This window comes from Enterobacter cloacae complex sp. 2024EL-00711 (assembly GCF_047529885.1).
Lineage (GTDB): Bacteria > Pseudomonadota > Gammaproteobacteria > Enterobacterales > Enterobacteriaceae > Enterobacter > Enterobacter ludwigii.
This window is the reverse complement of record NZ_JBLIZC010000001.1, coordinates 170,463-285,805: the sequence shown is the minus strand read 5'-3', so window position 1 is coordinate 285,805 and position 115,343 is coordinate 170,463. Positions and strand designations below refer to the sequence as shown.

The window sequence follows — 115,343 nt, the reverse complement described above, 5'->3', positions numbered from 1 at the left end:
TATGAGCCGAAGTTGATCCAGACGGTCCGCGGCGTGGGGTACATGCTGGAGGCACCGGATGCGCGTTAAATTACCCAGACGCCCTTTTTCATTAGCCCTGAGGCTGACGTTTTTTATCAGCCTCTCCACGATACTGGCATTTTTCGCCTTCACCTGGTTTATGCTGCACTCCGTTGAAAAGCATTTTGCCGAGCAGGATATCAACGATCTGCAGCAAATCAGTACCGCGATGCACCGTATCCTGCAGTCCCCGGCAGATCCGGACGAGAAGAAAATCAGTAAAATCAAAGAGTCAATTGCCAGCTATCGTAACGTTGCGGTTCTGCTTCTCGACGCGCGTGGAGAGGTGTTGTTCAGTACGGCGCAGGGGGCAGCGTTACGCCCTGCCGTGAACACGGCGGCATTCAGCACGCACAGCCGGGCACGGGATGTGTTTCTCTGGACGGTAGATGCCCCCACCCTGCAGAGTCATTCCGGCGCTGAGATGAAAAGTGACACGTACCGGATTATCGCCTCGTCAGGCACGGCAACGCTGCAGGGAAAAGCGCAGAATTACGTTATGCTGATCGGGCTTTCTATTAATTTCCATCTCCATTACCTCGATGCGCTGAAAAAGAACCTGATTGCGATTGCCGTGGTGATCAGCCTGCTGATTATTCTTATCATTCGAATCGCGGTCCGTCAGGGACACCTGCCGCTGCGTAACGTCAGCAATGCCATTAAAAATATCACCTCTGAAAATCTCGATGCGAGGCTGGAACCGTCGCGCGTTCCGGTTGAACTGGAGCAACTGGTGATATCGTTCAATCATATGATTGAAAAGATTGAAGATGTGTTCACCCGCCAGGCGAATTTTTCTGCCGATATCGCCCACGAAATCAGAACCCCCATCACCAATCTGGTGACCCAGACTGAAATCGCACTCAGCCAGAACCGGACGCCGAAAGAGCTGGAAGATATCCTCTACTCCAGCCTTGAAGAGTATAACCGGATGACCCGGATGGTCAGCGATATGCTGTTCCTGGCGCAGGCGGATAACAATCAGCTGATCCCGGACAGGGTGATGTTTGATTTAAGCGCGGAGGTCATTAAAGTCTTTGATTTCTTCGAGGCCTGGGCGGAAGAACGTCATATCACGCTGACGTTTCACGGGATGCCCTGTCTGATCGAAGGCGATCCGCAGATGTTCAGACGCGCAATCAACAACCTGTTATCCAATGCCCTGCGCTATACGCCGGAAGGCAAGACGGTAACCGTCTCAATCGCCGAACGGGAAAACGATTTTGAGCTGATGATTGCCAACCCCGGGAAACCTGTCCCGCAAGAACATCTACCCAGGCTGTTTGACCGTTTTTACCGGGTGGATCCTTCCAGGCAGCGAAAAGGCGAAGGCAGCGGGATTGGTCTTGCCATTGTGAAGTCAATTGTCACCGCGCATCATGGCAAAGTCCGCGTCGAATCGGATGCTCAGTCGACGCGCTTTATCTTGTCCGTGCCTAAGCGGGTTACCCAGTACTGAGTGGTTGCTGCACAGCCCGACACACGTCCAGCACTTTCTCTCTCAGCCAGCGGTGCCCCGGATCCCTTTCCATTCGCGGGTGCCACATCTGCGATACCGTAATGGTTCGGGTTTTAAACGGCAGTTCAAAGACATGCACACTCTGCGCCATCGGCTGGTTCAGCAGATACAATGCCGGAACCATGGCGATCAGATCGGACGCCAGCGCCACGGATAACGCCGTCGGGAAACCGGGCACGACGCTGGCAATTTTGCGCTTCATCCCCACTTCTGCCAGCGCATCGTCGACAAAGCCGTGTAGCGACCCGTCGGGCGCGGCAACCACGTGGCCCCAGGAAACATAATCGTGAAGGCTGACCGTGGGGTGTGCCGCCAGCGGATGTCCCTTACGCACCGCGGCAATGAACCGATCCTGAAATAATCGCTGCAGGCGTATTTCAGGTCCCATGTTGCTCTGCACGCCAATTTCCAGGTCAACCAGCCCTTCCCGTAGATAGCGTGACGTTTTCTCGGGCTTCGGCGAGAACCGAATACACACATCGGGCGCAGCTTCGGCCACGGCGGCAATCAGCAATGGGCCAAATGCAACCACAAAACCATCATTGGCTCTGATGGTGAACAGCCGCTCGAGGTTTTCCACCTTCAGCGTTTCAGTGGAGGGCTGCAGTACGGCTCTAGCCTCATACACGGCGCCTCGGGCTCGCTCCCGGGTGGCCTCGGCCCAGGGCGTCAGCACCATATTACGCCCTGCCCGCACCAGGATCGGGTCGCCGGTCACCTCTCGCAACCGGCTCAGGGTACGGCTCATGGCTGACGTACTCAGGTTTAAACGCCGCGCCGCGCCCGCCACGCTGGCTTCGGCCAGCAGGACGTCGAGGGCGACAAGCAAATTAAAATCCGGATCGGACATGATGCATCCTCAGATAGGGCGTTGTATGCAACTGAACAGTGCAACTGCTGCGTCTTCCGCCTTGTATATCCCATGATTATAGTTTCGTCATCAACATTCTTTCCGGAGTTACGACGATGACGCTATTTTCAAACCAGCCCGGCGACGAAGGATTGCCCGGCCATGAACGCGCCCGGGTGATGGCCGCGGTAATGACCACCACGCTGATGGGCGTTTTTGATGGCACCATGATCAACATCGCCTTGCCTTCGATGGCAAGCGCGATGCAGGTGCCCGCGAATGTGGCCGTCTGGTTCGCCAATGGGTATCTGTTGTCCGCGGCCATGACTCTGGCCATCTTCGCTGCCCTGGCGGCCCGGGTTGGCTACCGCCCGGTGTTTCTGACCGGACTTGCCGTCTTTACACTCACCTCGCTCGGCTGCGCGCTGGCCCGCACCCCGGACATGCTGATCGGGATGCGGATTTTGCAGGGGATTGGCGGGGCGGCCACACTGAGTATTGCCCCAGCGATACTGCGCGCCGTCTTTCCCGGTCGACTGCTTGGCCGCATTCTGGGACTGCACGCCCTGCTGATCGCCTCCAGCACGGCCATTGCACCCGTACTGGGCGGGACGATCCTGGACGTACTGCGCTGGCAGTGGTTATTCGCCATTAACCTTGTTCCCGGAACGATTGCCCTGCTGTTGGCCTGGAAGGCCTTACCACGACAGCCGGCTTTAGATCCTTCTCCGTTCGATGCCCCGGGGGCACTGCTCTCCGCGGTCCTGTTGGGGGCAATGATCATGACGGCCAACAGTTTCCAGCGTGCTTCGCACCACATCAGCCACGAGGCTATCAGCTGGGCGCTGCTCGCCACGATTAGCGCCATCACCTTTGTCTGGCATATTCGCCGCGCCCGAAGCCCCATACTGCCTCCCGTTATTTTTCACAATGGACGCTTTACGCTCGCCGCGCTCACGTCGCTGGCCTCGTTTGTGAGCCAGGGCATCACCTTTATCGCCCTGCCGTTCCTGTTTCAGAGCGTGTACGGCTACAGTCCGGTGGTCTCCGCGCTGCTGTTCACGCCCTGGCCGATAGGCATCGTACTGATCGCACCGCATGCGGGCCGCTGGGCAGACACAATTTCAGCCCCGCTGATATCTACCCTTGGGCTTATCGTGTTTGTGGTGGGGTTGATCCTGCTCGCGACACTGCCCGCCAGCCCTTCCGCATGGAATATCTGCCTGAGAAGCCTGGTGTGCGGGATCGGTTTTGGCTGTTTCCAGAGTCCCAATAACCGGGAAATGCTCTCTAACGTGGTACGGGAGTATGCCAGCTACGCATCCGGTGTACTGGCTATCGTGCGGACGTTTGGACAATGCCTGGGGGCTGCCGTGGTCGGCGTTCTGCTGGCCACAACGCAGAATCAGCCGGCTTTTGACGATCGGGCCGTTCATTATTCACTGTGGATTGCGGTCATTGCTTCGGCGGTTTCTGTCGTGTTTAGCGTGAGCCGGCTGCGCGCCACGCGTCAGGCTACGGCATAAACACGGTGCAGCGCACTACGCGCTGCACCTGTGATTTACTCCAGCGCCAGCAGCGCAAAACTCGCCAGCCAGTGTCCACCGCTGTAGTGGCTTCCCACCACATGCTCGACGCTTGCCGCCAGATGTCGGTTGACTGCCTCGCGCAGCGCCTGTTGTCCCGGATGGTTATCCGGCAGCGCGCGGGCAATATGCTTCATGCACCAGGCGCGGCTGAGGTTTAACCCATCCAGATGGGCAATTTTCGGGTCGGTACGATCGCTCACTTCTGCCGGGTGCATCAGGGCCGAAACAGACCCCACATCAGGAAGAAAGGCGTCAAACCACGCCGGGAAATGCTCCGCCACCTTACTCATCAACAGCGCTTCCGTCAGCGCGCCGGAAATGTACTCATCACCACCCGGTTCATAGTGGGCCGGGTAATGCGTGTCAGCCAGATAAAAGCGCGTCGCCGCCGTCAGAATAGCCTGTTCAAGGGCGTTATCCTGCACTTCACGGGCGTAATCAATCCCCAGCGCCAGGGCAAAAGCGGTGTTGTAATGCGTACCGACACGGATCGGATAGGTGAGCTTGCTGAGGTAATCCACCAGTCTGTCGCGAATGTCCTGCGTTAACGGCTGCAGTGTCTGATACCAGCTGGCGGCCTGAGGTAACGCGGATTGCTTCAGCTCCTGCGCCAGCGCCAGAAGCCAGCCGTAGCCATAAGGGCGCTCGAACGAGGCGCGAAACGGTGCATTGAAATAGGCCAGCTCTTTCGCCACCTTCTCCTGCGTGATGTGTTCATCAAACAGGGCAACAATTTCATCCCGGCACGACAGTTCAGGGTAAAGCCGCACGCAGCGCAGCAGCAGCCAGTAGCCGTGCACCGCCGAGTGCCAGTCGAAGCAGCCATAAAAAATGGGGTGCAGTTCGCGAGGTGGCAGGACATCACCGTCATCATTAAGCAGGTGCATAATGTGGTTCGGATATTCCTGGCGTAAATAGGTCAAAGGCATGCGGGCAAACGCGTCGGCCTGGTGTTGCGTTAATTCCATATCAGCTCCTTAGATCGTTGCCGCGCTTAGCGAAAAACGAGGAAATACATTAAGAACACGTTGACCACCAGCAGGGTTAACGCCGTTGGGATCTGGATCTTGATCACCTGGTACTTATCTTTAAGCTCCAGCAGCGCGGCCGGAACGATATTAAAGTTGGCCGCCATCGGCGTCATCAGCGTGCCGCAATAGCCCGCGTACATGCCAATCGCCAGCAGCGGTGCCGGGTTACCATGGTGAACGTTAATCAGGAACGGCAAGGCGATACCGGCGCTGAGCACCGGGAATGCCGCGAAGGCGTTGCCCATGATCATAGTGAAAAGCGCCATGCCCACGCAGTAAATCACCACCAGCATGAACCGGCTATCGGGGTTCACAAACAGGCTTACGACCTTCTGGACTGACTCGCCGGTGTTCGCCACCACAAATACCCCGCCCAGCATGGCCAGCATCTGTGGCAAAATCACCGCCCAGCCAATGGTGTCGACCAGGCGTCGGGACTGGCGAATAGCCTGCAATGGCGTGCCTTTGGTCAGCCACCAGCCGGTCAGGATCGCCGCCACACAGGCGACGCACAGTGCCGCCAGCGTGAGCTGTTTCTGGTCAAGAAGGAATACGCCCCCTATCGACACCCCTTTCAGGAATAATGTCCCGATCACCGTAACCACCGGGATCATCAGCGCAGGCAGGAAAAGCCAGTTTTTCAGCCGCGTTGACGAGGCTTCGCGCTCGGCATCGGTAGCCATTTTATAATGCCCCTTCCCGACCAGACCAAAGCCCGCCAGCAGAGCAATCACAATGACGCAGCCGCCGATAATTCGATAAGCAAGGGATTTGCCCAGCTCCTGCACCATCAGGTCACCAAACAGGAAGATCCCGCCGAACAGGAACCAGAACAGCGCGGTGGTAAAACGTTTAGGATTCGCGCGATCGCGCAGGGTCATCACGACCAGCAGCATCACGACAAAGCCGATCAGGTAATACACGCGGTTAATGGTGATCAGGGTCATCATGGCGCGATCTCCTGTGTACCCTGCTCAGCGCGCCAGGACATAACGTCACGACGGATGCTGGCATCCAGACGCAACAGGCGCGTCATATGAATAATCAATGCCGCGATGGCGGTCGGAATGGCCCACAGACCGATATGCAATGGTTCAATGCCCTGTATCCCATTCTCTTTCAGGAAAGCGTCGATCAGCAGCACCGCGCCAAACGCGATAAAAATATCTTCGCCAAAGAAAACCGCGATGTTATCGCACGCCGCGGCATGCGCTTTGATCTTGTCCCGGATATGTTGCGGCAGTTCGCCATACTCATTGAGCGCTGCGCCTTCGGCCATCGGTGCCAGCAGAGGACGAACGGTCTGAGCATGCCCACCCAGCGACATCAATCCCAGCGCGGCCGTCCCTTCACGCGCCACAAAATAGAGCATCAGAATACGTGCCGAGGTGGCGCTGGCAATCTTTGCCACCCACGCCTGCGCCCGCTCTTTCAACCCGTAATATTCCAGCAGGCCAATAACCGGCAGGATCAGAATAAAGGTTGCCAGGGAACGACTGTTGACGAACTTCTCGCCAAAGGTCTCCAGCAACATCCCAAAATCCATGCCAACCAGCAGTCCGGTAGCCAGCCCCGCCACCACAACCACCAGTAGCGGGTTGAAACGCAGAGCAAAACCAATAACCACCACCGGTATACCGATGAGCGGCAACAGTGTCGAACCGTCCATAAACGTTTACCCTATCCAAAGTGAGCGTTGCGCGCCGGCGGCTATTTTTTTAATACTTCGCATCATGGCGAAGCGGGATGCAGTGCGGCGCGCGATGTTGTGTTTTGCGTCAGGCTCCGCAGAACCTGCACTAAAAAGCTATATCTGAACCACAAAAACATGTAAACAATTTATCAATAAAATGTTCTTATTTTATCGATGAGTTTACATTTCCGGGCCAACGTCACCCCCCGTAAGGAACGTTATGACTGCAAAGAAGAGTGCTGGATCATCAAATCACGACGATATAACCGATGGCCGTATCGTGTCCTCTCGCCATCTGGTATCGGAACGTTGCGCGGAATTATCAGAGCTGGAGTACGCGTTGATCATGACCAGCAACGCGTTTAACAAATGGATGGTGCGCTGCATGACCGCAGCCGGTGAGCCAGATATGGGCGCTTTTGATGTCTCGCTTCTGCATCACGTGAACCACCGCGATCGCAAGAAAAAGCTGGCCGACATCTGTTTTGTCCTGAACGTGGAAGATACCCATGTGGTGACGTATGCACTGAAGAAGCTGGTCAAGGCGGGCTACGTGACGAGTGAAAAAGCCGGAAAAGAGCTCTATTTCTCAACGACGGAGGAAGGGAAAGCGCTATGCATGAAATACCGCGACGTGCGGGAAGCGTGCCTGATCAATATCCATGCGGAGAGCGGGATTTCCGGAGCGTCTATTGGTGACACCGCGCAGTTGCTCCGGACCATATCTTCCCTGTATGACACCGCCGCGCGGGCGGCGGCATCGCTGTAGTTAAGGGCGTCTGAAAAGCGAAATACTTCGTCCGGCCAGATGGTATTCCACGGCTTTGGTGATGACCGTCCCGGGGACAACGTCATCCGCCGTGGAGAGTTCCAGTACCCAGCCTCCTTCGCCAAACTGGGGGATCTGGAACGGCACGGTGCCTTCAAACGGGTTAAACAGCATCAGCACATCGTGCCAGAGGCCCGGCTCCTGTCTGAGGTCCGGTCTGCTGATGGATACGCCGAGGGTTGAACCTTCATCCCACTGCTCATCCTGCTGCGGGCCGCCGCCGGCGTTAAACCAGCGGATCTCAAGTCCGTCGCGCCAGCTTTCTCGCCGCAGCAATGGCTGTTTCGCGCGAAGGGCAATCAGATGGCGGGTAAAGTCGCGCAGGGCGGTGTCGTTTTCCGATAACCCCTTCCAGTCGATCCAGGAGATCTCGCTGTCCTGGCAATACCCGTTATTGTTCCCCTTTTGCGTACGGCCAAACTCGTCCCCGGCCAGCAGCATTGGCGTGCCGTGAGAGAACAACAGCGTGGTGAGGAAATTACGCTTCTGCCGCTCCCGGGTAGCGATAATATCCGGATTCTCTGTCGGCCCTTCCTCTCCGTAGTTATACGACCGGTTATCGTTGTGCCCGTCGTTATTGTCTTCACCATTGTCGGCATTATGCTTTTCGTTGTAAGACACCAGGTCGTTCAACGTAAAGCCGTCGTGGGCGGTAATAAAGTTGATGCTGGCCCACGGACGGCGTCCGCGCAGGTCGTACAAGTCACCGGAACCGAGCAGGCGCGCGGCGAAGTCGTTAGACACGTTATCGCCCTTCCAGTACTCACGTACGGTATCGCGGTATTTGTCGTTCCACTCCCCCCAGCCTGGCGGGAAGCCGCCGACCTGATAACCGCCGGGGCCGATATCCCAGGGCTCACCAATCAGCTTCAGACGGGATAACACCGGATCCTGCGTGACGGCATCGAAAAAGCCACCGCGCGGATCAAAGCCTTCGGGCTCACGGCCCAGAATTGTCCCGAGGTCGAAACGGAAACCGTCAATATGCATCGATTCGGCCCAGTAGCGCAGTGAATCCATCACCATCTGCAGCACTCTCGGGTGGGAGGTATTCACCGTATTCCCCGTGCCGGTGTCGTTAATGTAATACCGGTGTTGATCGGGTAAGGTGCGGTAATAGCTGAAGTTATCGATGCCCTTAAACGACAGCGTTGGGCCGAGCTCATTGCCTTCTGCCGTGTGGTTATAGACAACATCAAGGATCACCTCGATGCCTGCGTCATGATAGGCGCGCACCATATCGCGAAAACCCTGGATCCCCGCCGGACCGTAATAGCGTGACGCCGGCGCAAAGAAGCCGAGCGTGTTGTAGCCCCAGAAGTTTTTCAGCCCCCTGTCGAGCAGGTGTTGATCGTCCGGGAACCAGTGAACCGGAAGCAGTTCAACCGAGGTGATGCCAAGGCTTTTGATGTAATCGACCGAGGCTTTGTGTCCCATCCCTTCAAACGTACCGCGAAGTTCAGGCGGGATCGCCGGGTTAAGCTGGGTAAAGCCCTTCACGTGGCTCTCATACACAACGGTATTCGGCCACGGAATGGTTGGCCGGTTATCATCCTGCCAGTCAAAAGCATTGGGGTCGATGACCTTGCATTTTGGCGTGAACGGCGCGCTGTCGCGGGTATCAAAACTGAGGTCGAGATCGTCATGACCCAGCTCATAGCCGAAATGGGCGTCGTTCCAGTCGATATCGCCCACCAGTTCACGGGCATACGGATCGATAAGCAGTTTATTGGGGTTGAAGCGATGCCCGTTTTCCGGGTCATAGGGGCCGTAGACACGATAGCCGTACAGCGCGCCAGGCTTCAGATCCGGCACATAGCCGTGCCACACTTCATGGGTATATTCCGGCAGCTCCAGCCGGGCGATTTCGGTTTTTCCTGAAGGGTCAAACAGACAGAGCTCAACTCGCTCCGCATGTGCTGAAAACAGCGCAAAGTTGACCCCCTTCCCGTCATAATTTGCGCCTTGCTGCTGGCCATGACCGGCCCGAATTTCAAACGTATTATCCTTTGGCATTTTTTGTTCTCCACGATCATTCGCAGGTAAGCAGAACCATTAAGCATCCCGTTTCAGACGTTACATCCAGCGTCTCTTGCAGAACCCGGCTTTCACCGGTGAACAGATCCCGGTAGCGTTTTCCTGCCAGCGCATCGGGTATAGCAATAGTGGTATTGGCCCACAGTGCTTCATGGGTTGTCACGTCGAAGACCAGCCGCGGCACGGCAACAATCAGCGCCTCCTCGTCTTTCACGCGTGCGTAAACAATCAGGTTCTCCGCCCGCTCGCCGCTCACCTTCAGTGGCAGCCAGTCACCGTAATGGAATAGCGCGGCATAATGTGGACGAAGCCGTAACAGCGTGGCGGTGACATATTGCTTAACGCTTCCGTCTCGCCAGCATTCCGGGCGGGCAAATACCCCGGCATCCGCCGTGCTGAGGTGGTGCACCAGCGCGGGGAAATCCGGTTCCCGTCGGTTATCCGGGTCGACAAGGCTAAAGTTAAGCGCTTCGCAGCCCTGATAGATGTCCGGTACCCCGGGTGCGGTAAGTTTGATCACCGTCTGGCTGAGGCTGTTCATCAGCCCTGCACGGATAAAAGGCTGCATCGCCTCACTGAAATCCTTCAGGAACAGCGTGTTGTCCGGTGAAAGCAGATGCCGGGCATAGCTCAGCACCACGCTCTCATAGCTTTCGTTGCTGTCTATCCAGTCTGTGCGTTGTTTGGCTTCGCGCAGCGCTTTCTCCAGGAAGCCGAGGAAGCGCTCTTCGAGTGATTTCAGCCCGTCGACATCGTCAGGTGACAGCGTGGCGGGCCAGACGCCGGCCAGAGCCTGATAAATCATCCAGGTATCGGCAGCGTTCGGCGCGGTACCGTCGCTCAGAAAACGCACGTGGGTTTGATTCATCTGCCGCCAGCGGGCCAGATTTTCGCCCCATTGTTCCGGCGCTTCCGTCAGGGTATAGAGGCGTGCCCGGGCATCTTCACCGCGCTTCGTGTCATGGGTGGATGTCCCGAGTAAGGCGTCAGGCTGACGGGCAAGACGGATGCGCATTTCCTGATGAAAACGCGATAGCGAAAAGGCGCGCGGCGTCGGGTCTGCCCCCACTTCGTTAAGCGCCAGCTCCAGGTTATGGCGAAAGAACAGCGTATCTTCCACGGATTTCGCCATCAGTGGCCCGGTGAGCTGCTGGAAGCGGGTTCTGAAACGAGCCGCGTCGTCGTGGCAATTTTCAGGAAGATCGCCGGTGAGAATGCACACGATCAGGCTCAGGGCCGCTTCAGAGGTGTTAACGCTTGCGACAACGCGATTGAGCAGCGCCACGTCAGAGGCGGTTAATCCTTCACGGGTGCCGTAGGTCCGATACACCGGAAACGCGATCAGCAACTCGCGCAACGCATGGTGGATCTCGTCGGGTTGCAGTTCAACCGCATTGCGTCGGGCAAGATCGGTGGCGATAGTTAACAGGGTAGTGAATTCGCCCTCAAAATTGCGATCGGTCATTAGCCCTTTGGCATCCCGTAACGCTGCAAACCGATCAACGGTTTCCCCGAGCGTGTCGTCATGGATTTTCTCCAGGCGGTCAAGGCGGCTGTCGTCCACCAGAACTTCCGCCAGCGAGGCAATAAACTCGTACCCCGTGGTGCCAGAGACTGGCCATTCGACGGGCAGCTGTTCCCCTTTGGCGAGAATTTTTTCAACCGTGATGTAACAGGCCGGTCCGGTTGCCTGGCGCAGACGCTGCAGATAGCCCAGCGGATCGGCCAGACCGTCGATATGGTCAATTCGCAGACCGTCAACGACGCCAGAATGAACCAGTTCAAGGATCAATCGGTGTGTATCACTAAATACCGACGCGTCTTCAACCCGCACGCCCACCAGGCCGGTGATTTCGAAGAAACGCCGCCACGAGAGCTGTTTCGGGGCTTCACGCCAGGACATCAGCCTCCAGCTCTGGGCCTCGTGCAGCGCCGCAATGCTTTTACCCTCCACAAAGGTACCCGGGTTAAGAGGATAGGCGGTGTCGTAGTAGACCAGCGCGGCTTTGCCCGTGACAGGGTCACGTTTTACAGTGATGGCGCCCTTCTCAAGCTCCGCCTCAAAGGTGTCGCCCAGAAACGGCAGCGTAAGCGGCCGTGACCAGTCAATATCGAAATAGCGTGCGTAGCGGCTCTGTTTGCCATGCTCAATCACGTCTCGCCACCAGTGATTCTCCAGCGAGGTCGACATGTGGTTAGGCACAATATCCAGTATCAAGCCCATTCCCGCCTGCCTGAGCGCGGCCGCCATACGGTCGAATCCTTCTCGTCCGCCAATGGCGGGGTCGATTTCATTCGGGTCGGTCACGTCATAGCCGTGCGTAGAGCCGGTCGTGGCGGTGAACACAGGTGAGGCGTAAAGATGGCTGATGCCGAGATCTTTCATATACGGCACCAGTTCCACGACACGGTCAAACGTCATGCCGTTACGGAACTGAATACGGTAGGTCGCGGAAGGGATCATAACGATGCTTCTCCATCAGCAAAGCGAACAACAATACTGTTCGGCGGTAACACCTCGTTCACCTCCGGCCAGCTAAAGAGCGTTTCTCCTGCCAGTGCAGGCACATCAACAGCCTTATTGCCGGTATTGAACGCCAGAGACAACGTTCCGGTCGGGAATCGCCAGCTCACTGCAATCATGCCGGGTGCCGTTCTGATGACTTTGCTCTCCACCGTGACGCCCTTTCGCAGTAACGGAACGATATGACGATGGCGCAACGTCAGCAGCGTTCGCGTGAAGCGAAGCCACGTTTTACCGTCATCGGTGGCGACCTTATTCCAGTCAATTTTGGAGCGAACAAAGGTCTTCACGTCATTCGGGTCGGGGACGGACGCATCGTGCCCGGCATGGCCGGTAAACTCTTTTGCGCGCCCTTCTCGCACTGCTTTAGCAAGCTCACCGTGAAAATCGGTAAAGAACAAAAACGGATTGGTTTCACCAAACTCTTCCCCCATAAACAGCAGCGGAATATGGGGCGAAAGCAGCAGTGCAGCAAGCAACACCCGTGTTTTATCGGCCCCCGCGAGGGCGATCAGTCTCTCTCCCTGAGCGCGGTTGCCGGTTTGATCGTGGTTTTGAATAAAATCGACAAAAAACTGTGGCGGCTGCGTGTGACATTCCACGCCGCGCGATTTGCCGGTCTGGAGAGAAACCTCGCCCTGATAGACAAAACCTTCCGTCAGAGCACGGGCGAGTTTTTTCTCCGGTTCAAAGGCAAAATCCTGGTAGTACGCATGCGTTTCGCCGGTGGCAAAGACATGCGCGGCATTGTGAAAGTCATCGTTCCACTCCGCGGTAAAAAGCGGGGTCGCACCGTGTGCGTCACGCGGATGCAGGAAGATAACGTTACGGCTGTCTTCGGTGGTGAGATGGATCTGCCGCCCGGGAATAGCCTCGCGAATGTGTTCGGCAATCTCCTGCAGGATATGTTTATCCGACGCGTCTTCAATCTGGTCGATAGCATCAAACCGTAATCCATCAAGATGGTATTCCGTCAGCCAGAACAGCGGGGCTTCGGTAATGTATTGCCTGACCGGCTCAGCCTCGTAAGCAATCCCGTTGCCCCAGGGCGTCATCCGTTCCGCGTCGAAAAACGCGGGTGACAGCACAGGCAGATAATTGCCTTCCGGGCCGAAGTGGTTAAGCACAATATCCAGCACGACAGAAAGCCCAAGCCCATGCGCAGCATCGATAAAGGCGTGGAAGTCTTCTGGCGTGCCATAGGCAGCGTGCGGTGCATACAGCAATACCCCGTCATATCCCCAGCCGCGCGATCCGCCAAACTGTGAGACGGGCATGACTTCAATCTGGGTAATGCCAAGTTCAGCCAGGTAAGGCAGTTTTTCAATGGCGGCCCGGAAGGTGCCCTCCGGGGTAAAGGTGCCGATGTGCAGCTCGTAAATCACCGTGTCTTCCCACGGACGCCCTGCCCACTCGCGGTTGCCGGGCGGATACCGTCTGGCATCGATAACAACCGAGGGACCGTTAACATCCCCAGCCTGGGCGCGCGACGCCGGATCGGGAACGGCCATGCCGTCCTGCAAAACATACTGATACTCTGTGCCGTGCGTGACGCCGGGGACTTCAATCTGGAACCAGCCATTGCCGACCGCCGTCATTGGCAAGTCGTTTTCTGCCAGACGTAGCGTAAGTTCTTTCTGCCCTTCTGCCCAGACGCGAAAACGTACAACGTCATTGGAAATAAACTCAGCACCCCAGTGTTTTTGAAATGTCCTGAATTCCATTCATTGTCCTCGAATGACCCACATTTTACGCGGAATGAAGTACAAGCTTAGTTCAGGATCAAAAGAGTGTTACGCCAGCGGTTTTAATGACTTCATCTATTATTTATAAAAATATTCGCCACAAGGAATACCATGCAGATTCGAAAAGGATTAAATACCGACCTCGCACGTCTTGAATGCTGTGACTTTTCATTCACCGTCAGTCACGTTGCGCGGGAGCCTTTTATACATTGTGATTTGCATATCGACGCTGTCGCCGTGCCTTATCGTAAAACGTATGAGCTCGATATGCAGACCCTTGAAAATCATTGCGTTAATCCGGATGCCATATTTCTTGTGGCCGAAACAGATGAGGGAGAAATTGCCGGTTTTATCACCGCGTCAATGAGCTGGAATAAATTTATCGCCGTTGACTATATTGCCGTTGAGCGCACGAAACGCAGGGCTGGCGCGGCGCAAAAATTGATGGCGGCCGCACACGTGTGGGCGCGCAGCGTCAACGCGGCTGGATTAAGGCTCGAAACCCAGAATGTGAATGTTTCTGCCTGCCTGTTCTACCGTCATTATGGCTTTACGTTAGGCGGATACGATCGTTTCCTCTACAACGCATTACCGGAAAAAGACGAAATCGCCCTGTTCTGGTATTACATGCTGATCTGACCCTGGCTCTAACGGATATTGGCGGACGAAAGCGATTAGTCTGAAAATTATCCACCCGGCGCGCAAGGGAATGTGCGTCAGAATATGACTCACCTGCCTCCCTTCATTTTTCTGTCACTTAATTTCAATACGCTTACATGATTTTGACAATGACGTTAAGGAAAGAAGAGTGAATTCAATGGCTAAGGCATTACTGCTGGCATTACCTGTTTTGAGCGCGACCGCCACGGCAGCCGACCACGATATCTGTGAGCCGAAAGCGTATGAGATGGCGCTGCGCTATCAACAGAAATCGGCAGAAATCATGGCACTTCAGCTGCAGACCTATCGTTTCGCCACCGAGCGTTTTAACGAAAAAATAAAAGGGCTGACTGCACCTGAGAACTATGCCGTTGTGATGGATCTTGATGAAACGGTGCTGGATAACACCCCCTTACTGGCGCGTGATGCCGAACAGTGCCACGACTACACGAAATGGGACACCTGGAGTGACTGGGAAAAGCAGGGAAAACCGGGATTAATTCCTGGCGCGAAGGCGTTTCTTGATCGCGTGAATCAAAGTAAGGTCCGTATTTATTATGTATCTGACCGCATGCAGGAAAACAAAGCAGATACGCTCAATACGTTAAAATCCCTTGGCTTACCGCAGGTTTCAGAGGATAGCGTTCTGCTCGATACGGTCAGTAAAGAAGCCCGCCGCCAGAGCATCCTGAAGAAACAGCAGATAATCATGCTCTTCGGTGACAGCCTGCCTGATTTCGCCGCGCAATTTAAAAACAAAAAGCCGAGCGAAGCGCAGCGTGAACTCGTTGAGGCCAGTGCCGATCGCTTTGGCAGTGACTGGATTGTGCTGCCCAATGCCGCGTATGGCTCGTGGTCAAAAGCCACGCTTGAAGGCTGGAAAGCCCCGCTGAAGCAATAACGTCTGGCTTGCCGGGTGGCACATTGCAGCCACCCGACATTTGATCCGACCTATTCATCCCGTTTATAGGTCCTATCATTATCAGGCGGGTTCATATAATTTTACGGAGAAGTAAGATGAGCTCTTTCTGAAGGAGACCCTTATGCTGACCGTAAAAAAACTAGCCCTGACAACGCTGATTTCCAGTTCGTTATTGTTCTACCCTGCGCTTCAGGCTTCGGCAGAAACGCCCCAGCACGTGGTTAAACAGCCTGCCGGGGGGTACAGTGTGCAGGTTGGCGATATTATGGTGACCTCGTTTACCGACGGTACCGTGGCGCAAGACCTGCACAAATTACTTCGTCGGACGACCCCGCAGAAAACCGATGCGTTGCTCACACAAAATTTCCAGACCAACCCGGTAGAGGCGTCCATTAACGCTTTTCTGATTGCGCTACCCGGCCACAAGATTCTGGTGGATACCGGCTCAGGCCAGCTTTTTGGCCCCGCTAACGGCGGGCGACTGATTGAGAGTCTGGCAACGCAGGGGATCGCGCCGCAGGACATCACCGAGATTTTACTGACCCATGCACACTCCGACCATGCCGGTGGCCTGGTCAAAGATGGCAAGGCGGTGTTTACCAATGCGCGCGTTTTTGTCGGCAAACCTGACATCGACTTTTTCTTTAACAACGATAATCAGAAAAAAACCGGCTACGACCAGAACTACTTCGATGTCGCGCAGAAAACCTTAAAACCGTATCGTGATGCCGGCAAGGTGGTTCCTTTTTCCGGAACCTCGCAGATTCTGCCCGGGATAACCGGCACGGTTCACCCGGGCCATACGCCTGGTTCGGCCTTCTATACGCTGGAAAGTAAAGGCGAGAAAATCACCTTTGTCGGCGATATTATCCACGTCGCGGCGGTACAGTTCCCGCAGCCCGCCGTGACCATCGCCTACGACCAGGATCAGGACGGTGCGGCACGTGTCCGCCAGGATGCTTTTGCTGATTTTGTGAAAAACAGAGACCTTGTCGCAGCCCCCCACCTGCCGTTCCCGGGTATCGGTTATGTCACGAAAGGCGAGCACGGCGGTTACGCCTGGGTGCCCGTCACCTATACCAATCGTGACAGCCACAGCGCAAAGTAAAACGGATAACACGATGACGCCCGTTGCTGAGATGGATATCGACCTGATCCTGACGCTGGATGCATTGCTCCAGGATCAGAACATCACCCATGCGGCCGCGCGGCTCGGCATCAGCCAGCCCGCGATGTCTGCCCGTCTGGCGCGCCTGCGCTCGCTCTTTGGCGAACCGTTGTTTATCCCTTCCCCACATGGACGTGGGGTGTTGCCCACGCCCAGAGCGGAGGCGCTGAGGCCGCAGGTCATGACCGTATTGCGGGGCATTAACGCGATGTTTGCCCCCACCACCTTTGATGCGCAAACCAGCCAGCGGACATTTGTGATTGCCCTGCATGAAAATCCGGCCCTGATGCTGGGTGCGGAACTGCTTAATCAGTTCCGGGCCCATGCCCCGGGGATCCGCTTGCGGTTCGCGCTGCCAGAAATGGCAACCCTGCCACAGCAGCTGGAAAAGGGTGATGTGGATGTCTATATCGGTGTGAGCGCCGGCGCGCACGACGGCTGGGTCAGACGCAAACTTTTCGATGACCAGTTTGCAACAGCCCAGCGAAAAGGCCACCCCCGCGGTGTTGGGCCACTGGATCTGGAGCACTATTGCGCACTCTCTCATCTGGTGGTCTCTTCAGAGGGTGACCCGTTTACCGGCTTTGTGGATCAAACCCTGGGCGGACTGGGGTATCAGCGCAACGTGGTGATGTCCACGCAGAGCTACGCCATGGCACCTCCGCTTGTCGCCAGCACGGACCTGCTCTGCACCTTACCGGAACGTATGCTGCAACGCTTTGCCTCGACGCTGGATATCTTTCCCCCGCCGCTGCCGCTGCAGCCGATTACCATCAGCATGTACTGGCACCCGAAAAACAGTCAGGATCCGGCAAGCCTCTGGCTGCGCGAGCAACTGCTGCTGACCGCGGGACGTCAGATGTGATCGAGGGTGTGCAGAAATTTCTTTAACACCTCTGAGCGAATGATCCGGTGGCACACCAGCTTCAGCTCGCTTTCCCTGAGCCTGTCAATGATGTCGACGTACACGACATTCTCCACGCTGACTGCCCTGGCCGAGGCCGGCAATAGCGCCATGCCAAACCCCGCAGAGACCAGGCTGATGACAGTAGGTACGTCGGTGGCGTTTTGTACCACCTCAGGCTGGAAACCTGCGCCGTAACAAACGTCATAGAAGTACTGTTCGAGGCCCATTCCCTCCGGGTCGCGCAGGGAGATCCATTTTTCGTCTTTCACCGAGGCGAGCGTAAGCGCGGACGATTTTGCCAGAGGGTGCTGTGAAGAGAGCGCCAGCACCGTTTTCTCGGACGTAAACGGGCGGCTTTGCAGGTCGTCTGGCAGAGACGGCAGCGGTGCCCGGATGATGGCCACATCCAGCTGGTTGCTTTGCACGGCGGTATAGAGCGTCTGCACATTCCCCGTCATTAGCGACATGGTGATGGCAGGCCACCGACTGTGCATCTGGCGCAGCGCGGCAGGCAGCCTGGTGTCAAACATGGCGCTCGATACGCACCCGAGATTCAACACCCCTTGCTCCCCCCTCGCCGTTTGCCTGGCGTCCAGTACCGCCTGTTCCGTCAGGGCGATCGCCAGCCTGGCTTTCTCCAGGAAAGCTTCACCGGCCGGCGTCAGGGTTAAACGGCGGTTCGCCCGGCTGAAGAGCGTAACGCCTAACCGTTCCTCTAACGTTTTAATCTGCTGACTCAGCGCGGGTTGTGCCATGTTCAGGCGCTCCGCAGCCCGGTGCATGTGAAGCTCTTCCGCAACGACAATGAAATTACGCATCTGACGAAATTGCATAACGCTTACCCGGATTTTTTGATAATAAATTTCTTATCAAAATAGCAGTAATGATGCAATTGATGCTATGGGCTATTGCCATAAAAATGGAGGCATGCAAACACGGGAGGAAAAAATGGAAAGCCCAGTCAACGATCTCAGAAGTGCCATCGCGTTACTGCAACGCCACGAAGGACAATATATTGAAACGGATCATCCGGTGGATCCCAACGCGGAGCTGGCGGGTGTTTATCGACACATTGGTGCGGGCGGCACGGTGAAACGCCCTACCCGAACGGGCCCGGCCATGATGTTCAATAACGTTAAAGGTTATCCGGATTCGCGTATCCTGGTGGGCATGCACGCCAGCCGGGAAAGAGCGGCACTCCTTCTGGGATGTGAACCCTCGACGCTCGCGCAGCACGTCGGTCAGGCCGTGAAAAACCCGATCGCGCCGGTTGTTGTCCCGGCATCGCAGGCCCCTTGCCAGGAGCAGGTATTCTACGCTGACGATCCTGATTTTGATCTGCGTAAACTGCTTCCGGCCCCGACCAACACGCCGATTGATGCTGGCCCGTTCTTCTGTCTGGGGCTGGTACTGGCAAGCGATCCGGAAGACAGTTCGCTGACTGACGTCACGATTCACCGTCTCTGCGTTCAGGAGCGCGATGAGCTTTCCATGTTCCTGGCCGCGGGGCGCCACATTGAGGTCTTTCGTAAAAAGGCTGAAGCAGCCGGAAAACCGCTGCCGGTGACGATCAACATGGGGCTCGACCCGGCGATTTATATCGGCGCCTGCTTTGAAGCGCCCACGACGCCATTTGGTTATAACGAACTGGGCGTTGCCGGGGCGCTGCGTCAGAAACCGGTCGAACTGGTGCAGGGCGTGGCGGTAAAAGAGAAAGCGATCGCGCGGGCTGAAATCATTATCGAAGGCGAACTGCTGCCAGGCGTGCGCGTTAGAGAAGACCAGCACACCAACAGTGGCCATGCGATGCCGGAATTTCCGGGCTACTGCGGCGAGGCAAACCCTTCTTTGCCCGTCATCAAAGTGAAAGCCGTTACCCTGCGTCACCAGGCAATCCTGCAAACGCTGGTGGGGCCAGGTGAAGAGCACACCACGCTCGCTGGCCTGCCAACGGAGGCCAGCATCCGCAATGCCGTTGAAGAGGCAATTCCGGGCTTCCTGCAAAATGTCTATGCGCATACCGCGGGCGGCGGTAAGTTCCTCGGCATTCTGCAGGTGAAAAAACGCCAGCCATCCGATGAAGGACGTCAGGGACAGGCGGCGCTTATCGCACTCGCGACCTATTCCGAGCTGAAAAACATCATTCTTGTCGACGAAGACGTGGATATTTTCGACAGCGACGACATCCTGTGGGCGATGACCACCCGCATGCAGGGAGATGTCAGCATCACCACTATTCCGGGGATCCGCGGCCACCAGTTGGATCCGTCGCAGTCGCCGGATTACAGCACGTCGATTCGCGGAAATGGCATTTCCTGTAAGACCATCTTCGATTGCACGGTACCGTGGGCGCTGAAGGACCGCTTCGAACGCGCGCCGTTTATGGAGGTTGACCCACGTCCGTGGGCACCAGATTTGTTTGACACAAAACACGACTAGCGCGTTCGCGATACAGAAGAGCGTATGGCTTTCGGTTCATTCGCTCTTCTGTTTTTCATCGCAGGTAAAAAGGGAAATTGCCGCTTCCCCTGCTTTCTTGTACCCTTTCGTCGTTAACCCCAACCCCACAAGAACTGAGACATCCGGACGCTTATGACTGCACACCTTTCTAAAGACCCTTTACATGGCGTAACGCTGGAGATGCAGGTCAATGCCCTGGTTGCACGATATGGCTGGAGTGAGTTGGGCGATCGAATCAAAATTAACTGTTTCAGAAAAGACCCAAGCGTTAAATCGAGCCTGAAATTTCTGCGCCGCACACCCTGGGCTCGCGCAGAAGTTGAAGCCCTGTATCTTGATTCCCTGAATGATGAGGGGATCGCAGAACCGGACGAACCCGCCTTTAACCCCTGGGCTAACAGTCGGATAACCAAGAGCTAAAACGCAAATGACGCGACATGTAAAACGGATTGGTGCGCTGACTGCCTGCGCACTTTTACTTGTTAGTTGCTCCTCAAAACCACCAAAATCACTGGTAACGCCTCTCCCGACCGCGAGTAAACCGACCCAGCAGGCTAACGAGCCGATGCGTGGGATCTGGCTGGCAACCGTCTCACGCCTGGACTGGCCCCCGGTGGCCTCAGTGAATGGCCGCGATGCGCAAGACCGTATCGCGATGCAAAAACAGGCCCTGACGAACAAGCTCGATAAGCTTAAGCACCTCGGTATCAATACCGTGTTTTTCCAGGTCAAACCGGACAGCACGGCGCTCTGGTCGTCTAAAATTCTGCCGTGGTCAGATATGCTCACCGGCAATATCGGCGAGTACCCGGGATACGATCCGCTGCAGTTTATGCTCGATGAAGCGCACAAGCGCGGCATGAAAGTCCATGCCTGGTTCAACCCTTACCGTGTTTCAACCAATACCAAACCGTCGACCATTGCCGCACTGAACCGCACGTCGTCATTGCACCCTTCCAGCGTTTATGTCCAGCACCCGGAATGGATTCGTATTGCCGGCGATCGTTTTGTGCTCGACCCCGGCATTCCGCAAGTGCGTGACTGGATAACGCAGGTGGTCACCGAAGTGGTTGCGCACTATCCCATTGATGGCGTGCAGTTTGACGACTATTTCTATACTGAATCACCGGGATCCGCGCTCAATGACGCGCAGACTTTCAGACAATACGGTCAGGGATTTGCCTCTAAAGCAGACTGGCGCCGCCACAATACACAGCAGCTGATTGTGCAGGTCTCCCGGGCCATTAAGCAGACGAAACCGGGCGTGGAGTTTGGTGTCAGCCCGGCTGGCGTATGGCGTAACCGCTCATTCGACCCGGCAGGCTCAGACACGCGCGGTGCCGCAGCCTACGATGAATCCTATGCCGACACGCGTCAGTGGGTGCAGCAGGGTCTGCTGGACTATATCGCGCCACAAATTTACTGGCCTTTCTCCCGGGATGCGGCGCGCTATGACGTGCTGACGAAATGGTGGGCAGAGGTGGTGAAACCGACGCATACCCGCCTGTATATCGGCATTGCGTTCTACAAGGTAGGTGAACCGTCGAAAAATGAGCCGGACTGGACGGTTCAGGGCGGCGTGCCGGAGCTGAAAAAACAGCTCGATCTCAACGATTCACTGCCCAACGTGAATGGCACGATCCTGTTCCGCGAAGATTATCTTAATCAGCCGCAGACGCAGGAAGCCGTCAGCTACCTGCGCGGACGCTGGGGTAGCTGACCGGTCAACATCAGGCAGAAACACCCTGTTTCTGCCTGTTTTTTACTACGGCTTCGGCCCAAACATCGCCTCAAGCTGTTTCTCATCCGGCATGCCGACCACCTGCTGAAGCTCATTATCGGCATTCAGATAATAAATGGCGGGCGTAGCGTTCGCGCCCAGGTTGTCCATTAACGTCTGGTGTTTTTGCAGTATGTTGACGGTTTCACGGGATGCAGTGCCCTGCGGTTTTGGCAATTTTTTCCCGCCTGAAAGCTCGTAATCACGCCAGGCCGAAACGGGATCTTTCGCATTCAGGATAGCGGAGGCATTACGCCCACTGTTGGGGTTGAGAAACGCCACCAGCAGCGTATTAAGCTGCACCTTGCCCGCCTTCACCCAAGGCTGCGCCTCGGACCAGAATTGCTTACAGTACGGGCAGAACGGATCGGCAAAGACGAAGACTTTGCGCGGAGCGTTATCCGCCCCCTCTTTCAGGGGATGCGCCGCGTTCAGTTGCTTCCACATTTCGCGTCCCATCGGGGCGTAGATCTCTTTCTGGAAATAGCCTTCACTCAGGTTTTTTCCCTTTTCATCGTACAGATAGCCAGAAATTACGTGCTTGCCGTCAGGGGTTAAAAACAGCGTAACGCCCATATCCTGATACTGCCCCAGCCAGGCCGGCGCGCCCCCTGGTGCATCAATTTTCTTAATGATTTTGATATTCTGCTGCTCGCTGAAGAGCTTCACCACATCCGGTATCGCTTCAGCGGCCTGTGCCAGCCCTGACGTTGCCAGCACCGACAGTAACAGTAATTTTTTCATTTTCCGCTCCGGGATTATTGGGGGCGAACCGCCCCCTTCACGTTAACGATTTTTCAGTGCGTCACTGACCATTTCATCGAACTGTTCAAAAGGAACCCAGCCCGGGAGTAACCCTTCGCCAATCAGCGTGGCCGGTGTTCCCTGGATACCCATCTTTTCGGCGATGATCAGGCTGCGTTTGATCGTCACCAGGCTCTCATCATCAGGCGTTGTGACGTTCACCCCGGCCCGTTTTTGCGCCTCCTGAATGCTGGCGTCATCGTGATATCCCTTTTTGGCCATCAGGGTATGGTTAAATTTCATAAATTGCTCAGGATGCGCGCGCCAGACGGTTAAGGCATCGCGTGCTGAGGTCAGTGAACTTTCCGACCGAAAAGGCAAAAACTTAAATACCACCGCCACATCCGGGTGTTTTTCGACAATCTTTTCCAGGTAAGGATCGAATTTCTTGCAGTACGGGCAGTTGTAATCCGTAAAGACCACCAGGGTGAGCTTCGGATCCTTGGCGCCAATGCGCGGCGAGTCCGGGTCGTTAAACAGAAAGTCATAAACCATCTTCTGTGCACGTTGCTCCTGTTCCGGCGTCATGGTCTGCGCCGCCATCACCTGCGCTGAGGTCAACAGTAGCAGAAGCGTAATAAGGATTCTTTTCATAATACATTTAGCCTTTAGCGTTGTTCAGGGTGGCAATAAGCGTGTCTTTATCCAGCAGCGGCGAAAGCATCTCCCCCTCAGGGAAGCCCGGGCCGTACACCTCGTTAAACGGGATGGCGTAACGGTTTCGCTTTTCAAGGAATTCGGCGATAAACGCTGAAGGCTTGCTCCAGTCGCCACGCAGCGCCACCACGTCCGGCTGGCTAAGCGCGGCAATAACGTCAGGCTGATTCAACACCCGATGCTCGTTTACCTTGCAGGTAACACACCAGTCCGCGGAGATATCCACGAAGACCCGTTTGCCCTGCGCAAGGGCCCCCTGAATAGCGTCTTCACTTAGCGGTTGCCACGGGATTGCCTGAGCGACGTTTGCGGTGGGGGTTACAGGCGGTGAGGTAAGCAACCCGCGCAGCTGGTATCCGCCACAGGCTGACAGCGCGATCACCACGCACCAGAACAGCGGCGAGGTTTTCTGCCCGGTCATCGCAAGCAGTGCGATAGCGACGACGATAAGCACTAACATCACGCTCTGGCTCACCGCCTCACCCAGATGCGGGTTAAGCAACGTCACCAGCCACAGGCTGGAAGCCAGCATCATCAGGCCGAGAATAATTTTCAGGCCGTTCATCCAGCGACCGGGTTTTGGCAGCAGCATGGCGGTTTTTGGAAGCAGCGCAACGAACAACCACGGCAAACTCATCCCCACGCCGAGCATCAGGAAGATAAGCCACAGGGAATGCAGCGGTGCGCCAAGGGCAAAGGCCACCGCCGTGCCGAGGAACGGCGCAGAACATGGTGTGGCCAGCAGCGTGGCAAACATCCCCTCGCAGAAACTGCCGGCAATCCCTGTTCCCCCTGCCGTTGCCAGCCGTCCTGCGGCGGCAGAAGGCAGCAGCATCTCAAACGCCCCGAACAGATTGAGTGCGAAGAGGAAGGTCACCGCGACCATCAGGCCAATAAACCACGGATTCTGGAACTGAATACCCCAGCCCAGCGAGGCACCGGTCAGCTTAAGCGCGGTTACCATTGCGGCCAGCAGCATAAAGGAGACCAGGATCCCGGCACTGGTTGCCAGAAAACGGAGCCTGATCATCCGTCTGTCTGAACCCGCATGGAGCACACTGTTGAGCTTCATGCCCATCACCGGCAGCACGCAAGGCATCAGGTTCAGGATCAACCCGCCCAGTAGCGCAAAGAGCACCATTTTGCCGGTTCCCTCAGACACGCCCGCCGCTGACAGTTCCGCGGGCGTTGCCCCGACGGTCATCACGGTTTGCTGCGCTTTATCGCCATTGGTGAGCACAAACGACAGCGCTTTTCCCTGCAGTGAAGTGGGTTTATCTCCCCACTCATCGGTCACGGGCACCGTTACCCGAAGCTGATTGCCGTCGGCTTTGAGGGTCGGTTCACCGGGAAGAATGTCGCCTTCCAGCGGGTCAAAATAGATCCCCGGCTTGTCCCATTGCCCTTGTGTGGTTCCCGTAATGATCAACTTGTCATCTGATAACCAGGCCGACAGATCTGCGGACACGCCAGATGTCGCGGGAATGGCCTGCATCGCGCGTTCAAACGCGTGGCTGAATCCCTCATCCACCGGCTGATTAAAATCAAGATGCAGCTTATAGTCCGTCAGCAGACAGACATTACTGCACGTGGAAAGGGTAAGCGTTCCGTCGAGCGCATCTCCCGCCGCACCGTCGAGGGTGATGGGGATGATGACCTTATCGTGATAGCCCTGGGTGGTCATCCCGGAGATATCAAAGCGCGAAGGCACCGGCCAGTGCCAGTCATCCGTTACGCCAGCAGGCCAGGTGATTTTCGGGGCTACGCCGCCCTCGCCGGGTGAACGCCAGTAGGTTTTCCAGCCGGGCTGCAGCTCAACGGTGAGCAACGCGAGGATGCGGTTTTGCTCCCTTTCCGCCTGAACGCGGATCCGGGCATGATCGTTTTGCGGGGAAACCAGCCAGCCTGTATCCGCCGCATGGACAATGCCGATGCAGGACAGCCACAGGAAGACGAATCCCCTGAAGAGGTTAAACATGTTTTACTCCGTGAATAGTGAAAATTATCGTGTGGTGACGATGCTTTTCATTCACGGAAAACGCAGTTTTTGAGGTGTATTCGGGGAGGCGGTACCTGAACGGGCTGTTCTCTCGGAACGCATGCCCGCCCTTGCGTAAACAACTGAAGTAGCGCGAAGAAGATGATAATCGCCGGTAGCGCACCATCAAAGAACAGTGGCTGAGCACAAAGCAGCGAGTGTGCGCCTAACTGACACGGCGATGGCCCGGACGGCTCAGCGTCGTTGGTTTGAGCCGGGGCATCAGCAATCAGGGTCGTTTGCGGATCCAGTCCCTGCAAAAAATGGTTGAGATAAACCGCACGCTGCACCAGGCAAATAGCCATCGCCAGACATGTGATTATCAAAAGCCATTTTCCCAGAAGCTGACGGTTGCGCATAACGTTCCAAATTTACCAGACGCCCCGATCATAAACGATAGTGATGAATCTACAAGTCCTGACAATGTAAGGTTTTGTCTGTCGGCGTTAGTCACCGGTCAACGCATCATAGACGTCCCGCAGTCGCGTGCGCAGGAAAAGCACCGCCTTGTGCTTACGCGATAACAGCGCCTGCTCGCTGGCCCCGGTTTCCTCTGCCAGCATTTTAATGCTGTAGCCCTGGAGCTCCGTTTTTTCAAAAACCTCGCGCTGAGGCGGCGGAAGTTCAGACAGCGCCTGGCCCAGTTCTTCCCACAGCAGCGTTTTGAGGTACTCCTCCTCCGGCGTATGCGGGACACCGAACAGGGTTTCCGCCAGTTCATCTTCGGGGAAGTCCTCATCATCATCCCCGGTAAAATATCCTGAAAGAGAGATCTCACGTTTTTTCCGTGCCCGGTCGGTCATCTCATTACGCGCCGCGCGAAACAGCCAGGCGGCGACGTTTTCGACCGGCTGCTCCACTTTCATCAGCTGATAGGTGACTTCCTGCAAAATATCGTCGGCATCATCGCGCACGGACGTTCGTACGCGGATAAAGGCTTTCAGCCGGGCGCGGCAGGCATTAAGCGCCGACATCAGCAATGACTCTCCCGCCAGCCCGGTTTTCATCTCGCTCACTCTGCTTCCGGCGTTTTCGGCGCGCTGTCGTCGCGTTTATCTTCGCGATGACCGTGCCAGCCGCAATGCCCGCGACCATGGCGACCAAAGCCTTCGCGACGCTGCTGAATAAACGCCTCACGCTGTTCGGGGGTCATGTTCATCCAGCGTTCGTGCATACGCCGGTGCGCGCCGAACATCCCCGGGCGGAAACCCAGCCCGCCGAACAGGATCCGGCTTAATACCAGAATCCCCAGCGCCTGCCAGAAACCGATGGCTTTCACGCCAAGAATGGCCGGGAGTAAGGCATTCCACAGGGTCATGACCACCAGTCCCAGCACAAGGACGATTACCGCGCCTATCACCAGCCCTTTACCCATACGGTGGCGGCCAAACCCGCGTCCGTGCCCTCTTCCGTGCATATCGAAATCTCTCATGGTGTTGACCTCATTTACAGTGATTGAGTATGGCTTGTGATGAGGTAGACGGATGAGGCAGGGAAATATTGCTGGAGAGAATATAAAATTTTTTGTGCTTACGGATTTTAACGCATATCGCTCGCGACGGGTGGGCGCTATGCGTCGCCTCCCGACATATCATCTCGTACGAAACATTCGTTTAACTAATGCGGTGGCGATAACGGCCAGGATGATTGACAACAACGTAAGGAAGATGAGTGAGGATAATAGCGGGTTTAGCATGCCGCCTAAACGGGGGAAGTGCTGATACATCCCAGTTGCTCAGACGTGCAAACACGCAGAACGATCTCAGGGATAATGAGTAAAAAATGATGACAGTGAGTACATAAATCAGAGCCTCTTGCGCTTTCCCATTTTTGTTCTTGCTCTTTATTAATCATGATCAATGATAATAAGGTAATGATATTTTTTTGATGCGATGGCGCTACCATTGCAAGTGAGGTGATAAAGCGATCGACCGGTTCCGTGGTAACGAACATCCAACTCTAAAACCCCTCTCAGGGCTTTAGAATGTGGAGATAAGGATTTGTTGATAAATCACTTAATTAATTTAATAATGTTTTCAACAAAAACAATACCCTTTGCAACATTATCATCACCGCCAAGTCGAGCATATTCACCCCAGACAACTTGAAACACTTCGTCAAATAATTCCTTAGTTATTTCCTTCAACTCAAAGCCACTTACAAACCCAGGCATATTCCTTTTCCCCACTTCAGCCCCCGCCACTTTCAGGACAACCGCCATAGAAATATGATATATTACGTTATTGAAATCGCGTTTACTCTCAAATTCATATTCTTTCAATAGCTCAGAACATTTTTTCAAGATCAGATAAGAGTTCAAATAAAGAGATAACTGATGTTTTTTATTGAAAATTTGTTCATATCTAGCATTATCACTAATAAGTGTAGAAGGTCTGGCGCGAGCATTATTCGGTTCTAATAGTACCACTGTCATAACGCATTGAGACAGATATGGAATAGATACAATTCGTGAGGCAGGCTTACCTTCATTCTTATAAAAATTCTTGCGTCTATCATAAAAATAACCATTTGCCTTGAAAAAATCTTCTATATCGCGATGAATAACATCAGCACTTCTAAGTGATGCTGGGGGAATGCTAGTTTGACTATTCGTCGCTCTGATTATTTTGTCTCGAGACTCTGGGTTGCTTTCGCAAATTACCCTAACCAAAACATTTCTTGTTTCAGCAACTTCTTCACCCACATTAGCAAAATGATTATATATTTCATGTGAAGTTTGAAGGCCATTAACTACCTGAGGGTTTTCTATAGTAAGAGTTTTTCCAGATAAAACTGCCTTTGAAGTAATAACAGTGACTCCGTTATTTAAAAACCAGAAGTCTTCTTTGCCATTATTTAATGTGTCTTGAATTGCAACATTGACTACTACATCTCCGTTGTGGTCTCTTACATTGGATTCAAAGATACTTCTCGAGATTGAATCATTATCAGAAATAAACTCATGGTATTTTTTTAAATTAACTAAGCAAAGATAACTTCCGTTAACTGTAGCAATAGGTGATTCAGCTAATTCCATCATCCTTGACGTACTTTTAACCTTACGGTTCAATTCGACTAGTTTGCTAGCTCCAACGAAGTCGAGAGAGAATTTTGAACCGGTAAACATTCTTGAAATGGTATCTTTTAAAGGAATGCCTTTATCACGAACATTCGAGTGCACTTCCTCACCAAGAGTTGAATAATAGTAAGAAAATGTCAGATCCGGAAATCCTTTCATTAAATCACTATATACATTCCGAAAGATGGAAACTTTATCACGAAGGTCTTTATTGTACCTCCGGGTGATTTCATCAGTTGTAATATCCGTAGAGATATTAAATAGATCACGTGCCACTTCGTTAAATTTTACAACCGCATCTTCATTAAAACTTTTAGAGGTCTTTGACTGTATGATAACAAGTTCAATATTATTATGCTTCCCTCCCTTAGAGTAGTCTGTATCTTCCTTTATGAGCTCACCGTTAAGGAAGGTGTAAATGGAATCAATCCCACCATCTCCTCCATCTCCAACCACACTATATTCTATATCTGAGTAAGTAACATCGTAATCTTTTAAGATTTGAGCGGCAGTATAAACTTCAAAATACTCTGGATAATTAATATTTTGCTCCGCGGCCTCCTCTCGAATTATTTTCTCCATAATTGTTTGAGAATTTGTCAACTCAGCCATGCCAACTCCTAATAAAGTGTTGTTTTAATTGTCATATAAACCATACCACCAATCATTACAATTGATAAGCTGCGCAACAGTTTATGGTCAAGGAATGCTACTAGCAGATATACTTCCCAGCCATTCCCATGTCAAGTCCACCTACCAATTTTGTCACTTTTTTATAAAAGGAATTTATCAAAGTTTGAAGCCACTCAAAACGATTTAAGGAATCTTAACTTCAGCTCGAAAGTTTATAATTGCAACCATAAACAAATGCTTTTTAAAGTAACTCTTGCGCTAAGACCTCATCACCATTAATGAGTTCAAGTAAATGGCCTTCATGTACCTCAGCCCGCAGACTCATCAGCTAGCCGTTTTACACTTTGATGAGTATGAACTTGATGTGCTACAGGCTTATTGCTGATATCAATATTTTCCGTGCCGTTCAAGTCCATCTGGAAATCTGTCTAGTAAATGCACCGTGATTTTTTGCTATCAAATCACGAAATTGAAGTATGCAGAATGATCATCATAATGCTTAACACTTTTTATGCCTTTTGACTGCTAGTTGTAAAACGTGAAGCCTTGTCTGGCACGGCTTTCCAGCTACGCCAGAAATTAAAAGGCTCCCTCAGGAGCCTCTCATTATCAATCACGCCTGCGCCGGCAAACTAAAGCTCGAAATACTCCTGGAGAGCTGCTGCGCCTGCTCTTCCAGGGAAGCGGCGGCTGCGGCAGATTGCTGAACCAGCGCGGCGTTCTGCTGGGTCACGCCATCCATCTCTGTCACCGCCTGACCGACCTGGCTGATCCCACGGCTCTGCTCTTCAGAGGCCACGGAGATCTGCTCCATCAACGTATTCACTTTATTCACGGAACTGATAATAGAATCAATGACCTCGCCTGAGCGGTTAACCAGTTCAGCACCGTTTTTGACGCTGGAAACCGACTGGGCAATCAGACTTTCAATGTCTTTCGCGGCAACCGCGCTTTTCTGCGCAAGGGTGCGCACTTCGCTGGCCACCACGGCGAAGCCGCGTCCTTGTGTGCCGGCGCGTGCTGCTTCAACCGCGGCGTTGAGTGCCAGAATGTTGGTCTGGAAAGCAATGCTATTGATGACGCTGGTGATGTCCTCGATGCGCTTAGAGTTCGCCGCGATGGTATTCATCGTTTCGATCACTTCGCGGGTCACGGCCTCACCGGTGTGCGCATTGTTCACCGCGTCCTGCACCAGTTTTCCTGCCTGGTGAACGTTATCGGTGTTATTCGCCACGGTCGCGCTCAGCTCTTCCATGCTGGCCGCCGTCTGGGTTAACGCGGAGGCCTGCTGCTCGGTGCGTGAAGCCAGATCGATATTCCCGGAAGCAATTTCCTGCGCGGCGTGGGTGACGGTATGGCTCGCGTCACGCACCTGTGCGATAGTCGACAGAAGCGCCTGGCGCATCTGCTCCATTGAGCCCATCAGGTGATCGATTTCATTGCCGGAGGTGCCTTTTACCGGCACTGGAATGTCCAGTTTACCGGCGGCAATTTGGCTGCAGTGCTCGCGTGCCAGGTTGACCGGTGCGAAAACAAAGCGCTTCATCAGCAGGCTGACGGCAACAATCACGATTACAAACAGGAAAGCAATCGCCGCAATGATCGCCAGACCGGAGATGAAATTACTGCTCGCATCCTCGTTCAGGGTTTTGGCATATTTCTGGTGAACGGCAAGTACCTGGTCGAGAACGATTTCATACTGACGGTCGAGGCGGGACACCTCCGGGATAAGCGCATTAAACTTCGCGACATCGTGCGCAGCAGCGGCGTCAATCAACGGTGCCAGCCCCTGGTTACGGTAGTTTTGCCAGGCATCCTGATACGCGCTCACCAGCGGCGCTTCATCCGACAGGCGCGGAGACGCCATAAAAGCCGCAAAGGCATGATCCGCTTTTGTGAGGGCCTCTTTAACCGCGGAAAGTTTCGCTGACTCGTCAGCCGAGTTCCCCGCTTCCACCATCTTCACGTACTCCATCACCCTGACACGCAAGGTACGGCTGTGGTTGATGGGGTCAATGATCGACAGCACAACCTGGATTTCTTTGTTCACATTATCCAGGGAATTATTACTTTTAATGATGAGGCCAACGCTGGTAATGGTGCTGACGACAAAGAAGAAAAGCAGAGCAAAAAGGACAATCAGGGATGATTTTTTTAACGACATGGACCGATACCTCAAGAATAAACATTCCCTATCGTTATCGGCCGATCCAAAACTTAAATTAATTAAAGTTATTAACGTTTCCCTTCAGCAGCCAGGGCTATGCCTTCGCTTTATAGCGTCGCTGCAGGGTGGCATCCAGTTTTCGCTGTAACGGTTGTGGCGTTTCGCCGTCGATCAGTTTGCCAATCAGATCAAAGCAGTGCCACGCCAGCTGGCGGTTATCCTGGCGAATGGTATCAACCGGAATGGTGAGCGAGTCGTAAAGGTAGTGATCGTCAAAGCTGGCTAACCGGATATCACTTTGCATCAGGTTATGCTGCCCCATATAGCGCAATACCCCTTCCAGCAGACCACAGGCGGCAGTGAACAAGGCTTTTGGCGGGCGTCCCAGGCGGGCGCACAGCTCGGCGAACATCTCGTAGCCGGAGCTCGGGTGATAGTTGCCGTGAATGATCCACTCCGGACGCAGCGCCACATTGGCCTCTTGCAGCCCTTGCTTAAACCCTTCCAGACGATCGCGCGTCGGGGAAAGCCGCGGCTGCCCGCCAAGGAAGTAAATTTCATCAGGATGCTGGCGCGCAATGTCGGCCACCAGTTCCGCCGTCGGGGTAATGGAATCGGTGATCACCAGCGGCAATGTGCTGTCGTTCATATGGCGGTCAAAAAGGACGACCGGCAGCTGTTCGCTCAGCTTCTGGTAGTCGGCATCATTGAGCATACTGGAGGCCACAATCAGCCCGTCCACCTGACGCGCCACCATGTTATTAACCACCACCGTCTCCTGCCCCGGGTTTTCATCACTGCAGGAGATGAGCAGTTGAACGCCTGCCTCACGGCACAGCGTCTCCAGTTCGTGAGAAAACACCGCAAAGCCGTAGTTAGTGATCTCCGGCACCACCAGACCGATGGTGTGGCTACGGTTATCACGCAGCGAGCGCGCGTGAATGCTGGGCTGGTAGTGATGCTCTTTCGCAATCGCCAGCACGCGCTCACGCGTCTCTTCCGCCACGCGAAGCTCTTTGCTGCGCCCGTTCAGTACCAGGCTGGCGGTGGCTTTTGAAACCCCCGCCAGTTCCGCGATGTCTTTAATTGTGACGCGTTTTGTTTTTCTCACAACGACTTAGATCCGGCTGCCAAAACCCTTATTCTACCATGCAGCCGCGCAGCGACCAGTAGCGTAATGTGATGTCGGACCCACCTTCGAATCGCACCCGTGCCGGATGGTCAGGAAAATAGCGGCTGCTCATCACCCCTTCGCCATGATTGATGAAAATTTCAACGCTGGAGCTGTCACACAGAACGCGTAAATGATGAACGTCGCCCCGCCAGTAACGGGTCAATGTCTCCCCGGTTTTCAGGCTGGCGCGTTCCAGACGCAATCCGCTGTCCTCGACGATAAGGCGCAACGCACCGGCGAAATCCACGGTTACTGAAGATGAGGTGAGTTCGAACTCAAGGCGCGTCGCATCAAGAGCCGGGGCATCGCTGGCGTTACCCTGCCAGCGACATTCCTCTTCACGCAGTGCGTGCAGTTCGCGCACCGGCGTCTGCCACAGTTTGCCGTCACGGAAGTGTAATTCTCGCGGACAGGTCATCTGATGGATCCACCCCTGCGCCCGTGTGGGCTGAAGCATCTCTTCTCCGTCCGGCACGCCCATCCAGCCAATCAGGATCCGCCGTCCGTCTTCCGCCACCGTGGTTTGGGGAGCGTAGAACTCGAAACCGGCGTCCAGCTCGTGCAACTCGCCATGTTTAAACGTAGCGCGGGTATGGTCGAACGCCCCGCTCATCCACGTGGCCGGATAAGTATTGAGATAGCGATGCGGTTCGCGCGCCAGCCCCTGCGGGCAGCAGATCAGTACGTGTGTCCCGTCGAGGGCAAACAGGTCCGGGCACTCCCACATGTATCCCGCCTCGGTCAGGCCGTTCACGCCATGACCGGCAATCTCTCCGCAAGACGCCCAGTGGTGCAAATCGGCAGATGTGAACAGCAGCACCTTGCCGCGTTTTTGCAGATCCTGCGCCCCCAGTACCATGTACCACACCCCGTCGTGCTGCCACACTTTCGGGTCACGCACGTGGCCGGTGTAGCCTTCCGGCAGCGCAAGAACCGGACCAAGTTTCTTGAACGTACCGTCAGCCTGTTGCGTGGCAAGGCACTGCCAGGCGGTGCGGCTGCCATCATCAAATTTCACGTTGCCGGTATAACACAGCGTCAGGACACCGTTGTTATCGACGGCGCTGCCGGAATAGCAGCCGTTGCGGTCATACTCCTCATCGGGCATCAGCGCCATCGGTTCATGCTGCCAGTGGACCAGGTCTGCGGAGCTCCAGTGCCCCCAGCACTTATAGCGATGGTCGCAATCCAGCGGATTCCACTGATAGAACAGGTGGTAGCGCCCGGCAAACCAGATAAACCCGTTAGGATCGTTCATCAGCCCCGTCACCGGTGCCGGATGCCATTGCGGATAATGGCTGTCGGCGTACGCACGCGGCTGGCCTTTCATGACGGCCTGCAGGATTGCAGGCCAGCGGGAAGGTAACGTCATTATTCAGAATCCGTTTTATATTTCAGCAGCAGCGAGACGGTAAACGCCACGCCGAAGGCAATCACCATGCCGATAATATAGTTAAGCAGCGAGCTTGCCTGCACGATCGCCATGCCTGGGATGGCAGTCAGCCCGACGGCGGTCATATAAACATGCACCGAGACCACCCACGCCCCGCCTGCCGCACCGCCAATCAGCGCGGCGATAAACGGTTTCACGAAACGCAGGTTGATACCAAATATTGCCGCTTCGGTAATGCCCAGCATGGCCGAAAACGCAGACGGTAACGTAATGGCTTTAATTTTTGCATCTTTGGTTTTAAACCAGACCGCCAGACAGGCTCCCCCCTGCGCCACGTTAGCCATCGCCCAGATAGGCAGCAGGAAGTTAACGCCAATCGACGGATTCCCCAGCAACCCGGCTTCAATGGCATGGAAACTGTGGTGAATACCGGTGATAACGATAACCGAGTAAAGCCCGCCAAATAACAGCCCGGCCAGCCAGCCCGCATGGGCGATCAGGGTGCTCAGAACAAAGGAGATGCCATCCCCTAACGCACGCCCGGCCGGGCCAATGATCAGCAAGGCAATAAAGCCGGAGAGAATAACGGTGAGGAACGGCGTCAGGATCAGATCTAACGCATCCGGAATAATACGGCGCAGGTTTTTCTCCACGATACTCATAAACCAGACGGCCAGCAGCACCGGGAACACCGTTCCCTGATAGCCAATCATGGCAATCTCAAGGCCGAAGAAGTTCATGGTGTGGAAGCCAGACGCCACGCCCCAGGCGTTTGTCAGCGCCGGGTGCGTCAGAATGCCGCCGAGGGTCGCCCCCAGATATGGGTTACCGCCAAATTCACGCGCGGCCGTGAAGCCAATCAGGATCGGCAGAATGATAAACGCCGCTGAGCTGCACATATCCAGCATGATATAGAGTGCGTTATCGGCATTGACCCAGCCGTAGGTTTTGACCATCCCGAGCAGGCCCATCAGTAAACCGGAGGCCACAATCGCAGGAATGATCGGCACAAAGATGTTCGAGAGCAGTCGGGCAATGCGCTGGAACGGGTTCAGCTTGCGTGCCGCCATGTCGGCCGCTTCGGACTTGCTGGATTCGCTAATCCCTGCCGCCTGGATAAACGCGGCGTAGACCTTGTTAACCACCCCCGTACCAAAAATCACCTGCATCTGCCCGGCGTTGCGAAAACAGCCTTTAACGCCGTCAACCTTGCCGATGGCCTGCTGATCGGCAAGCGTGTCATCGACCAGCACCAGTCGAAGACGCGTTGCGCAGTGCGCCGCACTGGCGATGTTCTCTTTGCCACCGAGCAGCGGAATGAGCGCGCGGGCGATATTATCAAAATCCATAGATACCTCTGCCTGACTGTATTTTTATGATGTGAAAAACGCCCCCGCATTGCGGGAGCGTAAAAGGTTAAAACCAGGTTTCCATCTGTACCCCAAAATTCCATTCCCCGCCGGCGTTGAAACCGCTGCTGCCAAAGGCATCATCGCTGGCGTAATTATCCAGTTTGCTGCTCCAGTCCATCCAGGTGGCGAACAGACGCAACTCAGGACGGCTGAAGAAATCGCCGATCTTGCCCGCTTTTAACGTTGGGGCAAAGGTCAGCTTGTAGAAACTTCCGTTGACGGCGTTTCGGTCTTTATACCCTTCCGGATTTAAATCCATGTACTGATAGCTGCCCTCAAACGCCAGGGCGAAATTCTGCGTGACCTCTTTAATCAGGCGGGTATTGAGTGTGACCCACTCATAGCTGTCGCCTTTGACATAGCGGTCTTTACTGCTCTGGGCCAGTACAGCAGGCGCGATATGCCAGCCGCCACCAAGGGGCGTGACACCGTAACTTGCAAAGCGCCAGGTATCGGCTTCAGACAGCAATGCGCCATCGGAACCGATGCTCTTCACCTCTGCCCCCAGCCCGTGGCCGTACAGCAGCGCCGTTTTGGCTGAGCCTTCACGCAGGCCGTAGAAACTTTCATTGTGCAATCCGACCAGGGCATGAACGCCATTGTTGGCGGCGTCGGTTTTTATCAGATCGCCATTGCTGTCTTTGCGGTCGTCGTTGTCTTTTGCCCGCAGGCCGCTCACCATCAGCTGGAACGGCCCGGCGAAGTGGTTCATGCTGAGGATGTAGTTCTGAACGTTATTGTCGATTTGCTCTTCGCTGCCGAAGTTACGCCCGTAAAGAGAGAAGTTGCTGCGCAGCGATTCATTCCATTTCACGTCATACACGCCACCACCGGTACCGGCCAGGAACACCACATCGGAATCCAGCCAGTGAATATCAAAGTTATCCCGATCGAAGCGTTTGCCGGCCCAGAAGGTACTGCCCTTCAGCGCGCCGGTAAAATCAGGCAAATTGCCCAGTTCAGCAAACGCCTGACGAATATTGAGATCGCTGGTGTCAGCGGACCAGTCGTTATAGGTTTTCTGACCATCCGCCAGCATGGCCTTGAAGCGCGTGGTCGCCCCGTTATCCAGGGTCTGTTTGTGTTCCACATTCAGCTCAACGTAGGTATCGGCTTCATTCCCCAGACGCCCGACCGCGCCACCGGTTTCCCCGGCTGGCGTCAGATAAGGGCCGCTTTTGCTGCTCGACGCCGCATCGTTCATCAGCAGGCCAGAACGGGCATAGCCATGAAACTCAAACCCACTGCTCTGATCGGCTTTCTTCTCCAGGGCGGCGGTACGCTGCGCCACTTGCTGGGTTGTTGTTTGCGCCTGCTGCTGGGCAGTCACCAACTGCTGCGTTTTTTGTTCTGCGTCGGTGGCGCGTTTCTCCGCAACCTGCGCGCGGGTTTCCGCAGCCTGAAGACGCTGCTCCAGAGCAGCAAGACGCGCTTCGATACTCGTCATATCCGTTTGGGCAAAAACAGAGGTACTCCCGGCCAGCATGCCTATCATCACGGCAAGTCTGCGTTTTTTATACATTTTGTCGCATCCCTAAAAGAAGTCATTGAAAGTGCTAAATTGCTAAACCGGTTTAGGTTGATGATACTAAACCTGCCAATTTTGGATCGGCAATCTTTTTTGCTAAACCGATTTAGTAAGTGTGATCGAGGCGACAATTCAGGCCGTCGACAGACGGCCCGTTGCGGGAGGAATTACAGCTGCGGGTGATAAGGCAGCGCGGTCATCGCCCCTTTAGCCGTGGTGGCTAACGCGCCGCAGCGCTGGGCTAATGCGATCACGCGTGGAAGATCGTGGCTGTCGATACGCCCAGCGGAAGCCAGTCCATAAAGCAGTCCCGCCACGAAGGCATCACCTGCGCCGGTGGTGTCCACGCATTCAACGGGGGTTGCCGGATAATGCTTCATCGTTCCGTCATGCCAGGCGATGACCCCATCTTTGCCCTGAGTGACCAGCACCAGCCGGGCCGGACAGCGGCGCATCAGCGCGGCCAGCCCTTCCGTGACCCCAAGGTCAGCGGTTAAAAAAGCCAGTTCTTCGACGGAGAGTTTGACGACGTCAGCGCATTGCAGCGCCTGTTCGAGGCAGCGGCGCAGGTCGTCCTCATCCGGCCAGAGATCCGGGCGGATATTGGGGTCGAAACTGACATAACCCCCCGCTTCCCTGACCGCGTTCATGGCCTGAAACGTTGCAGAACGGCTCGGTTCAGCGCTCAGGGCAATGGAACAAACATGCAGCCACTCTCCTGCGCTAAAGGGCGGCAGGTCGGCTGATGCCAGAAACAGATCGGCGCTCGGGCGAACCATAAAGGTGAAAGAGCGTTCGCCCTGTTCGTCCAGATCCACGACTACGGTTGACGTGCGGTGTGCCGGGTCGAGGTGCATCCACTTTACGTCAACCTGCTCGTCAGCCAGCGTTTTATGCATAAAGCGACCGAAAGGATCGTCGCCGACCCTGCCGATAAAGGCGCTTTTCCCGCCCAGACGGGCAATACCGACCGCCACGTTCGCCGGCGCGCCACCAGGGCATTGCAGCAACCGGCCTTCTCCCTCCGGTAATAAATCCACTACCGCATCGCCAAGTACCCAGATTTTTTGCATGTGATCCTCTCAGCTAAACAATATTAAACCGTTTTAGCTATTTAAACACAGGCAGGACGAAGGGGAAATAATACGGAAGGAAAATTGGCTTAACGCACCAGGTGTGGCCAGCTAATATCGCCTACGCCATTCAGCGCTGGACGGGCAAACAGAAAGCCCTGAAAGCGTCTGATCCCGGCAGATTCAAGCCAGCACCACTCTTCCAGCTTCTCGATGCCTTCCGCCACCAGGGTGATTTCAAGGTCGGTGCAGCAGCTGACTATCGAGCGCACAATCGCCTGTTTTGGCCCACTGAGATGGATATTGCTGACAATTTCGCGGTCAATTTTAATTTTATCCGGCTGGAATCGGGTCAGCAGTGAAAGCCCGGCGTATCCGGAACCGAAATCATCGATCGCCAGGCCAATACCTTCAGCGCGCAGGTGTTTAATGGCGCTATTGAACTTGTTGAACCCGGAAATCATCTCGTTTTCGGTCACTTCAATGACCACCTGCTCCGGCTGAAGCCCATGTTGTTTAATCTGTTCAACCAGAAACTCCACGGCGCCAGGCACTTTCACCAGCGACATCGGGAGAAGATTCACCGCGATTTTATGGCTCCCGATCCCCAGTTTGTCGGCCAGCGCAAAAGCCCAGGCCTTGGTCTGGAGATCGACTTCATAGATTTTGTCCTGATCGAGGCGGCTGAAAAAATGCTCCGGGCTTCCCCCGTCATTACCGCGGATAAGGGCCTCAAGCGAACTGATTTTCCCTTCCAGCGGTTCGACGATGGGCTGGAGGGCGAACTGGCAGGTTTGTTTGTCCAGCAGACCCAGACTCTCGCCAAACGGCGATTTCTCAGGCGAGAGCGTCCATTTCTCCGGGGCAAAACGCGCCCCCGACGGGGCCGGTCGTTTGCCGGTAATAAACGTCTGAATAAATTTGAACACCCGATCATCAGATGTCAGATAACTGTCCAGTTTGCTGTAGTGCAGTACCGACTGCAGAACGTCTTTCGGCGACTGGTTCTGCAGGTCAAACAGCAGCATACCGACATTCTCAAAACGTCTGCGGGGGCCATAATCACGCATAAGCTCAACCACGCCGCTGTGCCGCTTATCCTCACGGATCTTCTGAAACAGCCTAACCACACTCTCTTCCGAGCCTTCGAGGAGTTGCAGGACATCATCGCCTTTTGAAAGAAGAACGCCGGTAATATTCAACCCGGCATTGCGCGTCCTTGCCTGTTCAACCAGCGTCTGGAGTTCGGCGGATCGGCAGGATAAATTCAACTGGCTGCGGTAAATAAGAGTAGTCAGCACAAAAACGTGTTCCGATAAGAGGTATGCGTTGGACATTACTGTTTAACATACTTCATCTGCGCGACCTAACAGATTAACCCCTTGCGGGAGAGGCTACTTTTTCTCATCCCCGATGCGTCTGTCAATCCTCTCCTGCATGTAGGCATAAAACGGGTTCGAGGTCACCCGCATTAACGCGTCTTTGCCTACGCTCAGCACGGAGGTTTCCCCCCACAGCGCAATCGTGCCGAGGCTAATGCCATACCGGTTTTTCTCCGCAGGATGTCGGCCATAAAGATCGTCATCAGGCGGGAACGGCACGGCGACATGCGACAGTGAATAGACCTCCTGCGGCCAGGACATCGCCAGCGGTACCGCGGTCTCATCGGTGCGTCCCGCAGGGGTTATTTTCGCCACCGCGGCAAAACTGTCCGCGCTGGCATTGGTAATAATCGTGACACCGTAACGCCTTTTCGCCACAGGCAGTAACTCAGAGGTCGCCGCCCACGACGACGGTTTAAAGAGAGGACGGAAGCTGGCGGCCTGATTGATATCAAATACAACCAGCTCGCTGCCGTTCGCCGGAAGCTGGTCAAATAACCCGGTGACCACGGCGCGAGTGCTGACCGTTGAATCCATCACCGACTGGAATGCGAGTACCGGCGGCAGCTGATCCAGCCTGTGCTCCCGGGCATCCCGCCCCATCTGCTCCTGCAGGGCCTGGGTCAAGAGCCATGACTGGCGCGCCGCATTGACCGGGAAGGAGTTGTATTTATACGGGTTATATTCCGGCGAGATGTTTAACCATGCCGCTTTGGCAAACGGCGGTAACATCGCCGGCAATCCGGCCAATCCTGCAAACCGGGCGAACGCCGTGACGCCAATCATTGGCGAGAGCAGGATGAGCTGTTGCGGTTTGCGAAGCGCAGGCGTGTCCAGCGCATCAAGAGCATATTTCATCGCCAGCGCCCCACCGTTGGAGTAACCCACCAGATGCAGGGGAACATTGTCTCCCGCCAGCCGCGTGGCTTCGCGCACGGCAAGGCGCGTCGCCGCCAGCCACATCTCCCAGTCAACGTCGGTCAGCGCGCCGGGCGCGGTGCCGTGTCCGGGCAGGCGTGGGACCACCGCCACAAAGCCGTGCTGCTGATAATTACGGGCAAGATGCCGGACACTGTAAGGCGAATCTGTTAGCCCGTGCAGCAACACCACCGCGCCGCGTGGCGTTCCGGCAGGCATCAGCACAAAGGAGCGGTTGGCATCGGGTGAAAATTTACCGGGCCAAACCAGGCTCTGACGGTAGTAACGGTTTAACGGCGTGCGCTCCTCACCCTGGGTTTTGCGCGTTACCGCGTTATCCAGATCGGTGAAAATGGCGTTTTCCCGGGCGACATACTGGGCAAAATTCGCCTTATCGATCTCGCGTACGGACATCTCATCTGCCCGCCAGGTATGCCAGAGATGCAGTTCCGGCCCCTGCTGCGAGAGATAAACCCGAACCGCGAGTAGGACGATCAGTACCACTCCTGCGATTATCGCCATTTTCTTTGCGAGCGCCATCAGGCGCACGCTGATACGCCAGGGCAAGTTCGCCATGCCGGGATCCCTTTCATATTTACGTTGTCTCTATCTTATCAAAAATGTGAAGACGCTGACGTATTCACGAAATTCATACCTCCCCACTCAGCCAGTGCACCAAAAGTGAACTACGCTGCACAAATGTTGATCATTGGTTAACTAAATATTGCATGAAGTTTGCAGCACAGCGGCGTCCCGTCGCTCTGTGGACATGGCACGCGTCATGCATTGTTAATCAAATAACACAAACCTGATGACTGACAGCCTGTTAACAGCGAGGCGGTATGACGACGAAACCCGAGGTGTTGAGCCGTATTGAAGCCACGTTCAGCCAGCTGACCCCCAGCGAGAAGCGGGTGGCGAGCTGGTTGCTGGCGCATGCCGCACAGATCCCGTTTGAAACGGCTGAAAGCGTGGGTCTGGCGACCGGCACCAGCGGCATTACCGTGGGACGCTTTCTGCGAAAACTCGGCTATCGCAATCTGGAAGATGCCAAAAAGAGCCTGCGCGACCCGCATCAGCCCTGGGGTATGAACGAGCGGCTGGACTCCTGGCAGCAGCAGTCCCCTCTGCCCAACCGCCTTCAGCACTCTCTGTCGCTGGAGGTGGATGCCATCACTCAGGTTTATCAGCTGGCGCACACCGACGCATTTCGCCAGGTGGTTCATCAGCTTGCCCACGCGGATGCGGTTTTTGTGCTGGGGATCCAGTCGACACGTGGGATAGCCAACGCCTTCTTCAGTCATCTTGAGTACCTTCGTCCGCGCGTCAGCTACGCCGAAGGTGCGTCCGGCAGCTGGGTTGAATCCCTGAACTCCGGTTTCGCCCACCCCTACGTGGTGCTGACCGATACCCGCACCTATTCCACCATTGCGCGTCAGTACTGTCGGGTCGCGAGCGAAAAAGGTATTTCGCTGGCCCTGATCACCGATATCTGGTGCCCGTGGGCGCGGGATTACCCGCTTGATTTACTGCAGGTGAAAACCGAAACCGGCCATTTCTGGGATTCGCTGGCACCTGTGAGCTGTCTGTTCAACCTGCTGCTGTCAGGTGTCGTGGAAGCGCTGGGTGATGCCCTTCCACAGCGGCTGGCGGTAAACCGGCAATTACAACAAGAGTTTGGTCAATTCGAACGCTAAAGGAGCGGAGCTATGCCCCCAGAGAGTGAACTGATTGATGTGGCGAAGACCTTTCCTGCGCTGCATATCGATCTGAAATACGCCACAGCCGACAACATCACGGGCCGTCCGATTTATCAGGAGGCGCTGTGCCTGCTGCATACCGATGCGGCCACCGCGCTGGCGAAAGCCATCAGCATCGCCGCACTGGCCGGGCTGAAGCTGGTGGTCTACGACGCTTATCGCCCGCAGGAAGCGCAGGCTCAGTTGTGGGATGCCTGCCCGAACCCGGAATACGTGGTTGATGTGGCGATTGGTTCCAACCACAGCCGCGGGACGGCCATCGACGTTACGCTGATGGACGAACAGAACACCGTGCTGGATATGGGGGCCGGTTTTGACGAAATGCACGACCGCTCGCACGCCTGGCACCCGTCCGTGCCGCCGCACGCGCAGCGCAATCGCCTGCTGCTTAACGCCATCATGTCCGGTGGCGGTTTTGTGGGGATCAGCAGCGAATGGTGGCACTTCGAGCTGCCGAACGCGGCCAGCTATCCCCTGCTTGACGACCGTTTTGCCTGTTTCCCGTTGACGCACACCCCTCTTTAAAACTGGAGCACTGCCATGAAAACAACGCTTCTTACTACCCTGATCGCCGCCTCGCTGGCACTCAGCGCCCCGGTTGCGCTGGCTGCCGTCCCGAAAGATATGCTGGTGATCGGGAAAGCGGCCGACCCGCAAACGCTCGACCCGGCGGTGACCATTGATAACAACGACTGGACGGTGACTTATCCCGCCTATCAGCGTCTGGTGAAGTACAAGCCAGGCTCTACCGAGGTGGAGGGCGACCTGTCAACGGGCTGGAAAGCGTCAGAGGATCAGAAAGAGTGGACCTTTACCCTTACCGATAACGCAAAATTCGCCGATGGCACGCCGGTTACTGCCGAGGCGGTAAAACTCTCCTTTGAACGTCTGCTGAAGCTTAGCCAGGGGCCGTCTGAAGCGTTCCCGAAAGATCTCAAAATTGATGCGGTCGATCCGCACACGGTGAAATTCACCCTCAGCCAGCCGTTTGCCCCGTTCCTCTACACCCTGGCCAACGACGGTGCGTCGATCGTTAACCCGGCGGTGTTAAAAGCGAACGCTGCCGATGATGCACGCGGTTATTTAGCGCAAAACACCGCCGGGTCCGGACCATTCATGCTGAAAAGCTGGCAGAAAGGTCAGCAGCTGGTGCTCGTTCCGAACCCACACTGGGCGGGTGAGAAGCCGCACTTCAAGCGCGTTTCGGTGAAAATTATTGGTGAAAGCGCTTCACGCCGCCTGCAGCTTTCCCGTGGCGATCTGGATATCGCCGATTCACTGCCCGTCGATCAGCTTTCAGCCCTTAAGCAAGAAGGCAAAGTGGCGGTGGCGGAATATCCGTCCCTGCGCGTGACCTATCTTTATCTGAATAACAGCAAAGCCCCGCTCAATCAGGTGGATTTACGTCGGGCCGTCTCCTGGGCAACGGATTATCAGGGGATGGTGAAAGGCATCCTGAGCGGCAATGGTAAACAGATGCGCGGCCCGATACCGGACGGCATGTGGGGGTTTGACGCCACGGCAATGCAGTACAGCTTTGACGAGGCCAAAGCCAAAGCCGCGCTGGAGAAAGTCAAAGACAAGCCGGCAAGCCTGACATTCCTCTATTCAGACAACGACCCCAACTGGGAGCCGATCGCCCTGTCCACGCAGGCGAGCCTCGGCAAGATCGGCATCAACGTGAAGCTGGAAAAACTGGCTAACGCCACCATGCGCGATCGTGTCGGGAAAGGTGACTATGACATCGCTATTGGCAACTGGAGCCCGGACTTTGCCGACCCGTACATGTTCATGAACTACTGGTTTGAGTCGGACAAAAAAGGGTTGCCGGGTAACCGCTCGTTTTACGAGAACAAAGAGGTCGACGCCCTGCTGAAGGCGGCCCTGAAAACCACCGATCAGGCGGTGCGTACCCACGATTACCAGCAGGCGCAGAAGGTGGTGATCGACGAGGCGGCCTACGTGTATCTGTTCCAGAAGAACTACCAGCTGGCGATGAACAAAGAGGTGAAAGGCTTCACCTTTAATCCAATGCTGGAGCAGGTCTTTAACATTGCCACCATGAGTAAATAACGGTTCTCGCCGGGGGAAAGTGTATGACGTTCTGGAGCATTGTGCGCCAGCGCTGCTGGGGGTTAATCCTGGTGGTGGCCGGTGTCTGTATCATCACCTTTATTATTTCACACCTGATCCCCGGCGATCCGGCCCGCCTGTTGGCCGGAGACCGCGCCAGCGACGACATTGTGCAAGGTATCCGCCAGCAGCTGGGGCTGGATCAACCGTTGTATATCCAGTTTGGTCGCTATGTGGATGCGCTGGCCCATGGCGATTTAGGCACCTCTATCCGCACCGGGCGACCGGTTGCGGAAGATTTGAAGGCCTTTTTCCCGGCCACCCTGGAGCTGGCTTTTTGTTCCCTGCTGCTGGCGCTGGTTATCGGCGTGCCGCTGGGGATTTTATCGGCGGTCTACCGTGACCGCTGGCTGGATCATCTGGTGCGCTTAATGGCGATGACGGGCATTTCAACGCCCGCATTCTGGCTTGGGTTGGGAGTGATTGTCCTCTTCTACGGGCATCTGCAACTTCTGCCGGGCGGTGGAAGGCTTGACGACTGGCTCGATCCGCCGACGCGCGTTACCGGCTTTTATCTGGTGGATGCGCTGCTGGAAGGCAACGGGGAGGTCTTTTTCAATGCCCTGCAGCATCTGATTTTACCTTCGATGACGCTGGCATTTGTTCATCTCGGCATTGTGGCGCGTCAGGTTCGCTCGGCCATGCTGGAGCAGCTCAGTGAAGATTACATACGAACCGCACGCGCCAGCGGATTGCCCGGCTGGTACATCGTGCTGCGCTATGCCCTGCCCAATGCGATGATCCCGTCAATTACCGTGCTTGGACTGGCACTGGGCGATCTGCTGTATGGCGCAGTCCTCACCGAAACCGTCTTTGCCTGGCCGGGAATGGGCGCCTGGGTCGTCACCTCTATTCAGGCACTCGATTTCCCTGCCGTCATGGGCTTCGCGGTAGTGGTCTCACTGGCCTATGTGCTGGTTAATCTGGTGGTCGATCTGCTCTATCTGTGGGTTGACCCGCGAATCGGGCGCGGAGGTGCCGAATGATGTTGACTCAGGAAACGCCCGTCCCGGTTAAAACAGCGAAAGCAGGCATCAACTGGGCAAAACTGTTCTGGATGCTGCGTAAAAGCCCCCTCACGCTGATTGGCGCCGCGATCATGATCCTGATGCTCCTGCTGATGGTGACATCGCCGTGGATTGTGCCGCATGACCCCAATGCGCTGGATTTGACCGCGCGTCTGCAGGCTCCGTCTACCGAACACTGGTTTGGCACCGATGAGGTTGGCCGCGATCTGTTCAGCCGGGTGCTCGCCGGCAGCCAGCAGTCGATCAGCGCGGGGCTGGCCGTCGTGGTGATTGCGGGCGGTATTGGCTCGCTGCTGGGCTGTTTGTCTGGCGTAATGGGCGGGCGCGGCGACGCCCTTATTATGCGCATTATGGACGTGATGCTCTCCATTCCCTCGCTGGTGCTGACCATGGCACTGGCAGCGGCGCTGGGGCCGAGCCTGTTTAACGCAATGCTCGCCATCGCGATTGTACGTATTCCGTTTTACGTGCGTCTGGCTCGCGGGCAAACCCTTGTCGTGCGCCAGTTTACCTATGTTCAGGCGGCCCGCACCTTCGGCGCATCACGCTGGCATTTAATCAGCTGGCATATTCTGCGCAACGCCCTGCCGCCGCTGATTGTGCAGGCTTCGCTGGATATTGGCAGCGCCATTCTGATGGCCGCCACGCTGGGCTTTATCGGTCTGGGCGCACAGCAACCCACCGCCGAATGGGGCGCGATGGTTGCCGTAGGGCGCAACTATGTACTTGACCAGTGGTGGTATTGCGCTTTTCCTGGCGCGGCCATTTTGATTACCGCCGTGGGCTTTAATCTTTTTGGTGACGGCATCCGCGACCTGCTGGATCCGAAATCAGGAGGGAAACAGTCATGACCGACTCTGTTTTAACCATCGAGGATTTACATCTGAGTTTCCCGATATACCGCGGTGAGGTTCATGCGCTGAACCACGTCTCGCTGGAGATTAAACGGGGTGAGATTGTCGGCGTAGTGGGCGAGTCGGGGTCGGGGAAGTCGGTTACCGCCATGCTCGCCATGCGCCTGTTGCCGGAAGGCTGCTACCGAATTCATCACGGTCAGGTAACATTGCTGGGAGAGGATGTTCTGACCGCATCGGAAAAACAGCTTCGCCAGTGGCGTGGGGCAAAAGTGGCGATGATTTTTCAGGAGCCCATGACCGCCCTGAACCCAACGCGACGGATTGGTAAGCAAATGGTGGAGGTGATCCGCCAACATCAGCCGCTCGACCGTCGCGCGGCGCAGCAAAAAGCGATTGCCCTGCTGGAGGAGATGCAAATCCCGGACGCAAAAGCGGTGATGGCGCGTTATCCGTTTGAACTCTCCGGCGGCATGCGTCAGCGAGTGATGATCGCCCTTGCCTTCTCCTGCGAGCCTGAACTTATCATCGCCGACGAGCCGACCACGGCGCTGGATGTGACCGTGCAGCTGCAGGTACTGCGTCTGCTGAAGCACAAGGCGCGGGCCAGCGGAACCTCGGTGCTGTTTATCAGCCACGATATGGCCGTGGTTTCCCAGCTCTGTGACCGGATGTATGTGATGTACGCGGGAAGCGTAATTGAGAGCGGTGCCACGCAAACGCTGATCCACCATCCCGTTCATCCCTACTCCATCGGCCTGTTGCAATGTGCACCTGAAAACGGTGCGCCGCGCGAGTTGCTTCCGGCCATTCCCGGCACGGTTCCTAATCTCAGCCAGCTTCCACAAGGCTGCGCGTTCCGCGAGCGCTGCTTTGCCGCCGGGACGAAATGCGGTGAGGCACCGCGCTTGCTTCCTAATGGTGCAGAGGGCCAGATGGTTGCCTGCTGGTACCCGCAACGGGAGAAACACCATGTCTGACATTTTGCTTGAACTGGATAGCGTGCATGTCAACTTTCCCGCACGCAAAAACTGGCTGGGCCGCGTCACGGAACAGGTGCATGCCCTCAATGGACTGGACCTGCAGATCCGTCGCGGCGAAACGCTGGGCATTGTAGGGGAATCCGGCTGCGGGAAAAGCACGCTGGCACAGCTATTGATGGGCATGCTCAGGCCCAGCACCGGCGACTATCAGCGGACGCATCACGCGGGCGGCATGCAGATGGTTTTTCAGGACCCGCTCTCCTCCCTCGACCCGCGTCTGCCGGTGTGGCGCATCATCACCGAGCCGGTGTGGGTGCAAAAACGCAGCAGTGAACGCGAACGGCGCCAGCTGGCAGAGACGCTGGCGATGCAGGTGGGTATTCGTGCGGAATATCTTGACCGGCTACCGCATGCCTTTTCAGGCGGGCAGCGCCAGCGCATTGCTATCGCCCGGGCGCTGTCGTCCAATCCAGACATCATCGTGCTCGACGAACCCACCAGCGCGCTGGATATTTCCGTGCAGGCGCAAATCCTCAACCTGCTGGTAAAACTGCAGCAGGAACGGAACCTCACCTATGTGTTGATCTCACATAACGTCTCGGTAGTCAGACACATGAGCGATCGTGTGGCGGTGATGTATCTGGGCCAGATCGTGGAACTGGGAACCACCGATCAGGTGCTTGTCAGGCCACGCCATCCCTACACCCGGCTGCTACTTGATTCCGTCCCCAGAACCGGTGAACCGCTGGATGAAAACCTGGCGCTGCGTAAAACAGAGCTTCCTGGCAATCGCCACCTACCCACCGGCTGTTATTTCCGGGACCGCTGTCCGCAGGCAGCGCAAGGGTGCGAGCGCCCGCAGTCGCTACAGCCTTCAGTTGAGGGCTGTAGCGTGCGTTGCTGGCGCAATCTGAGCGAGTAGCCACGCAGGGTGGCGCTGTTTCACGTTTAAATTTGCGCCATTCCACCGTCGACAAACAGTTCGGTGGCGTTGATAAAGCTTGCTGCATCTGAGGCCAGAAACGCCACCGCTTTACCCACTTCCCCCGGCGCGCCTAAGCGCCCCAGCGGCACCTGGGCGGCCAGCGCGTCATACAGCCCCTGACGATGTTCTTCCGCCACCAGGTCACCCAGCCCTGGGGTTTTGATGGGCCCCGGGCTCACCACGTTGACGCGAATACCGCGCCCCTGCAAATCCAGCGCCCACGAACGGGCAAAGTTGCGCACGGCGGCTTTACTGGCACTGTATACGCTAAAGTTTGCGGTTCCTTTAATGGATACCGTGGATCCGGTCAGAATGATCGACGATCCGGCAGATAACAGCGGTAACGCTTTTTGCACGGTGAACAGTACACCGCGAACGTTGGTTGCAAAGATGCGATCAAACTGCTCTTCAGTGATAGCGCCTAACGGCAGCATGTCGCCACCCCCCGCATTGGCGAACAGAATATCCAGACGCCCTTCGTCTTTTGCAATCTGCGCATAGACTTTATCGAGGTCGGAAAGTTGAGAGACGTCTGCACGAATGCCGACCGCCGCGGTGGCAATTTGTGCGACGGCTGCGTCCAGCTCTGCCTGACGACGTCCGGTGATGTAAACCTTCGCGCCCTGAGCCGCCAGTTCCTGCGCGGTGGCGAGACCGATACCTGTGCTGCCGCCCGTAACCAGGGCAATTTTACCTGCGAGAGACGTATTCATATTATTCACCTTTAATCATGTTTTCAGGATGCCCGCAAAAACGGTTGAAGAGGTTTTCGCTTGCGTTGAATAAACTCTATCGGTTGCAGGATTAATGAAAAACGGGCAAAAATGAAAATCACTATTCACAGGTGGAAATAATCCGGAGTACGAATGGACCAGCTCATGGCAATGCGCGCATTTACACGGGTGGTGGAAACCGGAAGTTTTACGCGTGCGGCTGATTCTCTGAATATGCCTATCGCCACCCTGAGCAAGCTGGTGAAATCGCTCGAAGCGCACCTGGAGATCCGGCTTTTACATCGCACGACACGACGGGTAGTCACCACACCGGAAGGTGCCGGGTACTATGAAAAAGCGCTCAGGGTGCTGATTGATATTGAAGATATCGATACGTCGTTTCGCGTTTCTCGCGCGACGCCGAAAGGCCATCTGCGCGTGGATGTGGGCGGTTCAACCGCGCGCGACGTGCTGATCCCCCTGCTCCCGGATTTTATGCAGCGTTATCCGGAAATACGCATCGATCTTGGCGTGGCCGACCGGCCCGTAGATTTGATCAGCGGTAACGTTGACTGCGTGATCCGCGGCGGCCCTCTGGACGACTCCTCCCTTATTGCCCGTCATCTGGGTGACGCTGAAATGGTCACCTGCGCGACGTCTGATTATTTAAAATATCATGGCGTACCAGCCTATCCGCGGGAACTGTGCAATGGCCATAAGCTGATTAGCTACCTTTCTCCCGTCACCGGTCGGGCCTTTCCGTTTCGCTTCAGGGAAAAGGGAGAAAGGCTGGAGATAAGTATTCCGCACTTCCTTGGGGTCAATGAAAGCAATGCTCATCTGGCGGCGGCGGTGGCAGGTTTAGGCATTATTCAGACGTTTCAGTATTCGACAAAAAGGCATTTACAGGCGGGGACGTTAACTGAAATTCTTAGTGACTGGCGACCTGACGCTTATCCGTTTCATGTGGTTTATCCGCAGAACCGGCATCTGACACATCGACTGAGAGTGTTTATCGCCTGGCTGGCAGAAGTGTTTCCTGCCGCGCTGAAGGGATAGCCGGAGCAAAATACGGATAAACTTTATAATCCATGAAAATCCGGTGCTAATGCATTTATTTCTATCCTTTAATTCAGCGTTTTTTATTGACCTGGTGCGGATAATGGGTTGATATCTACCCAAAAATCAAACTTTAAGGATGACGTTATGGCTGTATTGCCACAAATGCCGAGTGGAGGCACAAGGTTAATTGATAGCAATATGCGTGAAGCTAGCACGCATGGCGCAGGGCGGAATATGGCGCTACCGCAAACCTATTACTGGTTCTATCAACAGGTCAAAAATCGTGGCCCGTGGGATTACAAATAGCAACGCCGTGACCTGGCTAATTTTGGTAATTTTAATTATGGGGCCACCGGGTTTGCAGCAGGGATACCAGAAGCAACCTTGTATATGGGCGCGGGTTTTGCACAAAGCCGGGCGGGAACGTCGAAGCCGCAATGGGGAACATGGTACGGTGAGTTACCTTACGGGGATGACCCTCATGACCAGTTTTGGATTAAACAGGGAATAGATTATGCCAAACAGCACGGTTATTAAGTGGCTGCACAGAGCGCTAACTGCCGCGCTGCTGGTTTTTGTAGGGTTTCAGTATTTTGCAAACCAGCCACCGGATGATGACCTTTACTCACAACAACAAATTACACCCGAGGTCTATTTGTACGTTACAAAGTACAAAGGCGGGGGGGCGACGGTTTCAGATGTTTATCGCTATTACCTGGATACAAAAGTGCAGGATAATCTGTTGGAGCACCTGAAGAAACGCTCACCCTTTATGGTAGCTGACACTGGCGACGCCAAAATCTCTGGCTACGGCTCTCACGTCAATGTAAACCTCACCGGGCGTGTTTATTCGTTTACGAATTCAGATCTCTTTTACGCAGGTAATGTGGCCATCATGCCCATTATCAGCCTTAACGCAACCGGCACGCGTTAAGATTCCTTTTGCTACCCACAAATACACCTATCCTCATGCGCACAGCTGCGCGCATGAGGGCTTTTCATGAGCTTTGGTTTAATTGAGCGTGTAATCCAGCGTGATTTCCGCGTTCAGCAGCTGGGAAACCGGGCAGCCGGCTTTCGCTTTCTGAATAACGCCATCGAACTGCTGAGGGTCAATGCCGGGTACAGTAACCTTGCTCTGCAGTGCGACCTTCGTAATGGCGAAACCGCCCTCTTTTTTATCCAGTGACACGTCTGCGGTAGTATCAATGGAATCGGCGGTGTAGCCTGCTTCACCCAGCATCAGCGACAGTGCCATTGAAAAACAGGCTGCGTGTGCGGCACCAATCAGTTCTTCCGGGTTGGTCCCTTTTTCGCCTTCAAAACGGGTGTTGAAGCCGTAAGGCTGTTGATTGAGAACGCCGCTCTCGGTAGAAACAGTTCCTTTTCCGCGTTTAATATCGCCAGACCAGTGTGCTGAACCGTGCTTATGAATTGTCATTCTTGCTCTCCTTTTGGCTTACAAAGGGTTAAGTATAGACCAGAGATCTGACGCGTCCTGGAACACAGAGTATTCTGGTTGGCGTTGATGCGATACCTCACTTCGAACCATCAAAAGGGAAAGGCCTATGATGCTAAACACCAGGCTTGTCGTGGCACTGACCACGCTCGCCGTGACGCTCCCCCTCTTTGCCAGCACGCCGGAGAATTTTATCTATACCAGCTCGGGCGACCTTGATGCCGCCGCCGCGTTTATCGCCCGTCGTGATATCGGTGGCGCGCAGATTGTTTATAACTGGCGTGCACTGGAGCCTGAGAAAGACAGATATGACTTCTCACCCATAGAGCGAGACCTGGCGCGCCTGAAGGCCAGCGATAAAAAGCTGTTTATTCAAATCCAGGATCGCTTCTTCGAAAAAGATGCCCGGTATGTCCCTGATTATCTGATGGCAGACACAAAGTACAGCGGCGGTATTTCTCCGCAGTTTGACAACCCTGGTGAAGGGAAACCTACAGGTTCAGGCTGGGTAGCCCGTCAGTGGGATCCTGCCGTGCGTGAACGGTATCAGGCCTTACTGGCAGCCCTGGCGAAGCGTTTTGATGGCCAGGTTTACGGTGTGAACTTACCTGAAACCGCCATTGACCTTGATGAGAAAAAGCCGCCGACAGGATTTTCGTGCGACAACTATTTTGCCGGAGAAATGGAAAACCTCGCCTTTGCGCGAAAGGTTTTCACGCAATCCCATGTCGTACAATATGTGAACTTCTGGCCGTGTGAATGGAACAATGATCATAATTACATGGGGCGGCTGTTTGAATACGCCAGTGCCCATAATATCGGGCTTGGCGGACCGGATATTGTTCCCAACCGCAAGGCGCAAATGAAAAACGCCTATCCGTTCTTTAACCAGTATAAAAACAAACTGCCGCTGGTCGCCATGGCCGTTCAGGAGCCCACGCTTACCTATAGAAACCCGGCTACCGGCAAGCCCTTCACCAAAGATGAATTTGTTCAGTTCGCAGAAGCGTATCTCGGCGCAGATATTATTTTCTGGAGCACGACGTCGCCCTGGCTGACGACGAAATAAGCCACAGGTTCACTGCGCGGGCATCAGTTCAGATGCCCTGCAATTTCATCAAGAAAGACGCGCAGGGCCGCAGGCTGATATTCCCGCGACTGGTAAATCCCGTGAATGGCGAGCGGCTTAGGCACTAAGTCTGTGAGCACCGGGACCAGCAGTCCTTGCTCGAGCGCCCCTTGCGCTTCGTGCTCGGGCAGCATTGCAATACCGCAATGTTTAACCGCCGCGTCCATCAACAACGACGAGATGCTGGCGCTAAGATTGCCGCTCACCGCGACGCTCACGCTTTCGCCTTCCAGCGTCACAAAATGCCACGACTGACCCGCGAAGAAGATGTAATGCAGACAATTGTGCTGCGCCAAATCCTCAGGCGTCACGGGCGTGCCGTGCTGCGCAAGATAGTCCGGCGAGGCGCAAAGCACCGAACGGCACTCGCCCAGCCTGCGGGCAATCATGCCCGGCTCCGGGTTATCGGTAATACGCACGGCTACGTCAATACGCTCGCCCACCAGACTCACGGGATGGTTATTCACATCCAGTTCAATTCTGAGCTGCGGATAACGCGCCAGCAGCCCGGGCAGTACCGGCGCAATCATGTGCATGGCGGTAAAGTGCGCGCAGGCTACCCGTAAGGTGCCGGAAGGTAAATCTTTCTCCGACTGGCCTTCAATCTCCTGCGACAGTTGCGAAAGGGTACGCGTTTTCTGCAGTACCTTTTCCCCTGCTGCGGTCAGCGTCAGCTTGCGCGTTGAGCGGTTCACCAGCCGGGTCCCCGCCCACTTCTCCATCTGCTCAAGATAACGGCTTACCATGGGCCGGGAAATGCCCAGCGCACGGGCTGCGGCACTCAAACTTCCCAGCTCGCAAATCCGGTTATAGACCTGTGCGGCAATAACGCGATCCATATAACGCTCCATTTGCTCGATTTATGAAACTAAGCATGTCTTGTTTCAGGAATTCTGGCAAATGGAGAGTTCGGTACAATAGGGTCTTTCCTGATAAAAAGAGACATGATGATGAAGCTCACTCGCCTTGCACTGCTATGCACCCTCTTCACGCCGGCGGTCTTCGCCGCACCGTTGACCATTGATACCTGGAACCCGCAGGAGAAAGGCATCTTTGCGGTCTCGTCGACGCTGGTGTCTGGCCCGAAAGAGGCCGTCCTGTTTGACGCGCAGTTCAGCGTGAAAGACGGTGAAGCACTGGTGGAGAAAATTCGCCGCAGCGGTAAAACCCTGAACAAGATTGTGATCACCTCCGGCGATCCGGACTTCTACTTTGGTCTGCAGCCGCTGGTTAAAGCGTTCCCGAATGCGAAAGTCGTGGCGACTCAGCAGGTGGTTGACCATATCAAGGCCACCAAAGATGCCAAGCTGGCCTTCTGGGGCCCACAGATGAAAGACGGCGCGCCAACAACGCTGATCGTTCCCCAGGTGCTGACCTCCACCACGTTTATGGTTGATGGTGAGAAAATCGATATTGAACAGCCAGACAGCTACGCGGCCTATGTCTGGATCCCATCAGCGAAGACGATTCTTGGCGGCACGGGCGTTTCATGGGGCATCCATCTGTGGACGGCCGATACCCAGACCCGCGCACGTCGCCAGCAGTGGCAGGACACGCTGGAAAACATGGCGGCGCACAAACCTGAGCGCGTGATCCCGGGTCACTATCTGGGGACGCCACCGTCAGGTACCGGCGCTATCGATTTTACCCGTGAATATCTGCAGCGGTTCGAGCAGACGCTGGCTAATCACAAAGATTCTGCTGGCGTCATTAGCGCCATGAAAAAAGCGTATCCGGGCCTGGCCGAAGAGAGCTCGCTGGAATTAAGTGCGAAAGTGAATACCGGCGAAATGAAATGGTAAATTAATCTCTGCTCCTGCTATTTTCTCGGATAGCAGGAGCAGCATCAAAATATTCCCCCTCGTCCCCTGTCATTATTCCTCCATTTCTAAAAGTGTCTAAAAGCATGCACTTATGTCATTTTTATTTCTAAGATGAATCTTAGACACAGCAAGGAAAATATTTGCCATTCTGTTTGTGAATTACATTTTTTGCGAGCCGTACCATTACACAGACAACGACACGGAGGCAGCATGTTTACTTATTACCCGGCAAATACTGCAGCAGCACAACCTGAACTCGTTAACGCGATCGCACAGGGTCTTCACGCCGAACACGGTGCTGTGACTGAAGATGACATTTTGATGGAACTGACCAAATGGGTGGAATCCACAGACAATGACATCCTCAGTGACATCTACCAACAGACCATTAACTACGTGGTCAGTGGACAGAATGCCTCTTTGTAAAAACCTGCTAAGCTGGATCTGCAACCTAAGGGGTTACATTTCGTTTGCGTAAGCAAACTTGTCCTTAAAACTATCAACAGGATTGAGGAGTAAAGATGAAATCGAACCGTCAGGCACGCCATATTCTGGGACTGAACTACAAGCTTTCTAACCAACGTAAAGTGGTGATTGAGGGCGACAGTGAAACGCAAGTCACCCATGCCACCGGCAGAAAACGCCACGCTGGCAAGTAAGTTCCAGTAAGAGATCCTGAACACCATCGGCAAAACCGATGGTGTTTTTGTTTATGTGTTGCGGTAATTAACATTTAGCTCCTTTATAATACCGCCTGACCGCACCCCACCGCACAGGCCAGAAAGATGACAAACAGCAGTGTCAGGGACGGATCTTCAAAAAAAGAGTGAGTGACATGGACAACAAACTGAAAAAACATCGTTCCTTATATATCCCTTATGCCGGTCCGGTTTTACTGGAATTCCCCCTGCTCAACAAAGGCAGCGCCTTCAGCATGGAAGAGCGCAGCAACTTCAACCTGCTTGGTCTGCTGCCCGAAGTGGTGGAAACCATTGAAGAACAGGCTGAACGTGCGTGGATCCAGTATCAGGGTTTCAAGACTGAAATCGACAAGCACATCTACCTGCGTAACATTCAGGACACCAATGAAACCCTCTTCTATCGCCTGGTTCAGAACCACCTCGAAGAGATGATGCCGGTGATCTACACCCCAACGGTGGGTGCGGCCTGTGAACGTTTCTCTGAGATCTACCGTCGCTCCCGCGGCGTATTCATCTCTTATCAGAACCGTCACAATATGGACGATATTCTGCAGAACGTGCCGAACCACAACATCAAGGTCATTGTTGTGACTGACGGGGAACGTATTCTCGGCCTCGGGGATCAGGGCATTGGCGGAATGGGGATCCCAATCGGTAAGCTCTCGCTGTACACCGCCTGTGGGGGTATCAGCCCGGCGTACACCCTGCCGGTAGTGCTGGATGTGGGTACCAACAACCAGCAGCTGCTCAACGATCCGCTGTACATGGGCTGGCGTCATCCGCGCATTACCGACGATGAGTATTATCAGTTTGTTGATGATTTTATCCAGGCCGTTAAGGCACGCTGGCCGAACGTGCTGCTGCAGTTTGAAGACTTTGCTCAGAAGAACGCCATGCCGCTGCTGAACCGCTACCGCGATGACATCTGTTCATTCAACGACGACATTCAGGGCACCGCCGCCGTGACCGTTGGGACGCTGATCGCCGCCAGCCGTGCGGCAGGCAGCCAGTTGAGCTACCAGAAAATCGTCTTCCTGGGGGCAGGATCTGCGGGCTGCGGTATTGCCGAGCAGATTATTGCTCAGACGCAGCGCGAGGGCTTGAGTGAAGAACTGGCCCGTTCCCGCGTCTATATGGTTGACCGTTTCGGCCTGCTGACCGACGGTATGCCTAACCTCCTGCCGTTCCAGACCCGACTGGTTCAGAAACGCGAAAACCTGAAAAACTGGGATACCGACAACGAGGTGCTCTCCCTGCTGGACGTGGTGCGCAACGTGAAGCCGGACATTCTTATCGGCGTTTCCGGGCAAACCGGTCTCTTCACCGAAGAGATTATTCGCGAAATGCACAAGCACTGCGAACGCCCTATTGTGATGCCGCTCTCTAACCCGACTTCCCGTGTAGAAGCAACACCGCAGGACATCATCGCCTGGACCGAAGGTAACGCACTGGTGGCAACCGGCAGTCCATTCGACCCGGTGGTGTGGAAGGATAAAACCTATCCGATCGCGCAGTGCAACAACTCCTACATCTTCCCGGGGATTGGTCTGGGGGTTATCGCGTCCGGTGCGTCACGCATTACCGATGAAATGCTGATGTCCGCCAGCGAAACCCTGGCGAAACACTCACCGCTGGTGAATAACGGTGAAGGCCTGGTGTTACCAGAGCTGAAAGACATTCATAAGGTGTCCCGCGCGATCGCTTTCGCAGTAGGAAAAATGGCACAGCAGCAAGGCGTGGCGGTGAAAACCTCCGCCGATGCGCTGCAGCAGGCCATTGACGACAACTTCTGGATGCCGGAATACCGCAGCTATCGCAGAACGTCTATCTAAAGAACAGGCCGGGTCAGGCAATCATGCCTCCCGGCCTGCCATTCTGCCCGCGCTTGCCGGGCCGTAAAATCCCCGCTACACTGCCTTCATCCATTAACCTACTGAATATATAAGGAGGCCAATTATGCTGTACTGTGAAATTTTCAATGTTTCACATACATTTGGTGATCGCACCAGCTCAAGCGTTATCGGTATCGTGCTGCGATAACTTCTGCTTGAGCGAAGACACCAACCCCTAAATCCCTTCTCTCGGGCTTACTGAGTTATCGTCAGCGATGTTTGACGAGGCATAAACATGCCTGTAACTCTTGGGTAAGCAACAATGAGCACTTTACTCACTGCACAATCTCTACGTGTTGATACGGCGTTTGGTACGCTCTTCGACTCGCTCTCCTTTACGCTGAAAAAAGGCGATCGCATCGGTCTGCTGGGCGACAACGGCTGCGGTAAAAGTACGTTGCTGAAGGTGCTGGACGGTACGGACACGCCTGCCGCCGGAACGGTCGCGCTGGCCGGGCACTGCATCATGGCGCGCGTAGAACAACATCTGCCGGACGGGATTTACCCCCTGAGCATGCTGGATGCCGTGCTGGCACAACTGCCTGCAGCTGAACGCGAGAGCCTGCGCTGGAAAGCGGAAACGCTGCTGGCGAGTATGGGCTTTACGCCGCAGGACTGGACATTAACCTCGGCAACATTGAGCGGCGGGCAACATACGCGTCTGCTGCTGGCGCGGGCTTTGATTAATGCGCCGGACCTGCTGCTGCTGGATGAACCGAGTAACCACCTCGATTTACCCACCATGCTCTGGCTGGAGCAGTTTTTACAGGCCTGGTCAGGCAGCTTTGTGCTGGTTTCACATGACAGGCAGCTGCTGGATGCCGTAACCAACGGCAGCTGGATCCTGCGCGATAAGATGCTGCATTACTTTGCCCTTCCCTGCACCGCCGCACGCAAAGCGCTGGATGCGAAAGACGAAAGTGATGCGCAGCGCCACAAGGCAGAACAAAAGGAGATCGACCGCGTCGCGGCCAGCGCAAAAAGACTGGCGACCTGGGGCAAAGTCTATGACAACGAAGACCTGGCCCGCAAAGCGAAACAGATGGAAAAGCAGGTTGAACGGCTGAAAGAGAGCCAGACGGAGGTCACGGCGGGAAGTCAGTGGACATTAACCCTGCGCGGCGACGCGCTACGGGCCGACCGTCTGCTGGAGCTGGAAAACCTCGCGGTGCCGCCGGCTCCCGGGCTGCCTGCGCTGTTTAACATTGACATCGCGCGTCTCAAAAGCGGCGATCGCGTGGCCATCGTTGGACGTAACGGCTGCGGTAAATCATCCCTGATGAAGCTGATCTGGCGGCATTTTCGCGGCGAGCAGGCTGACGATGGGCTGAAACTCCACCCACGCGTATCGCCTGGCTATTATGACCAGACGCTGAACCAGCTCCCGGACGATGCATCGCTGTTTGACGCACTGGAGCCGTTTGCACCCGATCCGCAGAATCGCAAGATGGCCCTGATCGGTGCCGGCTTTGCGTGGCCACGTCACGGTCAGAAAGTCAGTACGATCAGCGGTGGAGAACGCTCTCGCCTGCTGTTTGTTGGCCTGACGTTAGCGCGCTATAGCCTGCTGATGCTGGATGAACCGACCAACCATCTGGACATGGAAGGCAAAGAGGCGCTGACAGAAACCCTGCAGCAATTTGAAGGTGGCGTGCTGCTGGTCAGCCATGATCGTCAATTAATCAGCCAAAGCTGCAACCGTTTCTGGCTGATTGAGGACGGCAGGCTGAGTGAATGGCATGACGCCGAAGCGGTCTTTGAACGGCTGCGTGAAAGTGCAGGCCTGATAACATCGCCGTGTTCACCGAAACAACAGCACGATCGCCCTTCGCAGTTTGACGACCTGCTTGAACGGCTGATCGCGCTGGAGACATTGCTGGAGGAAGACCTGGCCCGCAAACCGAAGCACCAGAAGCCGCAGTTGCAGGCGCAATGGCGCCAGGAGATTGAGGCGATAGAAGCAAAACTGTAAGTCCGCGCCCGGCGAGTGTCTCGCCGGGCCGCTCTCCCCCTGAACGCCCCCCTGATTATTAGAGGATCGCTGTATTCTTAATCCGAAATCGAATCAAATGATGACATTATGTTGCTGCCACCTTGCATTAACGCGCCTAAGTATTAATCCTTAAGAAGTAGTACACCTGCTATGCAGAATCTCATCATGAACAAGGAGAAACATATGAAGGCTGCTGTTGTCACTCAGGATCATCAGGTCAATGTCACCGAAAAATCATTACGTCCGCTTAAGCATGGAGAAGCCCTGCTGAAGATGGAATGCTGCGGCGTATGTCATACCGATCTTCACGTGAAGAACGGTGATTTCGGTGATAAGACCGGGGTGATCCTGGGTCACGAAGGAATAGGGATCGTTAAAGAGATTGGCCCAGGCGTCAACTCGCTGAAAATTGGCGACCGTGCGAGCGTGGCATGGTTTTTTGAAGGCTGTGGACACTGCGAATACTGTAATACCGGCAACGAAACCCTGTGCCGGGATGTGAAAAACGCGGGTTATTCCGTTGACGGTGGGATGGCTGAAGAGTGCATCGTGACCGCCGATTATGCGGTAAAAGTGCCGGACGGTCTGGATTCCGCAGCGGCGAGCAGCATCACTTGCGCGGGGGTCACCACCTACAAAGCGGTAAAAGTGTCCCACATTAAGCCGGGCCAGTGGATTGCGATTTACGGTCTTGGTGGTCTGGGTAACCTTGCGCTGCAGTACGCTAAAAACGTATTCAACGCCAAGGTCATCGCCATTGATGTGAACGATGAACAGCTGAAACTGGCCGCGAGCATGGGGGCAGATTTAACCATTAACTCTCGCAGCGAAGATGCAGCGAAAATTGTTCAGGAGAAAACCGGAGGCGCACATGCCGCGGTGGTAACTGCCGTGGCAAAAGCAGCCTTCAACTCAGCGGTGGATGCCGTGCGTGCGGGTGGCCGCGTGGTCGCCGTGGGCCTGCCGCCGGAAGCGATGAGCCTGGATATTCCACGCCTGGTTCTGGACGGCATTCAGGTCGTCGGTTCGCTGGTGGGAACCCGTCAGGACCTGATGGAGGCATTCCAGTTTGCGGCAGAGGGCAAAGTGGTGCCAAAAGTGACAATGCGTCCGCTGGAAGATATCAATGCCATCTTTAAAGAGATGGAGCAGGGTCAAATCCGCGGTCGTATGGTGATTGATTTACGCTCTTAATCGCCGGTTGCCGGGGGGCGGTTTTGCCTTACCCGGCATTTCACTACGACGATCGCCGGTCAGAAATCCACTCCTGAACCTCAATCTGAAAGGTATCCGGCGCTTTGCGGTACATCTTGCGCGCCAGATCGAGAATGGTATGTCGCGCTAACTCCTCTTCCATCCGTTGCTGTGCGCTGTCCATGACCGAACGTACGCCACACGGGCCATTGCACACCCAGGCAGGAGGCGTTTCATTAAACACCGCCAGCCGCTGACGCACCTCGCGACACTCAAACATGTTCTTCTCACCGTCAATGGCGTGCGCCACATCCAGTACGGTGATCAACTCCGCCGGGCGCGCCAGTTTAAACCCGCCGCCCTTACCTTCCGTGCTGCTCACCAGCCCGGCACGTGACAAACGGGTGAAGATTTTTCCCAGGTAATCATACGGCACACCCTGCAGGGCGGCCATTTCCCGGACGCTCATCTCACGCTCATTGCCTTTTGCATCCACCATGCACATCAGGCTGTGAATGCCGTATTCCACACCGGAACTGTAAAACGCCATGGTTAACTCCGAAGTTATTTATCTGGGTCATTATAACGGCGTTATTGCCCACAATCACAACTACCCTCCCCTTTTTCATTAACATGCTGATTTTATGCAGCATTAAAATTTAACTCAGAAAGAAGTTGTCTCAGTTAACTGCGACAAGTATAGTTGCAGTTATGTCAGGTATACAGCGTGATGATCAAAAGGATCGAAGATGAAGAAGCAGATTTTAATTGTGGGCAGTGGTTTTTCCGGCATGTGGGCTGCAGTCAGTGCCGCGCGTCTGAATGCGCTGGAGGGCAATAACAGCCTGAAGATCGCCGTGCTGGCACCCGCCCCCGAGTTGCGTGTTCGCCCGCGCTTCTATGAAGAGAACGTGACGTCGCTGGTCTCGCCGCTGACCGGACTGTTCGCTGAACTGGGTATTGATTTTATCGCCGGTAAAGCAGAATTCATTGATATAAAAGGGAAAAGTGTTTCCTATCGTGATGCGAATGGCGTAACTGCCGCAGTGAGTTACGAGCGGTTAGTGCTGGCCACCGGCAGTCAGAGCAAGCGTCCACCGATTGCCGGGCTGGCTGAGTACGCCTTTGATATCGATCAGCTTGAATCCGCACAGACCTTTGAGCAGCATCTTGACTCCCTGGTCTCGCGCCCTTCCACCGCTGCGCGCAATACCGTGGTTATCTGTGGCGGCGGTTTTACCGGCATTGAACTGGCAACCGAGCTTCCTGCCCGACTGCGCGCTCGCTTCGGTGATGATACGGCGACAAGAGTTATCGTAGTTGAAAGGGGTCATGTCATTGGCGGACGATACAGTGAAGCATTGCGTAACACCATTGAAGACGCGAGCCAGGAACTGGGGATTGAGTGGCGTCTGAACAGTGAAATTGAGGCCATCGATGCGAACGGCGTAACGCTGAAAAACGGCGAACGTATCCCCGCTGCAACCGTAGTCTGGACGGCAGGCGTTGAAGCAAACCCGCTTGGACAACAGATTAACGGCGAACGCGATAACCAGGGGCGTCTGAAAGTGACAGAAACGCTGCAGGTTCCGGCTCATCCGGACGTGTACGCGACGGGAGATATGGCCTACGCCAGAACGGACGAGATGGGGAACACGGCGCTAATGACCTGCCAGCACGCGATCCAGTTGGGTAAATTTGCCGGCCACAACGCGGCAGCCAGCCTGTTGAATCGCACGCCTTATCCTTACCGCCAGGTTAACTACGTGACCTGTCTGGACCTGGGTGCCTGGGGTGCCGTTTACACTGAAGGGTGGGACCAGGCCGTCAAATCGGTGCGTGATGACGCAAAGAAAATCAAAATCGCCATCACCAATGAACTTATCTACCCGCCAGCAGCGGACAAAGCCGTGGCGTTTGCCGCTGCCGATCCGTTGGCGAAATTTGTCTAGCGCCCTTCTACCGCGCCTTACCGGCGCGGTTCAACGTGCGGAAGCGAGCGAACCGGCGTCTGCCTTTCTGGCCCGAAGGTGCGCGTAGATCAGCAGTGAACTCATGGCTGAGAAAGAGAGCACAGCCGCTGGCAGCGTGACATAGCTCCAGCTAAAGCCAAGCGTGATCATCATCCCGCCAAAATACGCCCCTATCGCACTGCCGAGGTTAAATGCCATCTGTCCGCCTGCGGCACCCAGCATCTCACCGCCCTTCGCATTTTGCAGGAGAAGAATTTGCAGCGGCGCAGAGAGTGCAAACAGCCCGGCGCAGCAGATAAAGCCCATCACCAGCGACGCCGTTTTATGTTCCCCAAAGGCGAATAGCAACAGCAGTGACGCGACAATGACCATGTCGGTGGTGGCGGCAATACGCAGCGGACTGAAGCGACCCGATAATTTCCCGCTCAGGAGATTACCTAACACCATACCCAGCCCCATCAGCATCATGATGACCGTCATGACGCCTTCGGAGAAGCCAGAGACGTTGACCATAAACGGTTTGACGAAGCTGAACCACGCAAACACACCAGCATTACCAAACATGGTGGCGGCAAAAATCAGCCACGGCTCCGGTTTTTTCAGAAAGGAAAATTGCGCGGTCAATTTGATTTCGGAGCGATCATGGATGTGCGGCACCCAGACCAGTACCGAGATGATCACCAGAGCATCAAACAGGGCAATCAGGAAAAAGGTATAGCGCCAGCTGAATTCATGACCCAGCCAGGTGCCCAGCGGTACGCCCACCAGATTGGCAATCGTCATGCCGGCTATCATGCCCGCCACGGCGACCGTCACCTTCCCCGGAGGCGCAATTCTCGAGAGAATAATCGCCCCGACGCCAAAAATGGCGCCGTGCGGAAAACCGGAAATCAGCCGCCCTATAGCCAGCCAGGCATACGACGTTGAAAAGGTAAAAATTGCATTTCCGACGGCACACAACACCACCAGAAACAACAGCGTGGATTTTAACGAGAACTTGCCTGAGAACAACGCCACAATCGGGGCACCAATCACCACACCAAAGGCGTAAAACGAAATCATATTCCCGGCTGCGGGAATTGAAATTCCGGTGTCATGGGCCAGTTCAGTTAATACGCCCATAATGCCAAATTCAGCCATTCCCAGGCCAAACGTGCCAAGTGCCAACGAAAAAATTGTCTTTTTCATACCACAACCACTGGTTAACAACGCGCGACGGGCATTATTGAACAATCTTGTATGGTGAGCCAGTTCAAATCAGCTGGCTGACACGTTAATCCATTAATTCAGGTGGATTACACTTCATAGTGCGGCCCCGCTTTTTCCCGCGCCGGACAACCTGAGGATGACAATCATGGGAAGCAAGAAGAAAACCAGTGTCGCAGTTGATGTCATAAAGCATGAGCCGTTAAAAACGAAAGAGTATGAAAAAGAGCTTCGTCGCCTCCACGTTGAACTGGTTAAGCTCCAGCAGTGGGTCGTCGCAAAGGGTTTAAAGGTCTGTATTGTCTTTGAAGGGCGCGACGGTGCCGGTAAAGGCGGAACCATTAAAGCCATCACTGAACGCGTTAGCCCACGCGTCTTCCGGGTTGTTGCGCTCCCCGCGCCGACGGAAAAAGAGAAGACCCAGCTCTATTTCCAGCGTTATGTCCCCCACCTGCCAGCCGCCGGCGAAATTGTCATTTTTGACCGCAGCTGGTACAACCGCGCGGGCGTTGAACGGGTGATGGGATTCTGCACACCGGAGCAGGTCGAGAAGTTTCTTGATGGCACGCCGGTGATGGAAAAAGCAATGGTGGATGCCGGGATCATCCTGCTCAAATACTGGCTGGAGGTCACGCCGAAAGAACAGGAGCGTCGTCTGCGCGATCGTATTAACGACGGGCGAAAGACCTGGAAATTATCTCCAATGGACATTAAGTCTTTTAATTTGTGGGATGAATATACCGTGGCGCGAGATGCGATGTTTGCTGCCACCGACACCGCCTGGGCGCCGTGGTTTGTCGCCCGTTCGGAAGATAAAAAACGCGTGCGCCTGAACATTATTTCGCACCTGCTGGCGCAAATCCCGTACAAAGCCATTCACATCGAAGCGGTGAGTTTGCCGAAGCGTAAGATTGGTAAAGTGAAGCCGACCCAATACCCGTTCCGGTATGTTGAAGAGCGTTTTTGACTTAAGCGCTCGCGGGTCAGAGAATGACCCGCGAGCGCGGGACTTACGGCATCCCTTTCGTACTGTCCTGTTTCGCTTCCAGCCGCTCAACGTCACGGTACCAGCGCGGGTGGTGTTTCTGCGCCCAGCGGCGGCTCACCTTCCCTTCAATCATGCCTTTAATCGACCCTTTGACCCAGAAGGCCATATACATGTGGATCAGGATGGCGTGGATCAGAATGATGGCTGACGTCGCGTGAATAAGCAATGCGTAGCGAATCACCTGAATGGGGAAGTAGTGCGCAAAGTACGGCCGCCAGATAATGACGCCGGTGACCAGCAGAACAAAAATCATGCTCATGATGGTCCAGAACATCATCTTCTGCCCGGCGTTGTATTTCCCGACCTTCGCAACCTTATGCTCATTGCCCTTCAGAACCTCAATAATCCCCTTCAGCCATGGAATGTCATGCTTATCCGGAATATTGTGATGTACGAAGCGCGCAAACATAAACATCAGCACCACGAAAATCAGCACGCCGAAGAACGGATGCAAAATACGCCCCATCTGTGGCGTCCCGAAGGTTTCCGTCAGCCACTGCAGCGTCGGGAAGAAGAAGGAGATCCCCGAGACCGCCACCAGGAAGAAGCAGATCACTACCGTCCAGTGACAGGCACGGTCGACAAACTTCGTGCGCACAATCCATGACTTACTCATGAGGTTCCTCCTCGTCGTCATCCACCTCTTTGTTGGGTCCGATACCGATGTAGTGATAAATCAACCCGGCGAAAGTAGCGATAAAGCCCGCCGCAGAGAGCGGTTTGAGCGCCCCTTTCCACAGATTGATCGAGGTATCGATCGCAGGATCTTTCGGCAGATTGTGGTACAGCTCCGGCTGGTCGTTATGGTGCAGAACATACATCACGTGCGTTCCCCCCACACCCTGCGGGTTATAAATGCCCGCACTGGCGTAACCGCGCGCTTTCAGTTTGTCCACGCGCTGCTGGGCTACCTCCAGCATCTCTCTTTTTGTCCCGAAGTGGATAGCCCCGGTCGGGCAGGTTTTCACGCAGGCAGGCTCCTGCCCGACGCTCACGCGATCGACACACAGGGTGCATTTGTAGACCCGGTTATCCTCTTTACTGAGGCGCGGAATATTAAACGGACATCCCGCAATGCAGTAGCCGCAGCCGATGCAGTTATCCTGCTGGAAATCGACAATTCCGTTGGCGTACTGGACGATGGCCCCGGCTGACGGACAGGCCTTCAGGCACCCCGGATCTTCGCAGTGCATACAGCCGTCTTTACGGATCAGCCACTCCAGCTTGCCGTTCTGATCGGTTTCGCTAAAACGCATTACCGTCCAGGATTTGGCACTCAGATCCGCCGGATTATCGTAAACGCCGACGCAGTGTCCCACTTCATCGCGGATATCGTTCCACTCCGAGCAGGCCACCTGGCAGGCTTTACAACCCACGCAGGAAGTGACATCGATAAGCTTGGCGACTTCTGCCTTATCATCCCGCGCACGAGGCGCGGGGGTGATGGAGTTGGTCGCGGAGCGTTTAATAATGTCCTGTGTTTCCATTGCCATGTAGTCGCTCCTTACGCTTTCTCGATGTTGACCAGAAACGCTTTGTACTCCGGCGTTTGCGAGTTGGAATCGCCGACGTTTGGCGTCAGGGTATTGGCGAGGTAGCCTTTTTGCGCCACCCCTTCAAAGCCCCAGTGCAGCGGAATACCGATGGTTTCCACCTGCTGACCATGCACGTTCAGTGCCTGCAGACGACGCGTAACCACCGCAACCGCGCGAATAAAGCCGCGCTTGCTGCTCACCTTCACGCGGTCACCGTTGGCAATACCCTTCGCTTTCGCCAGCGTTTCGCTGATCTCAACAAACTGTTCCGGCTGGGCAATGGCGTTAAGCCGTGCATGCTTGGTCCAGGTATGGAAATGCTCGGTCAGGCGGTAGGTAGTCCCGACATACGGGAACCTGTCCTTCTTGCCTAAACGCAGGACGTCCTCTTCATAGATACGCACCACCGGACTGGATATGACGTTCGGGTGCAGCGGGTTGGTTCCGAGCGGCGTTTCCATTGGCTCGTAGTGTTCCGGGAATGGCCCCTCCGCCAGCTTATCGAGGGCAAACAGACGTCCCAGCCCTTCCGGCTGCATGATAAACGGCCCGGTCTCAGTGCCCGGTGCGGCGGTGCTGAAGTCCGGAATATCGTTACCCGTCCATTTGCTGCCGTTCCATTCGATCAGCATCCGTTTCGGATCCCACGGTTTGCCGTTGATATCCGCAGAAGCACGGTTGTACAGCACGCGACGGTTCAGTGGCCATGCCCACGCCCAGCCCAGCGTATTGCCCAGCCCTGACGGGTCAGCGTTATCGCGGTTCGCCATCTGGTTACCCTGTTCCGTCCAGCAGCCGGTGTAGATCCAGCATGACGACGCGGTCGTGCCGTCATCCCGCAGCAGCGCGAAGCTGTTGAGCAACTGACCTTTCTTCGCCAGCAGCGTGCCGTTCGCGTCATACAGATCCGCCAGCGCAACGCCGTTATTCTCTTTGGCGACCTCTTCTGATTCAGGATGGTCCGGCTGTTTGTAATTCCAGCTCATCCTCAGCAGCGGTTCAGCGCCTTTCCCCCCTTCGGTGCGATACATTTCACGCAGACGATGGTAAATCCCGGCCAGGATTTCGCCGTCATTACGCGCTTCACCTGGTGCATCCTGGCCTTTCCAGTGCCACTGCAGCCAGCGGCCGGAGTTGGCAATCGACCCGTCTTCTTCTGCAAAACAGGTGGATGGCAGGCGGAACACCTCGGTCTGAATCGATGCAGGATCGACGTCGTTCATCTCGCCGTGGTTCTGCCAGAAGTTGGAGGTCTCGGTCACCAGCGGATCGATAACCACCATGTATTTCAGTTTGCTCAGGCTGCGAACGACCTTGTTTTTGTCCGGGAAAGACGCCACCGGGTTAAAGCCCTGGCAGATGTAGCCCGTAACGTTGCCCTTATCCATCATGTTGAAATACTTAATGACGTCGTAGGCCTGGTCCCATTTCGGCAACCACTCGAAGCCCCAGTCGTTTTCCTTCTGCGCGGCATCGCCATAGAACGACTTCATCAGGCTGACGAAGAACTTCGGATAGTTACTCCAGTAGTTCACCTGATCGGCACGCGTCGCTTTTGGCGTGTTGACCGCCAGATAGCTGTGCAAATCAGTCTGCTTTTCAGACGGCAGCGTCAGATAGCCTGACAGGCTGGTCGACAGCAGGCCCAGATCGGTCAAGCCCTGAATGTTGGAGTGTCCGCGCAGGGCGTTCACGCCGCCGCCGGCCATGCCCATGTTTCCGAGCAACAGCTGGATCATTGCCATGGTGCGGATGTTTTGCGCACCGACGGTATGCTGCGTCCAGCCAAGTGCATACAGGAACGTCGTGGTTCTGTCGGCGGCGCTGGTAGAGGCCAGTACATCACACACCTTGAGGAAATCTGCTTTTGGCGTACCGCAGATATTCTCCACGACGTCCGGCGTATAGCGGGAAACATGCTGTTTCAGCAAATTCCATACGCAGCGCGGATGGCTCAGGGTCTCATCGCGTCTGGCGTAGCCGTTTTCATCGAACTGGTAGTTCCAGGACGATTTATCGTACTGCCGTTTTTCCGCGTCATAACCGCTGAACAACCCCTCTTCAAAGGCAAAATCATCCCGTACCAGGAGGCTGGCATTGGTGTAATGCTTAACGTATTCAGCGTTAATTTTATTGTTTTCAATCAGGTACAGCAGAACGCCCGAGAGGAACGTAATGTCCGTACCGGAGCGAATAGGCGCATAGATATCCGCCACCGATGCCGTACGCGTAAAGCGCGGATCGACAACGATCAGCGTCGCATCGTTATTGTTTTTCGCTTCCATCGCCCAGCGGAAACCCACCGGATGGGCTTCAGCGGCATTACCGCCCATCACCATCACGACGTTGGCGTTTTTGATATCAACCCAGTGGTTGGTCATCGCACCGCGACCAAATGTTGGAGCAAGACTTGCTACCGTTGGTCCGTGTCAGACGCGCGCCTGGTTATCTACCGCCAGCATGCCGAGGGAGCGCACAAATTTTTGCGTCAGCATGCCGGTTTCATTACTTGCCGCGGACGCGCACAGCATGCCGGTCGACAGCCAGCGGTTCACCGTAACGCCCTGCGCGTTCTTTTCGATAAAGTTGGCGTCGCGGTCAGCTTTCATCAGTTTTGCGATTCGGGAAAACGCCTCATCCCAGGAGATACGCTGCCATTTGTCAGATCCTGGCGCACGGTATTCCGGATAGCGCAGACGGTTTTCGCTGTGGACATAATCCAGCAGACCCGCCCCTTTCGGACAAAGTGCGCCACGGCTCACCGGATGATCCGGGTCCCCTTCAATATGATAAATCGCTTCTTTGGCGTTCTTCGCGCCATCGCCCAGGCTATACATTAAAAGCCCACAACCTACGGAACAGTATGTGCAGGTGTTACGGATCTCTTTAGCGCGCAGCAGTTTATAGTTGCGTGCCTGAGCCAGCGCCATTTTGGGTGCAAATCCCAGCATTGCGGCTGTTGTTCCGGCCATACCGCCCGCGCAGATTTTAAAAAATTGTCTGCGGCTGACGTCCATTGTTGTCCTCGTTTTCATATAAGACTTCGCGCCGCAAACTAGCAGTAAAGCCCCTGATTTTTTTGCGTCAAATCAAGGTCACTTGTCTTCACCCCCTTAATAGTCACCCCCAGGGAATTTGAATACCTCTTTTTGATTAAAGACTTAAGAGAATAATTCGCGATGGCAGGAGGATTAATGCTATAAATTTTTCCTTTGATTTTTATAGCGGTGGCAGGGTTATGGACAGAAAGAGAGCAACGCTCACGGGACTGGCGGCGATACTGTTGTGGAGCACCATGGTTGGCCTCATTCGTAGCGTCAGTGAGGGGCTGGGACCGGTGGGAGGCGCCGCAATGATATACACCCTCAGCGGATTACTGTGCCTGGTGACGGTAGGATTTCCTGATATCAGACGGTTTTCACCCCGGTATCTTATTGCCGGCAGCGTGCTGTTTGTCAGCTATGAAATTTGCCTCGCCCTGTCGTTAGGCTATGCCGCAACGCGCTCCCAGGCTATCGAAGTGGGAATGGTCAATTATCTCTGGCCAAGCCTGACGATAGTGTTTGCCATTTTATTTAACGGCCAACGGTCCACCCTGTGGGTGATCCCGGGCTTAGCCGTCTCATTGTTGGGCGTCTGTTGGGTATTAGGCGGAGAGCAAGGGCTACATCTTGATGACATCATGCGTAATGTCATCTCAAGCCCGCTCAGCTACGCGCTGGCGTTCGCCGGGGCTTTTATCTGGGCGGCTTACTGCACCGTCACCAGTAAGTTTGCCAACGGGCAAAACGGGATAACGCTTTTCGTGCTGCTCACCGCGCTCAGTCTGTGGGTGAAATATGCGTTCAGCGAACAGCCGCAAATGGTGTTTACTCTCCCGGTGGTCGTAAAGCTCATCATGTGCAGCGTCGCACTAGGGTTTGGCTATGCGGCATGGAATATCGGTATTCTTCATGGCAACGTCACGGTACTCGCAGCGGTATCCTATTTCACGCCTGTACTCTCAGCAGCACTCGCTGCCGTATTGCTGAATTCCCCCCTCTCGTTTTCTTTCTGGCAAGGCGCATTAATGGTTTGTGCCGGGTCATTGTTGTGCTGGTACGCCACGCGAAAATAATATCGCTATCTTCTGCCGGGTCCATAATCGCCCGGCGGGAATTAACATAAATTTAATATGTGATCGCGCGTCAAAATAATGATCGGCGCATTAGAAAAGCCGTTTAGATTCTGTTTATATTACCGCCCTTTCGTAAATCCCCGTCGTCTTTTATTGACATAACTTGACACCGTTACGTTATTAATCCCTTGCGAATATTAACAATGTATATAGCACAAAGTGCAATAGTGTGTTTCTGTGTGTTTCATGTCCAACAACGATTATCCCGTACAATTGAATAGTTAACCCATTGATTTTAAACAACTGGAATTTATATCAAACGAGCAAAAAGACAGAAAATACCGACAATTAACAAAAGAAACTAAAACGGCCGAAAACTATATTGCGGCCAATGGTTTTGTTGAATAATTAATCAAAAAATGCACAAATCCCCACCATCTCATTCCTTACATCCGCAATTTATCCGATCCGGATCACACTAATTGAAATTATTGCTAATATTTTGAAACTTATTATTGAAACCCTACTACAAGATTCTTAAAAATAGCATGCCATTGATGATTAGCCTCGTTTAGAAATCGTTCAAAGTGGCTCAGGAAATACTGAAGAAAATTATAAGGAATATTTAAGATGAAACTTAAATTAGTTGCAGTGGCAGTGACTTCCATGTTGGCAGCAGGCGTTGTAAACGCGGCTGAAGTTTTTAACAAAGACGGTAACAAACTGGATCTGTACGGCAAAGTAACAGGTCTGCACTATTTCTCTGATGACGCTGGCAACGACGGCGACAAAACCTATGTTCGTCTGGGCTTCAAAGGTGAAACTCAGATCAACGACCAGATGACCGGTTACGGCCAGTGGGAATACGAGTTCAAAGGCAACCGCTCTGAATCTCAGGGTTCTGACGGCAACAAAACCCGTCTGGCATTCGCGGGCCTGAAATTCAACGAATTCGGTTCTTTCGACTACGGTCGTAACTACGGTGTTGCTTACGACATCGGCGCATGGACTGACGTTCTGCCAGAATTCGGTGGTGATACCTGGACTCAGACTGATGGCTTTATGACTGGCCGTACGACTGGCGTTGCAACTTACCGTAACACCGACTTCTTCGGTCTGGTTGATGGCCTGAACGTGGCTGCTCAGTACCAGGGTAAAAACGACCGTAACGACATCACCGAAGCGAACGGTGACGGCTGGGGTCTGTCTTCTACTTATGAATTCGAAGGCTTCGGTGTAGGTGCTACCTACGCGAAATCTGACCGTACTGACCGTCAGGTTGCTGCTGCAAGCAATCTGAATGCAGGCGGCGAAAACGCGGAAGTATGGGCTGCGGGTCTGAAGTACGATGCCAACAACATCTACCTGGCAACCACCTACTCTGAAACCCGTAACATGACCAACTTCGGTAGCGGTTTCATCGCTAACAAAGCGCAGAACTTCGAAGTGGTTGCTCAGTACCAGTTCGACTTCGGTCTGCGTCCATCCATTGCTTACCTGAAATCCAAAGGTAAAGACATTGGTACTTACGGCGACCAGGATCTGGTTGAATACGTTGACGTTGGCGCGAGCTACTACTTCAACAAAAACATGTCTACCTACGTTGATTACAAAATCAACCTGGTTGACGACAGCAGCTTCACTAAAGCAGCTGGCGTTTCTACCGACAACATCGTTGCTGTTGGTCTGACCTACCAGTTCTAAGATTTGTTAGTATAAAAAAGCCAGCCTTCGTGGCTGGCTTTTTTTATTCGGTTTGACTGGCGTAATAAAGGAGCACGCCATGCATATTTTCAAAGGACGCTGCCTGTGTGGGATGAGCCAATTCAGCGTTTCCCTCAACAATTTCGACGTCTATGCCTGCCACTGTACCCAGTGCCAGAAATGGTCGGGGGGAATGGCCATGTATCTGGAAGCGCAGGGTCAACCGCTTGTGGAAGAAGAGTCGATAGCCCCTTCTCATTTCACGTCATCTGCGCGCGGCGAACGCTGGTTTTGTCCCGGATGTGGTTGCCCGCTGTGGTTCACGCTGACCGCACGCTCAACGACGCGCTATTTCATTCCCTGGACGCAGCTTGAGATGAGCGAAGACGAACGTCGCCGTCTGATACTTGCCGCTGAAATCTATACTGAAACGCAACCCGCATTCTTTGGCCTGACCGGGCAATACGCGCGCTTTAGCGGCACCGAAATTGAAGCACACGACAAGCGCTGCCTGCTGACTCCCCATGACGCACACTGAGGGTTGCCCGGTAAGCATCGCGCCACCGGGCCTGTTTTTTACTGTTTCGGTACGTTTGCCAGGCTAAACCAAATCCCGACCGCCAGCACCAGTAACATTGCGCCAGCACTGCCTAACGCCACGCTGTGTGACGTGATAAAGGCCGTTTTTGCCGCCGCAATTAACGACTCCGCCAGCCCTGGAGTCAGGCTCTGCGCCACGTTTACCGCTTCGCCAATCGATGACGAGGCCTTATCGGCCAGCGTCGCGCTCAGTCCCTGCGGCAGGACAATTGACGCCGAGAAGCTGCGGGTTAGCAGCAGACCAAAAATGGCAATGCCCAACCCTGCGCCCAGCTCATAGGACATGGTTTCAATCGCCCCTGCGGCAGCCGCTTTCTCTTTTGGCGCAGCCGCCATAATTGCCGAGGTTGAGGCCAGCAGCGCACTGGCGGCACTGAAGCCCAGCAGCACCATCAGACTCCATGCCTGCCAGTGCTGCGTGCTGAAGTCGAGCATCGACAGACCGATAAAGCTGACGGCACTCAGCCCCATTCCGCCTGCCGCCACCAGCCGCAGCCCCAGACGACCGACCAGCACACCGGCAATCGGCCCGCTAAACCCGCTGGCAACCATCAGCGGCAGCATAAACATCCCCGCTTCAAATGGCGTAAAGCCATGCACAAACTGCAGCTCCTGGGCCATCAACAGCTCAAACCCCACCAGCGCGATCATGGCGGTCATCGCCATCACGACACCGCTTAAAATAATGCGATGACAGAACAGACGCATGTCGATCATCGGCACGCGGGCGCGAAGCTGGATCCGCACAAAGATCATCAGCATCACCGCTCCGGTGAGCAGCGTCATTGCCACCAGCCACGGAGAAAGCACCCCTTTGAGCGCGGTTTTCGCGCTGTAGACCAGCAGCAATATCGCCACAATCAGCATGACTGCATGGGCAATATTCAGCGGCTGTTCCGGGCGTCCCTGTTGACGAGGCACCAGACGCGCGGCAAGGGAAACAACGATGACCACGATCGGCACGTTGATCAAAAAGACCGATCCCCAGTAAAAATGCTCCAGCAACATACCGCCAATCAACGGACCAAACGCCGCACCGCCTGAACCGACGGCGGCCCAGACCCCAAGCGCGATGTTGCGATCGCGCGCATTAACGAACAACGTGCGGATCCCCGCAAGCGTGGCCGGGATGATCATCGCCGCCCCAATCGCCAGCGAGGCGCGGGCAGCAATCAGCCATCCTGCTGAAGGCGCAAATGCAGCTGCCAGCGATGACAAGCCAAACAGCGTACTGCCAATTATCAACAACCGTTTAAAACCAATGCGGTCACCCAGCGCGCCCATCGGCAGCACCATCCCCGCCATCACCAGCGAGTATATATCGATGATCCACAATAATTCGTTACCGCTGGCACCCAGCGTCATACTCAACGTCGGCGCCGCTACGTGCAGTACCGTCGCGTCGATCGCCACCGGGATATACACCAGCACGATAATGACTAACGCTAACCACTGACGAAACATAAATTTCCTTTTCTTTTAAATCATGGACACATGTCCAGCTTGCGATCCTACGTAAAGTTGAACGAGTGTCCAGCTTTTTGTTACACTTGTTTCAGTCCCATTAAGAGTGAGTGAAAATGCGATATCTGAGCAAGGATGAAAGGCGGGAAGAGATTTTACAGGCCGCTATGCGCGTGGCGCTCTCTGACGGACTTTCCGCAATGACGGTACGGCGAATTGCCGCCGAAGCCGGCGTCGCCACCGGACAGGTCCACCACCATTTCACCTCTGGCGGGGAGCTAAAATCGCTGGCTTTTGTCCGGTTAATCCGTGAACTGCTGGATGCGGATGTGGTCGGCAAGCAGGCCAGCTGGCGACAGCAACTGCATGCCATGCTCGGCAGCGATGATGGCCGGTTTGAGCCCTATATTCGCCTGTGGCGTGAGGCGCAGATCCTGGCAAGCCGGGATACGGACATCAGGGGTGCATATGTACTGACCATGGAGATGTGGCACCAGGAGACCGTCGCCCTTATCAAAGCAGGCACTGATGCGGGAGATTTTACCCCGGGCGATCGGCCAGAAAATATTGCCTGGCGTTTAATTGGTCTGGTGTGTGGCCTGGACGGCATTTATATATTAGATATCCCAGAGATGGACGACGCTGCCTTTAATAACCATCTTGATAAATTAATCTCTCTGGAATTGTGTTAATACTCACTTATGAGTATTAACAGCCCTCACTTACAATTCGTAACACATTAAGCGAACCCTTATTTCCCCTCCCGACTCAGGGATTCGCTTTTTTATCTATCCTTTCAGATGTATCCCAAACCATCCAATAATTCCAGAAACACACTGTCAGACATCCACCTGTTTTTATTCCATTTTTTCTTTTTATGGTTAAGCAAGAGGGCGACATGTCACAACAAAGTGAGAAGAATAATCCTTATCTGCTGAGCAACTGGAAACCCGAAAACACGCAATTCTGGGAGAATAAAGGAAAACATATTGCCCGAAGAAATCTTTTAATTTCTGTGGCTTGCCTGTTATTAGCGTTTTGCGTATGGATGTTATTTAGTGCCATTGCGGTCAATCTGAATAAAGTTGGATTTAATTTTTCCACCGACCAGCTTTTTATGCTAACTGCCTTACCCTCCCTGTCCGGTGCGATATTGCGCGTCCCCTATTCGTTTATGGTTCCTCTCTTTGGTGGACGCTACTGGACGGTGTTAAGCACGGTGATCCTGATTATTCCCTGCGTCTGGTTGGGGATCGCGATTCAGGACACTGCCACTCCCTACTGGATCTTTATCGTCATCGCGCTGCTGTGTGGTTTTGCCGGCGCTAACTTCGCCTCCAGCATGGGCAATATCAGCTTCTTCTTCCCGAAAACGAAACAGGGTAGCGCCCTGGGGATTAACGGCGGGCTGGGGAACCTGGGCGTGAGCGTAATGCAGCTGGTCGCGCCGCTGGTGATCTTCCTGCCCATGTTCACCTTTCTCGGCGTAAACGGCGTGCCGCAGGATGACGGCTCAACGATGTGGCTGGCCAATGCCGCGTGGATTTGGGCGCCCCTTCTCCTGCTGGCCACGATTGCGGCGCTTTTCGGCATGAATGACATCGCGAGCTCTAAGGCCACGATTGCCAGCCAGCTACCGGTGTTAAAACGTTTTCACCTGTGGCTCCTGAGCCTCCTCTACCTGGCAACCTTCGGTTCGTTTATCGGTTTTTCAGCAGGCTTCGCCATGCTGTCGAAAACCCAGTTTCCTGACGTCAATATCCTCCATCTGGCTTTCTTTGGCCCACTGATTGGCGCGCTGGCCCGTTCTGCGGGCGGGATGATCTCAGACAAACTTGGCGGCGTACGCGTCACCCTGATTAACTTCGTCTTTATGGCGCTTTTCAGCGCCCTGCTTTTCCTGACGCTTCCCGGTTCCGGGTCGGGCAGTTTTCTCGCCTTCTATCTGGTCTTTATGGGCCTGTTCCTCACCGCCGGACTGGGCAGCGGATCAACGTTTCAGATGATTGCCATCATTTTCCGCCAAATCACCCTCACCCGCGTGAAGCAACAAGGGGGAAGTGACGAGCAGGCGCAGCATGAAGCAGTGACCGAAACCGCGGCAGCGCTGGGCTTTATCTCCGCCATCGGTGCCGTCGGCGGGTTCTTCATTCCGAAAGCCTTCGGCACGTCGCTGGCCATGACCGGCTCGCCTGTGGGTGCCATGAAAGTTTTCCTCGTGTTTTACATCGTCTGCGTCCTGGTGACCTGGCTGGTTTATGGCCGCAAATCTTCACAACAATAACAATTACACATTCGCCTGAGAGTGGGCAGCCCTCTCCGAAAAGGCTATCGAAGCAGGAGAAATGTCATGAGTAAACTGTTGGATCGCTTTCGCTATTTCAAACAAAAAGGCGACAGCTTCGCCAATGGACACGGGCAGGTGTACAACACCAACCGTGACTGGGAGGACAGCTACCGACAGCGATGGCAGTTCGACAAGATTGTGCGGTCCACCCATGGCGTGAACTGCACGGGCTCCTGTAGCTGGAAAATCTACGTCAAAAACGGCCTGGTTACCTGGGAAACCCAGCAGACCGACTACCCGCGTACCCGCCCCGACCTGCCTAACCACGAGCCGCGCGGCTGCCCGCGTGGTGCAAGTTATTCCTGGTACCTATACAGCGCCAACCGGCTGAAATACCCGCTGGTGCGCCGCACGCTGATCGAACTGTGGCGTGACGCGCTGGCGCAACACAGCGATCCGGTGCTGGCCTGGGATGCCATTCAGAACGATCCGCAGAAGAGCCGGAGCTACAAGCAGGCACGCGGACACGGCGGATTTATCCGCTCCAGCTGGAAAGAGCTGAACCAGCTGATTGCTGCCGCCAACGTCTGGACCATTAAACACTACGGCCCCGATCGCGTGGCCGGTTTTTCACCGATTCCGGCGATGTCGATGGTCTCGTATGCCGCCGGGACGCGTTATCTCTCTCTGCTGGGCGGCACCTGTCTCAGCTTTTATGACTGGTATTGTGATTTGCCGCCCGCCTCGCCCATGACGTGGGGCGAGCAGACCGACGTGCCGGAATCCGCAGACTGGTACAACTCCAGCTATATCATTGCCTGGGGGTCTAACGTTCCGCAGACGCGTACGCCAGATGCCCACTTCTTTACCGAGGTCCGCTACAAAGGCACCAAAACCGTGGCCATCACCCCGGACTTCTCCGAGGTCGCCAAACTGAGCGATCAGTGGCTGGCACCCAAGCAAGGCACCGACAGCGCGCTGGCGATGGCAATGGGTCACGTGATCCTTAAAGAGTTCCATCTCGACAACCCCAGCGAGTACTTCCTCAACTACTGTCGCCGCTACACCGACATGCCGATGCTGGTACTGCTGGACGAACAGGCCGATGGCCGCGTGGTGCCGGGGCGGATGCTGCGGGCCTCTGATCTCACGGATGGGCTGGGAGAAGCCAATAATGCTGAGTGGAAAACCGTCGCCTTTGATATCGCCGGCGATCTGGTGGTGCCGAACGGGTCCATTGGTTTCCGCTGGGGCGAAAAAGGCAAATGGAACCTGGCGCCGCTGGCGGCAGATCATGAAACTGAGCTCACCCTCTCGCTGCTGATTACCCACGACAGCGTGGCAGAGGTGGCATTCCCCTATTTTGGCGGCAATGAAAATCCACACTTCCGTAGCGTCAAGCAGGAGCCGGTCCTGACGCGCCGTGTACCGAGTAAAACGCTGACGCTGGCCGATGGCAGCCAGAAACAGGTGGTCAGCGTCTACGATCTGATTCTCGCTAACTACGGCCTCGATCGTGGTCTGGAAGACAGCAACGCGGCGGGCAGCTATGACCAGATCAAAGCTTACACTCCCGCCTGGGGCGAACAGATCACCGGCGTCCCGGCTTACCTGATAGAGAAAATTGCCCGTGAGTTTGCCGACACGGCGCACAAAACGCACGGCCGGTCGATGATTATCCTCGGTGCCGGGGTGAACCACTGGTACCACATGGACATGAACTACCGTGGGATGATCAACATGCTGGTGTTCTGCGGCTGCGTGGGTCAAAGCGGCGGCGGCTGGTCACACTATGTGGGTCAGGAGAAGTTGCGTCCGCAAACCGGCTGGCTGCCGCTGGCGTTTGCGCTGGACTGGAACCGTCCCCCGCGCCAGATGAACAGTACGTCGTACTTCTACAACCACGCCTGCCAGTGGCGTTATGAGAAGCTGACCGCGCAGGAGTTACTCTCTCCGCTGGCGGACGCGACAAAATTCACCGGTCACCTGATCGATTTTAACGTCCGGGCAGAGCGTATGGGCTGGCTGCCCTCGGCACCGCAGTTAAACCTCAATCCGTTGCACATTAAAGCCAGGGCCGACGCCGCCGGCATGACCCCGCAGGAGTACACCGTGCAGGCATTAAAATCGGGCGATATACGTTTCGCCTGCGAACAGCCTGACAACGGTAAAAACCACCCGCGCAATCTGTTTGTCTGGCGGTCTAACCTGCTTGGTTCTTCGGGGAAAGGTCACGAGTACATGCTCAAATACCTGCTCGGTACCGAAAGCGGCATCCAGGGCGAGGATTTAGGGTCGACGGATGACGTTAAGCCCGAAGAGGTGGAGTGGCAAACTCAGGCCATTGAGGGCAAGCTTGACCTGCTGGTGACGCTCGATTTCCGCATGTCCAGCACCTGCCTGTTCTCCGATATCGTGCTGCCCACTGCGACATGGTATGAAAAAGACGACATGAATACGTCGGATATGCATCCGTTTATTCATCCGCTTTCAGCTGCCGTCGACCCGGCCTGGGAATCCCGCAGCGACTGGGAGATCTACAAAGGTATTGCCAGCGTTTTCTCAGAGGTGTGCATCGGCCATCTTGGCACCGAAACGGACGTGGTACTGCAGCCGCTGCAGCACGACTCCCCGGGGGAACTGTCACAGCCGTTTGATATTCAGGACTGGCGCAAAGGCGAATGCGATCTCATTCCGGGTAAAACGGCGCCGACGATTGCGGTGGTCGAACGGCATTATCCGGAAACCTACGAGCGCTTTACTTCACTCGGCCCGCTGATGGACAAACTCGGCAACGGCGGGAAAGGCATTTCATGGAATACCCAGAGCGAGGTCGATTTCCTTGGCAAGCTGAACTACGTCAAGCTCGATGGCCCGGCAAAAGGACGCCCGCGTATTGAAACGGCGATTGACGCCTCTGAAGTGATTCTCGCCCTCGCCCCTGAAACGAATGGCCAGGTGGCAGTGCGAGCCTGGCAAGCGCTGGGCGAACTGACCGGTCGCGATCACACCCATCTGGCGCTGAACAAAGAAGATGAGAAAATCCGCTTCCGCGATATTCAGGCCCAGCCGCGGAAAATTATCTCCAGCCCCACCTGGTCGGGCCTTGAGAGTGAGCATGTCTCCTATAACGCCGGTTATACCAACGTTCACGAGCTTATTCCCTGGCGCACCCTTTCCGGTCGTCAGCAGCTGTATCAGGACCATCCGTGGATGCGCGCGTTCGGGGAGAGTCTGGTGGCCTATCGCCCACCGATTGATACCCGAAGCGTTAGCCATATGCGCGAAATCCCGCCGAACGGTTTCCCGGAGAAGGCGCTGAACTTCCTGACGCCACACCAGAAATGGGGCATTCACTCGACCTACAGTGAAAACCTGCTGATGCAGACGCTGTCACGCGGGGGGCCTATCGTCTGGATCAGCGAAACCGATGCCAGAGAGTTAGGCATTGAAGACAACGACTGGATCGAAGCCTTCAACGCCAACGGTGCCCTGACCGCCCGGGCAGTGGTGAGCCAGCGCGTCCCGCCGGGCATGACCATGATGTACCACGCGCAGGAACGTATCCTGAATATTCCGGGTTCAGAAGTCACCGGCCGTCGCGGCGGGATCCATAACTCGGTGACGCGCGTCTGTCCCAAACCGACACACATGATTGGCGGCTACGCCCAGCTGGCGTACAGCTTCAACTATTACGGCACCGTCGGCTCTAACCGCGACGAGTTCATCATGATCCGCAAAATGAAAAACATTAACTGGCTGGATGGCGAAGGTCGGGATCAGGTACAGGAGGCGAAAAAATGAAAATACGCTCACAGGTTGGAATGGTGCTGAATCTCGACAAATGCATTGGCTGTCACACCTGCTCGGTCACCTGTAAAAACGTCTGGACCGGGCGTGAAGGTATGGAATATGCGTGGTTCAACAACGTTGAAACCAAACCGGGGATTGGCTACCCGAAAAACTGGGAAGATCAGGAGGAGTGGCAAGGCGGCTGGGTACGCGGGATCACCGGCAAGCTGACACCGCGTCTCGGCGGGCGCGTGGGCGTGCTGTCAAAAATCTTTGCCAACCCGTCCCTGCCCGGCATTGATGATTACTACGAGCCCTTCACGTTTGATTACCAGGATCTGCACCGTGCACCACAAGGCGATCACCTCCCGACGGCCCGCCCGCGGTCGCTGATTAGCGGCAAACGGATGGACAAAATTGTTGGCGGCCCGAACTGGGAAGAACTGCTTGGCGGCGAGTTCGAAAAACGCGCCCGCGACCGCAACTTCGACAAGATCCAGAAGGAGATGTACGGCCAGTTTGAAAACACCTTCATGATGTACCTGCCGCGCCTGTGTGAACACTGCCTGAACCCGAGCTGCGTGGCCACCTGCCCGAGCGGTGCCATCTACAAGCGTGAAGAAGACGGCATTGTGCTGATTGACCAGGACAAATGCCGTGGCTGGCGCATGTGCATCAGCGGTTGCCCGTACAAGAAAATCTACTTCAACTGGAAAAGCGGAAAGTCGGAGAAATGCATCTTCTGCTACCCACGCATTGAGTCTGGCCAGCCAACCGTCTGTTCTGAGACCTGCGTCGGGCGTATTCGCTATCTGGGCGTGCTGCTGTATGACGCGGATCGCATTGAAGAAGCAGCCAGCACCGAACATGAAACCGACCTCTATGAACGCCAGTGTGACGTGTTCCTTGATCCGCATGACCCGGCGGTCATTGAAGAAGCCTTCAAGCAAGGTATTCCGCAGAACGTGATTGACGCCGCCCAGCGTTCCCCGGTTTACAAGATGGCGATGGACTGGAAGCTGGCGCTGCCGCTGCATCCGGAATACCGCACCCTGCCGATGGTCTGGTACGTTCCGCCGCTGTCACCGATCCAGTCTTACGCAGACGCGGGTGGCCTGCCGCTCAACGACGGCGTGTTACCGGCGGTCGAAAGCCTGCGCATACCGGTGCAGTATCTGGCCAACATGCTCAGCGCGGGCGATCCTGGTCCGGTGCTACGCGCCCTCAAACGCATGATGGCCATGCGTCATTACAAACGCTCTCAGACCGTTGAAGGCGTGACCGATACGCGCGCCATCGAAGAAGTGGGCCTTAGCGTCGAGCAGGTCGAAGAGATGTACCGCTATCTGGCGATTGCCAACTACGAAGATCGTTTCGTGATCCCCACCAGCCACCGCGAAATGGCGCGCGACGCCTTCCCGGAACGCAACGGCTGCGGCTTCTCCTTTGGCGACGGGTGCCACGGTTCCGACACCAAATTCAACCTCTTTAACAGCAGCCGCATTGATGCCATCAACATCACCGAAGTGCGCGACCACGGGGAGGGAGAGTGATGCAGATCCTCAAAATCATCGCCCTGCTGATTGAGTATCCCGATGAAACATTATGGGAAAATCGCGAGGAAGCACTTTCCCTGATAGAACAGGATCTCCCTGCGTTACTGCCCTTTGCCCGCCAGCATCTGGATGCCGCGCTGCTGGATAAGCAGGCCGAATGGTGCGAGGTGTTTGAGCGGGGTCGTGCGACCTCGCTGCTGCTGTTTGAGCACGTTCATGCTGAATCCCGCGATCGCGGCCAGGCGATGGTCGACCTGATGAGCCAGTACGAAAAAGCCGGCCTGCAGCTGGACTGTCGCGAGCTGCCGGACTATCTGCCGCTCTACCTGGAGTATCTCAGCCTCGTCACCGACGACGAGGCCCGCGAAGGGCTACAAAACGTTGCGCCGATCCTGGCGCTGATTGGCGGTCGCCTGAAGCAGCGCGGCGTGGCGCATTATCAGCTGTTCGATGCGCTCCTGACGCTCGCAGGCACGCGTCTGACCAGCGACAGCGTGGCGAAACAGGTTTCCACCGAGAAACGGGATGATACCCGCCAGGCGCTGGACGCCGTCTGGGAAGAGGAACAGGTCAAGTTTATCGAGGACAACGCCACATCGTGTGATACCTCACCGATGCAGCAATATCAACGACGCTTTAGCCAGGACGTTGCCCCGCAGTATGTCGACGTCAGTGCGGGAGGCCCAAAATGATCCAGTTTCTGAACGTCTTTTTCTACGATATTTACCCCTACCTGTGCGGCACGGTTTTTCTGGTGGGAAGCTGGCTGCGTTACGACTACGGGCAGTATACCTGGCGCGCCTCCTCCAGCCAGATGCTGGATAAGCGCGGCATGGTGCTGTGGTCAAATCTGTTCCATATCGGGATCCTGGGGATCTTCTTCGGACATCTTTTCGGGATGCTGACGCCGCACTGGGTTTATTCGTGGTTTCTGCCGATGTCGCAGAAACAGCTGATGGCGATGATTCTGGGCGGCGTTTGCGGCGTGCTCACGCTGGTGGGCGGTGCGGGATTATTGATTCGCCGGCTGACGAACCCGCGTATCCGGGCAACCTCCTCCACGGCTGATATCCTGATCCTCTGCATTTTGCTGGTGCAGTGTATTCTTGGGCTCACCACCATTCCGTTCTCCGCGAAATATCCCGACGGCAGCGAGATGCTCAAGCTGGTGGACTGGGCGCAGTCGGTAGTGACCTTCCGCGGTGGCTCGTCCGAACATCTGGCGGGCGTGGCGTTTATCTTCCGTGTCCATCTGGTGCTGGGCATGACCATTTTCCTGATCTTCCCCTTCACCCGACTGGTGCACGTCTGGAGCGCACCGGTGGAGTATTTAACACGCAGGTATCAGGTGGTGAGATCGCGCCGCTGAGTGTTGCCGGGTGGCGCTACGCCTGAGCGCAGCGCCACCGGTCTATTTCCCGGCCTGAGGATGTGTATCAAACCCGGCCATCACCGCCGTCAGCGCGTCCAGCGAAAACCCGTGTTTGGGATCGTCAACGCCCAGTCCAAACCGTGACTGCATCACCTGATACAGCGCGTTCGCGTCGGGAAGATGGACCTGCTCTTCCGCATGCCCCTTCTGCCAGTGGGTAAAGTTAAAGTTGGTCAGGGTCAGCTTTCCGCCGTCAGGCAGATGGCGACACATCAACAGATGGTGGCGAAAATGGGATTGCGGCCAGTGCGCCGACCAGAAGTTGCCCATCACGTAATCGCTGAAATACTGTGTTGTCAGATCAAAATGGTACATCGACTGCCAGTGATCGTGGTGGCTGAACTGCAGGATCCAGTCGTTGCCCTCGCTCAGCAAACGGTACAGCCCGTGCGGTGTCTCCTGCTCCTCGTTGGCGAGCAAACGAATCGGCGCCGTCAGCGTCTGTCCGCCAAAACCGACGTCGGCAATCCAGCGCTCGCCGTTGAGTTCAACCAGCAGCAGACGATGCGTACGCGGCGGCATCTGTGGCGGACTGGCTAAGACCACGCGGCCCAGCACGCTGCGAACCGTAAAGCCCACTTCACGCAAAACGCGTTCAAAGAGGCCGTTCTGCTCAAAGCAATAGCCTCCACGACGCGCCGTCACCAGTTTGTCGACCAGGCACTGATCTTCCAGATGGATTTCGCGCGGCATCACGACGTCAATATTCTCGAAAGGGATCGCGCAGTTGTGGTGTAGATGCAGCGCCCGCAGGGTGTCGATGTCAACCTGAACAGGCTGTTGCCAGCCCGTACGGGCAAAATAAGCACTCAGAAATGGGGACATGATTCGCTTCCATGATGTGATGTTCCCTGTTTATAAACTATTTTCCGGCCTCCATATGCGCAAAAGTGCTTTTTGCGGGTGCATCTTGATTTCGGCTCCCCATCAGACGTTTAATGCCAGAATACCTGCTGAGAGGAATGTTCATGAGCGCGTTTCGTCCCGTTGAATTAAAGCATGCCAGCCGTCTGCTGAACCATGGCCCTACGGTGCTGATTACCAGCCGCGATGAGTCTATCGACCGTCGTAACGTCATGGCTGCGGCCTGGTCGATGCCGGTGGAGTTTGAGCCACCGCGTATCGCAATTGTGGTGGACAAAAGCACCTGGTCGCGCGAACTGATTGAGCGCAGCGGAAAGTTCGGCATCGTCATCCCCGGCGTGGCAGCGGCTAACTGGGCTTATGCCGTCGGCAGCGTGAGCGGGCGCGACGAAGACAAGTTCAACTGCTACGGGATCCCGGTTGTGCAAGGTCCGGTACTCGGCCTGCCGGTGATTGAAGAGAAATGCCTGGCGTGGATGGAGTGTCGTTTACTCCCGGTTACCGCAGCTGCAGAAAAATACGATACGCTGTTTGGTGAGGTTGTTTCGGCAGCCGCAGATGAACGCGCGTTTGTCGCCGGACGCTGGCAGTTTGACGGCGATAAGCTGAACACCCTGCATCATCTGGGGGCCGGGACGTTTGTGACCAGTGGGAAAATGGTAAAGGCGCTGGAAAAATAGCCTATAAAAAAAGCCCTCTCCGCGAGGGAAAGGGCTTTTAAATTACTTCGCGCGCCGTGCAATAATTTCATCCGCAACATTACGCGGTGCTTCCGCGAAATGATGGAATTCCATCGTGTAGGTCGCGCGGCCTTGCGACATCGAACGCAGCGTCGTGGCATAGCCAAACATCTCCGCCAGCGGCACATCCGCGCGAATAATCTGACTACCGTACTGCTCTTCCATTCCCTGCACCATGCCGCGGCGGGAAGAGAGATCGCCCATGATGTTGCCGGCGTACTCTTCCGGTGTTTCCACCTCGACATGCATGACCGGTTCAAGAATCACCGGGTCCGCTTTACGAGCGCCCTCTTTAAAGCCGAGGATCGCCGCCATGCGGAACGCCATTTCCGAGGAGTCGACCTCGTGATAGGAGCCAAACGTCAGGGTCGCTTTCACATCGACAACCGGATACCCCGCCAGGACACCGCTGTTCATGGCTTCGCGCAGGCCTTTCTCCACAGACGGAATATACTCGCGCGGGACAACGCCGCCCTTGGTGGCATCTTCAAATACAAAACCACTGCCGGGCTCTAACGGCGCCAGACTGAGCACCACATGGCCGTACTGCCCTTTACCGCCGGACTGTCGGACAAATTTCCCTTCGATATCCTTCACCGCTTTACGCAGGGTTTCACGGTACGTGACCTGTGGGCGACCAATGTTCGCCTCAACGCCGAACTCACGCCTCATGCGGTCAACGATAATCTCAAGATGTAACTCACCCATCCCGGAGATAATTGTCTGGCCGGACTCTTCATCGGTGTGCAGACGAAACGAAGGGTCTTCCGCTGCCAGGCGCTGCAATGCAATGCCCATTTTCTCCTGATCGCCTTTGGTTTTCGGCTCTATCGCAAGCGAGATAACCGGGTCCGGAAACTCCATCCGTTCCAGCGTGATGACGGCATTCGGGTCGGTGAGCGTGTCACCGGTTGTCACATCTTTCAACCCAACGCAGGCCGCGATATCGCCCGCGCGCAGTTCATCCACTTCGTGGCGATCGTTAGCATGCATCAGTACGATGCGCCCAATGCGCTCTTTCTTCCCTTTCACCGGGTTGTACACCGCGTCGCCTTTGCGCAGCACGCCAGAGTAAACGCGGATAAAGGTCAGCTGTCCGACGTACGGGTCGCTCATCAGTTTAAAGGCCAGCGCAGAGAACGGCTCGTTGTCGTCTGGATGACGCTCGGCATGCTGCCCATTCTCATCCACACCATCAATGGCGGGCACGTCCAGAGGCGACGGCATCAGTTCAATGACCGCATCAAGCATGCGTTGCACGCCTTTATTTTTAAACGCGCTGCCGCACAGCATCGGCTGGATTTCACCGGAGATGGTCCGCATACGCAGCCCCCTGATGATTTCCGCTTCCTCTAAATCACCCGTTTCCAGGTATTTATCCATCAGCTCATCGCTGGCTTCCGCCGCCGCAGAGACCATTTTTTCCCGCCATTCCTGCGCAGTACTCACTACGTCATCCGGCACAGGAGCATAGGTAAACACCATGCCCTGGGTGGCATCGTCCCACAAAATGGTACGCATTTTGATGAGATCCACCACGCCGGTGAAGTGTTCTTCTGCCCCCACCGGAATAACAATCGGGACCGGATTCGCTTTCAGACGCTCCTGCATCATTCGCACGACGCGGAAGAAGTCCGCCCCCGGGCGGTCCATTTTGTTGACGAAGGCCAGCCGCGGGACATGATATTTATTCGCCTGACGCCAGACGGTTTCCGACTGCGGCTGCACGCCACCGACGGAGTCATACACCATGACAGCGCCGTCGAGTACACGCATGGAACGTTCCACCTCAATGGTGAAATCCACGTGGCCCGGGGTGTCGATAATGTTGATCCGGTGCGGTTCAAAGCCCCGGTCCATACCTGGCCAGAAACAGCTGACTGCCGCAGAGGTAATGGTTATCCCGCGCTCTTGCTCCTGTGCCATCCAGTCGGTAGTTGCCGCGCCATCGTGTACTTCACCCAGTTTGTGGCTCATACCGGTATAAAACAGGATGCGCTCGGTGGTGGTCGTTTTACCGGCATCGATATGCGCGGAGATACCGATGTTGCGATAACGTTCGAGAGGGATGGGTCGGGGCATAATATTTCCTTAGTCATTAAGACTGCGTTGTGACGACCGGGATGGTCGCGTGTTCGTTCGTTTGCTATAATAGTCCTATTGTACGAGTATTATCGAACTATTTTTTTACGGTTGACCTATTGTTGATATAGCTCAATCTGACACCAGACGCAGGAAAACGATGATCCCGAACCACCCTGAAACTGAACAAATACTGCTGGAAAATGTGCTTTTTGCCCTCGGTAACCCGCTCCGGCTGTCGATTATCCGCAGGCTGGCCGATGGCAGCGAACTGAGCTGTAACGCGCTGCGCCCGGACGAGGTGGTGAAATCGACGATGACCCATCACTGGCGCGTCTTGCGCGACAGCGGCGTGATTTGGCAGCGCCCGCAGGGGCGAGAAAATATGATTTCACTGCGCAGAGACGATCTTGATGCCCGCTTTCCGGGGCTGATGGCAATATTGCTGCAGACGAAGTAACGCGTGTGTCGTGTCGGGCGACTCCGCGCCGCCCGACCCTCTCTCACATTGAATAGCCGGGTTTCTTAATTAAGTGATCCAGGTTGGGTTCAATTTCGGTATCCCAGACCTGCGCTTTCCAGTCGGCTTCCTGCACTTCATTCAGGGCGACCGAAATAGAGCGATCTTTACTGTTCAGATGACGGGTAATCACCTCAGCAATATCCGCCGCCAGCGCGGTTTTTTGGTCGTCGTTCAAATCACGGGGAAAACATTTGATATCTACGTGTGGCATATGCAGGCTTCCAGTTATGAATGTGAGTTCCACGTTATCAGATTATCTCGTTTGCCTTTAACACCTTGTGCAGTTCCGGCAGCTGGCACACCGTATCCGCAATCGCCGTTATCTTTGGCGTATTCGCCGCAAACCATGCATGGCGAGGCCCCCAGGTGCGTGCAACCGTGATGTAGACGTCAAGCAGCGTCAGCCGTTCCCCGAGTGCAAAAGGGGTGGCACTGAGCTGGCTGTCAAACCACAGATAGAGTGATTTTCGGTATTCAATACAGCTGTTTTTCAACTGCTCTGGCGCATCCGGCACCCAGCGTTCGGGGTAGTCAGCGTAGGTAAAGGTGGGATAAACGTTCGCAACAAACCAGATGAGCAACCGCTGAAACTGCTGCCGCTCAGCCTGGCCGACGGCAGGCGCAAGATCGGGACATCTGTCCAGCACCATCAGGGCTATCGCCGCCGTTTCGGTCATGATCGCCCCGTTTTCCAGTTCCAGCGTGGGTACCTGACACAGCGGATTGCGTGCTTTCAGCAACTCACGCTGCGGGCCGGGCTGGTCGAACCCGTCCACGTTGATAAATTGATAAGGGATGTCTGCCAGAGTCAGCATCACTTCACTGATTGCCGATCCCCAGCCGGGTACGCCATAGAGTTTAATCATGTTGCCCCCTCCGGGATGAAAACCCTAAGTGTAGACACGACTAATAGGTTATCCCAGTCGGGTTCACGTCGGATTGCGTCACCGCTTCGCCCTCTTCTCCCCAGCGTGCCAGCACCCGCTGGTACTCTCCACGCGTAATAGCGCCCTCCAGCGCAGCCTGCAAAGCATAAACCAGCCCATTGCCTTTTTTGGTCGTCGTGGCGACATAGGCTCTCTTCGGCCCGAGACCCACTACGCGCGTTTTGCCGGTCAACGCCGCTTTATAGGCGGATACGGATTGAGGTCCGAAGAACACATCCGCCCTGCCGGACTGAATATAGAGGTTGCCGGAAGCATCATCGGTCAGATAGACCGGCAGCGCAGGCTCACGACCGGCTTTTTTGTTCTCTTCATTCCAGCCCAGCAGAATGCGCTCCTGATTGGTCCCGGAACCGACAATCACCTTTTTGCCTGCCAGATCTTTTGCGCTGTTAATCGCCTGGACCGCGCTGGTGGATTTCACGGAAAACGCCAGTGAGTCGACGCGATAGGTCGCAAAATCAAATTTCTCTTTTCGCTGTTCGGTCACCGCAATATTCACCAGCGCCACGTCATAGCGTCCGGAGCTGATCCCCAGCGGCCAGTCTTCCCAGGCCGTGGGAACCAGCTTCAGCTTTAACCCCAGACTGCCCGCCAGCAAGCGGGCAATATCCGGATCGCTGCCAATCCGCGTCCTGTTATCGCTGGCAAGCAGCGCCAGCGGTGGAGAGTTGAGCGCTGAGATCGCTACCGTGAGCGTGCCCGGCTCAACAAATTTATAGTTCGCGGGGATCTTCGCGACGGCCTGCCGATCTACCGTCACCGGCAGCGGCTGCTCGTTGGCGTGTAAATCGATACCCGCATGGCTCGCGGTCGTAAAAGCCAGACCGGCCAGAAAAGCATATTTCATCTGCACTCCTTACAGCACTTTTGACAGGAACTGGCGCGTTCGCGGGTGCGACGGACGGGTTAATACGTCGTCACTGCTGCCCTGCTCCACAATTTTGCCGTCGACCATAAAGACCACCTGATCCGCCACTTCCCGGGCAAAGCCGATCTCGTGGGTGACGACCACCAGCGTGGTACCCGAGCGGGCGAGCTTTTTAATCACATCCAGCACTTCGCCAACCAGTTCCGGGTCGAGCGCTGAAGTGGGCTCATCAAACAGCATTACCCGGGGACGTAACGCCAGTGCGCGGGCAATGGCAATACGCTGCTGCTGACCCCCGGAGAGATGGCGCGACCAGGCGTCGGCTTTATCGCGCAGCCCGACCACATCCAGCAGGCTGTATGCCCTTTCAACGGCTTCTTTCTTACTCAGCTTTTTATGGGCGATGGGCGCTTCAATCAGGTTTTCCAGCACCGTGAGATGCGGAAAGAGATTAAAGTTCTGGAAGACATAGCCCACATTGACGCGCTGTTTGAGGATCTCTTTCTCTTTCAGCTCGTAGAGTTTGTCACCCTGACGGCGATAACCGATGTAATCACCGTCAATCTGGATAAACCCTTCGTCGACGCGCTCCAGATGGTTAATGGTGCGCAGAAGCGTCGATTTACCCGATCCGGAAGGCCCGAGGATCACCGTTACCGATCCGGGCGGGATCTCCAGCGAGACGTTATCAAGCGCTTTATGGCGGCCAAAAAACTTACTGACGCCGGTAATCGAAATATGCCCTTCAGGAGAGGTTTGCATGGACGGGCTCCTGTACTGATGCGGTGGATACGGAACGGACGCGACTGGCTACCCGGTTTTGATTAACGGCTGAACGACGTTCGCTGCGGGCAAGCCCGCGCTCCACAACATGCTGAATGGCAGACAACACGGTGGTAATCACCAGATACCAGACCGCACCGACCATCAGCAGCGGGATCACCTCCTGCGTGCGGTTATAGATCATCTGAATGGTATAGAAGAGTTCCGGCATCGCCAGGACATACACCATCGCCGTGCCTTTCGCGAGACTGATAATTTCATTAAATCCGGACGGCAGAATCGTGCGCAGCGCCTGCGGCAAAATGATACGCACCGTGCGACGCCAGGCTGGCAGACCGAGTGCCGCCGCCGCTTCATACTGACCATGATCCACCCCCAGAAAACCGCCGCGAATGATCTCGGCGGTATACGCGCTCTGAACCAGCGTCAGCCCCACCACGGCGGTGGAAAACTGTCCCAGCACGTTGATGGTTTCAAAGCGACCCCAGGTAATGGCGGTGAAGGGTACGCCGAGCGAGAGCGTGTCGTAGAGATAGGAAAAGTTATAGAGAATGATCAGAACCACAATCAGCGGCAACGAACGAAACAGCCAGATATACCCCCAGGCCAGGCTGCTCAGCAGCCAGGATGAAGAGAGCCTCGCCAGCGCCAGCAGGCCGCCGATGACCACGCTCAGCGCAGTGCCGATCAGGGTCAACAGCAATGTCTGCCCTACGCCTTCGAGGATAACCGGATCAAAGAACCAGCGGGCAAAGACAGACCACTCCCAGCGCGGGTTAAAGGCCACGGACTGAATGACCACCGCAAGCACAAACAGCGCCACCACGGCACCGACAGTCCGCAGCGGATAACGCGCCGGGACCACCTTAATGGTTTCAACGTTGCTCATTGTCATCCCTCATGCTGTTTTACTGAACGCTTCACTGATCAGCGTTTTGGTGAAACGCAGCCGACCATCAAACGGCGGCTGGCTGTACTCTTCCGGATCGCGGTTCAGATCGAACTGCGGCTGATAGCCCTGGCTGATATAGAGCCTGACCGCTTCGGGCTGACGAAAACCGGTGGTGAGGTAGATCTGGCTGTAACCGGCCTGTACCGCCCGACGCTCCAGCTCCTGGACGACGCGGGCCGCCAGCCCCTGTTGACGCAGCGCCTTGTGCGTCCAGATTCGTTTGATTTCAGCGGTGCGTTCATCAAACGGTTTATACGCGCCGGTGGCGATGATGTCGCCGTCACGCTCAAGGACAATAAACAGCCCCTGCGGGGCCAGGTACCACTCCGTGAGCTCCACTTCCGCGTCTTTAGAGAAGTAGTCGCCATAGCGGGCGGCATATTCACCGAATAATCCGTCGATGATGGGCTGAAGATCGGCGTCTTCCGGTGACACGTCCCGAAATTGCTCGCGCATAGCGCCTCCTTAGTCACCCAGTCCTGCCGGGTTCACTTCTGATTGAGGGATACGTTCTACCCCTTCCCCCCAGCGGTTCAGCACTTTGTCGTAATCGCCGTTTTTGATGACCCCGTTAAGTGCGGTCTGTACCGGCTCGACCAGGCCGCTGCCTTTTTTCAGCGTCACCGCAATGTGCGCCGCCTTCGGCCAGCCGCCGTCGACAATCCCAACCCGTTTCGTTTTCCCGGTCAGCGCCGCTTTCCATGCGCCAGTCACGTTCGGGCCAAAGAACGCATCTGCGCGCCCTGACTGGAGAGACAGGGTTTGTGATGCATCGTCTTTGGTGTAGATCGGGGTAAACGGCTTCAGGCCTTTCTTCACGTTCTGCGCATTCCACGCCAGCAGGATAGCCTCCTGGTTGGTCCCGGAACCTACGATGATGCGCAGCCCGGCGATGTCCTCCGCCTTCTGCAGCGAGGTTATCGGACTGGTCGATTTCACATAGAAACCGAGGGAATCTTTACGGTAAGTGGCAAAATCAAACTTCTCTTTGCGCTCTCTGGTCACGGTGATGTTGCTGATCGCCGCATCGTATTTCCCGGAGACGACGCCGAGAGGCCAGTCCTCCCAGGAGGTTGGCACCACGTTGAGCTCCAGCCCAAGGCTGTCGGCCACCAGACGGGCAACGTCCACCTCGCTTCCGAGCAGCGTTTTATTGTCGTCGGAAAAAACGGTCAGCGGCGGTGAGTTAAGCGCGGCAACCGCCACGGTGAATTTGCCCGGCACGGCGAAGCGATAATCTTTCGGCAGTTGCGCGATGGCGTCGCTGTTTTTGGCGGTGTTGACGGGCGTTTTGTTGGCTTCCAGGCTCACGCCAGTGCCATTAATGTTCACATTCTCTGCCCAGACGGCAGGGGAAAAGGCCAGCGCAAGCGCCAGAATAAGCGATGATTTCTGCATAGCGAGGTTCTCTATTATTGTTGTGTGAACTGGTTTTGCGGTTCGTCTAAACCCAGACTGTCGCGCAGCGTAGTGCCGGGATAGTCGGTGCGGAATAACCCGCGGGCCTGTAACACCGGGACAACCTGGTCAACAAAACGCGGGAACGTGTCCGGCGTTCCACCCTGAATGATGAAGCCGTCCGCGGCGAATGCCTCAAACCAGCCCTGCAGACCGTCTGCCACCTGCTCCGGCGTACCGGAAAAGCGCGGGCGCGGGGATGCCGCTTCGAGTGCAACCTGACGCAGAGTTAAGTTGCGTTCGCGAGCATTACGCTTAATTTCATCGGTCGTGCTGCGAAAACTGTTTTTACCTAATTCACCGATGTCCGGGAACGGCTCGTCAAGCGGATACTGGCTGAAATCGTGATGTTCGAAATAACGGCCGAGGTAATTCAGGGCATCGTTAATCGACACCAGAGCCGCGGTTGTCTGATACTGGTTCTCCACGTCCTCCGCGTCTTTGCCAACAATTACGCTGACGCCCTGAAAAATATGTAAGTCCGATGCCCTGCGGCCATTGGATTCAAGCTGGTGTTTCACGTCGCGATAAAACGCTTTGGCTTCCTCTAACGTTTCATGATGGGTAAAAATGGCGTCAGCATGTTTCGCAGCCAGTTTTTTTCCGTCATCCGATGCACCTGCCTGAAAAACAATCGGGCGTCCCTGCGGCGTGCGGCCAATATTGAGCGGACCGGCCACCTGGAAGAAATCGCCGTGGTGATCAAGCGTATGCAGTTTTGCCGGGTCAAAGAACTGCCCGCTCTCTTTGTTGCGCACAAAGGCATCCCCCTCCCAGGAATCCCAGAGTCCTTTCACCACGTCGAGGTATTCATCCGCTATCCGGTAGCGCAGCGCATGTTCAGGGTGTTTCTCGCGCGAGAAGTTTTTCGCCGACCCCTCCAGCGGTGAGGTCACCACGTTCCAGCCTGCACGTCCGTTGCTCAAATGATCGAGGCTGGCAAACTGGCGCGCCACGGTAAACGGTTCGCTGTAGGAGGTCGATAAGGTACCGACCAGACCGAGGCGCGACGTCAGACTTGCCAGTGCGGACAAGACCGTTAACGGCTCAAACCGGTTTAAGAAATGCGCAATGGATTTCTCGTTAATATAGAGGCCGTCGGCGACGAATAAAAAATCAAGCTTCCCCTCTTCGGCTTTTAACGCCGTGGCTTTTACAAAATCAAAATTAATGCTGGCATCGGCGACCGCCGCCGGATGGCGCCAGGCAGACATATTTCCGGAAGCACCATGCAAAATGGTTCCCAGCCGCAATTGTCGGGTTGCAGACATATTCACCTCTTCAGAATTAAACGTGTTGCAGGGCTTTTTCCGCAAGCTGTGCAAAATAGCGGGCAGCGGGCTCAATTAATGCTTCATCCGGGTTGAAGGCCGGGTGATGTAAACCGAACGGACTGGCGCTACCGATGCTGACAAACGCCCCGGGGATCTGCTGCAGATACACCGCGAAATCTTCCCCGCCCATATGCAGCTCGGCGTGCTGCGTTTCATACCCAGATTCTCTTGCAACGGCGGTGGCAAATTCGGCCCAGTGCGCGTCATTGACCAACGCGGTAGGCCCGGCGTACCAGGTGATGTCGATCTGCGCGCTAAACGCGCTGGCAAACCCGGCGGCAATTTCGCCGACGCGTGCTTTCACATTCTGCTGCACTTCCACGCGGTGGGTGCGAAGCGTGCCTTCCAGTTCAACGCTTTCCGGCAGGACGTTCCAGGTATTGCCCCCGGTAATGCGCGTGACGCTAAGCACCACGGAATCAAGCGTGTTGACGTTGCGGCTGGCAACGCTCTGCAACGCCGTTACCAGCTGGCTCGCCAGCACGATGGCGTCGTTACCTTCATGCGGACGTGCAGCATGCGCGCCTTTACCGGTAATTCGGATAACAAACCGGTCGACGTTGGCGTAGAACGGCCCACCGCGGGTGGCAAATTCCCCGACCGGCAGCCCCGGCTCGTTATGCATCCCGAAAATGGCACTGACATCACGTAAGGCACCGGCCCGCACCATACTTTTCGCGCCGCCAAAGTTCTCTTCAGCCGGCTGAAAAAGGATCCGCACACGCCCGTTTAAAGACGCTTCACGCTCTTTAAGTTTTAACGCCGCCCCGAGGATCACACTGGTATGAATATCGTGTCCGCAGGCATGCATCACACCCGCACGCTGTGAACTAAACGGCACGCCGCTGCGCTCTTCAATGGGCAAGGCATCAATATCGGCCCGCAGCGCAATCAGCTTTTTTCCCGTGCCAATTTCGGCCACCACGCCGGTCTGAAGCGCATAAGGCAGCGGCGTAATACCAGCCGTCGTCAGCCACTGACGCAGGCGAGCGGTCGTTTCGACCTCCTGGCCGGACAGCTCCGGGTTCTGGTGCAGCTCCCGGCGCCAGGCAATCAGTTGTTCGTCAAAACGCATACGGCGACCTCCTTGTTAAGCTTCGCCTGCGCCAGCAGACGCAGGGACTGTATTCGCGTTACGCCATCCGCAACGGGGGTATCAATAATGAATTCATCAATGCCCCATTTTTCGTGCAGGGCGTTCAACTGTTCCAGCACCGATTCAGCTGTTCCCGCCAGCAGCGACTGTGCCCGACGGGCAATGCGCACCGGCTCGCTGCCCGCCTGTCGGGCAAAGGCATAGGCCTGCTCTTCGCTGGCCACGGTGACGCGCTGCCCATTTGCCAGTTCGACGCCCCAGACTTCAACCTGTTGTGCCAGTGCCTCCGCCTCCGCCTGCGACTGGGCGACGATGACCTGCACCGCCACAATCGCATCCCGGGCGCTGTGGTTACGCCAGGTGGTGATGACTTCACGCAGCAGCGCCGGATCCCCGTTCAGGTGAGCAGCAAAGACAAAATGCCAGTCAAGTTTCGCGGCCAGCAGCGCGCTTTCGGTACTGGCCCCCAGCAGGAACCCCAGCGCCGGAACCGGCGGCAGCGGCGTCGCGCGAACGGCCTCGTCCACCGACTGATTTTCCGGCTGGATCCAGTGATGAAGCTGTGTCAGCTGTTCGGCAAAACTGCCTTTTTGCTGTTGATCGAGGCCCTGCTGCAGTGCCCGGGTGGAGAGCGGCAGGCCGCCTGGGGCTTTCCCAACGCCCAGATCCACGCGCCCGGGAGCAAGCGCGGCCAGGAGGTTGAAATTTTCTGCGACTTTGTAAGGGCTGTAGTGCTGGAGCATGACGCCACCAGAGCCCACGCGGATACGCCGTGTTTGCCCGAGGATCCAGGCGATTAACAGTTCGGGTGAAGGGCTGGCCAGCTGGGGCGTGTTGTGGTGTTCGGCAATCCAGAAACGGTGATAGCCCAGATTTTCTGCCTGCTGTGCCAGCGCCAGGGTTCGCGCCAGTGCATCGGCAGCCGTTTCGTTTTCAGCGATGGGGCTTTTATCCAGAATACTGATTCGCCAGGACATGTTGCGTTCTCGTTTGACTTAACATGTCGTCATTATTAAAGGCGTATTTCACCTCTGAGAAACAATTAATTTACATTTGGTTTGCCGGAAATCAGATATATAAATCCATGCTACGCGTGTGACTTAAGCGATGAAATGAAGTTTTCCACCTCACTGCGGCGGGTAATGCGGACAAAATGAATATGGGCGTATTGCGGGTCTACCATATCGCGTGCATAACGTGCGCGGTTGCTGCGCCAGGTTTTGATTGTCCAGATAATAATGGACTCACGGCTCAAGAATGAGCGACGAAAACTCTCACAGTTTCCCGTACCGGGCCACAGTTCCTGTTTGTGCCAGGCGCGCCTGAACGCTCGGGTGACAGCCTGATACAGGGTTCGGGCGAACCCATAATCCACCCACACCACCCGATCCACGTCTCGCCATTTCACAGGACGCGTACGGTTATAGTTGCCATCAAGCACCCACTCCGCTGACGCCTTTAGCGTCGTCTCCAGTTTTTCCAGCAAGATAGCGTCCGGGGTGCCCTGCCAGTCCGGACACCAGTAAAGTCGGTCCATTTCAATGTAAGGAATATCCAGTTCTGCGGCGATACGCTTCGCCAGAGTGCTTTTTCCACTCCCGCTGGTGCCAATCACATTTACTTTCACCCTGCTGCCCCCTGTTGAAGAAAAACCCTTAAAGCATAGCGTTCTCATCTTGTTAACGAAACGCTATTTCGGCGGGTCAGTTTACGTCGAAGAGTGATCTCCCGCTTTTAATTTGCCTTATGGCGTTTATTTGCAGGGCGCTACAAAAACGCACCGATAAATATTTTCATTTTTATTACATCGGTCGCATTTTAAAAATAAAAAATACTAAATACAGGGTATTCCGGAACGCATAACTTTCGTAGAGAATATGCCGACAGTAAAAATAAAAACAAACCTTACAAACTTGCCTGAATGTTTAACGGGCTCTTTTTTTATTGATATATGACCATGGGGTTACTGATGCGGAATAACACTCCCGTTACACAAAACGAGTATTTACTTAACGAAGGTTCGACGCTTATGTCGACCACCAATACGCACAGCCATATTACCTATGCGAACTCTGCCTTTATTGACGCCAGCGGCTATAAAGAAGAGAGTCTTCTCGGTGAGCCGCATAATCTTATTCGCCACCCCGACATGCCTGCCGAGGCGTTTGGCGACATGTGGTTTACCCTGCAACAGGGTGAGACCTGGACGGGGCTGGTCAAGAACCGCCGCCAGAACGGCGATCACTACTGGGTGCGCGCCAACGTCACCCCGGTTTATCAGAATGAAACGTTAACCGGCTATATTTCTGTGCGGAATATTCCTTCGCGTGAAGAGATTGCTGTCAGTGAAAAACGGTATGAGAAAGTGCGCAATAATGAATTAAAACATCATCGCTTTTATAAAGGCCTGTTTGTTCGCCACGGTCTGTTCTCTTTTGCGTCGCTGTTTAAACGCCTCAGCACCAGTAAAAGGATCCATCTTGGTATTGCGATAACCGCCCTGTTCGCCTGCCTGCAGCTGTTTATATTTGCCGATCGTATTGTTGAGTCTGTAGGTCTGGCTCTGCTATTTATTGCCCTGGCCGTATATCTTCATGCGCAAATTGCGAAGCCGGTTAAATCCATTGTCCAGCAAATGCAGCGGGTGGTTTCAGGACGTAAAGCGGACTATTACCATTTTGACCGCGTCGATGAAATCGGCCTGATGATGCGCATGGTGAATCAGTCGGGTCTGAACCTCCATTCGCTGGTGGACGATGTCGGTGCGCAAATCAGCGGTATAAGTACAATCAGCCAGCAGGTGGCGAAAGAAGGTATGGCATTACAAACGCGTACCGAAGAAACCGCAGACTTTCTGCAGCAAACGGCCTCAGCCGTGGAAGAAATTGCCAGCGCGGTTCAGCAGACGGCTGAAACGGCGAAAGACGCGATCCTGATGGCAGATCGCACCCGCACCAGCGCTCACCGCGGTGAAGCAATGATGAAAGAGACTATCGGCATGATGCAGTCCGTGTCGCAGGATAACAGCCAGATCGTCGACATCATCAGCGTCATCGATCGTATCGCCTTCCAGACCAATATTCTGGCGCTGAACGCGGCCGTTGAAGCGGCGCGTGCGGGTGATGCCGGACGCGGTTTTGCGGTCGTGGCGGCCGAAGTCCGCAACCTTGCCCAGCACTCTGCCACCGCGGCCAAAGAGATCAAAACGCTTATAGAGAAAAACGTTTCCAGCGTGAACGCCGGCGTGGAGAAGGTCGAGCAAACTGAATCGCAGCTCACGGTGATGATTGGCAATGTCATGGAGATGTCTTCTCTGATTAAGGAGATAGGCCACGCCACGCAGGAGCAAACACAGGCGCTGACCCTGATTAACGCGTCCATCTCCCGCATCGGTACAATGACCCAAAACAATACCGGTATGGTGGATAACGTGACGGACGCCGCACACCATCTGACGCAGCGCACGACCCGCCTGCAACAGGCGATTGCCGTTTTTGGCGGTTGAGCAAAGGCGCCGTTATGCGCTGGTTGCTTTGCGCAATCATTAAGCGAAACTGATGATTAAAGCACCACTTCATTAATGGATTTGTCTAAAAACTCACCGCTATTCAGCGTGTTGTGATCCCCGTCTGCTCTGACCACACGATTTCCTTCGACGTGCATCACTTTCGGCACGGTTATATTTTGCGTCGCTTATGAATTGCAGGTAGGATGCCTCGCCATGTTTCGCCTTATCCATACGCAGAATGACTGGGAAGGCAACATGTGTTTGCGCAGAAGCAATCGTTTGTATTGCACTCTGCCAGGCAGGACTATCACGATAATGGTTCAGACAGGCAAACAGGTAACTCAATGAAAACAAGCAATAAAAGCGCAGCCGATCATCACGCTGCTAAACGTCGCTGGTTAAACTCCCATGAAGAGGGCTACCACAAAGCGATGGGCAACCGTCAGGTTCAAATGATCGCCATCGGCGGCGCTATCGGAACGGGTCTGTTTTTAGGTGCTGGCGCTCGTCTGCAGATGGCTGGCCCGGCTCTCGCCCTGGTCTATCTGGTGTGCGGGATCTTCTCTTTCTTCATTCTTCGTGCATTGGGCGAACTGGTACTGCATCGCCCTTCCAGCGGCAGTTTTGTCTCTTACGCCCGTGAATTCCTCGGTGAAAAAGCGGCCTACGTTGCTGGATGGATGTACTTCGTCAACTGGGCAATGACCGGTATTGTCGATATCACCGCCGTCGCGCTTTACATGCACTACTGGGGCGCGTTTGGTGATGTGCCACAATGGGTGTTTGCGCTGGGCGCACTGGCCATTGTCGGCACCATGAACATGATCGGCGTGAAGTGGTTCGCGGAGATGGAGTTCTGGTTCGCGCTGGTAAAAGTGCTGGCCATCGTGGTGTTCCTGGTCGTAGGTACGGTGTTCCTCGGTAGCGGTAAACCGCTTGATGGCAATGCCACCGGTTTCCACCTGATCACTGATAACGGCGGTTTCTTCCCGCATGGCCTGCTGCCTGCGCTGGTGCTGGTTCAGGGTGTGGTGTTCGCGTTCGCGTCCATTGAGCTGGTCGGCACCGCGGCGGGTGAATGTAAAGACCCACAGACCATGGTCCCTAAAGCCATTAACAGCGTTATCTGGCGTATCGGTCTCTTTTATGTTGGTTCCGTGGTGCTGCTGGTTCTGCTGCTGCCGTGGAACGCCTATCAGGCGGGTCAAAGCCCGTTTGTGACCTTCTTCTCTAAACTGGGCGTGCCTTATGTTGGCAGCATCATGAATATCGTGGTGCTGACGGCAGCACTCTCCAGTCTGAACTCGGGTCTTTACTCCACCGGTCGTATCCTGCGCTCCATGTCGATGGGCGGCTCGGCGCCGAAATTCATGTCGAAGATGAGCCGTCAGCATGTGCCTTACGCGGGCATTCTGGCGACGCTGGTGGTATATGTCTTCGGCGTGTTCCTGAACTACCTGGTACCGTCTCAGGTATTCGAAATCGTGCTGAACGTTGCCGCGCTCGGCATCATCGCCTCCTGGGCCTTTATCGTGGTCTGCCAGATGCGTCTGCGCAAAGCGATCAAAGAAGGCAAAGCCGCTGAAGTCAGCTTTAAGCTGCCGGGCGCACCGGTGACCTCCTGGCTCACTCTGCTGTTCCTGTTCAGCGTGCTGGTGCTGATGGCGTTTGATTACCCGAACGGTACCTACACGATCGCCACCATTCCTCTGCTGGCCGTATTGCTGATTGCCGGCTGGTTTGGCGTGCGTAAACGCGTACAAGAAATTCACAGCACGGCGCCGGTTCATCCTGATGATGCCAAACACGACGCCCCGCTGGTTGAAGAGACGTCGCGTTAATATCGACCTGCTGGTTAATACAAAGGGAAGGCATTGCGCCTTCCCTTTTTCTTTGTGTTGAGGAGCGAAACTTAGAGCGTGATACGAATCACGTCATCAGGCTGGGTGGCTTCCTGCTGACGGGTCGATTTTTGTTTTACCGTCACATACAGGGTTTTGCCATCCGCTGAGAGCGCCAGACTGTTCGGGTAGACCGGGGTGTCGAAGGTTTTGGTAACGTTGTAGGTTTTCGCGTCGATTACGCTCACCTTACCCGCTTCACGGTGCGTCACATACGCTTCGTTGCGCGCCGGGTTAAACAGAACGGCCAGCGATTCAGGCACGGCAATTTTCTTGATGACGCTGCCGTCCTTCAGATTCACCACCAGCACTTCCGGCTGCTTTGAGTCGGTTAAGAACGCACGCTGTCCGGCGGTATCCAGGCTCAGATTCAGGTAGAAGTGCTCCTTACCGTCGTCCTGCACTTTTTTACGGCTGAGGATTTTGTGGGTTGCCGTATCAATCGTCACCAGTTCGCCATCAGCATTGGTGGTGTAAAGACGTTTTGCCTTCGCATCCAGCGCCAGGCCGGTGCTGAATTTACCGGTACTGCCGATGGTCTCTTTCAGCTTCAGCGTTGCACCATCCACCACCCAAATCGCGCTCTCCTGGCCTACGCCGGTGATGTAAACCGTGTTTGTGCTGTCATCGGCCACCAGCTGGCGCGGCTGCAGCGGTTTGACGGTTTCACTGCGCTGACGGTTATCCAGCACCAGTCGCCCTTTCACGTCACCTGTTTTGGCATCAATCGCGGTTACCGCGCCGTTGATGGTGTTACCAAACCACAGTGTCTGTGTGGCATTATCAAGGGTGGCACCGAACGGTTTGAGATCGTTATGAATGACCTGCGTCACGTCCAGCGTGACCGGGTCAAGGCGATAGACAATCCCGCCTTTGTCCGTTTTGCGGCTCTGCGATGTCGCGACCCACAGCGCATTCTCCTGCTGGCTCACGGCCATTTCATATGCGCCTTTCCCGACCGCTTTGCGCAACATCTCTTCGGCAGCATGAACCTGGAAGGTTCCGGCAAACAGTAACGCCCCTGACAGCAGAGACATACTCAGGCGCGGCGAGCACAGATGACGTAAAGACATAACAATTCCTTTTTTGAACACTGGGTTTACTGCTGACATCACTTCCGGCAGGCAACGTCATGGCATTGCCGTCTTGATAATGAGAATAGTAATCATTTATGAGTTAAATGTGGAGTTTTTCTTTCCTCCCTGGCCTTTCATTAACGCAATGTGCGGTTATAGTTTTCAAAAGATTTACAAAAGATTTAACATATATGGACATGTTCCATTTGGTACGTTTTTTCCATAACCGGTCTATTTCATGAAAATCATTTCTGCCCGTAAGGCAACGCTTCCACTGCTGCTGGTTCCTGTTATCTCTGCGCCTCTCACTGCGATGAGTGCTGATGAACAGACCATGATCGTCAGCGCCACGCCGCAAACCGTCTCGGAGCTCGATACCCCGGCGGCGGTCAGCGTCGTGAATGGCGATGATATGCGTCATGCTGCGCCACGCATTAACCTGTCTGAATCTCTTGGCAGCGTGCCGGGACTGCAGATCCAGAACCGCCAGAATTACGCTCAGGATCTCCAGCTTTCGATGCGTGGGTTTGGTGCCCGCTCAACCTTCGGCGTGCGCGGTATCCGTATGTATGTCGACGGTATTCCGGCAACCATGCCGGATGGACAGGGACAAACCTCCAATATCGATCTCTCCAGCGTGGACAGCGTAGAAGTGCTGCGCGGCCCCTTCTCTGCCCTTTATGGCAACGCCTCTGGCGGCGTGATCAACATGAAGACCCAGACCGGGCAGCAACCGCCGACCATCGAGGCCAGCAGCTATTACGGCAGTTACGGTACCTGGCGCTATGGAATGAAAGCCACCGGCGCGATGGGTGACGGGACGCATGCCGGGGATGTGGACTACACCGTGTCCACTACCCGTTTCACGACTAAAGGTTATCGCGACCACAGCGGCGCGCGGAAGAATCTCGCCAACGCTAAACTGGGTGTTCGTATTGATGACGTGAGCAAGCTGACGCTGATTTTCAACAGCGTGGACATGAAAGCCAACGATCCGGGTGGACTGAGTGCCCAGGAGTGGCATGACAACCCTCGCCAGTCTCCGCGTGGCGATCAATACAATACGCGCAAGACCATCAAGCAGACCCAGGCTGGCCTGCGCTACGATCGTCAGCTCAGCACCCAGGACGATCTCAGCGTCATGATGTACGCCGGCGAACGTGAAATGACGCAGTACCAGTCAATTCCTTATCAGCCTCAGCTGAGACCTTCCCACTCCGGCGGCGTGATTGATATGCAGCGCCATTACCAGGGGATTGATACCCGCTGGACGCACCGTGGCGAACTGCTGGTTCCGGTCACCTTTACCACCGGTCTGAACTACGAAAACATGAGCGAAGATCGTCGCGGATACGAGAACTTCGTCATGAACAACGGCGTGCCGGAGTACGGCGTCAAGGGCGACAAACGTCGTAACGAACGTAACCTGATGTGGAACGTCGACCCGTACCTGCAAACCAGCTGGCAGTTAACGCAGAAACTCTCCGTGGATGCCGGCGTCCGTTACAGCTCGGTCTGGTTTGACTCCAACGACCATTACGTGACCCCGGGCAACGGAGACGACAGCGGTGACGCAAGCTATCATAAGTGGCTCCCGGCCGGTTCGGTGAAATATGCCGTGACCGATGCGTGGAATCTCTATGCTGCGGCAGGTCGCGGGTTTGAAACGCCAACCATCAATGAGCTCTCTTATCGTGCGGATAACCAGGGCGGCCTCAACATTGGCCTGAAACCTTCCACGAACAATACCTATGAAGTGGGCAGCAAAACCCGTATCGGTAATGGTCTGCTGACGGCAGCGCTGTTCCGCACCGATACGGATGATGAGATTGTCGTCGATGCCAGCGCTGGTGGTCGTACCAGCTATAAAAACGCCGGTAAAACCCGTCGTCAGGGGGTTGAAGTTTCCCTGGATCAGCAGTTTGCTGAGAACTGGAAGCTGAAAATGGCGTGGACCTATCTGGACGCCACCTATCGAACCAACGTGTGCAGCACCGGCGACTGTAACGGCAACCGTATGCCGGGCATTGCCCGCAACATGGGTTATGCCTCGTTTGGCTGGCAGCCGGAAGAAGGCTGGTATGCGGGATCGGATGTGCGCTACATGAGCGATATCATGGCGGATGACGAGAACACGGCGAAAGCCCCGTCCTACACGGTGGTTGGGCTGAATACCGGGTATAAATTCAACTACGGTAACTGGGGAATGGACGTCTTTGGTCGCGTCGATAACCTGTTCGATAAAGAGTATGTCGGATCGGTTATCGTGAATGAATCCAACGGGCGTTATTACGAACCTGCACCGGGCCGTAACTACGGCGTAGGTCTGTCGGTCTCTTATCGCTTCGAGTAAGCAAAAAGCATTCTTTTTTGCTGAATATTATTTTTATAAATGGAATAACGCTCCTGATGGCAATAAGCCATCAGGAGTATTTAACCAGGAATATAATTCGCGGCAGGATATAGTCGCTCTGCTAAATAATCTCTCAGTTAAAATATTGTCGCTGTAAAAGCGTGTTCGCTTCGTCAATCAACGTCTCTATCGCCTTCTGACTGCCATCAACATCTCTTCGCTCAAGCGCGGACAGGAGCTCGGCGTAGTGATAAGTCGACACCTTGATGTCGTTAAGCTCCTGATGCAGATAGTTCATGCAAGGTCCAATACGCACCCATAGCTGCTCAATTAAGGCGCTGAGTGTCGGCATTTCCGCGTACTGATAAAGCGTAAACCGAAAGATGCGGTTAGCATGCAGCGCCTGCTGAACGTGCCCGTTGCGCATGGCTTCATGGAATGTCTCTGATAGCTTGCGCAACACCTCCAGCTTATTTTCCGTCATATGCTGACAGGCGGCAGCTACCGCCATAGGCTCAAGCTGTTTTCTGATGGCGTTAATCTCGTTATAACGCTCAAGCGTGACCTCAGGAACCAGAAACGCCTGGGCCGGCGTGGCGTGCAATGCCCCAGACGACACCAGACGCAAAAGCGCCTCGCGAACCGGGGTAATACTGGTTCCTAATTTATCAGCAATTTCTTTGGTAATCAGTCGAGCGCCAGGTTTCAGTGAGCCTGTAATTAACGCGCCTTTCAAACTGAGTTCGACTTGCATGGTAAGACTGATCCTTTGCGCTTTTTCTAAATGGTCCAAATCAAGCATGTTCAATTCCTGTAGCTAATACTTAATGCTATTTTTAAACGCCGTTTTTTATAAACGACGCTGTTCCGATATATCCTGTATCGTCATGCCTGGTGATGGGAAATCTGTAAAAATGTCAAGAAATGCAAAATTTATTTTTTTCGTTTTCGTGCTCATCTGAACGGAAGGCGCGAAAAGCCATGTCCAGTTAATTAAAGACAATATATCGTATCTTCACAAATAAATATGGCGGGAAACCCCGCCATATTTTAGATTATTTATTGTCACCCGCGACGCGAATCACGACTTTGCCGAAGTTTTTTCCTTCAAGAAGGCCAATCAGCGCCTCAGGCGCATTCTCCAGGCCCTCTGTAACCTGCTCACGGTAGTGAATTTTGCCTTCCTGCACCCAGCGCCCCATCTCATCCTGGAACTCCTTGATGCGATGGCCGTAGTCCTGAGCGATGATAAACCCCTGCATACGAATACGTTTCTTCAGAATCGTCGCCATCAATAACGGCAAACGATCCGGCCCTTCCGGCAGACCCGTCGCATTGTAACCGCTCACCAGACCACATACCGGTACGCGCGCCGAGGTGTTCAGTAAGGGCAACACGGCGTCAAAGACTTTCCCGCCGACGTTTTCATAATAGACATCAATCCCTTTCGGGCAGGCCTTTTCCAGCTGGGCCGCGAAGTCATCGGCATGATGATCCAGGCACTGGTCAAACCCGAGCACCTCGACGGCATGGCGGCATTTTTCTGCACCACCGGCAACGCCGATCACCCGGCAACCTTTGATTTTACCGATCTGCCCGACCGTCGCACCAACCGGCCCCGTCGCCGCCGCAACCACCAGCGTTTCACCGGCTTTAGGCTGGCCGATGTCCAGTAGCCCCATATAGGCGGTAAACCCTGGCATACCCAGAATGCCCAGCGCCCACGAGGGGTGAGAAATATTATCGCCCAGTTTCACCAGGCCGCTGCCGTCTGAAATTTCATACTCCTGCCAGCCGCTGTAGCCCAGCACCCACTCACCCGGCGTATAGTCCGGATGGTTTGACTGCTCCACGCGGCTGACCGTTCCCCCCACCATGACCGCCCCAATTTCCACTGGCGGTGAATAGGAAGGTGCATCACTCATGCGGCCACGCATGTAAGGATCAAGCGACAGCCAGACCGTGCGCAGCAAAAGCTGTCCTGCCTGAGGTTCAGGAACAGGCTGCTCTTCCAGACGAAAATTCTCCGCGACCGGCGCACCGTGCGGACGAGAAGCCAGAACCCAGCGGCGATTTTGCGAAACAGATTGATTCATCAGGAACTCCTTCTGGTACAAATGTCATTAGAGCCTGGCTCATGATCGGCGTAAACGCTTTAACTTTACGAGCCAGACTGGTTATGCCGCACAACCAGATAGATACAGGTTTCATTCGTCTCATTAATGAACCGGCAGTCGTTAGGCGGCCCCAGTTCCAGGCAATCACCGGCGTGCATTTCATGACGGGTATCGCCCTCCTGGAAAACCAGTTCGCCAGACTGCAGCCAGATAAGCTGGCGCGCCAGCGCATACGACGAAGCGGGCATAGGGACATCGCTTCCCGCCGGCAGCTCAACCTGAACAAGATCGATGGGCAGATCGGTGCGGGGTGAAACGTGGCGGCGGAGGTAGTGTGTCTGAGGGTCACGCCAGACGGGCTGGTTTTCCAGACGCAGCAGCTTTCCTTCCTGCATTTCGGCCCTGGCGATCAGCGTTGACATGCTGATGCCAAACGCGCCGGATAACCGCGCGAGCAAGGTCGCCGTCGGGCTGCTGTCCCCGCGCTCTATCTTGTGGATCATGGCGCGCGAGACGCCGGCCCGGTCAGCAAGCTCGCTTAATGACCATCCTCGCGACTCGCGTTCAAGGCGAATTCGCGCGCTAATCCTTTGATTCATTGTGTCTGTCATAGTATTCATGACGTCATACTATAGTGTATGAACGGCATTTCAACGCGGTTTTGATAACAAAAAAATCTGGCTTATGTCATAGCCATCCGTCTGTACAGTTGTGTAATATCGTACTCACAACGTAACACTATAGTGAACAACACACTCAGAGGTTCAAACATGATCGTTCGTCATGCCTGCAAAGAAGACTGCGCCGCTATTGGGGAGATTTACAACCACGCGGTGCTGCATACTGCCGCGATCTGGAATGATAAAACCGTCGATACGGATAACCGCATTGCCTGGTTTGAGGCGCGTGCCCTCGCAGGCTACCCGGTGCTGGTGAGTGAAGAGAATGGCGTTATCACCGGCTACGCCTCGTTTGGCGACTGGCGCGCCTTTGACGGTTTCCGGCATACGGTAGAGCATTCTGTCTACGTTCATCCGGATCATCAGGGCAAAGGTATTGGCCGCACGCTGATGAACGCGCTGATTATTGAAGCGCGGACCCTCGGCAAACACGTCATGGTGGCGGGCATTGAGGCGCAAAACCAGGCCTCTATTCATCTTCATGAGACGCTCGGTTTTGTGACCACCGGTCAGATGCCGCAGGTGGGCACGAAGTTTGGCCGCTGGCTGGATCTGACCTTTATGCAGTTGCAGCTTGATGAGCGCAGCGATCCGGACGCTATCTCATGAATCAGTCTCTGACGCTGGCTTTTCTGGTAGCGGCGGGAATTGGCCTGGTGGTGCAAAACACCTTAATGGTGCGCATCACTCAGTCCTCCTCGACCATTCTTATCGCGATGCTGCTGAATTCTCTGGTTGGCATTGTGCTGTTTGTCAGCATTCTGCTGCTAAAACAGGGCTTCGCCGGATTTAGCGAGTTGGCTTCAACGATCCGCTGGTGGACGTTGATCCCGGGGCTGTTAGGGTCGTTTTTTGTTTTTGCCAGTATCAGCGGCTATCAAAATGTTGGCGCAGCGACAACCATCGCCGTGCTGGTGGCAAGCCAGTTGATTGGCGGGCTGGTAATGGATGTACTCAGAAGCAATGGCATCCCCTTGCGCGCGCTGATTGGCCCGGTGTGCGGTGCCGTAATGCTGGTGGTCGGGGCGTGGCTGGTTGCGAGACGCCAGTTCTGACCCCCGGCTCACCGCTACAGAATCGTACCGCCTTTGGTCAGCAATTCCTGACGGGCGTCCATCTCTTCTTTATGTTGCTTACCGTGATGTGCAATCGCGGTACGCAGACGCTGCTGCTGACTGTAGCGATCTTCACGACTTAACGCTGCGTCATCGCTCAGTTCGATCAGCAGTTCATTCATTCGGCTAATCACTCCCGCTTCGATGGCGGTATCGACACGGGCGATAACTTCATTTAAATGTGACATTGTCACTCCTTGCCAGATGCTCGGCAGGCGCGGTGCCTGCCGGGAAAAATGTCAGTTCAGTTTCGCTTTGGAGAAATCGCTGCCCATCAGGCTCACGCTGTACCCCGTTACGTTGCTGCGGGTGGCGTAGAACGTTTTGCCGTTCGCCAGCGCAATCCACGGTGCCTGAGCATAGAAGATCTCCTGCGCCTGGCTGTAGAGTTTCGCACGCTCACCCGGGTTGCTGGTCAGTTTGGCTTTCTTGACCAGATCATCATACCCCTTATCGCACCAGCGCGCGGCGTTCGATCCGGTTTTGATGCTGTCGCATCCCAGCAGTACATCAGCAAAGTTATCCGGGTCGCCGTTATCGGACATCCAGCCAAACAGCGCGGAATCATGCTCCCCTTTACGCATACCGGAGAGATACTCGCCCCACTCGTAAGAGACAATTTTGGCCTTCACGCCGACTTTTGCCCAGTCGCTCTGGATCATCTCCGCAATACGCTTCGAGTTAGGGTTATACGGACGCTGCACAGGCATTGACCACAGCGTCACGTCCGCGCCCTTCTCCAGACCGGCCTGTTTCAACAAAGCTTTCGCTTTTTCAGGATCGTAGCTGTAGTCCTTCAGATCGTTATTAAAGCCCAGCATATTCGGCGGAATGGGTGATTTCGCCACCGTACCGGAACCCATAAAGACCGCATTCACGATGGCTTTTTTGTCCGTCGCATAGTTCAGGGCCTGACGCACCAGCACGTTATCAAACGGTTTTTTCTCGGTATTGAACGCCAGATACCCCACGTTCAACGCCTCCACGGCGTGCAGCTTCAGGTCTTTATTTTTGTTAATAACATCAAACTGAACCGGTGACGGCGCAGGAATAATCTGGCATTCGTTGGTCTGCAGCTTCGCCAGACGCGTTTCTACGTTTGGCGTGATGGAGAAAATAAGGTGTTTCGTCGGAACCGCACCTTCCCAGTAGTTCGGGTTAGCGACGTAGCGGATCAGCGAATCCACTTTGTACTGCTGCAGAACGTACGGCCCGGTACCAATCGGCCAGGTATCGACATTCTCAGGCGTCCCTTTTTTCAGCATCGCGTCAGCGTATTCAGCGGAAAGAATAGAGGCGAAATCCATCCCCCAGTCAGCAAGGAATGCGGCGTTTGGTTCGCTCAGCGTAAACTGCACGTGATAATCATCAACCTTTTTGACGTCCTGAATCAGCTTGTCCAGACCTACGTCATTAAAGTATTCATAATTACCCTGCGAGACATTGTGATAAGGATGCTTAGGGTCTTTCTGACGCATGACGGAAAAAATAACGTCATCCGCATTAAAATCACGGGTCGGCTTGAAGTATTTATTGCTGTTGAACTTGACCCCTTTACGCAGCGTAAAGGTATAAGTCTTACCGTCCGGGGAAATTGTCCAGGACTCTGCCAGCGACGGTACCGGGGTGTTTTTCACCGGGTCGAAATTGATCAGGCGGTTATACAGGACCTGAGAACTGGCCACGAATGACGGGCCTGAGCTGGCGATCTGCGGGTTGAAAGACTCGGGTGATGCTTCAGAGCAATAAATGATGGTGTCATTATTCGCCGCCCATGCGGCACCTGCTGGTAAGAGAGTGCTCAGCGCGAGGGCGAGCAGCGTTTTCCCTGTAGACATGGTTATAACCCTGGCAGTTTTATTATATTGGACTGTAATAACAGCACAGCCGCTATAACCTGGCAAATAACGAATCACTATCAGGTTATTCTAAAGCAACGTTTTCCGCTGGTTTTACAGCCAGTGCGCCAGAGGTTGATTTGCCTTAAGTGCCATTATTCGTCAAGCACAACCGCACCTTTCTATGCCACAAGAAATCGTCCCTTTTGGCGTCTCTTCCTCCGTTTGGTTGCTTCCCGATTTCGTTAAAGTAACGGTGTGAAGAAGTATATGGGATCAAATCGTGGCAAAAACTCTTTTACGCAGCGGTAATCTGGATGACTTTCAGGCCGTTGGCGGCGGCGGACAAGCCGTTTTTGAATCAGCGTTACAAATCCGGGAAGCGCTCCGGTTACGCAAACAACAGGCGATTGTCGACTGTCTGGCTATTCCGCAGGTCAATGATGGTGGCGACCGTGTCGACTGGTATTCGCCGGTCGACGGTAGTGTAACCAGCTGGAAAGCGGCGAACGAAGACGATCGTTATCGCGCCCTTCGCTATCTGGAAAATACGCTGGCCAGCGTTGAATCGCTCAGTAAGAAGTGCCTGCAGTCGCCAAAAACAGCGCAACAGCTTTTCGGCTCCCTGCTGTCGAAAGCATTTCAGTTTCCCGGCGAAAATTTCCTTTTCCTGGTTGATGGAAAGCCGGTCATAAGCTTCTGGGGGTTTGTAAACCTCAATGAGAATGCGCGTGACGACGTACTCGACTGTTTACGTGAATCGCTGATCCCTGAGCCAGCCCCGATTGTCATTGAAGACCCTGAACCCGAGCCGGAACCGACCCCAGTCCTGACCTTTGAACAGGCCGATGAGCCGCTGATCGCCCCGGCCACGGTGGTGCGCATCACGCCGGACGAACTGTATACGCCTGAGCCTGCGCCGGTCATTGTGCCGCCTGTGGAAGAACCCGAGCCAGAGCCTGCGATCGTAGCCAAAAAACGCCGCGTTCCCCTGTGGACGCTTCCGGTTGCCGCCGTGATCGTTGCCGCGATTGCCACCCCGTTGCTGTGGCCAAAACAGGCCCCTTCTGCCGAGCCAGTGGCTGTCGTTGCCCCTGAACCTGTCGCCATTGCGCCAAAGCCGATTAAAGCCGTTGAGCCACTGCCGATGAAATTACCGCTGCATCAGGCAGAGGTGGTCGCAAGCAAAGAAAAAGAGCCGGCTCCCGTTGCTACCCCAGCGCCTGCGCCGGTTGTGATTGCGGCGATCCCGAAAGACGCCATGGTCATGGAAGCAAACCAGGTGAAAGCGGGGTCGACGCGTTTTCTGAACGGAACATGGCGTGCGATCCTCGACGTGAAAGATCCGATTACCGGCAAACCACCGTCGCTGCGCTATCAGATCCAGAACAATAAAGGCTTCGCTCGTGTTGTTCACGGTGACAATGTTGTCTGCCGCGTGGAGGTTTTCTCCGGGCTGCACAGCAATGGCGAACTGATGATTAAGAGTCGCGGTAATGCCCGCTGCACAGACGGTTCACGCTACCCGATGCCGGAAGTTGCCTGTAAAGCAGGTACCAGCGATGTCGCTGAATGTAATGCCCGTTATGATGCCAAAACCGTCGTTCCACTGACGTTCAAGAAAGCAGGTGCCTGACCCTATGCTGGTAAATCTTTGCGACTATAAACAGAGCGTCACGCTTATTGCCAACAGCGGCGTGCAATTCCTCGATTTTGGCCTGACTCCGCAGGACACCGCCAGCAACGGGCGCTTCGTACGTAAAACCGCCAACGGTCCGCTTCTGCGTCTCGATTTCGATCTCGTCAACGGGCGTTACACGCTGCCGGGATTGAACGGCGGACAGCCTGAAGTGGTGAAACCGGAAACCACGATCCCACTGCATCAGTCCCTGACGGTGCTGGATGGTGTCTGGCTCCCCATTCCCTTCCTGCGCTTCAATCCGCCACGTACCTTTGTTGACGGGCCGGATAACTGGGCGCGTGTCCAGGTGCGTAAACTTGAAACGCCTGATACGGCAGGTAATACACACCGCGTCACGCTCGCTCTCGACAGCCAGATTGCAGCGCATGCTACTGCCGCGCTGTCCCCGGTTGAAAATGACATTCTCAACGGCACCCGTTTCGGACTGGCATGGCGTGACGATGAGGTGGAAAGCTTCCTCGACCAGACCTGGATTGATGGCTGGCTGCGCGAGGCGTTTACCCACTATGCGACCGACGTTGAAAACCGCGCGGAACGCGACCTGCAACAGGCAATGCGCAGCTTTGAGTACCAGGCACACTGGCTCAACCTGCTGTCCATGCTCGGTGAACAGCTTACCGTACCGGAAGTGAAATTTGTCACCCATACCCTCAGTACGCCGGCTATTCCGGTCGACCTGATCCTCGACGTCGGGAATACCCATACCTGCGGCGTTATTATTGAAGATCACGGTGATGCGAACGACGGTCTGCGCCAGACGGCCGAACTGCAGGTGCGCTCGTTAAGCGAACCACAGTTCCTCAATGAGCCGCTGTTTACCAGTCGTCTGGAGTTTTCAGAAGCGCGTTTTGGCAAGCAGCACTTCTCGGTGGAAAGTGGGCGTGAAGATGCCTTTGTCTGGCCGTCTATTGTCCGCGTGGGCGACGAAGCCCGCAAACTGGCTACGCGCCGTCTGGGCACGGAAGGTAACAGCGGTATCTCCAGCCCGCGTCGCTACCTGTGGGATGAAACCCCGGTGGTCCAGGACTGGCGCTTTAGCCAGATGAACAGCAAAACCCAGCGCGAACCGCTGGCGACCGCGTTCCCGCTGATGAACCTGATGAACGATGACGGTGAACCGCTCTTTACGCTGCCGCAGGACGAGCGACTGCCGGTTTTCTCCCCGCAGTACAGCCGCAGCACGCTGATGACGCATATGCTGTGCGAACTGCTGGCACAGGCGCTGGGGCAGATCAACAGCGTTGCCACGCGCCTGCGTCTGGGCTTTCCGGCCTCGCCACGCCAGCTGCGTACGCTGATCCTGACCCTGCCCTCGGCGATGCCGAAGCAGGAACGCGAGATCTTCCGTCGCCGCATGTTCGAAGCGATCGCTATCGTCTGGAAAGCGATGGGCTGGCACCCGCAGGACGACGATTTTGCCACCCGTAAGCACCAGGAAAAAAGCGTGGTGCCGGTACCTGCAATCCAGATGGAGTGGGACGAGGCCAGCTGTGGTCAACTGGTGTGGCTGTACAACGAAGCGATCTCACATTTTGGTGGTCAGACGGAAGCGTTCTTCGCCTCCCTCGCCCGCCCGGATCGTGAACCTGAACCAGGCGTTCAGCCGGGGCGCTCGCTGCGTGTCGCCTCTATCGACATTGGCGGTGGCACAACCGACATGGCGATCACCCATTATCAGCTGGATGACGGCTCCGGTAACAACGTCAAAATCACGCCGCAGCTGCTGTTCCGTGAAGGGTTTAAAGTGGCCGGTGACGACACCCTGCTGGACGTCATCCAGCGCTATGTGTTACCCGCCCTGCAAACCCAGCTGCAGAAGTCCGGCATCGCCGATGCCTCTCTGCTGATGGCCTCGCTGTTTGGTGACTCAGGACGTATCGATACTCAGGCGGTATTGCGCCAGCAAACGGCGCTTCAGCTCTTTATGCCGATTGGTCACGCCATCCTTGCCGCGTGGGAATCCAGCGACATCGACGATCCGCTGGCAGGCTTGCATGCCACCTTTGGCGATCTGCTGTCGCAGAAACCGACCCGCAACGTGATGAATTATCTGCAACAGGCCGTCGATCATGCCTTGCCGGCAGGTTCAGACGCCTTCGATCTGTTTGCCGTTCCGCTGCACGTGAATTTCCGTGAAATGCAGGATGCGATGCTGGCAGGCCAGTTCACGCTGGCGTCACCCCTGCATGCGGTGTGCGAGGCCATTTCACATTACAGCTGCGATATTCTGCTGATCACGGGGCGTCCGGGCTGCCTGCCTGGCGTTCAGGCGCTTATTCGCCACCTGCAGCCGGTGCCGGTTAATCGCATCGTCTGGCTGGATAAATACCAGGTTCATGAATGGTACCCGTTCAGCCAGCAAGGACGCATTGGTAATCCAAAATCGACCGCCGCCGTCGGCGCGATGCTTTGCAGCCTGGCGCTTGACCTGCGACTGCCGCGCTTTAACTTTAAAGCCGCGGATATCGGTGCATATTCAACGGTTCGCTATCTGGGCGTACTGGATAACACCGTAAACACCCTGCGTGAAGAAAACGTCTGGTATCAGGATATCGACCTGGATAAACCGGGTGCGAAACTCGACGCTCGTCTGCACTTCCCGCTGCGCGGAAATGTGACGCTCGGTTTCCGCCAGCTGGCGAACGCGCGCTGGCCGGCAACGCCGCTCTATACGCTTAGCATCAACTCGGCCGAACTGGCCAAAGCGATTGCGGGTGACGGCGTGCTGAACGTGCGGCTCAAACTTTGTGGCGGCAATAAGCATGAAGGGCCTGAATCCTTCGCGCTGAGCGATGCCTGGTTGCAGGACGGGACGCCGGTTCCGCCTGATGCTTTAACCTTCAAACTGAATACTCTGGCCGATCGCCGTCATAGCGGCAGCCACTACTGGATCGACAGCGGGAGCGTATACCTGAAATGACTGCGACGATGACCACCACTCAGGCCTTAATCGGGTGGATAAATGAGACGCGCCTGAACGCCCCTGTGCTGGATAACGAGGCCGATGCCCTTCTTGCGCGCATCAACGCGACGCAGGCACGGGAGCAGGCCATTGACCGCGCCCTGTCACGCCCGGGCAGTATTGGACTTTACGGTCATTCTCAGAGTGCAAAAGCGCATCTGCTTTTATCGCTGTGCGGCAGCGGTAATGGCCGCCTGAACGTTACGCCAGGCCAGCGTACATTTGACTATTTTTCGCACATTAATCCGGGACATGCCCTGACCAACATGGCCGTGCGGTTCACCCGCGGAAATACAGAGGTGATGGATGAGGCGTTCCCGCTGCGCCTGAGCCTGGTGACAGAGGCAGAGCTGGTGCAGCTGTTTATCGCCCGCACCACGCTGCAGCCGGACATCCGCGCCGTGGATAAAGCGGTCATTGAGACGCGCCTGGAGAAGTGGCGTGGCCTGCGCCAGCCGCAGGGCGTTCCTGGTATTACAGCTCAGGACGTGGGTGCCATCGCCCGCTTCTGGCAAAGCTCAGTACCTGCCGCGAAACAGCAAATTGATGATGCCCTGTGGCATCAGTTTGCACAGCTGGTCCCTTCGCTCGATCTCAGCACGCGAGCCAGCGTCTGGTCGCTGCTGTGGGGTGAGCAACAGGAGTTGACCCAGCAGTGGTTAAAGCTCGCTCATGTCCTGCATCAGACCAGCCATGCCGGAGCACTCGCCACCCCGCTCAGCCTGCTGGTCGATAACTTCGGGCTGCCGGGCGAAGGGTTCCTGACTCACGGCACCTTTACCCTTCCGGAGGCCCAGGAGACGCTGCTTCATCCGCTGAACAACGGCGAGATGCTTAACGCCATCAGTATCCCTGTCGATACGCTCGCCTTCCTGACGCGTGAGCTGGTCTTGCCGGTCGAAAGCAGCGCCCTGGATAATGTCGATATTATTGATATTCCTGTCTTTTCAGATAACAGCGCCGATACACTGAACCAGGCTAAATGCCAGTGGTTGCTGGAGCATTATCGCCAGCAGCTGCAACCGGACGTGCTTGTTATCTGCAATGCGACAGCCCAGCACGAGCAAACGGCTAAAAAAGCCCGGGTGCTGATGAACTGGGTCAAAGAGACTCAGCCGGTTGAAGAATCCGCCCTGCCGGGGCTGGTGTGGGCGATTACGCCTCACGACGCACGTTTTACCACCCGTCAGAACCTCGATGAAACGGTACAGCACCTGTTGGGCAAACCGGGTGTGCGCTGGGGGACACTGCAGGCGCTGGACAGCCACAGCATGCAGCGCGTGATCGAGTGGTTGTCTCAGGCCACGTTACCCGCTCAGCGGCAGAAGCGTCTTAGCACGCTGAAAGCAATGCTGCGCCAGGAACTCTCGGCCCTGATGAAGGGGTATCTGGCACCGCTGGTTGAGGAACCCGGCGCCAGACGAACTCAGGCCGAAAACATGGTGCGCGTTCTGCAAAGCTCCGCCGCCCGCCACGGTGAACTGCTTGAAGGTCTTCTGCCGCCGCTTAAAGCCTTTGAAACCCTGCTGGCCGTTCAGCAGCCCCGCGAGGAGCAGGTGAACGGACTGTTTACGGATACCATTGACCTGTTTGCCGAGCATGCCCAGGAGAACGCCAGTCCATTCCAGACCAAAGACAAAGCTCGCCTGGCGCATAAAGTCTGGATAAACCATCTGCGCCAGTGGAGCCGCAACGATGCCACTGCCGCGCGCCTTGGGCTGGAACCCGCTGTTTTGCAGCAAATTGCTGACGTTCTGGTGGTGGCCAGCTACCGACTGAACCTGCCGCAGCAGCTGCAGAACATCGTTGAAACCGACAAGTGCAGCGCAGCCCAACTGCATGCCGTAATGGGCAACTTCATTGGCTGGCTGGGCTACGATCGGACACCCGCAGAGGCACGCCCGGCGAGCCGCATCCGTAAAGGCCAGGCAATCTTTGTCACGCCGGTGGTCAACAGTACCGAGCCGCGCCTGACGCGTCTGGGAGAAC

The 115,343-nt window shown here is 55.2% G+C and carries 98 protein-coding genes and 1 pseudogene (2 of these 99 cut by a window edge); 49 read left to right on the top strand and 50 right to left on the bottom strand.

The features are described from left to right. Positions 1-69 carry the 3' end of a copper/silver response regulator transcription factor SilR gene (gene silR / locus ACMVME_RS01385; RefSeq protein ID WP_032670366.1) on the top strand. 615 nt of this gene lie to the left of the window's left edge, so the window shows 69 of its 684 coding nt (coding positions 616-684); the start codon falls outside the window, past its left edge; the stop codon is at positions 67-69. Continuing rightward, positions 59-1,519 carry a Cu(+)/Ag(+) sensor histidine kinase gene (locus ACMVME_RS01380; RefSeq protein ID WP_032680988.1) on the top strand — a complete coding sequence of 487 codons (1,461 nt, stop codon included), beginning with the start codon at positions 59-61 and terminating at the stop codon, positions 1,517-1,519. Before silR ends, ACMVME_RS01380 begins: the two co-directional genes overlap by 11 nt. Here the strand turns inward: ACMVME_RS01380 and ACMVME_RS01375 are convergent. Next, positions 1,506-2,429, bottom strand: coding sequence for a LysR family transcriptional regulator (locus tag ACMVME_RS01375; protein ID WP_032680987.1), 924 nt, complete (start codon positions 2,427-2,429; stop codon positions 1,506-1,508). The genes ACMVME_RS01380 and ACMVME_RS01375 overlap by 14 nt on opposite strands. A gap of 116 nt (positions 2,430-2,545) precedes the next feature. Here ACMVME_RS01375 and ACMVME_RS01370 point away from each other — a divergent pair, with 116 nt between their 5' ends. Continuing rightward, positions 2,546-3,955, top strand: coding sequence for an MFS transporter (locus tag ACMVME_RS01370; RefSeq protein WP_032680986.1), 1,410 nt, complete (start codon positions 2,546-2,548; stop codon positions 3,953-3,955). A 35-nt stretch (positions 3,956-3,990) separates the two neighbouring features. Here ACMVME_RS01370 and ACMVME_RS01365 read toward each other — a convergent pair whose 3' ends face one another. From ACMVME_RS01365 to ACMVME_RS01355, 3 genes are read right to left on the bottom strand one after another with little or no spacing between them, the layout of a single operon-like run. Then, entirely contained in the window at positions 3,991-4,986 is a 996-nt protein-coding gene (locus tag ACMVME_RS01365) for a DUF2891 domain-containing protein (protein ID WP_032680985.1), read from the bottom strand. 26 nt (positions 4,987-5,012) lie between these two features. Then, positions 5,013-5,999 (bottom strand): DUF979 domain-containing protein, encoded by a 987-nt coding sequence (locus ACMVME_RS01360; RefSeq protein ID WP_014170090.1) that lies wholly within the window; start codon positions 5,997-5,999, stop codon positions 5,013-5,015. Beyond that, the gene (locus ACMVME_RS01355) at positions 5,996-6,718 is read right to left on the bottom strand and encodes a DUF969 domain-containing protein (protein ID WP_014170091.1); all 723 of its coding nucleotides are present in this window, start codon (positions 6,716-6,718) and stop codon (positions 5,996-5,998) included. The genes ACMVME_RS01360 and ACMVME_RS01355 overlap by 4 nt, the downstream gene beginning before the upstream one ends. 244 nt (positions 6,719-6,962) lie before the next feature. On the opposite strand from ACMVME_RS01355, the gene ACMVME_RS01350 reads away from it, so the two are divergent. Next, complete coding sequence (locus ACMVME_RS01350; RefSeq protein ID WP_014170092.1) at positions 6,963-7,511, top strand: winged helix DNA-binding protein; 549 nt, start codon at positions 6,963-6,965, stop codon at positions 7,509-7,511. On the opposite strand, the gene glgX is transcribed toward ACMVME_RS01350, so the two are convergent. The 3 genes from glgX to treZ are packed head-to-tail and all read right to left on the bottom strand — an operon-like array spanning position 7,512 to position 13,856. Then, the gene (gene glgX / locus ACMVME_RS01345; protein WP_032680984.1) at positions 7,512-9,587 is read right to left on the bottom strand and encodes a glycogen debranching protein GlgX; all 2,076 of its coding nucleotides are present in this window, start codon (positions 9,585-9,587) and stop codon (positions 7,512-7,514) included. Between the two features lie 16 nt (positions 9,588-9,603). Continuing rightward, complete coding sequence (treY, locus tag ACMVME_RS01340; RefSeq protein WP_068794641.1) at positions 9,604-12,072, bottom strand: malto-oligosyltrehalose synthase; 2,469 nt, start codon at positions 12,070-12,072, stop codon at positions 9,604-9,606. Beyond that, on the bottom strand, positions 12,069-13,856 hold the full coding sequence (gene treZ, locus ACMVME_RS01335) for a malto-oligosyltrehalose trehalohydrolase (protein WP_032680982.1): 1,788 nt from the start codon (positions 13,854-13,856) through the stop codon (positions 12,069-12,071). Before treZ ends, treY begins: the two co-directional genes overlap by 4 nt. A gap of 132 nt (positions 13,857-13,988) precedes the next feature. Between treZ and ACMVME_RS01330 the strand changes: the two genes are divergently transcribed. From ACMVME_RS01330 to ACMVME_RS01315, 4 genes are all read left to right on the top strand, one after another. Further along, positions 13,989-14,516 carry a GNAT family N-acetyltransferase gene (locus ACMVME_RS01330; protein ID WP_020884118.1) on the top strand — a complete coding sequence of 176 codons (528 nt, stop codon included), beginning with the start codon at positions 13,989-13,991 and terminating at the stop codon, positions 14,514-14,516. 178 nt (positions 14,517-14,694) lie between these two features. Further along, entirely contained in the window at positions 14,695-15,438 is a 744-nt protein-coding gene (locus ACMVME_RS01325) for a 5'-nucleotidase, lipoprotein e(P4) family (protein ID WP_369797155.1), read from the top strand. 142 nt (positions 15,439-15,580) lie between these two features. Further along, positions 15,581-16,567 (top strand): MBL fold metallo-hydrolase, encoded by a 987-nt coding sequence (locus tag ACMVME_RS01320; protein WP_032680980.1) that lies wholly within the window; start codon positions 15,581-15,583, stop codon positions 16,565-16,567. Between the two features lie 13 nt (positions 16,568-16,580). Next, complete coding sequence (locus tag ACMVME_RS01315; protein WP_251858723.1) at positions 16,581-17,492, top strand: LysR family transcriptional regulator; 912 nt, start codon at positions 16,581-16,583, stop codon at positions 17,490-17,492. On the opposite strand, the gene ACMVME_RS01310 is transcribed toward ACMVME_RS01315, so the two are convergent. Then, positions 17,483-18,367 carry a LysR substrate-binding domain-containing protein gene (locus ACMVME_RS01310; RefSeq protein ID WP_059306093.1) on the bottom strand — a complete coding sequence of 295 codons (885 nt, stop codon included), beginning with the start codon at positions 18,365-18,367 and terminating at the stop codon, positions 17,483-17,485. The two genes, ACMVME_RS01315 and ACMVME_RS01310, sit on opposite strands and share 10 nt — an antisense overlap. 115 nt (positions 18,368-18,482) lie before the next feature. Here ACMVME_RS01310 and ACMVME_RS01305 point away from each other — a divergent pair, with 115 nt between their 5' ends. The 3 genes from ACMVME_RS01305 to ACMVME_RS01295 all read left to right on the top strand — a co-directional run bounded on the left by ACMVME_RS01305 (position 18,483) and on the right by ACMVME_RS01295 (position 21,714). After that, the gene (locus ACMVME_RS01305) at positions 18,483-19,973 is read left to right on the top strand and encodes a UbiD family decarboxylase (protein WP_020884113.1); all 1,491 of its coding nucleotides are present in this window, start codon (positions 18,483-18,485) and stop codon (positions 19,971-19,973) included. Between the two features lie 153 nt (positions 19,974-20,126). Further along, positions 20,127-20,414, top strand: a complete 288-nt coding sequence (locus ACMVME_RS01300; protein ID WP_014170105.1) for a VF530 family DNA-binding protein — start codon at positions 20,127-20,129, stop codon at positions 20,412-20,414. A 7-nt stretch (positions 20,415-20,421) separates the two neighbouring features. Continuing rightward, a complete protein-coding gene (locus ACMVME_RS01295; protein ID WP_014170106.1) occupies positions 20,422-21,714 on the top strand; it encodes a glycoside hydrolase family 10 protein in 1,293 nt (430 codons plus the stop codon). A gap of 45 nt (positions 21,715-21,759) precedes the next feature. On the opposite strand, the gene dsbG is transcribed toward ACMVME_RS01295, so the two are convergent. The 15 genes from dsbG to ACMVME_RS01220 all read right to left on the bottom strand — a co-directional run bounded on the left by dsbG (position 21,760) and on the right by ACMVME_RS01220 (position 40,608). Further along, entirely contained in the window at positions 21,760-22,518 is a 759-nt protein-coding gene (gene dsbG, locus ACMVME_RS01290) for a thiol:disulfide interchange protein DsbG (RefSeq protein WP_050736814.1), read from the bottom strand. 42 nt (positions 22,519-22,560) lie between these two features. After that, a complete protein-coding gene (locus tag ACMVME_RS01285) occupies positions 22,561-23,172 on the bottom strand; it encodes a DsbA family protein (RefSeq protein ID WP_020884110.1) in 612 nt (203 codons plus the stop codon). A gap of 7 nt (positions 23,173-23,179) precedes the next feature. Then, positions 23,180-25,213 carry a protein-disulfide reductase DsbD family protein gene (locus ACMVME_RS01280; RefSeq protein WP_414743341.1) on the bottom strand — a complete coding sequence of 678 codons (2,034 nt, stop codon included), beginning with the start codon at positions 25,211-25,213 and terminating at the stop codon, positions 23,180-23,182. A 47-nt stretch (positions 25,214-25,260) separates the two neighbouring features. Further along, positions 25,261-25,632, bottom strand: coding sequence for a hypothetical protein (locus tag ACMVME_RS01275; protein ID WP_414743340.1), 372 nt, complete (start codon positions 25,630-25,632; stop codon positions 25,261-25,263). A gap of 87 nt (positions 25,633-25,719) precedes the next feature. After that, positions 25,720-26,280 carry an RNA polymerase sigma factor gene (locus ACMVME_RS01270; RefSeq protein WP_081308093.1) on the bottom strand — a complete coding sequence of 187 codons (561 nt, stop codon included), beginning with the start codon at positions 26,278-26,280 and terminating at the stop codon, positions 25,720-25,722. 5 nt (positions 26,281-26,285) lie between these two features. Then, the gene (locus tag ACMVME_RS01265; protein WP_014170113.1) at positions 26,286-26,705 is read right to left on the bottom strand and encodes a hypothetical protein; all 420 of its coding nucleotides are present in this window, start codon (positions 26,703-26,705) and stop codon (positions 26,286-26,288) included. 579 nt (positions 26,706-27,284) lie between these two features. After that, complete coding sequence (locus ACMVME_RS01260) at positions 27,285-28,964, bottom strand: AIPR family protein (protein ID WP_068794646.1); 1,680 nt, start codon at positions 28,962-28,964, stop codon at positions 27,285-27,287. Positions 28,965-29,598: 634 nt separating this feature from the next. Then, a complete protein-coding gene (locus ACMVME_RS01255; RefSeq protein ID WP_020884101.1) occupies positions 29,599-31,149 on the bottom strand; it encodes a methyl-accepting chemotaxis protein in 1,551 nt (516 codons plus the stop codon). Between the two features lie 97 nt (positions 31,150-31,246). Further along, positions 31,247-32,263 (bottom strand): LacI family DNA-binding transcriptional regulator, encoded by a 1,017-nt coding sequence (locus ACMVME_RS01250; protein WP_014170151.1) that lies wholly within the window; start codon positions 32,261-32,263, stop codon positions 31,247-31,249. Between the two features lie 28 nt (positions 32,264-32,291). Next, positions 32,292-33,698: a sucrose-6-phosphate hydrolase gene (locus ACMVME_RS01245; protein WP_068794647.1), complete on the bottom strand. Its 1,407-nt coding sequence runs from the start codon at positions 33,696-33,698 to the stop codon at positions 32,292-32,294. Continuing rightward, entirely contained in the window at positions 33,698-35,068 is a 1,371-nt protein-coding gene (locus ACMVME_RS01240; RefSeq protein WP_014170153.1) for a sucrose-specific PTS transporter subunit IIBC, read from the bottom strand. The genes ACMVME_RS01245 and ACMVME_RS01240 overlap by 1 nt, the downstream gene beginning before the upstream one ends. A gap of 67 nt (positions 35,069-35,135) precedes the next feature. Beyond that, positions 35,136-36,653, bottom strand: a complete 1,518-nt coding sequence (locus tag ACMVME_RS01235) for a carbohydrate porin (RefSeq protein ID WP_014170154.1) — start codon at positions 36,651-36,653, stop codon at positions 35,136-35,138. 173 nt (positions 36,654-36,826) lie between these two features. Beyond that, on the bottom strand, positions 36,827-37,732 hold the full coding sequence (locus ACMVME_RS01230; RefSeq protein WP_068794648.1) for an aminoimidazole riboside kinase: 906 nt from the start codon (positions 37,730-37,732) through the stop codon (positions 36,827-36,829). Positions 37,733-37,821: 89 nt separating this feature from the next. Next, on the bottom strand, positions 37,822-39,033 hold the full coding sequence (locus ACMVME_RS01225) for a diguanylate phosphodiesterase (protein ID WP_074439230.1): 1,212 nt from the start codon (positions 39,031-39,033) through the stop codon (positions 37,822-37,824). 93 nt (positions 39,034-39,126) lie between these two features. Then, positions 39,127-40,608 carry an alpha/beta hydrolase gene (locus ACMVME_RS01220; RefSeq protein WP_068794650.1) on the bottom strand — a complete coding sequence of 494 codons (1,482 nt, stop codon included), beginning with the start codon at positions 40,606-40,608 and terminating at the stop codon, positions 39,127-39,129. Positions 40,609-40,874: 266 nt separating this feature from the next. Here ACMVME_RS01220 and ACMVME_RS01215 point away from each other — a divergent pair, with 266 nt between their 5' ends. Genes ACMVME_RS01215 through ACMVME_RS01185 form a run of 7 tightly spaced genes read left to right on the top strand, consistent with a single transcriptional unit; the run spans position 40,875 to position 47,712 of the window. Next, complete coding sequence (locus ACMVME_RS01215; RefSeq protein ID WP_025204147.1) at positions 40,875-41,729, top strand: MurR/RpiR family transcriptional regulator; 855 nt, start codon at positions 40,875-40,877, stop codon at positions 41,727-41,729. 12 nt (positions 41,730-41,741) lie between these two features. Beyond that, positions 41,742-42,317: a D-alanyl-D-alanine dipeptidase gene (gene ddpX / locus ACMVME_RS01210; protein WP_014170160.1), complete on the top strand. Its 576-nt coding sequence runs from the start codon at positions 41,742-41,744 to the stop codon at positions 42,315-42,317. 15 nt (positions 42,318-42,332) lie between these two features. Then, positions 42,333-43,865, top strand: coding sequence for an ABC transporter substrate-binding protein (locus ACMVME_RS01205; RefSeq protein ID WP_068794651.1), 1,533 nt, complete (start codon positions 42,333-42,335; stop codon positions 43,863-43,865). Between the two features lie 23 nt (positions 43,866-43,888). Continuing rightward, entirely contained in the window at positions 43,889-44,911 is a 1,023-nt protein-coding gene (locus ACMVME_RS01200; protein ID WP_014170162.1) for an ABC transporter permease, read from the top strand. Next, positions 44,908-45,804: a D,D-dipeptide ABC transporter permease gene (gene ddpC / locus ACMVME_RS01195; protein WP_068794652.1), complete on the top strand. Its 897-nt coding sequence runs from the start codon at positions 44,908-44,910 to the stop codon at positions 45,802-45,804. The genes ACMVME_RS01200 and ddpC overlap by 4 nt, the downstream gene beginning before the upstream one ends. Continuing rightward, positions 45,801-46,787 (top strand): ABC transporter ATP-binding protein, encoded by a 987-nt coding sequence (locus tag ACMVME_RS01190; protein ID WP_414743339.1) that lies wholly within the window; start codon positions 45,801-45,803, stop codon positions 46,785-46,787. Before ddpC ends, ACMVME_RS01190 begins: the two co-directional genes overlap by 4 nt. Beyond that, a complete protein-coding gene (locus ACMVME_RS01185) occupies positions 46,780-47,712 on the top strand; it encodes an ABC transporter ATP-binding protein (RefSeq protein WP_063924920.1) in 933 nt (310 codons plus the stop codon). Before ACMVME_RS01190 ends, ACMVME_RS01185 begins: the two co-directional genes overlap by 8 nt. Positions 47,713-47,738: 26 nt before the next feature. Here the strand turns inward: ACMVME_RS01185 and ACMVME_RS01180 are convergent, their stop codons facing one another. Then, on the bottom strand, positions 47,739-48,488 hold the full coding sequence (locus ACMVME_RS01180) for an SDR family NAD(P)-dependent oxidoreductase (RefSeq protein WP_068794654.1): 750 nt from the start codon (positions 48,486-48,488) through the stop codon (positions 47,739-47,741). A 153-nt stretch (positions 48,489-48,641) separates the two neighbouring features. Between ACMVME_RS01180 and ACMVME_RS01175 the strand changes: the two genes are divergently transcribed. The 3 genes from ACMVME_RS01175 to ACMVME_RS01165 all read left to right on the top strand — a co-directional run bounded on the left by ACMVME_RS01175 (position 48,642) and on the right by ACMVME_RS01165 (position 50,484). Beyond that, positions 48,642-49,547 carry a LysR family transcriptional regulator gene (locus ACMVME_RS01175; protein WP_025204143.1) on the top strand — a complete coding sequence of 302 codons (906 nt, stop codon included), beginning with the start codon at positions 48,642-48,644 and terminating at the stop codon, positions 49,545-49,547. Between the two features lie 321 nt (positions 49,548-49,868). Then, on the top strand, positions 49,869-50,087 hold the full coding sequence (locus ACMVME_RS01170; protein ID WP_260453904.1) for a polymorphic toxin type 44 domain-containing protein: 219 nt from the start codon (positions 49,869-49,871) through the stop codon (positions 50,085-50,087). Next, positions 50,065-50,484, top strand: a complete 420-nt coding sequence (locus tag ACMVME_RS01165; protein ID WP_068794655.1) for a hypothetical protein — start codon at positions 50,065-50,067, stop codon at positions 50,482-50,484. Before ACMVME_RS01170 ends, ACMVME_RS01165 begins: the two co-directional genes overlap by 23 nt. 78 nt (positions 50,485-50,562) lie before the next feature. Here the strand turns inward: ACMVME_RS01165 and ACMVME_RS01160 are convergent, their stop codons facing one another. Beyond that, complete coding sequence (locus ACMVME_RS01160) at positions 50,563-50,991, bottom strand: OsmC family protein (protein WP_014170171.1); 429 nt, start codon at positions 50,989-50,991, stop codon at positions 50,563-50,565. A 127-nt stretch (positions 50,992-51,118) separates the two neighbouring features. On the opposite strand from ACMVME_RS01160, the gene ACMVME_RS01155 reads away from it, so the two are divergent. Further along, entirely contained in the window at positions 51,119-52,078 is a 960-nt protein-coding gene (locus ACMVME_RS01155; protein WP_068794656.1) for a hypothetical protein, read from the top strand. A 23-nt stretch (positions 52,079-52,101) separates the two neighbouring features. Here ACMVME_RS01155 and ACMVME_RS01150 read toward each other — a convergent pair whose 3' ends face one another. Further along, on the bottom strand, positions 52,102-52,977 hold the full coding sequence (locus tag ACMVME_RS01150) for a LysR family transcriptional regulator (protein ID WP_068794657.1): 876 nt from the start codon (positions 52,975-52,977) through the stop codon (positions 52,102-52,104). Positions 52,978-53,088: 111 nt separating this feature from the next. On the opposite strand from ACMVME_RS01150, the gene ACMVME_RS01145 reads away from it, so the two are divergent. The 6 genes from ACMVME_RS01145 to adhP all read left to right on the top strand — a co-directional run bounded on the left by ACMVME_RS01145 (position 53,089) and on the right by adhP (position 59,741). After that, positions 53,089-53,940, top strand: coding sequence for a Vmh family MBL fold metallo-hydrolase (locus ACMVME_RS01145; protein ID WP_025204138.1), 852 nt, complete (start codon positions 53,089-53,091; stop codon positions 53,938-53,940). A gap of 231 nt (positions 53,941-54,171) precedes the next feature. After that, positions 54,172-54,387, top strand: a complete 216-nt coding sequence (gene bdm, locus ACMVME_RS01140; protein ID WP_020884080.1) for a biofilm-dependent modulation protein — start codon at positions 54,172-54,174, stop codon at positions 54,385-54,387. 95 nt (positions 54,388-54,482) lie between these two features. Next, on the top strand, positions 54,483-54,620 hold the full coding sequence (gene sra, locus ACMVME_RS01135) for a stationary-phase-induced ribosome-associated protein (protein WP_013096533.1): 138 nt from the start codon (positions 54,483-54,485) through the stop codon (positions 54,618-54,620). A 176-nt stretch (positions 54,621-54,796) separates the two neighbouring features. Next, positions 54,797-56,494 (top strand): NAD-dependent malic enzyme, encoded by a 1,698-nt coding sequence (locus tag ACMVME_RS01130; RefSeq protein ID WP_063214386.1) that lies wholly within the window; start codon positions 54,797-54,799, stop codon positions 56,492-56,494. 322 nt (positions 56,495-56,816) lie between these two features. Next, positions 56,817-58,526, top strand: a complete 1,710-nt coding sequence (locus ACMVME_RS01125; protein ID WP_068794658.1) for an ABC-F family ATP-binding cassette domain-containing protein — start codon at positions 56,817-56,819, stop codon at positions 58,524-58,526. A 204-nt stretch (positions 58,527-58,730) separates the two neighbouring features. Further along, a complete protein-coding gene (adhP, locus tag ACMVME_RS01120) occupies positions 58,731-59,741 on the top strand; it encodes an alcohol dehydrogenase AdhP (RefSeq protein WP_020884077.1) in 1,011 nt (336 codons plus the stop codon). Between the two features lie 43 nt (positions 59,742-59,784). Here the strand turns inward: adhP and ACMVME_RS01115 are convergent, their stop codons facing one another. Continuing rightward, the gene (locus tag ACMVME_RS01115; RefSeq protein WP_014170178.1) at positions 59,785-60,291 is read right to left on the bottom strand and encodes an RrF2 family transcriptional regulator; all 507 of its coding nucleotides are present in this window, start codon (positions 60,289-60,291) and stop codon (positions 59,785-59,787) included. A gap of 199 nt (positions 60,292-60,490) precedes the next feature. Between ACMVME_RS01115 and ACMVME_RS01110 the strand changes: the two genes are divergently transcribed. Then, on the top strand, positions 60,491-61,693 hold the full coding sequence (locus ACMVME_RS01110) for an NAD(P)/FAD-dependent oxidoreductase (protein WP_183516339.1): 1,203 nt from the start codon (positions 60,491-60,493) through the stop codon (positions 61,691-61,693). Positions 61,694-61,723: 30 nt separating this feature from the next. Here ACMVME_RS01110 and araJ read toward each other — a convergent pair whose 3' ends face one another. Continuing rightward, a complete protein-coding gene (gene araJ, locus ACMVME_RS01105) occupies positions 61,724-62,902 on the bottom strand; it encodes an MFS transporter AraJ (RefSeq protein ID WP_068794660.1) in 1,179 nt (392 codons plus the stop codon). A 166-nt stretch (positions 62,903-63,068) separates the two neighbouring features. Between araJ and ppk2 the strand changes: the two genes are divergently transcribed. Next, positions 63,069-63,887 carry a polyphosphate kinase 2 gene (ppk2, locus tag ACMVME_RS01100; protein ID WP_025204134.1) on the top strand — a complete coding sequence of 273 codons (819 nt, stop codon included), beginning with the start codon at positions 63,069-63,071 and terminating at the stop codon, positions 63,885-63,887. 43 nt (positions 63,888-63,930) lie between these two features. Here ppk2 and fdnI read toward each other — a convergent pair whose 3' ends face one another. From fdnI to fdnG, 3 genes are read right to left on the bottom strand one after another with little or no spacing between them, the layout of a single operon-like run. After that, positions 63,931-64,584, bottom strand: a complete 654-nt coding sequence (gene fdnI / locus ACMVME_RS01095; RefSeq protein ID WP_020884059.1) for a formate dehydrogenase-N subunit gamma — start codon at positions 64,582-64,584, stop codon at positions 63,931-63,933. Beyond that, the gene (gene fdxH, locus ACMVME_RS01090) at positions 64,577-65,461 is read right to left on the bottom strand and encodes a formate dehydrogenase subunit beta (RefSeq protein WP_014170219.1); all 885 of its coding nucleotides are present in this window, start codon (positions 65,459-65,461) and stop codon (positions 64,577-64,579) included. Before fdxH ends, fdnI begins: the two co-directional genes overlap by 8 nt. Positions 65,462-65,472: 11 nt before the next feature. After that, a complete protein-coding gene (gene fdnG, locus ACMVME_RS01085) occupies positions 65,473-68,520 on the bottom strand; it encodes a formate dehydrogenase-N subunit alpha (protein ID WP_139108116.1) in 3,048 nt (1,015 codons plus the stop codon). A 221-nt stretch (positions 68,521-68,741) separates the two neighbouring features. On the opposite strand from fdnG, the gene yddG reads away from it, so the two are divergent. From yddG to ACMVME_RS01070, 3 genes are all read left to right on the top strand, one after another. Further along, positions 68,742-69,620 (top strand): aromatic amino acid DMT transporter YddG, encoded by an 879-nt coding sequence (gene yddG / locus ACMVME_RS01080; protein ID WP_014170222.1) that lies wholly within the window; start codon positions 68,742-68,744, stop codon positions 69,618-69,620. A gap of 630 nt (positions 69,621-70,250) precedes the next feature. After that, positions 70,251-71,324, top strand: a complete 1,074-nt coding sequence (gene ompD, locus ACMVME_RS01075) for a porin OmpD (protein ID WP_020884056.1) — start codon at positions 70,251-70,253, stop codon at positions 71,322-71,324. A gap of 79 nt (positions 71,325-71,403) precedes the next feature. Then, positions 71,404-71,862, top strand: coding sequence for a GFA family protein (locus tag ACMVME_RS01070; protein WP_020884055.1), 459 nt, complete (start codon positions 71,404-71,406; stop codon positions 71,860-71,862). 38 nt (positions 71,863-71,900) lie between these two features. Here ACMVME_RS01070 and ACMVME_RS01065 read toward each other — a convergent pair whose 3' ends face one another. After that, on the bottom strand, positions 71,901-73,388 hold the full coding sequence (locus tag ACMVME_RS01065) for an MFS transporter (RefSeq protein WP_032680951.1): 1,488 nt from the start codon (positions 73,386-73,388) through the stop codon (positions 71,901-71,903). A 116-nt stretch (positions 73,389-73,504) separates the two neighbouring features. Between ACMVME_RS01065 and ACMVME_RS01060 the strand changes: the two genes are divergently transcribed. The 6 genes from ACMVME_RS01060 (at position 73,505) to narI (ending at position 82,392) form a co-directional block, all read left to right on the top strand. Then, on the top strand, positions 73,505-74,080 hold the full coding sequence (locus ACMVME_RS01060; RefSeq protein ID WP_020884053.1) for a TetR family transcriptional regulator: 576 nt from the start codon (positions 73,505-73,507) through the stop codon (positions 74,078-74,080). 206 nt (positions 74,081-74,286) lie between these two features. Next, on the top strand, positions 74,287-75,672 hold the full coding sequence (locus ACMVME_RS01055; RefSeq protein WP_068794662.1) for a NarK family nitrate/nitrite MFS transporter: 1,386 nt from the start codon (positions 74,287-74,289) through the stop codon (positions 75,670-75,672). 66 nt (positions 75,673-75,738) lie between these two features. After that, entirely contained in the window at positions 75,739-79,479 is a 3,741-nt protein-coding gene (locus tag ACMVME_RS01050) for a nitrate reductase subunit alpha (RefSeq protein WP_032680948.1), read from the top strand. Next, a complete protein-coding gene (gene narH, locus ACMVME_RS01045; protein WP_032680947.1) occupies positions 79,476-81,020 on the top strand; it encodes a nitrate reductase subunit beta in 1,545 nt (514 codons plus the stop codon). The genes ACMVME_RS01050 and narH overlap by 4 nt, the downstream gene beginning before the upstream one ends. Next, positions 81,020-81,715 carry a nitrate reductase molybdenum cofactor assembly chaperone gene (gene narW / locus ACMVME_RS01040; protein WP_020884049.1) on the top strand — a complete coding sequence of 232 codons (696 nt, stop codon included), beginning with the start codon at positions 81,020-81,022 and terminating at the stop codon, positions 81,713-81,715. Before narH ends, narW begins: the two co-directional genes overlap by 1 nt. Next, entirely contained in the window at positions 81,712-82,392 is a 681-nt protein-coding gene (gene narI, locus ACMVME_RS01035; protein ID WP_014170231.1) for a respiratory nitrate reductase subunit gamma, read from the top strand. Before narW ends, narI begins: the two co-directional genes overlap by 4 nt. A gap of 42 nt (positions 82,393-82,434) precedes the next feature. Here the strand turns inward: narI and nhoA are convergent, their stop codons facing one another. After that, the gene (gene nhoA, locus ACMVME_RS01030) at positions 82,435-83,280 is read right to left on the bottom strand and encodes an N-hydroxyarylamine O-acetyltransferase (RefSeq protein WP_020884048.1); all 846 of its coding nucleotides are present in this window, start codon (positions 83,278-83,280) and stop codon (positions 82,435-82,437) included. 143 nt (positions 83,281-83,423) lie between these two features. Here nhoA and ACMVME_RS01025 point away from each other — a divergent pair, with 143 nt between their 5' ends. Then, a complete protein-coding gene (locus tag ACMVME_RS01025) occupies positions 83,424-83,999 on the top strand; it encodes a flavin reductase family protein (RefSeq protein ID WP_020884047.1) in 576 nt (191 codons plus the stop codon). 42 nt (positions 84,000-84,041) lie between these two features. Here ACMVME_RS01025 and fusA read toward each other — a convergent pair whose 3' ends face one another. After that, complete coding sequence (gene fusA, locus ACMVME_RS01020) at positions 84,042-86,141, bottom strand: elongation factor G (RefSeq protein WP_020884046.1); 2,100 nt, start codon at positions 86,139-86,141, stop codon at positions 84,042-84,044. A 160-nt stretch (positions 86,142-86,301) separates the two neighbouring features. On the opposite strand from fusA, the gene ACMVME_RS01015 reads away from it, so the two are divergent. Then, the gene (locus ACMVME_RS01015) at positions 86,302-86,601 is read left to right on the top strand and encodes an ArsR/SmtB family transcription factor (protein ID WP_014170235.1); all 300 of its coding nucleotides are present in this window, start codon (positions 86,302-86,304) and stop codon (positions 86,599-86,601) included. Positions 86,602-86,644: 43 nt separating this feature from the next. Here the strand turns inward: ACMVME_RS01015 and pptA are convergent, their stop codons facing one another. From pptA to ACMVME_RS00965, 10 genes and pseudogenes are all read right to left on the bottom strand, one after another. Continuing rightward, entirely contained in the window at positions 86,645-86,875 is a 231-nt protein-coding gene (gene pptA, locus ACMVME_RS01010; RefSeq protein ID WP_020884045.1) for a tautomerase PptA, read from the bottom strand. A 37-nt stretch (positions 86,876-86,912) separates the two neighbouring features. Next, a complete protein-coding gene (locus tag ACMVME_RS01005) occupies positions 86,913-87,530 on the bottom strand; it encodes a glutathione S-transferase family protein (protein ID WP_014170237.1) in 618 nt (205 codons plus the stop codon). A 40-nt stretch (positions 87,531-87,570) separates the two neighbouring features. Continuing rightward, the gene (locus tag ACMVME_RS01000) at positions 87,571-88,458 is read right to left on the bottom strand and encodes a transporter substrate-binding domain-containing protein (protein WP_068794663.1); all 888 of its coding nucleotides are present in this window, start codon (positions 88,456-88,458) and stop codon (positions 87,571-87,573) included. A gap of 9 nt (positions 88,459-88,467) precedes the next feature. After that, positions 88,468-89,241 carry an amino acid ABC transporter ATP-binding protein gene (locus ACMVME_RS00995; RefSeq protein WP_014170239.1) on the bottom strand — a complete coding sequence of 258 codons (774 nt, stop codon included), beginning with the start codon at positions 89,239-89,241 and terminating at the stop codon, positions 88,468-88,470. After that, positions 89,225-90,151 (bottom strand): amino acid ABC transporter permease, encoded by a 927-nt coding sequence (locus tag ACMVME_RS00990; RefSeq protein ID WP_020884042.1) that lies wholly within the window; start codon positions 90,149-90,151, stop codon positions 89,225-89,227. Before ACMVME_RS00990 ends, ACMVME_RS00995 begins: the two co-directional genes overlap by 17 nt. A 9-nt stretch (positions 90,152-90,160) precedes the next feature. Then, on the bottom strand, positions 90,161-90,670 hold the full coding sequence (locus ACMVME_RS00985) for a GNAT family N-acetyltransferase (RefSeq protein ID WP_020884041.1): 510 nt from the start codon (positions 90,668-90,670) through the stop codon (positions 90,161-90,163). Between the two features lie 9 nt (positions 90,671-90,679). Beyond that, positions 90,680-92,943: pseudogene (locus ACMVME_RS00980) on the bottom strand (NtaA/DmoA family FMN-dependent monooxygenase). Between the two features lie 16 nt (positions 92,944-92,959). Then, the gene (locus tag ACMVME_RS00975) at positions 92,960-94,081 is read right to left on the bottom strand and encodes an amidohydrolase (RefSeq protein ID WP_020884038.1); all 1,122 of its coding nucleotides are present in this window, start codon (positions 94,079-94,081) and stop codon (positions 92,960-92,962) included. Continuing rightward, on the bottom strand, positions 94,060-95,079 hold the full coding sequence (locus tag ACMVME_RS00970; protein WP_068794665.1) for an LLM class flavin-dependent oxidoreductase: 1,020 nt from the start codon (positions 95,077-95,079) through the stop codon (positions 94,060-94,062). Before ACMVME_RS00970 ends, ACMVME_RS00975 begins: the two co-directional genes overlap by 22 nt. Positions 95,080-95,189: 110 nt before the next feature. Further along, entirely contained in the window at positions 95,190-95,729 is a 540-nt protein-coding gene (locus tag ACMVME_RS00965) for an AAA family ATPase (protein ID WP_068794666.1), read from the bottom strand. Positions 95,730-96,071: 342 nt separating this feature from the next. On the opposite strand from ACMVME_RS00965, the gene ACMVME_RS00960 reads away from it, so the two are divergent. Continuing rightward, positions 96,072-97,607, top strand: coding sequence for a methyl-accepting chemotaxis protein (locus ACMVME_RS00960; protein ID WP_032680941.1), 1,536 nt, complete (start codon positions 96,072-96,074; stop codon positions 97,605-97,607). 347 nt (positions 97,608-97,954) lie between these two features. After that, positions 97,955-99,451, top strand: a complete 1,497-nt coding sequence (gene ansP / locus ACMVME_RS00955) for an L-asparagine permease (protein ID WP_020884034.1) — start codon at positions 97,955-97,957, stop codon at positions 99,449-99,451. Between the two features lie 71 nt (positions 99,452-99,522). Here ansP and ACMVME_RS00950 read toward each other — a convergent pair whose 3' ends face one another. Next, complete coding sequence (locus ACMVME_RS00950) at positions 99,523-100,584, bottom strand: YncE family protein (protein WP_032680940.1); 1,062 nt, start codon at positions 100,582-100,584, stop codon at positions 99,523-99,525. 241 nt (positions 100,585-100,825) lie between these two features. On the opposite strand from ACMVME_RS00950, the gene pqqU reads away from it, so the two are divergent. After that, entirely contained in the window at positions 100,826-102,940 is a 2,115-nt protein-coding gene (gene pqqU, locus ACMVME_RS00945) for a TonB-dependent receptor PqqU (protein WP_032680939.1), read from the top strand. A 133-nt stretch (positions 102,941-103,073) separates the two neighbouring features. Here the strand turns inward: pqqU and ACMVME_RS00940 are convergent, their stop codons facing one another. The 3 genes from ACMVME_RS00940 to ACMVME_RS00930 form a co-directional block, all read right to left on the bottom strand. Then, positions 103,074-103,742, bottom strand: coding sequence for a GntR family transcriptional regulator (locus tag ACMVME_RS00940; protein ID WP_020884031.1), 669 nt, complete (start codon positions 103,740-103,742; stop codon positions 103,074-103,076). Between the two features lie 253 nt (positions 103,743-103,995). After that, positions 103,996-105,036, bottom strand: a complete 1,041-nt coding sequence (locus ACMVME_RS00935) for an NADP-dependent oxidoreductase (protein ID WP_032680938.1) — start codon at positions 105,034-105,036, stop codon at positions 103,996-103,998. Between the two features lie 65 nt (positions 105,037-105,101). Beyond that, positions 105,102-105,677 carry a helix-turn-helix domain-containing protein gene (locus ACMVME_RS00930; RefSeq protein ID WP_032680937.1) on the bottom strand — a complete coding sequence of 192 codons (576 nt, stop codon included), beginning with the start codon at positions 105,675-105,677 and terminating at the stop codon, positions 105,102-105,104. 150 nt (positions 105,678-105,827) lie between these two features. On the opposite strand from ACMVME_RS00930, the gene ACMVME_RS00925 reads away from it, so the two are divergent. Beyond that, positions 105,828-106,346, top strand: a complete 519-nt coding sequence (locus ACMVME_RS00925; RefSeq protein ID WP_020884028.1) for a GNAT family N-acetyltransferase — start codon at positions 105,828-105,830, stop codon at positions 106,344-106,346. Next, the gene (locus ACMVME_RS00920) at positions 106,343-106,792 is read left to right on the top strand and encodes a DMT family transporter (protein WP_014170257.1); all 450 of its coding nucleotides are present in this window, start codon (positions 106,343-106,345) and stop codon (positions 106,790-106,792) included. The genes ACMVME_RS00925 and ACMVME_RS00920 overlap by 4 nt, the downstream gene beginning before the upstream one ends. 14 nt (positions 106,793-106,806) lie before the next feature. Here ACMVME_RS00920 and ACMVME_RS00915 read toward each other — a convergent pair whose 3' ends face one another. Further along, on the bottom strand, positions 106,807-107,040 hold the full coding sequence (locus tag ACMVME_RS00915) for a YdcY family protein (protein ID WP_032680936.1): 234 nt from the start codon (positions 107,038-107,040) through the stop codon (positions 106,807-106,809). Between the two features lie 51 nt (positions 107,041-107,091). Beyond that, entirely contained in the window at positions 107,092-108,690 is a 1,599-nt protein-coding gene (locus ACMVME_RS00910) for an ABC transporter substrate-binding protein (RefSeq protein ID WP_025204114.1), read from the bottom strand. A 283-nt stretch (positions 108,691-108,973) separates the two neighbouring features. On the opposite strand from ACMVME_RS00910, the gene ACMVME_RS00905 reads away from it, so the two are divergent. The 3 genes in view from ACMVME_RS00905 to ACMVME_RS00895 are tightly spaced (at most 4 nt apart) and all read left to right on the top strand, a layout consistent with a single transcriptional unit that may run on beyond the window. Next, positions 108,974-110,326, top strand: a complete 1,353-nt coding sequence (locus tag ACMVME_RS00905) for an SrfA family protein (RefSeq protein ID WP_032680933.1) — start codon at positions 108,974-108,976, stop codon at positions 110,324-110,326. A 4-nt stretch (positions 110,327-110,330) separates the two neighbouring features. Continuing rightward, positions 110,331-113,312, top strand: a complete 2,982-nt coding sequence (locus tag ACMVME_RS00900; protein ID WP_068794667.1) for a virulence factor SrfB — start codon at positions 110,331-110,333, stop codon at positions 113,310-113,312. Beyond that, on the top strand, positions 113,309-115,343 hold the 5' portion of the coding sequence (locus ACMVME_RS00895; protein WP_068794668.1) for a virulence factor SrfC family protein. The gene runs 140 nt beyond the window's last position; the window shows 2,035 of its 2,175 coding nt (coding positions 1-2,035); it begins with the start codon at positions 113,309-113,311; the stop codon falls past the right edge of the window. The genes ACMVME_RS00900 and ACMVME_RS00895 overlap by 4 nt, the downstream gene beginning before the upstream one ends.

Bases quoted from the DNA above. Each gene is read 5' to 3' on its own strand.
- ACMVME_RS01380 (WP_032680988.1), top strand. From the start codon at position 59: ATGCGCGTTAAATTACCCAGACGCCCTTTTTCATTAGCCCTGAGGCTG.
- ACMVME_RS01375 (WP_032680987.1), bottom strand. From the start codon at position 2,429: ATGTCCGATCCGGATTTTAATTTGCTTGTCGCCCTCGACGTCCTGCTG.
- ACMVME_RS01370 (WP_032680986.1), top strand. From the start codon at position 2,546: ATGACGCTATTTTCAAACCAGCCCGGCGACGAAGGATTGCCCGGCCAT.
- ACMVME_RS01365 (WP_032680985.1), bottom strand. From the start codon at position 4,986: ATGGAATTAACGCAACACCAGGCCGACGCGTTTGCCCGCATGCCTTTG.
- ACMVME_RS01360 (WP_014170090.1), bottom strand. From the start codon at position 5,999: ATGATGACCCTGATCACCATTAACCGCGTGTATTACCTGATCGGCTTT.
- ACMVME_RS01355 (WP_014170091.1), bottom strand. From the start codon at position 6,718: ATGGACGGTTCGACACTGTTGCCGCTCATCGGTATACCGGTGGTGGTT.
- ACMVME_RS01350 (WP_014170092.1), top strand. From the start codon at position 6,963: ATGACTGCAAAGAAGAGTGCTGGATCATCAAATCACGACGATATAACC.
- glgX (WP_032680984.1), bottom strand. From the start codon at position 9,587: ATGCCAAAGGATAATACGTTTGAAATTCGGGCCGGTCATGGCCAGCAG.
- treY (WP_068794641.1), bottom strand. From the start codon at position 12,072: ATGATCCCTTCCGCGACCTACCGTATTCAGTTCCGTAACGGCATGACG.
- treZ (WP_032680982.1), bottom strand. From the start codon at position 13,856: ATGGAATTCAGGACATTTCAAAAACACTGGGGTGCTGAGTTTATTTCC.
- ACMVME_RS01330 (WP_020884118.1), top strand. From the start codon at position 13,989: ATGCAGATTCGAAAAGGATTAAATACCGACCTCGCACGTCTTGAATGC.
- ACMVME_RS01325 (WP_369797155.1), top strand. From the start codon at position 14,695: ATGGCTAAGGCATTACTGCTGGCATTACCTGTTTTGAGCGCGACCGCC.
- ACMVME_RS01320 (WP_032680980.1), top strand. From the start codon at position 15,581: ATGCTGACCGTAAAAAAACTAGCCCTGACAACGCTGATTTCCAGTTCG.
- ACMVME_RS01315 (WP_251858723.1), top strand. From the start codon at position 16,581: ATGACGCCCGTTGCTGAGATGGATATCGACCTGATCCTGACGCTGGAT.
- ACMVME_RS01310 (WP_059306093.1), bottom strand. From the start codon at position 18,367: ATGCAATTTCGTCAGATGCGTAATTTCATTGTCGTTGCGGAAGAGCTT.
- ACMVME_RS01305 (WP_020884113.1), top strand. From the start codon at position 18,483: ATGGAAAGCCCAGTCAACGATCTCAGAAGTGCCATCGCGTTACTGCAA.
- ACMVME_RS01300 (WP_014170105.1), top strand. From the start codon at position 20,127: ATGACTGCACACCTTTCTAAAGACCCTTTACATGGCGTAACGCTGGAG.
- ACMVME_RS01295 (WP_014170106.1), top strand. From the start codon at position 20,422: ATGACGCGACATGTAAAACGGATTGGTGCGCTGACTGCCTGCGCACTT.
- dsbG (WP_050736814.1), bottom strand. From the start codon at position 22,518: ATGAAAAAATTACTGTTACTGTCGGTGCTGGCAACGTCAGGGCTGGCA.
- ACMVME_RS01285 (WP_020884110.1), bottom strand. From the start codon at position 23,172: ATGAAAAGAATCCTTATTACGCTTCTGCTACTGTTGACCTCAGCGCAG.
- ACMVME_RS01280 (WP_414743341.1), bottom strand. From the start codon at position 25,213: ATGTTTAACCTCTTCAGGGGATTCGTCTTCCTGTGGCTGTCCTGCATC.
- ACMVME_RS01275 (WP_414743340.1), bottom strand. From the start codon at position 25,632: ATGCGCAACCGTCAGCTTCTGGGAAAATGGCTTTTGATAATCACATGT.
- ACMVME_RS01270 (WP_081308093.1), bottom strand. From the start codon at position 26,280: ATGAAAACCGGGCTGGCGGGAGAGTCATTGCTGATGTCGGCGCTTAAT.
- ACMVME_RS01265 (WP_014170113.1), bottom strand. From the start codon at position 26,705: ATGAGAGATTTCGATATGCACGGAAGAGGGCACGGACGCGGGTTTGGC.
- ACMVME_RS01260 (WP_068794646.1), bottom strand. From the start codon at position 28,964: ATGGCTGAGTTGACAAATTCTCAAACAATTATGGAGAAAATAATTCGA.
- ACMVME_RS01255 (WP_020884101.1), bottom strand. From the start codon at position 31,149: ATGTCGTTAAAAAAATCATCCCTGATTGTCCTTTTTGCTCTGCTTTTC.
- ACMVME_RS01245 (WP_068794647.1), bottom strand. From the start codon at position 33,698: ATGACGTTACCTTCCCGCTGGCCTGCAATCCTGCAGGCCGTCATGAAA.
- ACMVME_RS01240 (WP_014170153.1), bottom strand. From the start codon at position 35,068: ATGGATTTTGATAATATCGCCCGCGCGCTCATTCCGCTGCTCGGTGGC.
- ACMVME_RS01235 (WP_014170154.1), bottom strand. From the start codon at position 36,653: ATGTATAAAAAACGCAGACTTGCCGTGATGATAGGCATGCTGGCCGGG.
- ACMVME_RS01230 (WP_068794648.1), bottom strand. From the start codon at position 37,732: ATGCAAAAAATCTGGGTACTTGGCGATGCGGTAGTGGATTTATTACCG.
- ACMVME_RS01220 (WP_068794650.1), bottom strand. From the start codon at position 40,608: ATGGCGAACTTGCCCTGGCGTATCAGCGTGCGCCTGATGGCGCTCGCA.
- ACMVME_RS01215 (WP_025204147.1), top strand. From the start codon at position 40,875: ATGACGACGAAACCCGAGGTGTTGAGCCGTATTGAAGCCACGTTCAGC.
- ddpX (WP_014170160.1), top strand. From the start codon at position 41,742: ATGCCCCCAGAGAGTGAACTGATTGATGTGGCGAAGACCTTTCCTGCG.
- ACMVME_RS01205 (WP_068794651.1), top strand. From the start codon at position 42,333: ATGAAAACAACGCTTCTTACTACCCTGATCGCCGCCTCGCTGGCACTC.
- ACMVME_RS01200 (WP_014170162.1), top strand. From the start codon at position 43,889: ATGACGTTCTGGAGCATTGTGCGCCAGCGCTGCTGGGGGTTAATCCTG.
- ddpC (WP_068794652.1), top strand. From the start codon at position 44,908: ATGATGTTGACTCAGGAAACGCCCGTCCCGGTTAAAACAGCGAAAGCA.
- ACMVME_RS01190 (WP_414743339.1), top strand. From the start codon at position 45,801: ATGACCGACTCTGTTTTAACCATCGAGGATTTACATCTGAGTTTCCCG.
- ACMVME_RS01185 (WP_063924920.1), top strand. From the start codon at position 46,780: ATGTCTGACATTTTGCTTGAACTGGATAGCGTGCATGTCAACTTTCCC.
- ACMVME_RS01180 (WP_068794654.1), bottom strand. From the start codon at position 48,488: ATGAATACGTCTCTCGCAGGTAAAATTGCCCTGGTTACGGGCGGCAGC.
- ACMVME_RS01175 (WP_025204143.1), top strand. From the start codon at position 48,642: ATGGACCAGCTCATGGCAATGCGCGCATTTACACGGGTGGTGGAAACC.
- ACMVME_RS01165 (WP_068794655.1), top strand. From the start codon at position 50,065: ATGCCAAACAGCACGGTTATTAAGTGGCTGCACAGAGCGCTAACTGCC.
- ACMVME_RS01160 (WP_014170171.1), bottom strand. From the start codon at position 50,991: ATGACAATTCATAAGCACGGTTCAGCACACTGGTCTGGCGATATTAAA.
- ACMVME_RS01155 (WP_068794656.1), top strand. From the start codon at position 51,119: ATGATGCTAAACACCAGGCTTGTCGTGGCACTGACCACGCTCGCCGTG.
- ACMVME_RS01150 (WP_068794657.1), bottom strand. From the start codon at position 52,977: ATGGATCGCGTTATTGCCGCACAGGTCTATAACCGGATTTGCGAGCTG.
- ACMVME_RS01145 (WP_025204138.1), top strand. From the start codon at position 53,089: ATGAAGCTCACTCGCCTTGCACTGCTATGCACCCTCTTCACGCCGGCG.
- bdm (WP_020884080.1), top strand. From the start codon at position 54,172: ATGTTTACTTATTACCCGGCAAATACTGCAGCAGCACAACCTGAACTC.
- sra (WP_013096533.1), top strand. From the start codon at position 54,483: ATGAAATCGAACCGTCAGGCACGCCATATTCTGGGACTGAACTACAAG.
- ACMVME_RS01130 (WP_063214386.1), top strand. From the start codon at position 54,797: ATGGACAACAAACTGAAAAAACATCGTTCCTTATATATCCCTTATGCC.
- ACMVME_RS01125 (WP_068794658.1), top strand. From the start codon at position 56,817: ATGAGCACTTTACTCACTGCACAATCTCTACGTGTTGATACGGCGTTT.
- adhP (WP_020884077.1), top strand. From the start codon at position 58,731: ATGAAGGCTGCTGTTGTCACTCAGGATCATCAGGTCAATGTCACCGAA.
- ACMVME_RS01115 (WP_014170178.1), bottom strand. From the start codon at position 60,291: ATGGCGTTTTACAGTTCCGGTGTGGAATACGGCATTCACAGCCTGATG.
- ACMVME_RS01110 (WP_183516339.1), top strand. From the start codon at position 60,491: ATGAAGAAGCAGATTTTAATTGTGGGCAGTGGTTTTTCCGGCATGTGG.
- araJ (WP_068794660.1), bottom strand. From the start codon at position 62,902: ATGAAAAAGACAATTTTTTCGTTGGCACTTGGCACGTTTGGCCTGGGA.
- ppk2 (WP_025204134.1), top strand. From the start codon at position 63,069: ATGGGAAGCAAGAAGAAAACCAGTGTCGCAGTTGATGTCATAAAGCAT.
- fdnI (WP_020884059.1), bottom strand. From the start codon at position 64,584: ATGAGTAAGTCATGGATTGTGCGCACGAAGTTTGTCGACCGTGCCTGT.
- fdxH (WP_014170219.1), bottom strand. From the start codon at position 65,461: ATGGCAATGGAAACACAGGACATTATTAAACGCTCCGCGACCAACTCC.
- yddG (WP_014170222.1), top strand. From the start codon at position 68,742: ATGGACAGAAAGAGAGCAACGCTCACGGGACTGGCGGCGATACTGTTG.
- ompD (WP_020884056.1), top strand. From the start codon at position 70,251: ATGAAACTTAAATTAGTTGCAGTGGCAGTGACTTCCATGTTGGCAGCA.
- ACMVME_RS01070 (WP_020884055.1), top strand. From the start codon at position 71,404: ATGCATATTTTCAAAGGACGCTGCCTGTGTGGGATGAGCCAATTCAGC.
- ACMVME_RS01065 (WP_032680951.1), bottom strand. From the start codon at position 73,388: ATGTTTCGTCAGTGGTTAGCGTTAGTCATTATCGTGCTGGTGTATATC.
- ACMVME_RS01060 (WP_020884053.1), top strand. From the start codon at position 73,505: ATGCGATATCTGAGCAAGGATGAAAGGCGGGAAGAGATTTTACAGGCC.
- ACMVME_RS01055 (WP_068794662.1), top strand. From the start codon at position 74,287: ATGTCACAACAAAGTGAGAAGAATAATCCTTATCTGCTGAGCAACTGG.
- ACMVME_RS01050 (WP_032680948.1), top strand. From the start codon at position 75,739: ATGAGTAAACTGTTGGATCGCTTTCGCTATTTCAAACAAAAAGGCGAC.
- narH (WP_032680947.1), top strand. From the start codon at position 79,476: ATGAAAATACGCTCACAGGTTGGAATGGTGCTGAATCTCGACAAATGC.
- narW (WP_020884049.1), top strand. From the start codon at position 81,020: ATGCAGATCCTCAAAATCATCGCCCTGCTGATTGAGTATCCCGATGAA.
- narI (WP_014170231.1), top strand. From the start codon at position 81,712: ATGATCCAGTTTCTGAACGTCTTTTTCTACGATATTTACCCCTACCTG.
- nhoA (WP_020884048.1), bottom strand. From the start codon at position 83,280: ATGTCCCCATTTCTGAGTGCTTATTTTGCCCGTACGGGCTGGCAACAG.
- ACMVME_RS01025 (WP_020884047.1), top strand. From the start codon at position 83,424: ATGAGCGCGTTTCGTCCCGTTGAATTAAAGCATGCCAGCCGTCTGCTG.
- fusA (WP_020884046.1), bottom strand. From the start codon at position 86,141: ATGCCCCGACCCATCCCTCTCGAACGTTATCGCAACATCGGTATCTCC.
- ACMVME_RS01015 (WP_014170235.1), top strand. From the start codon at position 86,302: ATGATCCCGAACCACCCTGAAACTGAACAAATACTGCTGGAAAATGTG.
- pptA (WP_020884045.1), bottom strand. From the start codon at position 86,875: ATGCCACACGTAGATATCAAATGTTTTCCCCGTGATTTGAACGACGAC.
- ACMVME_RS01005 (WP_014170237.1), bottom strand. From the start codon at position 87,530: ATGATTAAACTCTATGGCGTACCCGGCTGGGGATCGGCAATCAGTGAA.
- ACMVME_RS01000 (WP_068794663.1), bottom strand. From the start codon at position 88,458: ATGAAATATGCTTTTCTGGCCGGTCTGGCTTTTACGACCGCGAGCCAT.
- ACMVME_RS00995 (WP_014170239.1), bottom strand. From the start codon at position 89,241: ATGCAAACCTCTCCTGAAGGGCATATTTCGATTACCGGCGTCAGTAAG.
- ACMVME_RS00990 (WP_020884042.1), bottom strand. From the start codon at position 90,151: ATGAGCAACGTTGAAACCATTAAGGTGGTCCCGGCGCGTTATCCGCTG.
- ACMVME_RS00985 (WP_020884041.1), bottom strand. From the start codon at position 90,670: ATGCGCGAGCAATTTCGGGACGTGTCACCGGAAGACGCCGATCTTCAG.
- ACMVME_RS00975 (WP_020884038.1), bottom strand. From the start codon at position 94,081: ATGCGTTTTGACGAACAACTGATTGCCTGGCGCCGGGAGCTGCACCAG.
- ACMVME_RS00970 (WP_068794665.1), bottom strand. From the start codon at position 95,079: ATGTCCTGGCGAATCAGTATTCTGGATAAAAGCCCCATCGCTGAAAAC.
- ACMVME_RS00960 (WP_032680941.1), top strand. From the start codon at position 96,072: ATGCGGAATAACACTCCCGTTACACAAAACGAGTATTTACTTAACGAA.
- ansP (WP_020884034.1), top strand. From the start codon at position 97,955: ATGAAAACAAGCAATAAAAGCGCAGCCGATCATCACGCTGCTAAACGT.
- ACMVME_RS00950 (WP_032680940.1), bottom strand. From the start codon at position 100,584: ATGTCTTTACGTCATCTGTGCTCGCCGCGCCTGAGTATGTCTCTGCTG.
- pqqU (WP_032680939.1), top strand. From the start codon at position 100,826: ATGAAAATCATTTCTGCCCGTAAGGCAACGCTTCCACTGCTGCTGGTT.
- ACMVME_RS00940 (WP_020884031.1), bottom strand. From the start codon at position 103,742: ATGCTTGATTTGGACCATTTAGAAAAAGCGCAAAGGATCAGTCTTACC.
- ACMVME_RS00935 (WP_032680938.1), bottom strand. From the start codon at position 105,036: ATGAATCAATCTGTTTCGCAAAATCGCCGCTGGGTTCTGGCTTCTCGT.
- ACMVME_RS00930 (WP_032680937.1), bottom strand. From the start codon at position 105,677: ATGAATACTATGACAGACACAATGAATCAAAGGATTAGCGCGCGAATT.
- ACMVME_RS00925 (WP_020884028.1), top strand. From the start codon at position 105,828: ATGATCGTTCGTCATGCCTGCAAAGAAGACTGCGCCGCTATTGGGGAG.
- ACMVME_RS00920 (WP_014170257.1), top strand. From the start codon at position 106,343: ATGAATCAGTCTCTGACGCTGGCTTTTCTGGTAGCGGCGGGAATTGGC.
- ACMVME_RS00915 (WP_032680936.1), bottom strand. From the start codon at position 107,040: ATGTCACATTTAAATGAAGTTATCGCCCGTGTCGATACCGCCATCGAA.
- ACMVME_RS00910 (WP_025204114.1), bottom strand. From the start codon at position 108,690: ATGTCTACAGGGAAAACGCTGCTCGCCCTCGCGCTGAGCACTCTCTTA.
- ACMVME_RS00900 (WP_068794667.1), top strand. From the start codon at position 110,331: ATGCTGGTAAATCTTTGCGACTATAAACAGAGCGTCACGCTTATTGCC.